Source organism: Rathayibacter sp. PhB151 (assembly GCF_004366415.1).
In the GTDB taxonomy this organism is placed as follows: domain Bacteria; phylum Actinomycetota; class Actinomycetes; order Actinomycetales; family Microbacteriaceae; genus Rathayibacter; species Rathayibacter festucae.
The window spans coordinates 956,993-1,072,335 of record NZ_SOEN01000007.1; the positions used below are offsets into that span (position 1 = coordinate 956,993).

The window sequence follows — 115,343 nt, forward strand, 5'->3', positions numbered from 1 at the left end:
GCTCCTCGGACCCCGAGCAGAGCACATGGCCGCGCCCGATCATGCTGGTCGAGCAGCCCCGCAGGGGCGTATCGAGACCCCACAGCCCGCAGTCCTGACAGCGCCGGATCTCGATACGCCCGCTCCGCGGCCTACTCGATCAGCAAAGGAGAGCCACTCCCCGACCATGCTGGTCGAGTAGCCCCGCAGGGGCGTATCGAGACCCCACGCACTCAGCCCTGACAGCGCCGGATCTCGATACGCCCGCTCCGCGGGCTACTCGATCAGCAAAGAAGAGGCGCCCCCCGACCATGCTGGTCGAGTAGCCCCGCAGGGGCGTATTGAGACCCCGCCTCCGTCAGAAGGCCGCGCCTGCAGACCCGGCTCCGGGTGGAAGGGGGATCTCGATGCGCCCCCACAGCGGGCTGCTCCATCAGCGAGGACGGAGCAGCGCGCTCAGTTGATGGCGAGGACGTCCGCCACGAAGACGATGGTCGAGTCGGGGCTTATGCCGCTTTCCTTCGGCGGGTTGTCGCCGTAGCCGTCCTCGGGCGGGATGATCGCGATGACCTGGGAGCCGACCGGCTGGCCGATCAGGGCCTTCGCGAAGCCGGCGATGACGCCGCCCTGGCCCTCGGTCGCGACGAAGGTCGCCGGGGCGCCCTTCTGCCAGCTGGAGTCGAAGATCTTGCCGTCGGCCCAGATCCAGCCGGTGTACTGCACGACGACGGTGTCGCCGTCCTCGACGACCGCACCGTCGCCCTTCTTGAGCTGGGCGATCTCGAGCGTCGTGGGCGCGTCGCCCGAGGGCTTGGCCAGACCGGGGACGCCGTCGGGGTCCAGCGTCACGGCGGGGAAGCCGTTCGGGACGGGCTGGGCCTCGCCGTTCGCGCGGGCCAGCGACGCCTTCTCGATGTCCGCGACGAGCACGAGGGTGTCGTCGGCCGAGATGCCGAGCTGGGCGGAGGAGTCGCCGAAGCCGTCCTCCGGGGCGATCGCGATCGCGACGCGCGAGCCGACCTGGCTGCAGAGCAGACCCTGGTTGAGGCCGACGAGCCCGGCGCCGCCCACCGTGAAGGTGGCGGTGCTCGCTCCGTCGTAGGGCGAGGCCTCGAGGACCGAGCCGTCGGCGCCGTTGACCAGCGTGTAGTCGATCGTGACGAGCTGGCCCTTCTCGAGCGGGTCGCCGGAGCCCTCGATCAGCGTGCTGACCTGGGTGCCGTCCGCCTTCAGCGGCGAGGGCACCGTCACGTCGGGCTGCTCGCCGAAGTCGCCGGTCGCCTTCACGGCCGACGACGAGGCGCCGGACGAGTAGGGGGCGTCGCAGTCGGCCTTCGACGAGGACGCGGAGCATCCGGTCAGGGCGGCGACGATGCCGATGCCGGCGATGAGCGCGGTGGTCCTGCGCACGGGTCCTCGTTTCACGAAGTGGGAGTGGTGGGGCCCGAGTGCGAGACGATCGGGACGGCGGCTCGGCCTGGGGACCGGAAAGCCGGGATCAGCTTAGACGATGCGCTCGTCGTCGCCGGAGCCGGGCGCGGCACCGCCGTCGCCGTCCGCGTCGGCCTCGCCGAAGCCCCGCGCCCGCGAGAGCTCGGCGCTGGTGGCGGACTCCCGCACCCGCTTCCGCAGGCTCTTCGGGCTGACGGCCCGCTCCCCCAGCGCACCGGGAGTCCAGGCCTCGACGTCCTCGTCGCTGAAGTCCGTCTTGGACGGGCGGCGCTTGAGCTCCGGCAGGACCGCACCCGGCGCCAGGCGGCGGGCGGTGATCAGGAAGCCGGTGTGGCCGATCATCCGGTGGTCGGGGCGGACGGCGAGACCCTCGACGTGCCAGCCGCGGACCATGGTCTCGTTCGACGCCGGGTTGGTGAACAGCCCCGACGCGCGGATCGCCTCGGCGACACGCGAGAGCTGGGTGACGGTCGCGACGTAGCAGAGCAGGACGCCGCCGGGCGTGAGCGCGTCGGCGGCGACGTCGAGGCACTCCCAGGGCGCGAGCATGTCGAGGACGACGCGGTCGGCCTCTCCGGGGGCGACGGCGCCGGGCAGCTCCTCGACGAGGTCGCCGACGGTGACGCTCCAGTTGTCGGGCGTGTAGCCGAGGAAGGTCTCGATGTTGGCGCGGGCGACGTCGGCGAACTCCTCGCGGCGCTCGAAGGAGGAGAGCCGGCCCCCCGGGCCGATCGCGCGCAGCAGCCAGAGCGAGAGCGCGCCGGAGCCGACACCGGCCTCGACGACGCGGGCGCCGGGGAAGACGTCCGCGAGCGCGAGGATCTGCGCCGCGTCCTTCGGGTAGACGATCGCCGCTCCGCGCGGCATCGACATCACGAAGTCGGCGAGCAGCGGACGCAGGGCGAGGTGCTCGACGCCGACGGTGTTGACGACGACGGAGCCGTCGGGCAGCCCGATGACCGTGTCGTGCTCGATCCCGCCGCGGTGGGTGTGGAAGACCTTGCCCGGAACGAGGGTGATGGTGTTCATCCGCCCCTTCGGCCCGGTCAGCTGCACGCGGTCGCCCGCGCGGAAGGGTCCGGAATGCTGCAGTGCCTCACCGGTCATCGGCGGGCCTCCGTCTCGGTCGTGAGCGCGCGGGAGCGGTGCTCGGAGGACACCAGCGCGAGGTCCGCGACGGTTCGGCCCGCGAGGGTGGGCCAGAGGGAATAGGGGGCGTCGGCGTCGAGCTCGAGCTGGTGCGGCACGCCGATCGCGGCGGCGCCCGAGGCGACCGCGGAGGCGAGGCCGGCGTGCGAGTCCTCGATGGCGACGCAGGCTTCCACCTCGACGCCCAGGGTGCGCGCGGCGAGGAGGTAGGCCTCGGGGTGCGGCTTGCTCTGCTCGACCATGTCGCCGCTGACGACGGTGGCGAAGGCGGGGAACGGGAGGCGGTCGACGACGGCGTGCGCCATCCGGCCGATCGACATCGTGACCAGCGCCTGGGGCACCCCCGAGTCGCGGACGGCGGCGAGCAGCTCGAGCGCGCCGGGGCGCCACGGGATGCTCTCGGCGAGCTGCGCGACGACCTCATCGGTCATCCGGTCGATGATCGCCTCGATGGAGAGGTCGACGCCCTTGCCCTGCAGGATGCGGGCGGAGGCGGGGAGGCCGGAGCCGACCAGGCTCATCGCGTCCTCGTGCGTCCAGACGCCGCCGAAGGAGGCGACGAGCGCGTGCTCGGACGCCATCCAGTAGGGCTCCGTGTCGACGAGCGTGCCGTCCATGTCCCAGAGGACCGCGGCGGGAGCGCCCTCCGGGAGCGGGGGCTGCGGCCGGGACACGGGGAGGGAGGTGTCGGAAGTCACGAGCGACCATCGTACCGGCAGCCCCGATCGGGCCGACCGTACGCGCACAGCGGAAAGACGCGGGCCGGACGGAGGGGTCCGGGGCCGGGTCCTATCCTTGACGAACGGGTTCAGCGCACGCAGCGCTCCCCGGACATCGAGCCGAACACGGAGACCTCGCCTATGAACGTGATCAAGGGGAACGTCCTGGTCGTGGCCTTCGAGGGCTGGAACGACGCGGGTGACGCGGCCAGCGGCGCGGTGCGCCTGGTGAAGGACGCGGGCGAGTTCGTGCCCCTCTTCTCGGTCGACGCCGAGCAGTACTACGACTTCCAGTACACCCGCCCGATGCTCTCGATCGGCGAGGACGGCCGCCGCAGCCTCTCCTGGCCCGGCACCCAGATCTTCGGCCCGGCCGACACCTCGGTGGACGCGGAGAGCGCCCTCTACGTGATGATCGGCACCGAGCCCTCGCGCAGCTGGAAGAGCTTCGCGTCGGAGGTCGTCGACGCCATGCTCGCGATCGACATCTCCGCCGTCGTCTTCCTGGGCGCGATGCTCGCCGACGTGCCGCACACCAGGCCGATCTCGCTCTTCGCCTCGAGCGAGAACGCGGAGATGCGCGCCCAGTTCGAGCTCGAGCGCTCCACCTACGAGGGGCCGGTCGGCATCCTCAGCGTCATCGGCGAGGCCGCGCAGAAGGTCGGCATCCCGGCCGTCTCGCTCTGGGCCTCCGTGCCGCACTACGTGCACAACGCGCCGTCGCCCAAGGCGATGCTCGCGCTCCTCGAGAAGCTCGAGGAGGTCGTCGGCCTGGCGATCCCCCGCGGGGATCTGGTCGAGGAGGCCGGCGAGTGGGAGCGCGGCATCGACGCCCTCGCCCTCGACGACGAGGAGATGGCGGCCTACATCGCCCAGCTCGAGCAGGCCCGCGACACCGTCGACTCCCCCGAGGCGAGCGGCGAGGCCATCGCCCAGGAGTTCGAGCGCTACCTCCGCCGCCGCGGCGACGGCCGCTCCGGCGAGGAGCCCTGGCGCCCGTAGCCCCGGGCCCGGGTCTCGATGCGCCGCCTACCGCGGCCATGCTGATCGAGCAGCCCGCGGAGCGGGCGTATCGAGATCCCGCGTCGCTCAGAGGCGGGCCGCAGGCTCAGCCCAGGCGGACGCCGAGCAGCGCGTCGATCGCGTCGCGCAGGAGCGCGGGATCGTCGACGCCGTCCGCCGTCGCCGCGTCGAGCACCGCGAGGGCGCCCGGGGTGTCGAGGTCCACCGCGAGCACGGCGCGCAGGTGCTCGAGCACGTCCGCGGCCGACGCCGGCCCGGTCGCGGCGAGCGACGCCTCCCACCGCGCGAGGCGCTCCTCGGCGGCGGGCAGGTCCTCGGGCAGCCACTCCCAGTCGGAGCGGTAGTGGTGCGCCAGCAGCGCCAGGCGGATCGCGCGCGGATCCGTCCCCTGCGCCCGCAGCCGTGACACGAGGACGAGGTTGCCGAGCGACTTGCTCATCTTCTCGCCCTGGTACGCGACCATGCCGGCGTGCGCGTAGGCGCGGGCGAGCGGTCGGCCGGACAGCGAGGCGGCGTGCGCGGCGCTGAACTCGTGGTGCGGGAAGACCAGGTCGCTCCCGCCGCCCTGCAGCGTGAACTCCGGGCCGAGACGGTCGAGCGCGATCACCGAGCACTCGATGTGCCAGCCCGGGCGGCCCCGGCCGACGGCCGCGTCCCAGGCGGGCTCACCCGCGCGCTCGGCGCGCCAGAGCAGCGGGTCGAGCGGGTCGCGCTTGCCGGCGCGGTCGGGGTCTCCCCCGCGCTGCGCGAAGAGGTCGGCCATCGTCGAGGCGTCCAGGTTGCTCTCGCTGCCCAGGCGCCAGACGTCGCTCTCACCGGCGGCGATGTCGTAGTAGAGGTCCTCGCCACCGTCGTCGGCGGCGTCGGGAGTGGCGACGCGGTAGGCGATCCCGGCGCTCTCGAGGCGGGCGACCGCCTCCGCGATCGGCGCGATCGTCTCGGTGACGCCGTCGTAGTGGTCCGGCGGCAGGATCCGCAGCGCCGTCATGTCGCCGCGGAAGAGCTCGACCTGCTCCTCCGCGAGGTCGCGCCAGTCGACTCCGTCTCGCGTCGCCCGCTCGAGCAGCGGGTCGTCGACGTCGGTCACGTTCTGCGCGTAGAGCACCGAGTACCCCGCGTCGCGCCAGAGCCGCTGCACCGTGTCGAAGGCGAGGTAGGTCGAGGCGTGGCCGAGGTGCGTCGCGTCGTACGGCGTGATGCCGCAGACGTAGAGGCGCGCGGTGCCGTCCGCGGCGACGAGCTCGACGGGCGCACCCGTGGCGGTGTCGTGCACGACCGGCACGGGTCCGCGACCGGGCAGGGCCGGGACGACCGGCGCGTTCCAGGTGCGCATCTACGCGGCGAGGAGGCCCGTGCTCAGCGCGACCATGAGGACGACGCCGAGGACGATGCGGTAGATCACGAACGGCAGGAAGCTGCGGCGCGAGATGTAGCTCATGAAGAAGGCGATCACGACGAAGCCGACGACGAAGGCCACGATCGTCGCGACGAGGGTCTCGAGCCCGCCGACCTGGATCTGGTTGGGCAGGATCTCGGGGTCGCTGATGCTCTTGTACAGCTGGTAGAGCCCGCTGCCGAACACCGCGGGGATCGCGAGCAGGAAGGAGTAGCGCGCGGCCGCCTTCCGCTCGTAGCCCATGAAGAGGCCGGCCGTGATGGTGCCGCCGGAGCGCGAGACGCCGGGGACGAGGGCGAGCGCCTGCGCGCCACCGAAGATGAGGCCGTCGCGGCCGTTCAGGTCGCGCAGTCGGCGCTTCTTCGCGCCCACGGCGTCGGCGACGCCGAGCAGGATGCCGAAGACGATGAGAGTGGTGGCGACGACCCAGAGCGAGCGGAGGGTGGTCTCGATCTGGTCCTGGAAGAGCAGGCCGAGCACGATGATCGGGAGGCTGCCGATGATGATCAGCCAGCCCATCCGGGCGTTCGCGTCGGTGCGCGGGACCTTGCCGACCAGCGAGCGGCACCAGCTCGACACGATCTTCACGATGTCGCGCCAGAAGTAGATGATGACCGCGGTCTCGGTGCCCAGCTGCGTGATCGCGGTGAACGCCGCTCCGGTGTCCTTGCCGTCCAGTCCGGGGAGCAGCTCACTCACGATCCGGAGGTGGGCGCTGGAGGAGATGGGGAGGAATTCGGTCAGACCCTGGACGAGTCCCAGGATCAGCGCTTCGAGCAGGCCCATGCGTCACTTTCGAGGAGGGCTGGGGCGTCGTCGGCCAGCAGGCGGTCGGTGGTGGTCGTCGATCTGACCATCAGGATCGCAGGAGGAGATCGGTCAGGACCTTCCTGCCAAACACTAGTGCGTCGAGCGGAACCCGCTCATCGACCCCGTGGAACAGCGCCGGGAAGTCGAGCGAGCCCGGCAGCTGCAGCGGCGCGAAGCCGTAGCCGGTGATCCCGATCGTCGAGAGAGCCTTGTTGTCGGTGCCCCCGGACAGGAGGTACGGCAGCACCTCCGCCTCGGGGTCGAAGCGGCGGAGCGAGGCCGCCATGCTTTCCACGAGCGGACCGGCGAAGGGCACCTCGAGTCCGATGTCGCGATGCTGGACCAGGATCTCGACGTGCTCGCCCGCGAGGACCTTCAGGCGCTCGAGGACGGCGTCCTCCTCGCCGGGGAGCACGCGGACATCGATGGTCGCTTCCGCGGTGTCCGGGATGACGTTGGCCTTGTAGCCGGCGGAGAGCATCGACGGGTTCGCCGTGGTGCGCAGCGTCGCCGCGATGAAGCGCGAGGCGGTGCCGGTGGCGAGCGCGAGCTCCTCCGGGGTGCTGCGCTGCGGGTCGTGGCCGAGGATGCGGGCGACCTCGCCGAGCAGCTCGCGGGTGGTGTCGGTGAGGCGGGTGGGCCATTCCTCGCTGCCGATACGGGCGATCGCCTGGGCGAGGCGGGTGACCGCGTTCTCGCCGTTGATCTGCGAGCCGTGGCCGGCCGTGCCGCGGGCGCGCAGCGTCAGCCAGAGCAGAGCCTTCTCACCGGTCTGCACGAGGTAGGCGCGCTTGCCGCCGAGCTCGATCGAGTAGCCGCCGACCTCGCTGATCGCCTCGGTCGCGCCGGCGAACAGCTCGGGCCGGGTCTTGACGAGGTGGCCGGAGCCGCGGACGCCGCCCGCCTCCTCGTCGGCGAAGAAGGCGATGACGAGGTCGCGGGAGGGCTTCCGGCCACTGCCGAGGATGTCGCCGAGGGAGGCGAGGATCATCGCGTCCATGTTCTTCATGTCGACCGCGCCGCGGCCCCAGAGCATCCCGTCCTTGATGACGCCGCCGAAGGGGTCGACACTCCAGTTGTCCGCGATGGCCGGGACGACGTCGAGGTGCCCGTGCACGACGAGGGCGCCGCGCTCGCGGTCCTCGCCCGCGACCCGGGCGACGACGCTGGTGCGGCCGGGATCGGAGTCGATCAGCTCGGGCTCGAGGCCGAGATCGCGCAGACGGGCCGCCACGTACTCGGCGGCCTCGCGCTCGGGCTCGGCCTTTCCGTCGCCGTAGTTGCTGGTGTCGAAGCGGATGAGGTCCCGCGCGATGATCGCGGTCTCGTCGAGATCCGACTCGGAGGGGGCGGTGGCGCTGTCGGAGGACGTCATGCCCCCACGCTAGCGGGCGGGCTCCCGGCACCCCTCTCCCCCGGTGTCATCCGAGGCGTTCGAACCGTGCTAATGTCTTCTTCGGCCGCGGAAACGCAGGCCGGAAACAACACTCGTCCGGGTGGCGGAAATGGCAGACGCGCTAGCTTGAGGTGCTAGTGCCCGTATAGGGCGTGGGGGTTCAAGTCCCCCCTCGGACACCGACAGAACCCCTCGATCTCATGGAGATCGGGGGGTTCTTCTCGTTGGTGGCAGCGGTTCGATCTCAGCGGTGGTCGAGCTCTCCTCATGCCGCGGTCGGCTGGCGAAGCGACAGAGCCTTGATGTGCTCGACGATCAGACGCGCGCACTCCACTGCCGAACTCCGTCCGGAGTCGACCTCGAGGTCGTAGGTGACGCCGCGATGGACGGACTCCGCCTGGTGTGCCGCCATCCAGGCGGAGCGGTCGCCACGGTCTCGCTCACGCGCGGTCGCGACGTCGGGGGCGCAGTGGATGCCCACCCAGACGACGTCGAGTCCGCGGAGGTGGCCGCGCAGACGCTCCTGCGACTCCGACGCATCGAGGAAGACGTCGTCGAAGACGATCCGTGCGCCGGCGCGGGCGGTCGCGACGACGCCGGCCAGCCAGGCCGACTCGAGTCGACGGAAGGCGTCGCCGAGCTCCACCGCGCCGTCGTCGCCGTAGGAGACGCCTTCACCACCTCCGTCGAGGTCGGGCGGCAGGGCGTCCACCAGGGTGTTGATCGAGATGCTCAACCACGGATCGGGCAGGAGCGCCTGGAGACTCCGGGCGATCGTCGTCTTGCCGGAGCTCGATCCACCGTTCAGGACGATGACGTCCGGAGTCACGGGGCACTCCCAGCGGGATCGCAGAGGAAGCTCGCCAGGGAAAGCGCATCAGGGCCGTTCATCTCGGCAGCCTAGGGCGGGCCGCCTCGGTAGGTCGGTGACCCTGCGCGGTCTCACGCTCGACGATCGAGAAGACGGTGCATCCTCCTTGACGGTCGACCGCGCCGCTCCTAGGCTCTCGCCGGGTGAGAAACCGAATGAAACAGTTTCCTAGAAGCACGGGTCTCACCTCTCGCCCGGCGTCGTGCCGGACGACCTCGATCGAACGGACGCACCATGACGACCACCTCCTTCACCGCCGGCTGGATCGTCCGGGCGCCGCGCGGGCCGTTCGCCGCCGTGCAGGGCGGGGTCGACGACTCCGTCGCGGTGACGCTGCCGCACGACGCGCTCCGCGATGCCGAGCGCTCGCCGGAGGCGGTCTCCCAGGGCGGGACCGCCTACTACCCGGGCGGTGCCTACAGCTACGTCACGACGTTCGAGGTGCCGGCGGAGTGGGCGGGCAAGGTGGTGCGACTCGAGGTGCAGGGCGCCTACCGGCACGCGATGGTGTTCCTCAACGACGAGTTCGCGGGGAACCGCGCCGACGGCTTCGCGCGCTTCTTCGTGGAGCTGACCCCGTTCCTCCGCTTCGGCGAGACGAACACGCTGCGGATCGAGGTCCGCGCGGGGCAGGACTCGCGCTGGTACGCCGGCGCCGGGCTGCACCGGCCGGTGCTGCTGCACGTCGACGAGCCCGTGCACATCGAGCCGGACGGCGTGCGGATCACGACGGTGCGCGTGGAGGACGACCAGGCCGTCGTCGAGGTCGCGACGAGCATCGTCAACCGCGGGCTCACGACGTCGTCGCTCTCGATGTCGACCGAGCTCACCGGGCCGGCCGGCGACGTCGTGGAGAGCGCGACGACACCGGTCACCGTCGCCCCCGGCCGCACCGCCCTCGTGCGCCAGCGCCTCTACGTGCAGGAGCCGGCCCTCTGGAGCGTCGACTCCCCCGCCCTGCACAGCGCCCGCACGAGCATCGGGGTCGGCGACGACGTCGTCACCGTGCACGGCATCCGCACCGTCACCGTCGACCCGCGGAAGGGGCTGCGGATCAACGGCGAGAGCGTCCTGCTGCGCGGCGCCTGCATCCACAGCGACAACGGCGTGCTGGGCGCCGCCTCGATCGCCCGTGCGGAGGAGCGCCGTATCCAGCTGCTCAAGGAGGCCGGCTTCAACGCGATCCGCATGGCGCACAACCCCGCCTCGCCGTCGATGCTCGAAGCGTGCGACCGCCTGGGCATGCTCGTGATGGACGAGGCCTTCGACATGTGGGTCCGCGGCAAGACGCACCACGACCACTCGCTCGACTTCGCGCAGTGGTGGCGGGCCGACCTGGAGTCGCTGGTCGCGAAGGACTACAACCACCCCAGCGTGATCCTCTACTCGATCGGCAACGAGATCGTCGAGGTCGGCACCCCGCACGGCGCGGTGCTGGCCCGCGATCTCGCGGAGCACGTGCGCTCGCTCGACCCCACGCGGCCCGTCACCAACGGCGTGAACCCGACGCTGGCCGTCCTCGACGAGCTCGACAGCATCCTCGCCTCGGAGCAGGGGCTGAACGAGCTGATGGGCGAGGCCGGCGCCGGGATGATGGCGGCGATCGGCTCCTCCGACGCCGTCACCCGCCGCACGGCGGAGTCGAGCGCGGCAGTCGACGTGCTCGGGCTGAACTACGCCGACGGCCGCTACGCGAGCGACGCGGAGCTGTTCCCGCAGCGCGTGATCGTCGGGTCCGAGACGTTCCCCTCGCAGATCGGCGAGCTGTGGCCGAAGGTGCTGGCGAACCCGAACGTGATCGGCGACTTCACCTGGACCGGCTGGGACTACCTCGGCGAGGTCGGGATCGGCGCCACCTCCTACGCGGAGGACCCGGCCGCGAACGGCGCACTGGAACGCGAGTACCCGTATCTGACGGCGTGGTGCGGCGACCTGGACATCACCGGGTGGCGGCGGCCCGCCTCCTACTACCGCGAGATCGTCTTCGGGCTGCGCTCGGAGCCGGCGATCGCGGTCGTCCGGCCGGAGCGGCACGGGCAGTCGGTGACGATGCAGTCGCCGTGGGCGTGGAGCGACTCGGTCGACTCGTGGGCCTGGCCCGGCTTCGAGGACTCCCCCGTCACCGTCGAGGTGGCGGCGGACGCGGACGAGGTGGCGCTGCTGCTCGACGGCGTCGAGGTCGGGCGCTCGGCCGTCGGGGCGGTGCGGCCGATGCTCGCCTCGATCGAGACGGTGTACCGGCCGGGCACGCTGACGGCGGTCGCGTACCGGTCCGGGAGCGAGACGGGGCGCAGCTCGCTCGTGTCGGCGTCCGGGCCTGCGGTGCTGACCGCGACGGCGGACCGGACGTCGCTGCGCGCGGACGACACCGACCTCGCATACGTGGCGATCGAGCTGCGCGACGCGGCCGGCGTGCTGATCACGGGCGCGGACCGGGTCGTCTCGGTCGCCGTCGAGGGTGCGGGCGTGCTCGCAGGCTTCGGCAGCGGGACACCGGCCACCACCGAGCGCTTCGACGCCACCTCGCGGACGACGTTCGACGGCCGCGCGCTCGCCGTGGTGCGTCCGACCAGCCCGGGGCCGATCACGGTGCTCGTCTCCTCCATCGGACTCGACGACGTCCACATCGAGCTCTCCGCGAGCTGAACATCGCCGATTCGTGCCGGGAACAGAACCAGCGCTGAGGCGAAGCATGCTGATCGAGTAGCTCGCGGAGCGGGCGTATCGAGATCCACGTCCTGCGAAGCGCGGGTCTCGATACGACCCTGCGGGGCTACTCGACCAGCATGGACGGGGCAGCCAGACCGGGAGCGCATCCAGTCATCCGCACAGGAGGACGCGCCCCATGCTGATCGAGTAGCCCGCGCAGCGGGCGTATCGAGATCCACCCTCACCGGAAGCGGAGTCTGCAGACCCACTGTTCTGAGGACGGTGGGTCTCGATACGCCCCTCCGGGGCTACTCGACCAGCATGGGTGAGCAGCCCGACGGGGACGGTGTCAGGCGGCGAGGACTCCGGCGGGCGACCAGCCGAGGGCCGGGGCGATGGACTCGGCGACGGTCTGCAGGAGGCGTGCGTTGTACTCGACGCCGAGCTGGTTGGGGACGGTGAGCAGGAGGGTGTCCGCCTCCTGGACGGCGACGTCGGCGGCGAGCTCCTCGGCGAGTCGGTCGGGCTCACCGGTGTAGCTGCGGCCGAAGCGGGCGCGGACGCCCTCGAGGGAGGCGACCTGATCGCGCTCGCCCCGGCCGCCGAAGTAGAGGCGGTCCAGGTCGGTCGTGATCGGCAGGACGCTGCGCGACACGGAGACGCGCGGGGTCCGCTCCCAGCCGGCCTCCGCCGACGCCGAGCGGTACTCGCGGATCTGCCGCGCCTGCAGCTCGTCGAAGGGGATGCCCTCCTCCTCGAGCAGGAGCGTGGAGGACTGCAGGTTCATGCCCTGCTCGGCCGCCCAGCGCGCGGTCGCGAAGCTGCCCGCACCCCACCAGATGCGGTCCTCGAGGCCCGGCGAGCGCGGCTCGATCGCGAGCGGGCTCGACATCCCGGTGCGCGCGGGGTCGGTCTCGGCGACGGCGGCGCCCGAGAGCGCCTCGCGGAAGAGCTGCACCTTGCGGCGGGCGAGGTCGGCGTCGGAAGTGCCCTCCGAGGGGACGTAGCCGAACGCCTCGGAGCCGCGGAGCGCCGTCTCGGGCGATCCCCGGCTCACGCCGAGCTCGAGCCGGCCGCCGGAGATGAGGTCGGTCGCGGCCGCTTCCTCCGCCATGTAGAGCGGGTTCTCGTAGCGCATGTCGATGACGCCGGTGCCGATCTCGATCCGCCGGGTGCGCGCGGCGATCGCGGCGAGGAGCGGGAACGGCGACGCCAGCTGCGGCGCGAAGTGGTGCACGCGGACGTAGGCGCCGTCGATGCCGATCTCCTCGGCCGCCTCCGCGAGCTCGATGGTCTGCAGGAGGACGTCGCGCGCGGTGTGCGTCAGCGACCCCTCGACGGACTGGTAGTGGCCGAAGGAGAGGAAGCCGATGCGCGAGACCACGCCTGCTCCAGCGTCGGACGCGTCCCGGCTATTCCCGGCGGCGAGCGCCGTGCGCCCACCGCTCCGCTCAGCTCGCCTCGAAGTCGGCGGAGACCGAGGCCGAGACCTCGATGTCCTCGGGCTTCAGCGCGAGCTCCTCCTGGCCCTTGAAGGCCATCGCGCGGCTCATCACGGCCGAGCCGCCCTCGATCCGGGTGTGCGGGCGCAGCCCGGGCTCGAAGAGGGTGAGCACCCGGGGCTCCCCCAGGCCGAGGGCGGAGGCGTAGGCGGCGGCGCGCTCGCGGGCGTCGCGGACCGCGGCCACCCGCACCTCGCGCTCGGCGCTCGCGCGCCGGGCGGCGGTGACGTCCCAGTCGACCCCGGCGACGGTGATGCCGGGCGCCTCCGAGACGGAGGCGACCCAGCGCCCGAGGGCGTCGAAGTCGCGGTACTTCACCCGGACACTCGCGGCGGCGACGTGGAACTGCTCGGTGACGTCGGAGTCCTTGAGGTACCGCTGGATGGTCGAGACCGAGACCTGGTCGGCCGACCACCAGGTCGCCGCGCCGGAGGCCTGCTCGGCGCGGGCCTCCTCGCGCACGCGAGCGTGGAGGGCGGTCACCTCGTTCAGCGCCTGGGAGCGCGAGCGCGACTCGCGGCGGATCTCGAGGCGGACGGTGCCGCGCTCAGCGGGGTGGAAGTGCTGGGCGATCCCGGCGACGGTGATGGTGACCATGGCCTCATCGTGCCCCATCGGGCTGCGTCGGAGGTGCGGACCCGGGGATCGGAGCTGCGGACCGGGAGGTCAGCGGTGCAGGCCCAGAGCGCCGCGGAGGCGGTCGGCGAGCGAGAGCTCGATCGCGAGGTTGCTGAGAAGCTGGTCGCGGTGGGCGCCGCACGCGGGCGGGACGACGGTGCCGGTGCGCGGGTCGGTGCCGCCGCGCAGGGCCCGCTCGCAGTCGGCGATCGTCTTCTCGATCAGCTCGAGGCGACGGGCCAGCCGGTCCGACTGGTAGTGCTCCCGTGAGATGGGGCCGTCGAAGGGGTGGCGGGTGGTGGGGGTCGTGAGGGTCGCGGTGGCGATTGCTGCTGCACTCATGCTGATCCGATCCGTCGGGGGCGCGTAGTGGGCGCCGTTCGTGTGGGAGATAGATCAGCACGGGAGGCGACGCTCGCCACGATCGATGACGTGATGCGCACAGTGCTGGCACGAATCGTGCCGCTATCTGGCACGATTCGTTTTCTGTGGCGCGATTCGTCCATTCGCCACCTCGGCCTCTGGGACGCCGTCAGTCGCTGAAGACGGCCAGCTGCTCGTTGCCGACGATCGCGAGGGTCCGGACGAGGCGGGTGTACCGCTCGACGAGCTCCTCGACGGCGGCACCCTGGCCGACCAGCGCGGCGATGCTCTCGGCGGGGAAGAGCGAGACGATCTCCATCGCGACCGCCCTGCCGTGCTCGAAGGAGAGGGCGCGCGCGTACTCCAGGGCACGGGTCAGCTGCGGGCGGTCGCCGTCGGAGGTGATCGCGGCGGGATCGGCGTCGGCGGCGTGCGCGAGGACGGCGACGAACACCCGGGCGATCTCGTCCACCCGCAGAGCTCGGACCAGCGTGAGCAGGCGCGAGGATACCCGCGACACCCCGCGCGCCAGCAGCTCGCCGCTGAGGGCGCGGACCTCGATCACGTCGCCGCCGACGAAGTCGCCGGAGACCCGCTTGATGCCGGACGCGAACAGGCTCGAGCCGGAGGCGATGCTGCGCTCGGCCTCGAGGTTGATCTCGACCCGGCCGCGCGAGGTCGCGACGCCCGAGATCCAGCGCTGCTCCACCGCGGGGTGCGCGTGGACGGCGCGGACGAGGGTGCCGGGGCCGGGGCCGTCGATGGCGCCGAGGATGACCTCGGGAGTGCGGGCGCCGGCGATGCGGGTCGAGACGCCGTTGTGCGCGGCGAGCTCGGCAGCCTTGAGCTTCGAGCGGATGCCGCCGCGGCCCGTCCCGCCCTTCTGCACCCCGATGCCGCGCAGCTCCGTGATCCCCAGCTCCTCGAGGTGCACGCCCTCGGCGATGCTGCCGGCGAAGACACCGGGGACGTCGGTGAGCAGCAGCAGCAGATCCGCGCCGAGGAGCATCGCGAGGCCGCCGGCGACGCCGTCGTTGTCGGAGCCGGCGGAGTCGATGGTGTCGTTGCCGTTGACGATCGGCACGACGCCCGCGTCGAGCGCGTGCCGGATCGCCTCCGCGACGTGCGCCATCTGCCGGGGCGATGCGAGGTCGGACTCGCCGATCAGGATCTGCGCGACGAGCGAGCCGGAGAGCTCGGCCACCGAGCGGTAGAAGCCCATCAGCACGGTCTGGCCGACGGCGGCGGCGAGGCGCGGGCTGATCGGCGCGTCCTGCGAGCGGGCGAAGAGCGCCCGGCCGGAGGAGACGGCGCCGGAGGAGACGAGGACGACGTCCCAGCCGAGCGCGCGCGCGCCGAACGCGCTCTCGAGGGCGCTCGCGAGGAGCACGGGGTCCGGGCCGGACTGCTTGGTCACCGAGCTCGAGCCCATCTTGACCACGAGGGTCCGCCGCCGTGCCGGGAGGGAGGAGGGGTTCTCGGCGGCGGCTTCGGGCAGGGCGTCGGACATGGCTCCCATGGTAGGGGCGCACTCACGACGGGCCCGCCGCATTTCCCTAGTGCTGGTCGGTTTTCGGCGTATCCTTCTCGCGGAGCCGACGAGGGCTCCCCTTCGGAAGGACGCCCCCATGACATCGACGTCATCCCCCGCCGCCGAACCGCTCGACGAGCAGGTCGATCGCCGCTACCTCGACCCGCTGCGCCCCGTGGCCGAGCGGGTCGAGATCCTGCTCGGCCAGATGACGCTCGAGGAGAAGGCCGGGCTCTTCTTCCAGACCATGGTCGTGATGGGCGAGGGCGGAGCGCTCGCCGAGGACGGCGCGTTCGGTCTGCCCTCGACCGCGACGATGGTGCTCGAGAAGCGGATGTCGCACTTCAACCTGCTCGGCGGCGGGACCGCCACGGCGCGCGAGCTCGCCGAGTGGCACAACCGGGTCCAGGAGCTGGCGTCTTCGAGCCGGCTCGGGATCCCCGTGACCCTCTCCACCGATCCGCGCCACTCCTTCACCGACAACCCCGGCACCGGGGCGCAGGCGGAGGCGTTCTCGCAGTGGCCGGAGCCCCTCGGCCTCGCCGCGATCGGCGACGAGGACCTGGTCGAGCGCTTCGGCGACATCGCCCGCCGGGAGTACCTCGCCGTGGGCCTGCGGGTCGCGCTGCACCCGCAGATCGACCTGGCGACCGAGTCGCGCTGGGCGCGGCAGGTCGGCACGTTCGGCGAGGACGCCGAGCTCACCGGGCGGCTCGGCGCCGCGTACATCCGCGGCTTCCAGGGCGAGTCGCTCGGGGCGCAGTCGGTCGCGACGATGACCAAGCACTTCCCCGGCGGCGGACCGCAGAAGGACGGCGAGGACCCGCACTTCCCGTACGGGCGGGAGCAGGTCTACCCGGGCGGCAACGCCGAGTACCACCTGCAGCCCTTCGTGAAGGCCTTCGAGGCGGGCACGAGCCAGATCATGCCGTACTACGGGATGCCGGTCGGGACCGAGCACGAGGAGGTCGGCTTCGGCTTCAACCGCTCGGTGATCACGGGGCTGCTGCGCGAGCGGTTCGGCTTCGACGGCATCGTCTGCACGGACTGGGGGCTGCTCTCGGACTCCGACATCATGGGCGACCACCACGTGGCGCGCGCCTGGGGCGTCGAGCACCTGTCGGTGCCGGAGCGGATGGCGAAGGCCCTCGAGGCCGGCGTCGACCAGTTCGGCGGCGAGTCGATCCCGGAGACGCTGGTCGCCCTGGTCCGGGACGGGACGGTCGCCGAGGAGCGGCTCGACGTGTCCGTGCGGCGGCTGCTGCGGGAGAAGTTCGTGCTCGGGCTGTTCGATTCGCGCGCGGTCGATCCGGCAGCGGCCGAGGCGGTCGTCGGCTCGGCGGAGTTCCGCGCGGCGGGCGAGGCCGCCCAGCGCGCGGCGATCACGGTCCTCGCGCAGGACGGCGTCCTGCCGGCACGGCAGGGGCTGCGGCTGTACGTCGAGGGGATCGATCCGGTCGTCGCCGCGGGGTACGGCACCGTCGTCGGGTCTCCGGAGGAGGCGGAGCTCGCGGTGATCCGGCTGCAGGCGCCCTTCGAGCAGCGCGCGACCGCGTTCGAGAACGTCTTCCACGCCGGCTCGCTCGACTTCCCGGACGACGTCGTGGAGCACGTCCTGGCTGTGGCGGCACAGGTGCCGACGGTCGTCGACGTGTTCCTGGACCGGCCGGCGATCCTCACTCCGCTGATCGACTCCGCGGCGGCGCTGCTCGGTGACTTCGGCGCGTCGGGGGCCGCGGTGCTCGACGTCGTCTTCGGAGTGTCGGAGGCCCGTGGAACACTGCCGATGGACCTTCCGCGCTCGATGGCCGCTGCGGCGGCCCGTCGGCCGGACGTGCCGTTCGACACCGCGGATCCGCTGTTCCGGTTCGGTCACGGACTGCGCGTGACGCGGTCCGCGGAGGGGTAGCGCTGCGGGCCCCGGGCTCCTCCACAGGGGGCGATCCGGGGCCTTCTCCACGTGCTCCGGCACCCGGCGCGGCGGATGTCGGTGGCGATTGACATACTCGAACACATGTTCGAACATGGGTTGATGAGCCCCCCTTCACAGCACCCCTCGCCGGGGGTCGCCGACACCGCGGAACCGCTGCTGCGGCAGCTCGCGTCGGTGAAGGAGCTGCAGTCGCGGATCCGCGACATGCAGGCGACGACGCTCGAATCGAAGAGCCTGGCGACGCTGCCGGCCTTCGCCTCGGTGCTGCCGGGCGGCTCGCTCAAGCAGGGCGCCGCCTACTCGGTCGAGGGCTCGATGAGCCTGGCCATGGGTCTGCTGGCCGGGCCGTCCTCCGAGGGTGCCTGGTGCGGCGTCGTCGGCGTCCCCGAGTTCGGAGCCGAGGCGGCGGCCGGCCTGGGGATCGACCTCGAGCGGCTCGTGCTCGTGCCCTCCCCCGCCGAGCACTGGCTCACCGTCACCGCGGCCCTGGTCGACGTCCTCACCGTCGTTCTGACCCGGCCTCCCGCCTCCGTCTCCTCGGCCGACGTCTCCCGGCTGGGCGCACGGCTGCGGCAGCGCGGGGCGGCGCTCGTCGTCCTCGGCGAGTGGCCGCAGGCCGAGGCGCGGCTCAGCATCCGCTGCAGCCGCTGGGAGGGGCTCGGCGCCGGCCACGGCTACCTGCGCACCCGCGAGGCGCTCGTCGACGTCGTCGGCCGCGCCGGGACGCGAGTGCGCACCGTGCGGATGAGCATGCCCGGCACCGGGCGCCCCTTCGGCGTGCTGGGCGGGCCCTCACGTCTGCAGGAGCGCACCCTGCACGAGCGGGCGGTCTGAGATGACCCGTTCCGCAGGCGCTCTCGAGCTGCGCCGCACGATCCTGGTCTGGTGCCCCGACTGGCCCCTGCTCGCCGCCGCGGCGGACGCCGGGCTCGACGCGGAGACCCCGCTCGCGCTCACCGAGAAGAGCCTCGTCTTCGCCTGCTCCCCCGGTGCGCGAGCGGAGGGCGTGCGCCGCGGCATGCGGATCCGCGAGGCCCAGTCGCGCTGCACCGGGCTCGCCGTGCTCCCCTACGACCCGGTGCTCGATCACCGCGCCTTCGAGCCGCTCGTCCAGGCGCTGGAGGAGATCACCCCGGGCGTGCAGCTGATCCGGCCCGGTCTTTGCGCGATCCGCGCCCGCGGGCCGCGCCGCTACTACGGCAGCGAGCAGTCGGCGGCCGAGGCCGTGCTCCAGCGGCTGTCCGAGCTGGGCGTGCCGCTGGCGCGGGCCGGGATCGCCGACGGACTCTTCGCCTCGGAGCTCGCTGCCAAGCACTCAGGCAGCGCGGTGGCGATCGTGCCGGCCGGCGAGAGCGCCGCGTTCCTCGCGCCCCTGCCGCTCGACGCCCTCGAGACCGAGGCCGTCGGCGCGCGCACCCGCACGACCGGCAAGGGCGAGGACCTCATCGCCCTGCTGCGCCGGCTGGGAGTCCGGACGCTCGGCGCCTTCGCGCAGCTGCCGCGGGACGACGTCTCCGCGCGCTTCGGCCCCGAGGGGGCGCGCGCACACGTGCTGGCCTCGGGCGCCGAGACCGAGACGGTCGTCCCGCGGCTCCCGCCCGAGCGGCTCGACCGCGTGCTCGAGTTCGAGCCGCCGCTGGACCGGATCGACCAGGCGGCCTTCGCCTTCCGCGTCCCGGCGGAGGAGTTCGTCGACGGGCTCACCCGGGCGCAGCTGGTCGCGACCGCGATCAGGATCGAGGTCGTCAGCGACCGCGGCGAGGTGTCCTCCCGCAACTGGCTGCACCCGCGCTGGTTCACCCCCGGCGACGTCGTCGACCGCGTGCGCTGGCAGCTGCAGGGCAACGGCGCGATCGACGCCGGGCTCGGCTCGCCGATCGCCCGGCTGTCGGTCGAGCCGGAGGCGGTCGACGCGATCGGGAACCACGAGCAGGGACTCTGGGGCACGGCTCCCGAGGAGCGGGTGCACCACGGTCTCAGCCGAGTGCAGAGCATGCTCGGCCACGAGGCCGTCGTCACCGCGTCGGTGGGCGGGGGCCGGTCGCTGCGCGACCGCCAGCACCTGATCCCCTGGGGGGACAGGGAGCCGGGCGACGCCCGGCCGCGCGGGCTGCCCTGGCCGGGGGCGCTGCCGCCGCCCCTGCCGCCCACGGTCTTCGCCGAGCCGGCGGCAGTCCTGGTCCGCGGGCCCCGCGGCGAGCCGGTCTCGGTCGACGACCGCGGCTCCCTCACCTCCGTCCCCGCTTACTTCGCGCCCGGCTCCTCGCAGGCCCGCCTGCAGCCGGTGACGGGGTGGGCCGGCCCCTGGCCGATCGACGAGCGCTGGTGGGACGCCCGGACGGCCGTCCGCTACGACCGCTTCCAGATCGTCGACTCCGACGGGGTCGCCTGGCTGCTGCTCTGCCTCGACGGCGAGTGGGCGGCCGAGGCCCGCTACGACTGACTCCCCCGGCCGCTGACGGCCGCGATCCGATCCTCCCGAGCACGACGACCGAAGGAGCCCCCGATGGGCTGGAACAACCCCCCGATCCCCTGGTCGGAGTTCGAGCGCCGCCTCTCCAGCACGACCCGGAGCGACGGCACGACCGTCCGCGGCGACGGCGGCGACAGCCCCGCCTGGTCGCACAAGCGCCCCGCCTACACGCCCGGAGCCGACGTCCGTCCGCCGGACGAGAAGGTGCCCTACGCCGAGCTGCACGCGCACTCGCACTTCAGCTTCCTCGACGGCGCCAGCAAACCGGAGGAGCTGATCGAGGAGGCCGTCCGGCTCGGCATCGACACCCTCGCCCTCACCGACCACGACGGGCTCTACGGGATCGTCCGGATGGCGGAGGCCGCGCAGGACCACGGCGTCCGCACCGCTTTCGGCGCCGAGCTCTCGCTCGGGCTCCGCGCCCCGCAGAACGGCGTCGCCGATCCCGAGGGCACGCACCTGCTCGTCCTCGCCCGCCGGGAGGAGGGCTACCACCGGCTCGCCCGCGCGATCACCACCGCCCAGCTCGCCGGCGCCGAGAAGGGCAAGCCCAGCTACGACCTCGAGGAGCTCGCCCGGGCCGCCGACGGCCACTGGATCGTGCTGACCGGCTGCCGCAAGGGCGCCGTCCGGCAGGCCCTGGTCGCGAGCGGCGAGGCGGCGGCCGAGGAGGAGGTGCGCGAGCTCGTGGCCCTCTTCGGCGCCCGCAACGTCCTCGTCGAGCTCTTCGACCACGGCGACCCGCTCGCCTCCCTGCACAACGACCAGCTCGCCGGCATCGCCGAGCGGCTGCAGCTGCGGCTCGTCGCCACCGGCAACGTGCACTACGCCCGGCCCGAGGACCGCCCCCTGCAGACGGCGCTGGCCGCGGTCCGCGCCCGGCGGAGCCTCGACGAGATGGACGGCTGGCTGCCCGCCGCCGGCGGCGCCCACCTGCGCTCCGGCGCCGAGATGGCCGAGCGCTTCTCCCGCTACCCCGGCTCGGTCGAGAACACGGTGCTGATCGCCGACGAGATCGCCTTCGAGCTCGGCCGGGTCCGCCCCCGGCTGCCCCGGCAGGACGTGCCCGAGGGGCACACCCCGATGAGCTGGCTGCGCCACCTCGTGCAGCTCGCGGTGCCGGCGAAGTACCCGGGTGCCGACTCCGACGTGCACGAGCGCCTCGAGAAGGAGCTCGCCGTGATCGAGGCCAAGGACTTCCCCGGCTACTTCCTCATCGTCCACGACATCGTGCACTTCGCGAAGGGCAGGGGGATCCTCTGCCAGGGCCGCGGCTCGGCCGCCAACTCGGCGGTCTGCTACGTCCTCGGGATCACCGCGGTGGACTCGATCTTCTACGGGCTGCCCTTCGAGCGCTTCCTCTCCAGCATCCGCGACGAGGAGCCCGACATCGACGTCGACTTCGACTCCGAGCGGCGCGAGGAGGTCATCCAGCACGTCTACGAGAAGTACGGGCGGCTGAACGCGGCGCAGGTCGCGAACGTCATCACCTACCGGCCGAAGTTCGCCGTCCGCGACATGGCGAAGGCGCTGGGCTACAGCGCCGGGCAGCAGGACGGCTGGTCGAAGCAGATCGAGCACTGGGGCTCGATCACCGAGAGCCCCGAGCACGACATCCCGGACGACGTCGTCGCGCTGACCAAGAAGGTGCTCGGCACGCCCCGGCACCTGGGCATCCACTCCGGCGGCATGGTGCTCACCGACCGGCCGGTCGGCGAGGTCTGCCCGATCGAGCCCGCCCGGATGGAGAAGCGCACCGTCCTGCAGTGGGACAAGGACGACTGCGCCTGGATGGGCCTGGTCAAGTTCGACCTGCTCGGGCTGGGGATGCTCGCTGCCCTGCAGTACACCTTCGACCTCGTCGCCGAGCACGTCGGCGAGAAGTGGGACCTCTCGACGATCCCGCGCGAGGAGAAGGGCGTCTACGACCAGCTCTGCCGGGCCGACTCCATCGGGGTGTTCCAGGTCGAGAGCCGAGCGCAGATGGGCACCCTCCCCCGGCTCCAGCCGCGGCGCTTCTACGACCTCGTGATCGAGGTGGCACTGATCCGCCCCGGTCCGATCCAGGGCGGCGCGGTGCACCCCTACATCCGGCGGAAGCTCGGCGAGGAGCCGATCACCTACCAGCACCCCCTGCTGGTCACGCCGCTCAAGCGCACGCTCGGCGTGCCCCTGTTCCAGGAGCAGCTGATGCAGGTCGCGGTGGCGGTCGGCGACTGCAACGCGGAGGACGCGGACCTGCTGCGCCGCGCGATGGGCTCCAAGCGCGGCACCGAGAAGATCGAGTCGCTCCGGGAGCGGCTCTACGAGGGCATGGCCCGCAACGGGATCACCGACGAGGTCGCCGACGACATCTACCGCCGGATCCAGGCCTTCGCCAATTTCGGCTTCGCCGAGAGCCACGCGATCAGCTTCGCGCTGCTGGTCTACGCCAGCGCCTGGCTGCGCCTGCACTACCCCGCCGCCTTCACCGCGGCCCTGCTCCGGGCTCAGCCGATGGGCTTCTACGCCCCGCACACCCTGGTCGCCGATGCCCGCCGGCACGGCGTCCGCGTCGAGTCCCCCGACGTCAACCGCTCGCTGTCGCACCCCGGGCTCGAAGCCCTCGACGGGCCGCCTGCCCGGCGGCGGAGCGGGGCGCCGCACGGGCAGGACTCCTGTCTCTCCGCCGAGCAGGCGCCGACCGGCCTCTTCGACCGGTCGCAGCACTTCGACACCGACGACCACCGCCGCGACGCCGGCTTCGTCATCCGCCTCGGCCTCGCCGAGGTGAAGGGCATCGGCACCGCGCTGGCCGAGCACATCGTCGCCGAGCGCGAGCGCGGCGGGCCCTACGCGAGCATGGCCGACCTCTCGCGCCGGGTCGGGCTGAACGCGACCCAGCTCGAGGCGCTCGGCGCCGCGGGATCGTTCGACTCCCTCGGGCTCCAGCGCCGTCAGGCGCTCTGGGAGGCGGGCTCCGCAGCCGCCGACCGCCAGGAGTTCCTGCCCGACTCGATCGTCGCCGTCCAGCCTCCGCTGCTGCCGATGCTCTCGGCGCAGGAGCGGGTCGTCTTCGACTTCTGGGCCACCGGCATCTCGCCCGACGACCACCCGCTCCGCCATCTGAGGGAGAGCCTGACCCGGCGGGGAGCGCGCTCCACGGCCGACCTGCCCGGCACCCCGTCAGGCACCCGGATCGAGGTCGGCGGGGTCGTGATCCACCGCCAACGTCCCTCCACAGCCGCCGGAGTGACCTTCATGAACCTGGAGGACGAGCACGGGATCCTCAACGTCATCTGCTCCGTCGGAGTATGGAACCGCTACCGGCGCACCGCGCGCGAGGCTCCTGCACTCCTCATCCGCGGGATCCTCGAGCGCTCAGAAGAAGGGGTGACCAACCTCCTCGCCGACCGGTTCGAGGCGCTGTCGGTCACCGCCCGGACCACCGCCCGCAACTTCCGATGACCGCCCATCGGACCACGACCGCCCCAGCACCGCGAGCGCTTCCACGCCCGCATCACCCGCGAGAAAGCGACACCATGACGAACACGGACCACGCCCTCCACCCCGCGGCGCTCGACGTGCCGCTGCGCGACGACCGGGACCTGCGCGAGCGCGTCTCGTCCCTCATCGGGCCCGCCTACCGGCGTGCGCTCTGGCCGATCCTGCTCGACCGGGCCGGCTACCAGCTGCCGATCCTCTACCCGGTGGACGGACTCCCCGTGCACCCCGACGAGGAGAAGACCGAGCGCATCGTCGCGACCCTCGCGAAAGCGGTCGCGCATCACGATATCGGCTCGCTCGCCTTCGCGCTCGAGCGCCCGGGCCGGGCGTTCCTCGGCGAGACCGACCGGGTGCTCGCCCGCCAGCTGAGCGCCGCCTGCCACCGGCGGGCCATGCCGCTGCGTGCCCTGCTGCTCGTGCACGACGACGGCGTGCGGATCATCGCCGATGCCGAGCACTCCGTGCCGGCCCGCTGACAGGTCTCCGGCGGGCGGCGGTGTGCACGGGCACGGGCACGGGCACGGGCACGGGCGACGGCGGCCCGGTGAACGGGAAGAACGAAACGCGCGCCGGCCCGATTCGACTCGGACCGGCGCGCGGCGGACGCCTACTCGGCGTCGCCGAGCGTGATCAGCAGCGAGGACGCGCCGAGGTCGACCTCGGTGCCGCCGGGCTGGACCGCGTACTCGCCCACGGCGAGGAGCGACTCCGCCACCTCGGGCAGCGGGACCCGCGCCGACGACTCGCCGACGTTGATCGCGATCGTCACCCGGCCGCGACCGAGGGTGAGCCAGCGCTCGTCCTCGTCGAGCTCGACGCGCACCGAGCCGAAGCGCGGGTCGGTCAGCTCGGGGAAGCGGCGGCGCAGCGCCGCCAGCTCGCGGTAGACGGCGAGGATGCGAGCACCGCGCCCCTCCTCCGCCTCGGACCAGTCGAGCTTGGAGCGCTCGAACGTCTCGGGGTCCTGCGGGTCGGGTACGACCTCCGGGTCCCAGCCCATCTTCGCGAACTCCGCGATGCGGCCCTTCGCCGTCGCCTCGCCCAGATCCTTCTCCGGGTGCGAGGTGAAGAACTGCCACGGGGTGGACGCCGCCCACTCCTCGCCCATGAAGAGCATCGGGGTGAACGGGCCGAGCAGCGTCAGCGCGGCGGCTATCGCCAGCCGACCCTCGTCGAGGGTCGCCGTCAGCCGGTCGCCGATCGCCCGGTTGCCGATCTGGTCGTGGTTCTGGCTGCAGACCACGAGGCGCCAGGTCGGCATCCGCTCGGTGTCGATCGGACGGCCGTGGTGCCGGCCGCGGAACGTGGAGAGGGTGCCGTCGTGGAAGAAGCCGCGGGTGAGGACCTTGCCGAGCGCGCCGAGCGGCGCGAAGTCCTCGTAGTAGCCGGTCGTCTCGCCGGTGAGGGCGACGTGCACGGCGTGGTGGAAGTCGTCGCTCCACTGCGCGTCGAGCCCGTAGCCGCCCGCCTCGCGCGGGGTGATCAGCTTCGGGTCGTTGAGGTCCGACTCCGCGATCAGGGTCAGCGGGCGCCCGACGTCGGCCGAGAGCACGGCGACCTCGGCGGCCATCTCCTCGAGCACGTGCACGGCGCGCTCGTCCGAGAGGGCGTGCACCGCGTCGAGGCGCAGGGCGTCGACGTGGTAGTCGCGCAGCCACATCAGCGCGTTGTCGAGGATGTAGCCGCGGACGACGTCCGAGCCCTCCCCGTCGAGGTTGATCGAGCTTCCCCAGGTGTTGGCCTTCTCGTTCTTCAGGTACGGGCCGAACTCGGGCAGGTAGTTGCCGCTCGGGCCGAGGTGGTTGTAGACCACGTCCTGCACGATGCCCAGTCCCGCGCGGTGCGCCGCGTCGACGAAGCGCTGGTACGCCTCCGGTCCGCCGTAGGCCTCCGAGACGGCGTACCAGAGGACACCGTCGTAGCCCCAGTTGTGCGTGCCGTTCACCGCGTTGACCGGAAGGATCTCGATGAAGTCGACGCCGATCGAGCGCAGGTGCTCCAGCCGGCCGGCGGCCGAATCGAGCGTGCCCTCGGGGGTGAAGGTGCCGATGTGCAGCTCGTAGATCACGGCCCCCGCCAGCTGGCGGCCCGTCCAGGCCTGGTCGGCCCACTCGAACGCGCTCGGGTCGTAGCTGCGGGACAGCTCGTGGACTCCGCCGGGCTGGCGGCGCGAGCGCGGGTCCGGGAACGGCCCCTTGCCGTCGACCAGGTAGCCGTAGTCGACCTCGCCGGTCGCGGCGACCGACCCGGAGACCCGCCACCAGCCCTCGTCGCCGAAGCGGGCCATCGCGACCGTCCCGCCCGCACCCAGGGCGAGCTCGACGGAGGACGCCTCGGGCGCCCACACGTCGAAGCGCTCGGGTCCGGAGACGGGCAGGGCGTAGCGGTAGGGCGTCGTGCTGATCACGGGGTTCTCCAGGGTCGTTCGAACGGGGTCGGCAGGAAGGGACTCGCCGGGTCAGGCGACCGGCGCGAGCAGGGCGACCGGGTAGCCGCCGCCGAGGATCTCCGACACGGCGGTCGGCCCGCCGGCGAAGGTGCGCCCGGTGAGGACGTCCACGACCGGGTGCCCGGGCAGGACGATCAGGGTCTCGCCCCAGCCGCCCTCGGCCGCGAGGCGCGCGGGCAGGCGGGTGGCGACCGTCAGCGCACCGCCGCGGTCGAAGGCGATCGCGTGCTCGGCGGCCGGCCCGATGGCGGGGACGGCGGCGTAGCGCGTGAACAGCTCCGGCCGGTCGCGGCGCAGGCGCAGGGCCCGCGAGGTCACGAGCAGCTTGGCCGCGCCCTCCGCGTCGATCTCCGGCAGCCAACCGCCGTCGATCCGCTCGAGCAGCGCCCGGCGCTCGGCGAAGTCGACCGGGCGACGGTTGTCGGGGTCGACGAGCGACGTCTCCCACAGCTCGCTGCCCTGGTAGACGTCCGGGACGCCCGGCGCCGTCAGCTGGACGAGCTTGGCCGAGAGGCTGTTCGACCAGCCGTCGGCCGAGACGCGCGCCACGGTGTCCTCGATCAGGCGGCGCACGGCCGCGTCGTCGAAGGCGGCGTCGACCGCCGCGTGCATCCGATTCTCGAACGCCTCGTCCGGCGCCGTCCACATCGTCGAGCTGCCGGCCTCGCGCGACGCCTTCTCGGCGTAGGCGTGCAGGCGCTCGCGGGACGCGGGCCAGGTGCCGACGATCGCCTCCCAGAGCAGGTGCTCGACCGGTCCGTCGCCGAACCCGGCGTGCTCGTGCAGCGAGCGGAGCGTCTCGGCCCAGGCCTCGGCGTCCTCCGCGAGGGCGGTGATCCGGGCGCGGGTGTCCTCGCCGCGCTTGGTGTCGTGCGTCGACAGCGTGGTGAGCGAGGCGGGGAAGGACGCCTGGCGGACGCCCTGGCGTCGGTGGAACTCCTCCAGGTCGATCGCGAACTCGTCCGGGTCGGCGCCGACCTCGTTGAGCGAGGTGAGGCGGCTGTAGCGGTAGAACGCCGTGTCCTCGACGCCCTTCGCCATCACCATGCCGGAGGTCTGCTGGAAGCGGACCGACACGGGGGTGCCGGTCTCCTCGAGCAGCGCGGCGACCTCGTCGATCGTCGCGGCGATCTCGGGGCGGCGGTGCCGCGCGTCGAGCCGCGCGTGCTCGAGGTGCTCGGCGCCGTAGGGCAGGTAGCTGCGGTAGACCGGGAAGGTCGCGAGCAGCTCGGCGATCGCGTCGTCCGCGCCGTCGACCTGCGGGATCAGGCGGGCCAGGCGGAGCACCTCGGAGCGGAGGATGCCGTCGGCGATGCCGCGCTTGGTGTCGTGGATCAGGTCGGCCCAGTCCACCGGCTCGCCGCCGTCGCCCAGCTCCGCGTCCAGGCCCTCGAGCACCGGACGGGCGTCGGGGTCGACGAGGATGCGGTCGATGTCGGCGAGCGCGTCGTAGCCGGTGGTGCCCACGGTCGCCCAGTGCGCGGGCAGCTGCTCGTCGCCCTCGAGGATCTTCTCGACCCAGACGGGCGCCCCGTCGATGGCGCGGGCGAGGTCGTCCAGGTAGCCGCCCGGGTCGGCCAGGCCGTCCGGGTGGTCGACGCGCAGGCCGTCGGCCAGGCCCTCGGTGAACCAGCGGACGATCTCGCGGTGCGAGGCCTCGAAGACCTCGGGCCGCTCGACCGTGATCGCGGCGAGGGTGTTCACCGCGAAGAAGCGGCGGTAGTTCAGCTCGGCGTCGGCGCGGCGCCAGTTGACCAGCTCGTAGCTCTGGCGGGCGTGCACGGTGCGGCCGGAGTCGCCGGGCCCGGCGGTGCCGGGCGCGATCGGCAGGCGGTTCTCGTAGTAGTGCAGCTCGTCGCCGACGACCTCGAGCGCATCGAGCTCGCTGTCACTGTCGCCCTCCGAGGCCCCGTCTCCGAGGATCGGCACGCGCAGCTTGCCCGCACCCGCCGCCCAGTCGATGTCGAACGCCTCGGCGTAGCGGGAGTCCCGGCCGTGCTTCAGCAGGTCCCACCACCAGGCGTTCTCCACCGGCGTTGCGACGCCCATGTGGTTCGGCACGATGTCGATGAGGACGCCGAGGCCCTCCTTCTTGGCCGCCGCGGCGGCGTGGGCGAGGCCCTCGCCGCCGCCTCGCGCCGGGTCGACCTGCGAGTGGTCGACGACGTCGTAGCCGTGGTCCGAGCCGGGCTCGGCGGTCAGCAGCGGCGAGAAGTACAGCCAGTCGGCGCCGAGGGAGCGCACGTAGTCGGCCACCGTCGCGGCCTCGTCGAGATCGAAGCCGGAGCGGATCTGGAGTCGGTAGGTGGAGGCGGGCAGTCGCAACGTCAGGCTCCTGTCGAGGGGGCGGTCGCGGAGTCGGTCGACTCCTCGTGGGGGCTGGTGTGGCCCGTGGTGGTGATGATCGGGATCGCCGAGGTGGCGGCGAGCGAGGCCAGCGAGGCGGCGACCGAGTGGTCGACCTCGGGCTCGGGCGCGCTGTGCTCCTGGAGGATGACGAGCGACTTCGCCTGGACGGTGAGGATCGCGCCGGCGGGTCGCGGGACCGAGTCGGCCTCCGCTCCGGCGGTGTCGACCAGGACGGCCCACTCGACCGCGTACTCGTCGGCCGGGATCGTGAACTCCACGTCCGCGTCGTCGGCGTTGAAGTAGAGCAGGAAGCTGTCGTCGACGACCGGCTGGCCGCGCTCGTCGCGCTCGCGGATCCCGTTGCCGTTGAGGTAGATGCCGACCGAGCGGTCCAGACCCGAGTCCCAGTCCGACGGCGTCATCTCGGTGCCGTCGGCCTTGAACCAGACGATGTCCGGCAGCGGCTCGCCGGTGCCGCGCAGGACGGGGCGCCCGTCGAAGAAGCGGCCGCGGCGGAAGGTCGGGTGCTCGGCGCGCAGGCGGATGAGCGCCGCGGTGAACTCGACCAGCGGCCGGTCCGCCTTCTCCCAGTCGATCCAGGTCAGCTCGCTGTCCTGGGCGTAGGTGTTGTTGTTGCCGTTCTGCGTGCGGCCGAGCTCGTCGCCGTGCAGGATCATCGGCACGCCCTGCGAGATCAGCATCGTCGCGAGGAAGTTGCGCTGCTGGCGCGCGCGCAGGCCGAGGACCTTCGGGTCGTCGGTCGGGCCCTCGGCGCCGTGGTTCCAGGAGCGGTTGTGCGACTCGCCGTCGTTGCCGTCCTCGCCGTTGGCGTCGTTGTGCTTCTCGTTGTAGGAGACGAGGTCGCGCAGGGTGAAGCCGTCGTGCGCGGTGACGAAGTTGATCGAGGCGACCGGGTAGCGGCCGGAGCGCGCGTAGAGGTCGGCCGAGCCGGTCAGGCGCGAGGCGAACTCGCCGAGGGTCGAGGGCTCGCCCCGCCAGAAGTCGCGGACGGTGTCGCGGTACTTGCCGTTCCACTCCGTCCACTGCGGCGGGAAGTTGCCGACCTGGTAGCCGCCGGGGCCGACGTCCCACGGCTCGGCGATCAGCTTGACCTGCGAGACCACCGGGTCCTGCTGGACGAGCTCGAAGAAGGTGGAGAGCCGGTCGACGTCGTAGAACTCGCGAGCCAGTGCCGAGGCGAGGTCGAAGCGGAAGCCGTCGACGCGCATCTCGGTCACCCAGTAGCGCAGCGAGTCCATGATCAGCTGCAGCGAGTGCGGGTGGCGCACGTTGAGGGTGTTGCCGGTGCCGGTGTAGTCCATGTAGTAGCGCTTGTCGTCGTCGACCAGCCGGTAGTAGGCCTCGTTGTCGATGCCGCGGAACGACAGCGTCGGGCCGAGGTGGTTGCCCTCAGCGGTGTGGTTGTAGACCACGTCGAGGATGACCTCGATGCCGGCCGCGTGCAGCGCCTTCACCATGCTCTTGAACTCCTGGACCTGCTGGCCCAGGTCGCCGGTGGCGGTGTAGGTGTTCTGCGGCGCGAAGAAGCCGATCGTGTTGTAGCCCCAGTAGTTCGAGAGGCCCTTCTCCATCAGCGTCGAGTCGTTGACGAACTGGTGCACCGGCATCAGCTCGAGCGCAGTGATGCCGAGGTGCTTCAGGTGCGCGATCACGGCGGGGTGCGCGACGCCGGCGTAGGTGCCGCGCAGCTCCTCCGGCACGTCGGGGTGGCTCTTGGTGAGCCCCTTCACGTGCGCCTCGTAGATCACGGTGCTGTCGTACGAGGTGCGCGGACGGCGGTCGCCGGCCCAGTCGAAGAACGGGTTGATGACGACGCCCATCATCATGTGCGGCGCCGAGTCCTCGTCGTTCGTCGAGTCCGGGTCGCCGAAGGTGTACGAGAAGAGCGACTGGTCCCAGTCGATCTCGCCCGAGACGGCCTTCGCGTAGGGGTCGAGCAGCAGCTTGTTCGGGTTGCAGCGGTGCCCGGTGGCCGGGTCGTACGCGCCGTGGACGCGGTAGCCGTAGCGCTGGCCGGGCTGGACCTGCGGGAGGTAGCAGTGCCAGACGTAGGCGTCCGACTCGAGCACCTCGACGCGCGTCTCGGTGCCGTCCTCCTCGAAGAGGCACAGCTCGACGCGCTCGGCGGCCTCGCTGAAGAGGGCGAAGTTCGTGCCGCTTCCATCGAAGGTGGCGCCCAAGGGGTAGGCGGTTCCGGGCCAGGTCTCCACGAGACTCCTCTGAGTTCTGGTCTCGGGCGATCCGGGGGAGGCCGACGGGCGGTCTGCGGATGCCCGACGTCGGGGGTGATGGTCCGTCACCTTCGCGACGGACCGACTGCCCAGCTTAGCGAGAGGTGTCTCCCGCGCTTCCGGGGAGGCCACGCTCAGACAGTACGGACCCCGCCGATCCGCGGCGAGGGCTGGACCGGTCGCCGCGCATCCAGTAGAGATCCGCCGCTCTCGCGGCTCAGTGCGAGCCGATCCGCTTCCGCAGCAGGTCGATCCGCGCCTGCAGCTGCGTCACGCTCGCCTGGGCGACCGCGGGGCCGCCGCAGAGCCGGCGCAGCTCGGTGTGCACCTGGCCGTGGGTCTCCCCCGTGTTGCGCGCCCAGAGCCCGACGAGCGAGTTCAGCAGGCTGCGCTGCTCCTTGAGCGTGCGGTAGAGCGGCGCGGGGATCTCGCTCTCCTTCGCCTCCGCCGGGGCCTGGGCGCCGTGAGCGCCGGCGCGCCCTCCCGCGCGCTTGGCCTGCCGCTGCTGGCGGTGCTGCAGCAGCTCGCGGACCTGCTCGGGCTCGAGCAGACCGGGGAGGCCGATGAAGTCGAGCTCCTCCTCGCTCTCGACCTCCACCTCCATGCCGAACTCCGCGCCCTCGTACATCACGCGGTCGAAGGTGGCCGCCGAGCCGAGCGACTCGAAGCGGCCCTCCTCGAGCAGGTCGGAGGACGCCTTGGCCTCGCGCTCCGCGTCGGCCATCAGGTCGGCCTCGGGGTACTCCTCGTCGTCCGAGACGCGGCGGTCGAGGGCGTGGTCGCGCTGCTGCTCCATCGAGCCCGCGAGCGCGAGCAGCCCCGGCACGTTGGGCAGGAAGATCGAGGCGGTCTCGCCGCGGCGCCGGGCACGGACGAAGCGCCCGATCGCCTGTGCGAAGAACAGCGGGGTCGAGGCGGAGGTGGCGTAGACGCCGACGGCCAGGCGCGGCACGTCCACGCCCTCCGACACCATCCGCACGGCGACCATCCACCGGCTGTCGCCCTTGGAGAACTCCTCGATCCGGTCGCTCGCCTCCTTCTCGTCGGAGAGGACGACCGTGACGGGCTGCCCGCTGATCTCGCGGAGCATGGCCGCGTAGGCGCGCGCCGCGTAGTGGTCGGTCGCGATGACGAGACCGCCGGCGTCGGGGATCCCGCGGCGCACCTCGGTCAGCCGGGTGTTCGCCGCGCGCAGGACGGACGGGATCCACTCCCCCTTGGGGTCGAGCGCCGTCCGCCAGGCCTGCGACGTGATGTCCTTGGTGTTGCCCTCCCCGAGCCGCGCCTCCATCTCGTCGCCGGCCTTCGACTTCCAGCGCATCTGGCCGGCGTAGACCATGAAGAGCACCGGCCGGACGACACCGTCGGCGAGCGCACGGCCGTAGCCGTAGGCGTAGTCGGTCAGCGAGGTGCGGATGCCCTCCTGGTCCGGCAGGTAGCTGACGAACGGGATCGGCGCGGTGTCGGAGCGGAACGGGGTACCGGTGAGCGAGAGCCGGCGGGCGGCCGGCTCGAAGGCCTCGCGGATCGCGTCGCCCCAGCTCAGCGCGTCGCCGCCGTGGTGCACCTCGTCCAAGATGACCAGCGAGCGGCCGGAGAGGGTCAGCTCGCGGTGCAGCTCGGGCCGCACGGCGACCTGCGCGTAGGTGACGGCGACGCCGTGGTAATGCTTGGCGTGCCGGCCCATCCGGTTGGTGAAGGTGGGGTCGAGCCGGATGCCGACGCGGTGCGCCGCCTCGGCCCACTGGCGCTTGAGGTGCTCGGTCGGGGCGACGACGGTGATGCGGTCGACGGTGCGGTTGTGCAGCAGCTCGGCGGCCAGGCGGAGGGCGAACGTCGTCTTGCCGGCGCCGGGCGTCGCGGCCGCGAGGAAGTCCCGCGGCTCGTGCTGGAAGTAGGCCTCGAGGGCCTCCGCCTGCCAGGCCCGCAGCTTGTTCGCGGTGCCCCACGGCGCCCTGCCGGGGAACGACGGGGACAGGTGCTCCGCGGCGGAGGTGCCGACCTGATGACCGAAGTTCGAGGGACTGTTCACGTGGACCGAGGCTAGCCGACACCTCCGACGCCGGGCGCCGGACCGCGCACCCACGGGGCAGGGCCCGGCGTGTCGGGATCGTCCGGGCGACGGACCCCCTCCGCCCGCTCGGAGCGCAGAATGGAGGGATGGTCGAGCAGCGTCATCCGTGGTCCCGCTACGTCGCCCTGGGCGACTCCTTCACCGAGGGGATCGGCGATCCCGAGCCCTCCAGCCCCGGCGGTCACCGCGGCTGGGCCGACCGCGTCGCGGAGGTGCTCGGCAGTCAGAACGACGACTTCGCCTACGCGAACCTGGCCGTGCGCGGGCGGCTGCTGCAGCAGATCGTCGACGAGCAGATCGAGCCGGCTCTCGCGCTGCGCCCGGACCTCATCACCATCTCCGCGGGCGGCAACGACGTGATCCGCCCCGGCACCGATCCGGACGACATCGCCCGCCGCTTCGAGGAGGGCCTCGAGCGGCTGCGCTCCGATGGCGCGACGGTGGTGCTCTTCACCGGCGTCGACGTCAGCTTCTCCCCCGTCTTCGCGCGGATCCGCGGCAAGGTGGCCATCTTCAACGAGAACCTCCGCGCGCTCGCCGAGCGCTACGACTGCATCGTCGCCGACCAGTGGTCGCTGCAGGAGATCCAGGACGTGCGGATGTGGGCGCCGGATCGCCTGCACCTCAACCCGCACGGCCACCACGAGGTGGCGCGGATGGTGCTGAAGGCCCTCAACGTCGAGAACACCCTCCGCCCGTTCGCTCCGGAGCCGGCGCCGACGCCGACCTGGCGGGCCGCCCGCCGCGAGGACGCGAAGTGGGCCCGCGAGTACCTCGTCCCCTGGGTGCTGCGCCGGGTGCGCCACCAGTCCTCCGGCGACTTCATCACCGCCAAGCGCCCGGACGCCGGCCCCTACCTGCAGCGCCCGCCCGAGTCGATCCCCGGCACCCCCGTCCCCGGCAACGCGACCCCCGAGGAGGTCGCCGCCGACATCGCGACGGCCGGCGTCCGCATCGTCGTCGACGACGACTGACCCGCGCCGGATCTCGATACGCCCTCTCCGAGGGCTACTCGACCAGCAGGAAAGCGGCGTCTCGAGACCCGCCTACTCGAACAGCTCGCCCGGATTCGTCACGCGCCAGCCGAAGCCCGGGTCCGCGATCGTCCCGTCCGCGACGAGCGGCACCGGGTACGCCTGCCCGTTCACGTCCACGTTCACGGTGCCGACCTCCTGCCCGTCCGCGACGACCTCGACCGGATCGAGCGACACGCTCGTGGTGACGGTCGTCGCTCCCCAGACCAGGAGCGACTGCGCCTCGCTGGTCTCCGCCACCGCCGACTCGCCCCAGGCGCTGGTGTAGCTGCCGAAGTCCTGCCCCTCCTCGGTCAGCGTCACCGTGCGGAAGCCCGCCTCGACCGTCGGGATCAGCGTCAGCACGTCCGCCGCCAGCTGCGGGTGCGTCCGCGCCCCCACCACGACGCCGACCATCGTGACCGGTCGGCCCTCGACCGTGGCGTCGAGCGAGAACAGCAGGCACGCGCCCGCCTCGTCGGTCGTGCCGGTCTTGATCCCGTCCACCCCGGCCTGCCCGAGGAGCTTGTTCGTGTTCTCGACCGTCCCCACTCCCGGGATCACCGCGGAGGGCATCGCCACGATCGGCGCCAGAACCGGATCGCCGATCAGCAGCTCGCCGAGCACCACCATCTCGAGGGTCGTACTCACAGTGGCCGGCGACAGCCCGCTGGTGTCCGCGACCACGGTGCCGGTCAGTCCGCGCTCGTCGAGCCAGGTGCGGGCGGCGGCGAGGTAGCCCTCCTCCGAGCCGAAGGCCCAGACGGCGAGCGACTTCGCGTAGTTGTTGGCCGAGGGCAGCATCAGCACGGTCAGCGCCTCGCGCTCCGTCAGCTCCAGCCCGGCCGACACCGGAGCGACCGAGCCGTTCTCGGCGACCGAGTCGTTGTAGTAGCCGACATCCGTGCTCGTGAACGCGATCATCTCGCCGTCCGTCCCCTCCGCGATCGGCTTCGCCGACAGCACCACCAGCGCCGTCACCACCTTCGCGATGCTGCCGATCGGCAGCTGCCCGGTCGAGCCGTAGGTGGAGAGCATCCCGCCGTCCGCCGGCCCCTGCACGCCCACCGCCGAGATCGCCCCGGCCCCGTAGGACGGCCACGCGACCGCGGGCGCATCGATCACCGTCGACGGCGTCTCCTGAACGACGGCCGTCGCGACGGGCAGCTCGGCACCGGCCGCGTTCGCCGCGTACGCGCCGCCGGCGCTGACGACCGCCGCCGCGAGGACGACGCCGATCACCGCGAGCGCTCGAGGGCGCCGACGCCGGGGTGCGGCGGGTGCCGTCTCCGGAGTGACGCTGCCCACGACGTCGATCGGCGAGCGGTCGGGGCCGGTGGGAGAAGTCACCCGGTCATCGTAGGCGGACCCCCGCCGGACACCGCGGAGGCTGCGCGGGACGCCCGCTCTCGGCTCAGCGCCCCCGCGTCAGCGCCCAGAGCGCGACGGCGCTCGCCGAGGCCACGTTGAGCGAGTCGACCCCGTGCAGCATCGGAATGGTCACCACGGTGTCGGCCGCGTCCAGCGCCGCCCGGCTCAGCCCGTCGCCCTCCGCACCCAGCACGATGGCCACGCGCTCGGGCCGCACCGCCGCGTACTCGTCCAGCGGCACCGCGTCCGGCGCGAGCGCCAGCGCCGCGACCGAGAACCCCGCGGCGAGCAGCTCGGTCCGCGCCGGCCCCCACTCCGGGATCCGCGTCCACGGCACCTGCAGCACCGTCCCCATGCTCACCCGCACGCTCCGCCGGTAGAGCGGGTCCGCGCAGCGCGGGCTCACCAGCACCGCGTCCGCGCCCATGCCCGCCGCCGCGCGGAAGACGGCGCCGACGTTCGTGTGATCGACGAGGTCCTCGAGGATGACGACGAGCCGCGCGTCCTCGAGCAGCGACGCCATCGACGGCAGCTCCGGCCGCCGCATCGACGCGAGCGCCCCGCGGTGCAGGTGGAACCCGGTCAGCTCCTCGATCATCGCGTCCGGCCCGACGAACACCGGCACGTCCGGGAAGCGCTCGAGCACTTCCGCCGCGTCCGGCAGCCGCTTCTCCTGCACCAGCACCGACTTCGGCACGTGCCCGGCGTCGAGCGCGCGGACGATCACCTTCGACGACTCCGCGATGTAGAGCCCGCCCTCGGGCTCGAGCACCCGGCGCAGCGCCACGTCGGTCAGGCGGTGGTAGTCCGCCAGGAGCGGGTGGTCGAGGTCCTCGATGTGCACGATCGGCATCCCGGAACCCTAGGGCACCGCGCGGTCTAAACTGGCCGATGGAGTGCCCGCGTGCGCGGGTGTCCGAGGGAGGCGTGGATGGAGTCGGGTCCGACACCGATCGCCGACGGCAGCAGTGCCGATCAGGCCGACGAGCAGCAGGCCGACCTGCAGCGGGCCGACGAGCAGCGCTCCGCCGCCCTCGACCGCACCGTCGAGCTCCTGACCGGTCGCCGGATCGCCGCCGTCACCGGCGCGGGCGTCAGCACCGACTCCGGCATCCCCGACTACCGCGGCGCGGGAGCCCCCGTTCGCAGCCCGATGACCTACTCCCAGTTCGTCGCCGACCCCGACTACCGCCGCCGCTACTGGGCCGGCAGCCAGCTCGGCTGGCGCCGTTTCACCGCCACTCTGCCGAACGACGGCCATCGCGCCCTCGCGCGGCTCGAGGAGCGCGGCCTGCTCACCGGTGTCGTGACGCAGAACGTGGACGGCCTGCACGTGCGCGCCGGCTCGCAGCGCGTGGTCGACCTGCACGGCTCCGCCGACCGCGTCCGCTGCATGACCTGCGGCCAGTACTTCGCCCGCGACGCGATCGCCGAGCGCATCGAGGCGCTCAACCCCTGGCTCGACGACCCCGACATCTCCTCGCTCAACCCCGACGGCGACGCCGAGGTGCACGACGTCTCGGCGATGACCGTCCCCGAGTGCACGGTCTGCGGCGGGATCCTCAAGCCCGACATCGTCTTCTTCGGCGAGTTCATCCCGACCGAGCGGTTCGAGGAGGCGCGCGCCATCGTCGCGGGCGCCGACGCGCTGCTCGTGGCGGGCTCGTCCCTCGTCGTCAACTCCGGCATCCGCTTCCTCGAGATCGCCCGGCGCGCGAAGATGCCGATCGTCATCGTCAATCGCGGCACCACCAAGGGCGACTCGCGGGCCGGCATCAAGATCGACGGCGGCACGAGCGAGGTCCTCCGCGCCCTCGCCGAGCGCCTCCCGTCGCGCTGACCCACCGCTCCCCCACCACCCGAGAGGCCCTCGTGACCCAGCTCACCCTCGTCCGGCACGGCCAGACCGACTGGAACGCCGCCCGCCGCATCCAGGGCGCGAGCGACATCCCGCTCAACGACACCGGCCGCTCGCAGGCCCGCGCCGCCGCCCGGCTGCTGCGCGAGCGCGACTGGGACGTCGTCGTTGCCAGCCCGCTGCAGCGCGCACACGAGACCGGGGCGATCATCGCCCGCGGTCTCGGACTGCCCGAGCCCGAGGTCGTCGAGGGCGTCGCCGAGCGCGCCTACGGCGAGGCCGAGGGCATGACCGGCGACGAGCTCCGCGAGCTCTTCCCCGGCGGCATCGAGGGCGCCCGCATCCCCGGCTGCGAGACCCGCGCCCAGGTCGTCGAGCGCGCCACGGCCGCGCTGCTCGAGATCGCCGAGCGCTTCCCGGAGCAGCGCGTGATCGTCGCGACGCACGGCGCCGTCATCGGCAGCCTGCTCCGCGCCCTCAGCGAGGACGAGCTGCCCGCCCAGGGCGCCACGGTGGGCAACGGCTCGCGGCACGACTTCGCGATCGTCGACGGCGCCCTGCAGATCGTCGCGGTCGACGACTCCGGCGACGTCGTCGTGGTCGACGCCGATCTGCAGTCCGACCTGGACGACGTGCTCAGTCCGAGCGCACCCGCCTGACGCCGCGTCCGGCGCCGCTCAGCGCCCGACGCTCGTCAGCAGCTCCAGCAGCACCCGCGCGGAGTCGCGCCACGAGTACGCCGCCGCCCGCTCCCGCGCCTTCGCCGACAGCTCCCGCCAGCGCTCCGGGTCCTCGAGCGAGCGCACGCCCTCGGCGATGCCCTTCGCGCTCGAGGGATCCACGTAGACCGCGGCGTCACCGCCGATCTCGCGGAAGATCGGGATGTCGCTGACGACGACCGGCGTGCCGAGCGCCATCGCCTCGACCAGCGGGATCCCGAAGCCCTCGTCCCGGCTCGCGGTCACCAGCGCCGTGGCGCGCGCGAGCGCCTCGCGGTAGGAGGCGTCGTCCGCCCCCTGGTGGAAGACCAGCTTCGCCGTCGGCGCGAGCGAGCGGAGGGTCTCCACCGTCTCGTCGCTCGCCCGGCTCATCAGGTGCAGCTCGTAGTCGGGCAGCAGCCGCATCGCCCGCGCCAGCGACTCCACGTTCTTGTAGGGCATGAACGAGCCCATGTAGACGAGCGAGCGCGCATCGGAGCGGTCGGGCAGCGCCGCCGCGAGGGCCGCGCTCGCCTCGTCCGGCGCCGTGGCCGCATTCGGCACCACGACGACCGGCCGGGTCGTCAGCCGGTGCGTGCGGAGCAGCCCGCGGGTCGTCTCGGACACCGTCACGATCGCATCGGCGCGCTGCAGCAGGCGCCGCTGCGGCCACCACGCCAGGTGGTAGAGCCGCCAGAGCCCGCGGACCGGCAGCGGCAGGTCGCGCGGCGGCGTGCGATGGCGGTAGTAGATCAGGTCGTGCACGGTGAGCACGAGCCGGTAGCGCCGGCCGAGCGAGCCCATCGTCTGCATCGGCGAGAACACGACGTCGGGCCGCAGCCGGTTCACCAGCAGCGCCACGAACGGCTCGAACGGCCCCGTGGGCGAGGTGACCTTCTCCCACGGCAGATCCGGCAGCATCGCCCGCTGCCGGCGGTCGCTGATCAGCATCGTCACGTCGTGCAGCTTCGCCAGCTCGGCCACGATCTCCGCGGTGTAGCGGCTGATGCCGTCGTGGCGCTCGAGCCGGGTGTACCGGCAGTCGACGACGATCCTCATCGGTCGATCCCCTCGTCCAGGGCCGCGCGGAGGACGGCGGCCGCCTCGTCCGGCGTCTCGTAGTGGATGAGGTGGCCGACCCCGTCGATCACGTGCAGGCGGGCGTGCGGCAGCGCTTCGAGCAGTCGGTACTGCGCGGAGAGCGGGGTGATGTCGTCCTGCGCCGCGGCGATCAGCAGCGTCGGCACCGCGATCCGCGCGGCGTACTCACTGACGTCGTGCGAGACCGAGGCGCGGAACGCCTCCAGCACCGTGTCGCGCGAGGCGAAGGCGCTGAAGTAGCGGTCGTGCTGGTCGTGCACGAAGCGGCGCAGCGGCCCGTCCTCGGTCTTCACCATCGCGAGGCTCATCACCCGCACGATCAGCGGGTCGCCGAGCAGGCGCAGCCCGAGCGGGCGGGGCAGCACCGCGCCGAGGCGGTAGTAGAGCACCGCGAGCCGGGTCAGCACGCCGCGGGGCCCCGCGAGGGCGGGCGCGGCGATCGGATTGACGAGCACGAGCAGCGGCGTCTCCAGCCCGCCCGCGACGGCCGCCGCGGAGACGATCGAGCCGAAGGAGTGCCCGAGCACGACCGCACTTCCCCGCAGCCCGAGCGCATCGAGGAACTCGCCGAGCCAGGCGGCGTAGCCCTCGACGTCGTGCGCGTGCGCCGTCATCGGCGGCGACGCGCCGAAGCCGGGCAGGTCGGGCGCGACCACGCGGGCGTCCGCTCCGCCGGCCAGCAGCCGCGCGATCACCGGCTCCAGCCCGTGGTGCTCGCCGCGGAATCCGTGCACCAGGACCAGCACGGTCCCCGCGTCGGGGTCGCCGTAGCTCCAGTAGGCGGTGGTGGCCCCGGCGACGTCGACGGCGCTCTCGCTGATGGCGAGTCGCCCGAGGTCGGCGGCGTAGGGGGAGGCTATGGTCATGACGGTCCCCATCGTAGGGAAAGCCCGTGGAACTTCCCGCCGCAACGCCTTGCGGGCCCTCGATCCGAGCCGCAAGCATGAAGGCGCGTTCGCACGCGACGCACCGCCCGTCCCCCGTCCTCCGCTCCGATTCCGGCGCGGCGCCGGTCATCCGCTCAGGCAGCAGCAGAAGGAGCACCGTGAGCTTCACGTCCCCGATCCAACTCCCCGGGCTCGCCCTCGATCCGCAGTGGTACCGCAGGGCCGTGTTCTACGAGGTCATGATCCGGTCGTACTACGACTCGAACGGAGACGGCGCCGGCGACATCAACGGCCTGGCGTCCAAGCTCGACTACCTGCAGTGGCTCGGCATCGACGCGCTCTGGCTGCCGCCCTTCTACATGTCGCCGCTGCGCGACGGCGGCTACGACGTCTCCGACTTCAAGGCGATCCTCCCCGAGTTCGGCACCATGGAGGACTTCCGCGAGCTGGTCCGCAAAGCCCACGAGCGCAACATGCGCATCGTGATGGACTTCCCGCTGAACCACACCAGCGACCAGCACGAGTGGTTCCAGCAGTCGCGCTCCGACCCCGAGGGCCCCTACGGCGACTTCTACGTCTGGAACGACACCGACGACAAGTACCCGGACATCCGGATCATCTTCGTCGACACCGAGGACTCCAACTGGGCCTTCGACGCCGAGCGCCGCCAGTTCTACTTCCACCGCTTCTTCTCGCACCAGCCCGACCTCAACTTCGAGAACCCGGCCGTCCACGAGGCGATCCACGACGTCGTCAAGTTCTGGCTCGACCTGGGCGTCGACGGCATCCGGCTCGACGCGATCCCCTACCTCTACGAGTCCGACGAGGGCAACGGCGAGGGCGAGCCGCCCACGCACGACTTCATCAAGAACCTGCGGACGATGGTCGACCGCGACTACCCCGGCCGCATCCTGATCGCCGAGGCGAACCAGTGGCCGCGCGAGGTCGCCGCGTTCTTCGGCACGGAGGAGGAGCCGGAGTGCCACATGGCCTTCGACTTCCCGGTCATGCCGCGCATCTTCTACTCCCTCCGCGCGCAGACCGCGAACGAGCTGAAGAAGGTGCTCTCCGAGACCTTCGACATCCCCTCGGGCGCCGCCTGGGGCGTCTTCCTGCGCAACCACGACGAGCTCACCCTCGAGATGGTCTCGGAGGAGTACCGCCAGGCGATGTACGGCTGGTACGCCTACGACCCGCGGATGCGCTCCAACATCGGCATCCGCCGCCGGCTGGCGCCGCTGCTCGACAACTCGCGCGCCGAGCTCGAGCTGATCAACGCCCTGCTCTTCTCGCTGGCCGGCAGCCCGTTCCTCTACTACGGGGACGAGATCGGCATGGGCGACAACATCTGGCTGAACGACCGCGACGCCTCCCGCACCCCGATGCAGTGGACCCCGGACCGCAACGCCGGCTTCTCGGCCGCCGACCCGGGCAAGCTCGTCCAGCCGATCGTCCAGTCGCTCGTCTACCACTACAACCAGGTCAACGTGGAGGCGCAGCTCGCCCAGTCGCGCTCGCTGCTGCACTGGATGCGGAACGTCCTGCACGTGCGCCGCGGCCACCCGGCCTTCGGCCTCGGCTCGATGCGCGTGCTCGAGACCGACCACGAGTCGGTGCTCGCCTTCGTCCGCGACTACGCCGGCTCCGGCACCGCGATGGGCGACCAGCCGGAGGAGGTGCTCTGCGTCTTCAGCTTCAACCACAACCCGGTCTCGGTGACGATCACCGACCCCGAGAACCCCGGCTCGACGCTCACCGACCTCTTCGGCGGCGGCCGCTTCCCCGGCTTCTCCGAGGACGGCGCGCTGACGATGACGCTCGGCACCCAGGGCTTCTTCTGGCTGCACGTCGCGAAGGCGGGCCAGACCCGCGAGGGACTCACCCGCTGATCCGGCCCTCGCCCGCTCGACCGCGCAGCACGCCGCGGGGCCTCCCGACGATGTCGGAGGCCCCGCCTAGGCTGTCGGCGTGAGCACCACCGAGACGAACCAGGCACCGACGCTCTTCGACGAGAGCCTCCTCGACGAAGCCGGGTCCACCGGCGCGTCGGCAGGGTCGTCGGAGGCGCCGGCCGGCTCCGACGGCGCCCGCTGGTACGACCGTCTTGCCGTCTTCGACCTCGAGACCACCGGCATCGACGTCCGCACCAGCCGCATCGTGACCGCGCACGTCGGCGTCATCGACGCCGACGGCACCCCGGTCGAGGGCACCACCTGGCTCGCCGATCCGGGCGTCGAGATCCCGGCCGGCGCCAGCGCCGTGCACGGCATCAGCACCGAGCACGCCCGCGAGCACGGCCGCCCCGCCGGCGAGGTCGTCGCCGAAGTGTCGGAGGCGCTGCGCTCGCTCCTGGCCCGCGGGATCCCCGTCGTCGTCTACAACGCCCCCTACGACCTCTCGCTGCTCGCCTTCGAGGCGCGTCGCTGGGGCGTCCCGGTGCTGATCGACCCGAGTCCCGTGATCGACCCGCTCGTGATCGACAAGGCCGTCGACCGCTACCGCAAGGGCAAGCGCACCCTCGTCCAGGCCGCGCTGCACTACGGCGTCCCGCTGACCGAGGCGCACGACGCCGGTGCCGATGCGATCGCCGCGGGACGGGTCGCGCAGGCCCTCGGCCGCGCCTTCGCCGAGGAGCTCGGCGGCGGTGCCGAGGCGCTGCACGCCCTGCAGATCGACTGGTGCCGCACGCAGGCCGAGTCGTTCCAGGAGTACATGCGCCGCGTCCGCGACGAGAGCTTCGTCGCCGACGGCGCCTGGCCCGTCCGGCACTGAGCGTCCCGTTCCGACCTCGGCACCGACGACGCGGCTCAGGTGAGCGTGCGCCCCTCCGCGAGCAGCGCCACGTACTCCGCGATCCGCCGCTCCCGCGTCTCCGGCCGCTTCAGCTGCGACAGCCGGAAGAGGAACGCGAAGCGCTTCTGCCCACCGACCGTCGCGAAGAAGGCGGCGGCCGCCGGATCCGCGGCCAGTGCCGCCGTGAAGTCGTCCGGCACCTCCGCGTCGCGCTGCCGGTAGGCGGCGTCCCAGCGTCCGTCCGCCCGCGCCCGCTCCACCTCGGCGAGCCCGGCCGGCAGCATCCGGCCCTCCTCGAGCAGCCGCGCCACGTGGTCGCGGTTCACCTTCGACCACGGGCTCGCCCGGCGCCGCGGTGTGAACGCCTGCAGCTTGAACTGCTCGTCGAAGGCACCCGCCTGCCCGTCGATCCAGCCGTGGCAGAGTGCGACGTCGAGCGCCTCCGCGTAGGTGATGCCCGGGTCGACGGCCGCCTTCTTCCGCAGCTTCAACCGCACACCGCCCGGGTCCGGCTCACCGCGGAGGTAGGCGTCCCACTCCTCGGGCGTCGTGAGCGGCAGGATCGGCTTGTCGGCGAAGGACACCATCCCCGGACGCTACCGCCTTCGGGCCCGTCGCGTCACGGGCCCGGAACCGGTGCTCCCGTCACGAGGACATGCGGCGACCCCCGCGCGCAACCGCTCGACCGCCGCCCCGCGCTGCGCTGGGATCGGAGGACAGCGGGACCACCCGAGTCCCCGGCAAGGAGCAGTCATGCCCACCATCCGCACGGTCACCGTCCTCGGCAGCGGAGTCCTCGGCTCCCAGATCGCGTTCCAGGCCGCCTTCCACGGCTTCGCCGTCACCAGCTACGACGTCACCGACGAGGTGCTCGACGCCGCGCGCGAGCGCTTCCGCGGGCTCGCCGGCGTCTACGAGTCGGCCCAGGTCTCCGGAGGGATCCCCGGCGGCGCCGCCGCGGCCCTCGAGTCGCTGCGCCTCACCTCCGACCTCGCCGAGGCCGTCGCCGACGCCGACCTCGTGATCGAGGCCGTCCCCGAGGACCTCGCGCTCAAGCAGGAGCTCTACGGCCGACTCGGCGACCTCGCCCCCGAGCGGACGATCTTCGCCACCAACTCCTCGACGCTGCTCCCCAGCGATCTGAAGGAGTCGACCGGCCGCCCCGACCGCTTCCTCGCCCTGCACTACGCCAACCACGTCTGGGTGCAGAACACCGCAGAGATCATGGGCACCGCCGACACCGACCCGGCCGTCGTCGACGCGGTCGTCGCCTTCGCGGTCGAGAGCGGTCTCGAGCCGATCCGCCTGCAGAAGGAGAAGGCCGGCTACCTGCTCAACTCGCTGCTGGTGCCGCTCCTGAACGCCGCGAGCGGCCTCCTGATGGGCGGCTACGCCGACCCCGAGACCATCGACAAGACCTGGCGGATCGGCACCGGCGCCCCGCTCGGCCCCTTCCAGATCTTCGACGTCATCGGCCTCAACACCGCCTACCACGTCGCCGTCGCCGCCCCCGACGAGGCCTCCCAGGCCTTCGCCGCCCACCTCAAGACCGAGTACCTCGACCAGGGCAAGCTCGGCACCGCCACCGGCGAGGGTTTCTACCGCTACTGATCCGACCGACTGCCCGATCAGCAGAGGAAGAGGACTCGCTCCGCGAACTGCATCGCGACTCATGCTGGTCGAGTAGCCGCACAGCGGCGTATCGAGACCCGGCGACCACCGTGCAGGCGGTGGTGGATCTCGATACGCCCGCTCCGCGGGCTACTCGATCAGCAGGAAGCGGCCGGCTGCCGGGTCGTCCGATCAGCAGAGGGAAGCGGACTCGCTCCGCGAGCTGCATCGCCACTCATGCTGGTCGAGTAGCCCCGCAGGGGCGTCTCGAGACCCGCCCACCCCGAGGACGTCGGCCTCTTCCCCGCCCTGCGCTGGCGCCCACGTCGAAGGGCCCCCGACCGCGAGGTCGAGGGCCCTTCGGAGGCTGGAGGCCGGAGCCTACTTGCCGAAGTTCTTGTAGCGCGAGTTGAACTTCTCGACGCGGCCGGCCGAGTCCATGATGCGCTGCTTGCCCGTGTAGAACGGGTGCGAGGCGGACGAGATCTCGACGTCGATGACGGGGTACGTGACGCCGTCGAGCTCGATCGTCTTGCTGCTGGTCGCCGTCGAGCGGGTGAGGAAGGTCTCACCGGAGGCGAGGTCGCGGAACACGATGGCCTCGTACTTGGGGTGGATGTCGGTCTGCATGATCGTGTCCTGTCGCTTGTGGTCCTGAACCGCGCCTGTCGTCGACGGGTGCGGGTGGATGAGTGGCGGGCGCACCGCGAACGGGCCCGAACCAGCTACCGAGAATAGCAGACGGTCGCCGCCGCGGGGAGGTGCGTCACGCGGTTGAGCGAGCCCGCGCTCAGCGGGCCCGGGCCGAGTAGCGCCCGTTCTCGTGGGTCAGCGCGATGTCGAGCCCGAACGCGTCCGCGAGGGTCGCCTCGGTGAGCGCCTCAGCCAGGGGGCCTGCGGCGACCACGGCGCCGTCGCGCAGCAGCAGCGCGTGCGTGAAGCCGGCCGGGATCTCCTCGACGTGGTGGGTCACCATCACGATCGCGGGCGAGGCCGGGTCCTGCGCGAAGCCGCCGAGCAGCTGCACGAGCTCCTCGCGGGCGCCGAGGTCGAGGCTGCCGGCCGGCTCGTCGAGCAGCAGCAGCTCCGGGTCGGTCATGATCGCGCGGGCGATCTGGACGCGCTTCTGCTCGCCGTCGGAGAGGGTGCCGAAGGTGCGGTCGGCGAGGTGGTCGAGCTTCCACTCCACCAGGACGCGGCGCGCGCGGCGCTCATCGATCTCGTCGTAGCCCTCGTTCCAGCGCCCGGTCACCGCGTACGCCGCGGTCATCACCACGTCGAGCACCGTCTCGCCCGCGGGCAGGCGGCGCGCCATCGCGGTCGACGCGTAGCCGATCCGGGGGCGCAACTCGAAGACGTCGACGCGGCCGAGCGTCTCCTCGAGCAGGTGCGCCGAGCCGGTCGACGGATAGTTCTGCGCCGCGGCGATCTGCAGGATCGAGGTCTTCCCGGCTCCGTTGGAGCCGAGGATCACCCAGCGCTCCTCCTCGGACACGGTCCAGTCGACGTGATCGAGGATCCGCTTGCCGTTCCGGACGAAGGACACATCGACGAACGAGACAACGCTGGGCATGCGATCCAGTCTAAAGGGAGCGGGCGGCGGGCTCAGACGAGCGAGTCGTAGATCGCACGGGTGTCCCTGGCGATCTGCGTCCAGCTGAAGTCGCTCTGCGCGCGCAGGCGGCCGGCCTCGCCCATCCGCTTCGCGGCGGCCGGGTCGGCGACGACCTCGGCCATCGCGGCCGCGAGGTCGGCGACGTAGCGCTCCGGATCCACCGGTGTGCCGGTGCCGTCCGTCACCTGCTCGATCGGCACCAGGCGCCCGGTCACGCCGTCGACGACGACCTCCGGGATGCCGCCGGTCGCGGTCCCGACGACCGCGGCACCGCACGCCATCGCCTCGAGGTTCACGATGCCCAGCGGCTCGTAGATCGACGGGCAGACGAACGTGGTCGCGGCGGTCAGCACCGCGGAGAGCTGGTGGCGCGGCAGGTGGCGGTCGATCCAGACGACGCCGGTGCGCTCCTGCTGGAGCCCCCGCACGAGCGCGGTGACCTCGGCCATGATCTCGGGGGTGTCCGGGGCGCCTGCGCAGAGCACCAGCTGCACCTCCGGCGGCAGCATCGCGGCCGCGCGCAGCAGGTAGGGCAGCCCCTTCTGCCGGGTGATCCGGCCGACGAAGACGACGGAGGGGCGCGACGGGTCGATGCCCAGCTCGGCGAGGACGGCCTCGTCCTCCACCGGGTGCCACGCGTCGAGGTCGATGCCGTTGTAGACGACGTGCACCTTCGCCGGGTCCAGAGCGGGGTACGAGCGGAGGATGTCGTTCCGCATCCCGCCGGAGACCGCGATCACCGCATCGGCGCTCTCGTACGCCTCGCGCTCGATCCAGCTCGAGACGCGGTAGCCGCCCCCGAGCTGCTCGGCCTTCCACGGGCGCAGCGGCTCGAGGCTGTGCGCCGAGACGACGTGCGGGATGCCGTGCAGCAGCTGCGCGAGGCGCCCGGCCGCGTTGGCGTACCAGGTGTGCGAGTGCACGAGATCGGCTCCGGCCGCGTCCTGGGCGATCTGGAGATCGACGCCCAGGGTCTGCAGCGCGCCGTTGGCCTGCGCCAGCTCGGCCGGCACCGGATACGCGAACGCCCCCTCCTCGTCCCTCGGCGCGCCGAAGCAGCGCACCACGACCTCGATGTCGTGGCGGAGGGCCTTGGTGAGCTCGGCCACGTGCACGCCGGCTCCCCCGTACACCTCGGGCGGATATTCCTTGGTCAGCAGATCGACTCGCACACCCCGAACCGTAGTACAGCGCGATCCCCCGGCGACAGCCGACTTCACGCGGGTTCGCGGACCACCGCCAACCCCTACTGTGGAGCCATGCAGTCAAAGAAGATTTTCGGCATCGTCCTCGCGGGTGGCGAAGGCAAGCGGCTCATGCCCCTCACGGCGGACCGGGCCAAGCCCGCGGTGCCGTTCGGCGGGCAGTACCGTCTGATCGACTTCGCGCTGTCCAACCTCATCAACTCGGGTCTGACCCAGATCGTGGTGCTGACGCAGTACAAGTCGCACTCGCTCGACCGCCACGTCTCGCAGACCTGGACGCTCTCGGGCCTGCTCAACTCCTACGTCGCGTCCGTCCCGGCGCAGCAGCGGCTCGGCAAGCGCTGGTTCAGCGGCTCGGCCGACGCGATCCTGCAGAGCCTCAACCTGATCCGCGACGAGAAGCCCGACATCGTCGTCGTGGTCGGCGCGGACCACGTCTACCGCATGGACTTCTCGCAGATGATCGAGGCGCACATCAAGTCGGGCGCGAAGGCGACCGTCGCGGCGATCCGCCAGCCGATCGAGCTCGCCGACCAGTTCGGCGTCATCCAGCTCGCGGGCGACGAGGCCGGCGACGGCATCGTCCCGACCAAGATCGCCGAGTTCCTCGAGAAGCCCAAGGACGCGGTCGGCCTCGCCGACTCGCCGCACGAGGTCCTCGCCTCGATGGGCAACTACGTCTTCGACGCCGACGCGCTGATCGACGCGGTCATCCGCGACGGCGAGCTCTCCACCTCCGACCACGACATGGGCGGCGACATCATCCCCGACTTCGTCGCGCGCGGCGAGGCAGGCGTCTACGACCTCAAGCTCAACGAGGTCCCCGGCTCCACCGATCGCGACCGCTACTACTGGCGCGACGTGGGGACGATCGACTCGTTCTTCGAGGCGCACCAGGACCTCATCTCGGCGCTGCCCGTCTTCAACCTCTACAACCAGCAGTGGCCGATCTTCTCGTCGCAGCTCAACTCGCCGCCCGCGAAGATCGTGCGCGACGGCAAGGGCAACCTCGGCACCACCGTCGACTCGGTCGTCTCTCTGGGCACCGTCATCTCCGGTGCCCACATCGAGCGCAGCGTCGTCGGCCCCTGGGCGGTCATCGAGTCGAACGCCACGGTCTCCGACTCGGTCGTCTTCGACAAGGTCCGGATCGGCCCGGACGCCGTGGTCGCCCGCGCTATCCTCGACAAGGACGTCGTCGTCGAGCCCGGCGCCCGTGTCGGCGTGGACCACGACCACGACCGCGAGCGCGGGTTCACCGTCACCGAGTCGGGCATCACCGTCGTCGGCAAGGGCGTCGTCGTCCGCCCGTAGCACCCCCGCGGGTCGAGAGCACTGCGCTTCCGCGCCGCCGGCCCTGCCGGCGCGCGGACCCGACCGATTGGCCCGTCCTTGAGTGAGCCTCTGCGCACACCCGCCCGCTTCCTGGTCGTCGTCGACGCCGACTCCACGCTGCTGCAGGACGAGGTGATCGAGCTGCTCGCCGCGCACGCTGGCTCCGAGGAGCGCGTCGCCGCGATCACCGAGCGCGCGATGCACGGCGAGATCGACTTCGGCGAGAGCCTGCGCGAGCGCGTCGCCACTCTGGCCGGCGTCCTCGACGACGTCTGCGCTGGAGTGAGCGGCCGCGTCCGGGTCACCCCGGGAGTGGAGGAGCTGATCGCCGGCATCCACGCCGCCGGTGGTCGGATCGGCGTCGTCTCGGGCGGCTTCCACGAGGTGCTCGATCCGGTCGCCGGGGCCCTCGGCCTCGACTTCGTCCGCGCCAACCGGCTCGGCAGCCGCGACGGCCGCCTCACCGGCTCCGTCGAGGGCCCGGTCATCGACGCCGCCGCGAAAGCCGCCGCGCTGTGCGAGTGGGCGGCGGAGTCCGGCGTCCCGCTCCGGCGGGCGATCGCGGTCGGCGACGGCGCGAACGATCTCGAGATGATGCGGGTGGCCGGCCTCTCGGTCGCCTTCAACGCGAAGCCCGTCGTCCGCGAGCGCGCCGACCTCGTCGTCGACGGCCTCGACCTCAGCCAGCTGCTGCCGGTCCTCGGCCTCCGCGGCTGACGCTGGGGCGGCGCCTCAGCCGCCCGCGGTCGCGACCAGCGCCGCCGCGCCCAGGGCCAGCGCCCAGCTGACCAGCGAGCCGACCAGGAAGTACTCCGCCTTCGAGCCGCCCTCGCCGTCGCGGGAGATCTCCGGGAAGCGCACGATGCCCTTCGCCGCGAAGACGGCGCCGGCCAGCCCGATCGCTCCGGCGAGGGTGAGCCCGGCCACGAGGAGCCGCTCCAGCGGCCCGATCGCGCGACCGCCGCGGAGATCCGGGACGCGCACCTCCTGGGGCGCCGGCCGGGCGAAGCGTGCGCGGAGCGAGAAGCGGCTGCGGGCGGCGACCGGCTGCGGCAGCTCGCGGTAGAGCGCGGCGCGCACGACGACGTTGGCGCTCTCCAGGAGGAAGAGCGCGGCGCTCCCGGCGAGCAGCGCCTGGGCGATCGGCGGCACCGGCCCGGAGCGCCCGAGCCCCGCATAGGCGTCGACCAGGGGGCCGGCGGCGGGCCCGGCCGCGCGATCCAGCACCGAGAGCACGAGGACCGCGACGACGAGGCCGACGGCGGGTCGGAGCCCACCGGGCGGCCGGGTGCCCGCCGCGGTCGTCGTGAGCAGCAGCCAGACTCCGGCGAGGACCGCGACGGTCGCGACCCCGAGCGGCGGAGCCCCGAGGCCCAGCACGGCGGAGAGCACTGCTCCCACCCAGAGCACGACGACAGCCCCGGCAGCGACCGGCCTGCCGAGGTGCGTCCGCGCGAGGTCGGCCAGTCCGACGAGCGCGAGCAGCAGCGCGGTCAGCACGCGTCCGCCAGCAGCCGCGCGCCGGTGAGCAGGGCGCCGGCGCCCGCACGCTTCAGCGCCTGCGACACCGCCGACTGCGTGATCGACTCCTGCTCGGCCAGGACCTTCTGCGGCAGCCCGCGCGCGATGCCGAGCACGAGCCGTCGGTCGCGGTCGCTCATCTCGCCGACGAGGGCGTCACGCGCGAGGAGGTAGGCGTTCACCGCGGCCTCCTGCGCGTCCGGGGCGTCCGAGGCGATGAACCAGCCCCGGGCGGTCGGCACGGCTCCGTCCTCGAGGGCGTGCGCCCGCTCGATGGCCGCTCGCGCGCGCCACCAGCCGGGCCCGTCCTGCAGGTCGCCGGCGATGCCCGAGCCGACCACCCGGACCTCGCCGCGGCCGAGGCCGACCCGGCAGTCCACCCCGGGCGGCAGCGCCAGGCGCGCCTGGAGCGTCGCCCCAAGGGCCGCGGAGACGGAGGCGTAGACCGCCTGGAACTCGTCCCCGACCGTCGGGTGCAGCGGTTCGAGTGCCGGGACCGCCGCGTCGACCGCCGCGAAGCCGCGCTCGATCTCGCGCTGCACGGAGGACCGCGCGGTGATCTCCCGGGAGTCGACCAGGTCGAGCAGCACCGCGACGACGGGGGTTTCGGTCACCGCATAAGCCTACAGCTGATATCTCTCAGATATAAGCTCTCAGCTGATACGGTCAGTGACCCATCCCGAGGCCGCCGTCGACGGGGATGACGGCGCCGGAGATGTAGTCCGCCTCGTCGCTCGCCAGCCAGCGGGTCACCTTCGCGACCTCGGCGGCCGTGCCGTAGCGGGCCAGCGGGATGCTCTTGCGGTACTCCGCCTGCTGCTCCGCCGGGAGCTCCGCCGTCATGTCGGTCTCGATGAACCCGGGTGCGACGACGTTCGCCGTGATGTTGCGGGCGCCGAGCTCGCGGGTGAGCGATCGGGCGAAGCCGACCAGCGCCGCCTTGGACGAGGAGTAGTTGATCTGACCCGGTCCGCCGTACAGGCCGACGACGCTCGAGATCAGGACGATGCGGCCGAACCTCTGCTTGAGCATCGCCTTCGACGCCCGCTTGACGACCCGGAAGGCGCCGGTGAGGTTGGTGTCGATCACGGAGGTGAAGTCCTCCTCCGACATGCGCAGCAGCAGCATGTCGCGGGTGATGCCGGCGTTCGCGACGACGACCTCGACGGGGCCGAGCTCGGCCTCGATCCGGGAGAAGGCGGCGTCGATGGACGCGGAGTCGGTGACGTCGGCGACGACGGTGAAGGAGCCCTCGGGGCCGGAGCCGGAGCGGGCGGTGACCGCGACCCGGTGACCGGCCGCCACGAACTCCTCGGCGATGGCGTAGCCGATCCCCCGGTTGCCCCCCGTGACGAGAACGGTGCGCGGCGTGGTCATGGTGTCCCTCTCCGCCGGTGCGCGGGCGGCTCCGGACGACCCGTACATCTTAGAGGCGCTCGGCGCAACACATCCGCGGATAGGGCCGTCTCAGCCTTCGCTTGGCGCGCACGACGTAGTCTTGTGGGGCTGTGAAATCACGCGAATCGCTCACCTCCCTCCCGCCGTCGCCCAGTGCCGCGCGTCGCTCCCGCGCGATCAAGTACTCCATCGCCATGGGCATCAGGATGGTCTGCGTGATCTGCCTGATCTTCGCCCAGGGCTGGTGGCTGCTCTTCTTCGCCCTCGGCGCGATCGTGCTCCCGTACTTCGCGGTCGTGCTCGCCAACGTCGGCAGCGCCGGCGAGAGCGGCACGGTCGAGCGTCCCGGCGCGATCGTGCTGTCCCGGCCGGTGCCGCCGTACGTGCCGCCCGCGGCGGACGACGCCGCACCCTCCGCCGACGCGCCCGAGGGCGGCGACCCGAGCGAGGGACGACGGTGATCCCGCTCGGCGGCGTGCCGGATCAGCACGCCTGCTCGCGCGCCGGCTGCCCGCAGACCGCGACCTGGGCGATCGAGTGGCGGAACCCGCGCATCCACACCGCGGACCGCCGGAAGACCTGGCTCGCCTGCGGTGAGCACCTCGACTACCTGCGCGAGTTCCTCGCGGCCCGGGAGTTCCCGCTCGAGGTGAAGCCGCTGCTGACGGTGGACCGCGGAGCCGCTCTGTGAGCGCCACGGCGACGCGGCCGTCCTGGCGCTTCGCCTTCTCGCGCCGCTGGTTCGGCTATCTGGCCCTCACGATCGTCTTCGCCGTCGCCTGCGTGCTGCTCTCGCGCTGGCAGGTCGCGCGGCTCGACGAAGCGGCGAGCACCAACCGGCTCGTCACCGCCAACTGGAACGCGGACCCCGTCGCACTCGACGGGCTGCTCCCCGAGGGAGCGGGCTGGGACGACGCGCTCGAGTACCGGCCCGTCGAGGTCAGCGGCGTCTACGAGACCGACGGCGAGACGCTCGTCCGCAACCGGCCGTACAACGGCAATCCCGGCTTCGAGATCCTCACGCCGCTGCGCCTCGCGGACGGCAGCGTCTTCGTCGTCGATCGCGGATGGGTCCCGGTCGGCTCCACCCAGGACTCCCCCGACGTCGTCCCGGCCCCGCCCGAGGGCGAGGTCACGGTGACGGCGCGACTCAAACCGGGCGAGGGTCGCATCGAGGGCCGCGGTGCCCCCGCCGGCCAGATCGCCACGATCCAGCTCGACGACCTCTCCGCCCAGCTCGACGAGCCGCTGCGCACCGCGGGCTACGGGCTGCTGGTCCAGGAGGACCCGGCTCCGATCGAGGAGCGGCCCCTCGCCGCGATCAAGCCGGTCGCCGACGAGGGCCTGCACATCAGCTACGCGATCCAGTGGGTGCTCTTCGCGATCATGGGCTTCGGCGGTCTCGCCTGGGCGATCCGGCACGAGTACCGGATCCGCAACGCCGACGACCCCGAGGTCATCGCCGCCGAGGAGCGCCGCGAGCAGCGCCGCCTCCGCCGCGGCCGCACCGACGCCGAGATCGAGGACGAGCTGCTCGACGCCCGCTGACGGAGCGGGATCCACCGAGATGACGCCCGCCCGCATGCATGCTGGTCGAGCAGCCGCGGCACGCGGCGTATCGAGACCCACGGCGCCGGGACTCGGGGATCCCTGGACGCCGCGGGTCAGGCCAGCATGATCAGGTCGAGGTAGTCCGCGGTCCAGTGGTCCTCGGTGCCCTCGGGCATGATCAGCACGCGCTCGGGGTTGAGCGCCTCCACGGCCCCCTCGTCGTGGCTGACCAGGACGACCGCGCCCTCGTAGTGCGCGAGCGCGTCGAGGATCTCCTCGCGGCTGGCCGGATCGAGGTTGTTGGTGGGCTCGTCGAGCAGCAGCACGTTGGCGCCCGAGACGACGATCATCGCCAGGGCGAGGCGGGTCTTCTCGCCACCGGAGAGGACGCCGGCCGGCTTGTGCGAGTCGTCGCCGGTGAAGAGGAACGAGCCCAGCACGCGGCGGGCCTCGGTCTCGGTGAGGTTCGGGCTCGAGGAGACCATGTTCTCCAGCACCGAGCGCTTGACGTCGATCGTCTCGTGCTCCTGGGCGTAGTAGCCGATGCGCAGCCCGTGGCCGGCCTCGATCACGCCCGTGTCCGGCGCGTCCACGCCGCCGAGGATGCGCAGCAGAGTCGTCTTGCCCGCACCGTTCAGGCCGAGGATGACGACCTTCGAGCCGCGGTCGATCGCGAGGTCGACCGAGGTGAAGATCTCGAGCGAGCCGTAGCTCTTCGAGAGGTTCTGCGCCTGCAGCGGGGTCCGGCCGCAGGCGGACGGGGTCGGGAAGCGGAGCTTCGCGACGCGGTCCACGGCGCGGACCTCCTCGAGGCCGCTGAGCATCCGCTCGGCGCGCGCGACCATCTGGTGCGCGGCCGCGGCCTTCGACGCCTTCGCGCCGAAGCGCGCGGCCTGCAGCTGCAGTGCCCCGGCCTTCTTCTCGACGTTGACGCGCTCCTTCTTGCGGCGCTCCTCGTCGGCCGCGCGCTGGCGGAGGTAGTTCTTCCAGTTCATGTTGTAGACGTCGATGACCTGGCGGTTGGCGTCCAGGTAGAAGACGCGATTCACGGTCTCGCCGACCAGCTCGATGTCGTGGCTGATCACGATGAAGCCGCCGCGGTAGTTCTTCAGGAACTCGCGGAGCCAGACCACGGAGTCGGCGTCGAGGTGGTTGGTCGGCTCGTCGAGGATGAGCGTCTGCGCGTCGGAGAAGAGGATGCGGGCGAGCTCGATGCGGCGGCGCTGACCACCCGAGAGCGTCTTCAGCGGCTGGTCGAGGATCCGGTCCGGCAGGTTGAGGTTGCTCGCGATCGACGCCGCCTCGGCCTCCGCCGCGTAGCCGCCGAGCGAGAGGAAGCGGTCGGTCAGGTTGCCGTACTTCTTCATCCCGGCCTCGCTGACGGCCGTGTCGCTGCTCGACATCGCGACGGTGGCCTCCTGCATGCCCAGCACCAGCTGACCGAGGCCGCGGGCGTCGAGGATGCGCGTGCGCGCCAGCTCCTCGGGGTCACCGGAGCGCGGGTCCTGCGGCAGGTAGCCGATCTCGCCGCCGCGGTCGACCGATCCCTTCGCGGCGATGAGGTCGCCGGCGAGGACCTTGGTCAGCGTCGTCTTGCCCGCGCCGTTGCGGCCGACGAGGCCGACCTTGTCGCCGTCGCCGACTCTGAAGGACACGTTCTCCATCAGGAGTCGGGCGCCGACTCGGAGTTCGAGGTCGTGCACGCTGAGCACTGTGCTGTCCGTTCCCGCCAAGAAATGGCGTTCGGTTCGGGAGGTGTGGGGCAAGAGGCCGCGGAGCGGCAGCCCCCTAGTATATTTCCTGAGCCGCGGGGCGGATCCACGTCCGCTCACCGCGGACGCGCTCGCTCCTCGCTCTCGGGCGACACGGTCTTTGGAGAACAGACATGTCCAGCTACTCTCTCGCCCCGTCGCGACCGGTCCTGGCGGACCGGCTGCTCACCCGCTCGCTGGTCACCGATCTGGTGCTCGTCCTCGCCGCCGCCGCGTTCACCGCCGGCATGGCGCAGCTGTACATCCCGATGTGGCCGGTCCCGATCACGGGCCAGACCTTCGCGGTCCTGCTCGTCGGCACCACCCTCGGCGCCCTGCGCGGCGCACTCTCGATGGGCGTCTACGCGCTCGTCGGCGCACTCGGCGCCCCGATCTTCACCGAGGGCTCGAGCGGCTGGGCCGTCCTGGCCGGCCCGACCGGCGGCTACATCGTCGGCTTCGTCCTCGCCTCGATCGTCACCGGCCGGCTCGCGCAGCGCCAGTGGGACCGCCGCATCGTCGGCACCGCCGTCACCTTCCTCGCCGGCACCGCCACGATCTACCTGGTCGGCCTCCCCTGGCTCGCCACCGCGCTCGGCTCGATGGGCTACCCGGCCGACCTCGGCTCGGTGCTGACCGCCGGCCTCGTGCCCTTCCTCGTCGGCGACACCCTCAAGATCCTGCTCGCCGCGGCGCTGCTGCCCACCACCTGGGCGCTGCTCGGCCGCCGCAAGGGCTGACCCGCCCCGCACGCACGACGAAGGGCCCGGAGGATGATCCTCCGGGCCCTTCGCCGTACCTGCCGCCGATCGAGCGGCGCGGCTCTCGATCGAGAAGGCTCTAGATCGAGAAGCCGAGGGCGCGCATCATGTCGCGGCCGTCCTCGGTGATCCGGTCCGGGCCCCACGGCGGCATCCAGACCCAGTTGATCCGGAACGCCTCCACGACGCCGTCGAGCGACTCCGCGGTCTGCTCCTCGAGCACGTCCGTCAGCGGGCAGCCCGCCGAGGTCAGTGTCATGTGGATGACCAGGGCGTCGTTCTCGTCGTCCCAGCCCAGGTCGTAGATCAGGCCGAGGTCGACGACGTTGACACCGAGCTCGGGGTCCATGACGTCCTTGAGCGCCTCCTCGACCTGGTCGAAGAGCTTCGGGTCGAGCGTGGTGACCGCCATGATCAGGCCGTCGCCGGGGCGAGGAAGCGGTCGTAGCCCTCGTCCTCGAGTCGGGTGGCGAGCTCCTTGCCGCCCTGCTCGGCGATCCGGCCGGCGACGAAGACGTGCACGAAGTCCGGCTGGATGTAGCGCAGGATCCGCGTGTAGTGCGTGATGAGCAGGACGCCGAGGCCGGTCGACGCGTGGGCGCGGTTGACGCCCTCCGAGACGATCTTGAGCGCGTCGACATCGAGGCCGGAGTCGGTCTCGTCGAGGACGGCGAACTGCGGGGCGAGCAGCTCGAGCTGGAGGATCTCGTTGCGCTTCTTCTCGCCGCCCGAGAAGCCCTCGTTGACGTTGCGCGCCGCGAAGGACGGATCCATCCGCAGGTCGGCCATGGCCTTCTTGACGTCCTTGGTCCAGGTGCGGATCGCCGGCGCCTCGCCTGCGATCGCGGTCTTGGCGGTGCGGAGGAAGTTGGTGTTGGTGACACCGGGGATCTCGACCGGGTACTGCATGGCGAGGAAGAGGCCGGCGCGAGCGCGCTCGTCGACGGTCATGTCGAGGACCTCGACACCGTCGAGGGTGATCGAGCCACCGTCGACGTGGTACTTCGGGTGCCCCGCGATCGTGTACGCGAGGGTGGACTTGCCGGACCCGTTCGGGCCCATCACCGCGTGGATCTCACCCTGGTTGATGGTGAGGTCGACACCGCGGAGGATCTGCTTGGTCCCCTGCTCGGTCTCGACACTGACGTGGAGATCGCTGATCTGGAGAACGGACATTCAGACTTCCTTCGTGACGGTCGGGTCGATGTAGACGTCGCCGTCGATGACCTCGACGACGAAGACGGGAACCGGCTCGAAGGCCGGCAGGTTCAGGGGGGCGCCGGTGCGCAGCGAGAACGCCGAGCCGTGGGCCCAGCACTCGAGGGTGTCGTCCTCGACGAAGCCCTCGGCGAGGGAGACCTCGCCGTGCGTGCAGGTGTCGCCGATGGCGTGGATCTCGCCGGCCGTGTCCTGCACGATCGCGATGGCGATGCCGTCGACGACGTAGCGGACGGCCTGGTTGGGGATCAGCTCCGAGGCGGCGCAGATCCGGGCGGCGTCGCTCATGCGGACACCTCCGGGCTGTACGCGCCGGTCTGCCCGGCGCTGCCGGCCAGCTCGGCCTCGATCGCGAGCTGGAGGCGGTCCTCGAGCTCGGTCACGCCGATCTGCTGCACGATCTCGCTGAGGAAGCCGCGGACGACCAGGCGGCGCGCCTCGTCCTCGCGGATGCCGCGCGACTGCAGGTAGAAGAGCTGCTCGTCGTCGAAGCGGCCGGTCGCCGAGGCGTGGCCCGCTCCGGCGATGTCGCCGGTCTCGATCTCGAGGTTCGGGATCGAGTCGGCGCGCGTGCCGTCCGAGAGGACCAGGTTGCGGTTCTGCTCGTAGCTGTCGGTCCCGTTCGCGCTCTGGCGGATCAGCACGTCGCCGATCCAGACCGTCCGCGCGCCCTGGCCCTGCAGCGCGCCCTTGTAGGTGACGCGGCTGCGGGTGTCGGGAGCGTCGTGGTCGACGTAGACCTGCTGCTCGAGGTGCTGGCCGCCGTCGGCGAAGTACAGGCCGAGGAGCTCGCCGTCCGCGCCGCGCTCGACGAGGTGCGCCGAGGGGTTCACCCGGACGATCGAGCCGCCGAGCGTGACGACGATGTGCTTGACCTTCGCGTCGCGGCCGACGCGGAGGAAGTGGTTCGCGAGGTGGCGGGCGTCGTCGGCCCACTCCTGCAGCGTGACGATCGTCAGCTGCGCGCCCTCGCCCACGAGGACCTCGACGTTCTCGGCGAGCGTCGCCTCGCCCTCGTTCTGCAGCACGACGACGCCGCGCGCGTACGGCGCGGCCTCGATGATCGTGTGCGCGGCACGGGGGGCGGAGCCGAGACCGGTGCGCACGAGCGTCGCGACCTTCTCGTCCTCGCCGGTCACCCGGATCGAGAGCGCCTGCTCGAACTGCGACCAGGCGTTCGCGGCGGCGCGGTCCTCGGGGAGGCCCGCGGTGCCGATCCGCGCGTCGTCGCGGCCGACCCAGGAGACGTCGACGCCCTCGACCGCGGCCGACTCCAGCGGAGTCGGCGAGCCGTCGAGGGGACCGTCGATCAGGTCGCCGAGGCGGGCGACCGGGGTCAGCTTCCAGGCGATCTCGCGACCGGTGACCGTCTCGAAGGCGTCGACGTCAGTGGACGCGAAGCGCTCGGAGCGGGTCTGCACGGGCGTGAACGCCCCGTCGGAGTGCGCGGCGATGCCCAGGCGCGCGGCGGCGTCCGCGCCGTCGATCGCAGGGGACGTCGGGGCGCTCGTGGGGACCGTCATCAGGCGGTGGTTCCTTTCGAAGGGTGCTGGCCGCCCGACTCGGGCGGCCTCGGGGCCGGTGGGGCGAGCGTCAGCCGACGCTGCCCTCCATCCCCATCTCGATGAGCTTGTTGAGCTCGAGGGCGTACTCCATGGGCAGCTCGCGCGCGATCGGCTCGATGAACCCGCGGACGATCATCGCCATGGCCTCGTCCTCCGGCATGCCGCGAGACATCAGGTAGAAGAGCTGCTCCTCGCTGACCTTCGAGACCGTGGCCTCGTGGCCGAGCTGGACGTCGTCCACGCGGATGTCGATCGCCGGGTAGGTGTCCGAGCGCGAGATCGTGTCGACCAGGAGCGCGTCGCAGCGCACCGTGTTCGCGGAGTGGTGCGCGTTGGCGTCCACCCGGACCTCGCCGCGGTAGCCGGCCCGGCCGCCGCCGCGGGCGATCGACTTGGAGACGATCGACGACTGCGTGTACGGAGCCATGTGGATCATCTTCGCGCCGGCGTCCTGGTGCTGGCCGGGCCCCGCGAACGCGACGGAGAGAGTCTCCCCCTTGGCGTGCTCGCCGACCAGGAAGATCGACGGGTACTTCATGGTGACCTTGGAGCCGATGTTGCCGTCGATCCACTCCATCGTCGCACCCTCGTGCGCGATCGCGCGCTTGGTGACGAGGTTGTAGACGTTGTTCGACCAGTTCTGGATCGTCGTGTAGCGCACGCGGGCGTTCTTCTTCACGATGATCTCGACGACGGCCGAGTGCAGCGAGTCCGACTTGTAGATCGGCGCCGTGCAGCCCTCGATGTAGTGGACGTAGCTGCCCTCGTCCGCGATGATCAGCGTCCGCTCGAACTGGCCCATGTTCTCGGTGTTGATCCGGAAGTAGGCCTGCAGCGGGATGTCGACGCGCACGCCCTTGGGGACGTACACGAACGAGCCGCCGGACCAGACCGCCGTGTTCAGCGCGGCGAACTTGTTGTCGCCGGCCGGGATGACGGTGCCGAAGTACTCCTCGAAGATCTCGGGGTGCTCGCGGAGGGCGGTGTCGGTGTCCATGAAGATGACGCCCTGCTCCTCCAGGTCCTCGCGGATCTGGTGGTAGACGACCTCGGACTCGTACTGCGCGGCCACGCCGCCGACGAGGCGCTGGCGCTCCGCCTCGGGGATGCCGAGCTTCTCGTACGTGTTCTTGATGTCGTCCGGGAGGTCCTCCCAGGTCTGCGCCTGCTTCTCGGTGGAGCGGACGAAGTACTTGATGTTGTCGAAGTCGATGTCCGACAGGTCGGCGCCCCAGGTGGGCATCGGCTTGCGCTCGAAGAGGGCGAGCGCCTTCATGCGCCGCTCGCGCATCCAGGCCGGCTCGTTCTTGAGCGCGGAGATGTCGGAGACGACCTCGGGCGAGATGCCGCGGCGCGCGGAGGCGCCGGCGGAGTCCGAGTCGGACCAGCCGAACTCGTAGACGCCCAGGCTCGCGAGCTCGGGGCGGTCGATCAGGATGTCTGACATAAGTACCTCGTTTCCTACCCACTGGTAACCGGTCGGGTTCCGGAGTCATTCCCCGAGGGGGATCCGAGGAGCACATCCGGGCCGACCACGCCATCGAGTCGATGGGCGGAGCGGAGCGGTGCGTCCCGGGAAGTCCTGAGGCTTGCGGTGGCGCTCCATCGGGCCGAGGTCCGGGTCTCGCCGTCACGGCGACCGACGCGTCCCGCGTCGAACCTGAACCAACTACTCATCCTACGGAAGCCGTGCTCCCAGTGGAACCTCTGCACCTGGGTGTCGCCCGGGCACTGGAGCCCGCGCCGCCAGACCCGCATGACCACACCCGTGTCTGTGGTCCGTGCTGGAGTGTCCGCATGACGAACGACGACAGCATCCCGACCCTCCCCCGCCTCCTCCTCGCGCTGGCGCGCACCGGCCTCGAGCCGGGCTCCGCGCGCGACTTCGGCGCGCTGGCCGAGCCGCTCGCGCGGAGCCTCCCGCTGCCGCGGCTCGCGCTCGCGCTGGTCCGGCTGCGCCGCCACCTGCGGACGGGTGGGACCAGCCGGCGAGCCGATCGCCGTCCGGGTCAGAGCGCGGGCGCGAGCTCCTCGACGGGCTGCCGACGCTGAGCGCGCACCGTGAAGAGGCGCGGATTCACGTCGAGCAGGACCCGCAGCGCGCCGACCCAGACGAACGCGGAACCGAGGAGGTGGACGGCGACGAGCGCCTCCGGCAGGGCGAGGAGCGACTGGGCGACGCCCACCAGCGCCTGCACCCCCACCACGACGAGGAAGGTGATCACGCGGCGCCGCGCCAACTCGGAGCCCGGCACGCGCGCCAGCAGCACCAGCAGCGCGAGGCCGAGCACGAGCGTGGCCGTCCCGAGGACCCCGTGCACGACGGTGACGCTCTCCCAGTGGAACCGCATCCGCGGCACCTCGGCCGAGTCGCCCGCGTGCGGGCCGGTGCCGGTCACCAGCGTGCCGACGGCGATCACGGCCAGCGTCACCGCGACGAGCGCGATGCTCACCCCTCGGGTGAGTGCATCCGGCTCGAACGCGACGGACTGCGAGCGGTGCGCTCGGTGCCAGGTCAGCGCCGTGGTCGTCAGCAGGGCGATCGCGAGCATGAAGTGGCCCGCGACGATGTACGGGTTGAGTCCCGAGTGCACGGTCGCGCCGCCGGCGAGCGCGTTCGCGACCACGAGCCAGAACTGCGACCAGGCCAGCCGGGTCATCGTGCGGTCGCGCGGCTTCTGCAGCCGGGCCGCGGTGATGGCCCAGCCGACCGCGACGATCAGCACGCCGGTGAAGGCGCGGTTGGTGAACTCGATGAAGCCGTGGATCCCGAGCTCCGGCGTCGAGGTCAGCGAGCCCGCATCGCAGGCGGGCCAGGTCGGGCAGCCGAGGCCCGAGCCGGTCAGGCGCACGACGCCGCCGAAGAAGATGATGAGGATGCTCGCGACGAGCGCGGCCGTCGTCCCCCAGCGCAGGGCGCGGGGGCTCAGGACGACCCGCTCGGCGAGGAACGAGAACGGCGTCACCATCAGAACGGCAGCAGCGGGTCGATGCCGACGGCGAGGAACAGCAGCGTGAGGTATCCGATCGAGCCGTGGAAGACGCGCATCGGCGAGACGTGCTCGTGACGGATCGCGAGGCTGTAGAGGCGGTGCGTCTCGGCGATGAACCAGACACCGCTCGCGAGGGCGACGACCGTGTAGACGACGCCCATGCCGGCGACGGGGATGAGCAGCAACGAGCACGCGACGGTGGCCCACGCGTAGAGGATGACCTGGAGACCGACGATGCTGCGCCCGCGCACGACGGCGAGCATCGGCACGCCGGCGGCGCGGTAGTCCTCGCGGTACTTCATCGAGAGCGGCCAGTAGTGCGGCGGTGTCCAGAGGAAGATCACCGAGAACAGGATGATCGGCGCCCAGTCGAGCGAGTTCGTGACCGCGGCCCAGCCGATCAGCACGGGCATGCAGCCCGCGATGCCGCCCCAGACGATGTTCTGCGGCGTGCGGCGCTTGAGGAACAGCGTGTAGAAGAGCACGTAGATGAGGATCGCGGCGAGCGAGAGCGACGCGGCCAGCCAGTTGGCGGTCAGGCCGAGCCAGACGATCGACAGCACGCCGATGGTGGTCGCGAAGACCAGGGCCTCCCGGTCGGAGACCTCGCCGGTGACGAGCGGGCGGTTCCGGGTCCGCTTCATCACGCGGTCGATGTCGCGGTCGATGTAGCAGTTGAACGCGCCGGCCGACCCGGCGCTGAGCGCCCCGCCGATGAGGACGTTGAGGACCAGCAGCAGGTTCGGGATCCCGCCCTGCGCCAGGATCATCGTGGGCGCGGTGACCACGAGCAGCAGCTCGATCACCCGCGGCTTCGTCAGCGCGACGTACGCCCTCACCTTGCGCGACAGGGGCGACCGGACGGGTCCTCCCCGCTCGATCGCGGTGGTCTCTGCGACTACGTCCATTGCTCCTCTAACGATCGATGATCCCGAACGAGTGTAATGCGCGCCGGATGGGGGCGGGCCCGGAGTGCACGCTTGTCCAATCGGACGCCGACATATGCGAGGCGCAACCCCCGATCCCCGGCGCACCCCCCTCCGTATACTCGGAACTGCTCGCCAGAGCGCCCGGCCCGCACCCGAGTTCCGCCCGACTGATCAGTCGCGCGAGGCCGAACGGGGCGTCGTCGGAAGCATCGTGTCGAAGTCGTCATGCGCGCTCCACCATGCGAGAGGGCGGACGGTCCCCGTCTGCCCCACGTCTCGAGAAGGGTCAGTACCTAGTGTCAGAACTGCAATGGGATTCCATTGACGAGAAGGCAGTCGACACGGCGAGGGTTCTCGCCGCGGACGCGGTCGAGAAGGTCGGCAACGGCCACCCCGGCACCGCCATGAGCCTCGCGCCGGCCGCGTACCTCCTGTTCCAGAAGGTCATGCGCCGCGATCCGTCCGACGCGACGTGGATCGGGCGCGACCGCTTCATCCTCTCCGTCGGCCACTCCTCGCTGACGCAGTACGTCCAGTTCTACCTGGGCGGCTACGGCCTCGAGCTCGACGACCTCAAGGCGCTGCGCACCTGGGGCTCGAAGACCCCCGGCCACCCCGAGTACGGCCACACCGACGGCGTCGAGATCACCACCGGCCCGCTCGGCCAGGGCCTCGCCTCGGCCGTCGGCTTCGCCTACGCGGCGCGCTTCGAGCGCGACCTGTTCGACCCCGAGGCCGCCGCGGGCACCTCGCCGTTCGACCACTTCGTCTACGTCATCGCCGGCGACGGCGACCTGCAGGAGGGCATCACCAGCGAGGCCTCCTCGCTCGCCGGCCACCAGCAGCTCGGCAACCTCGTCGTCATCTACGACTCCAACCAGATCTCGATCGAGGACGACACCAACATCGCCTTCACCGAGGACGTCAAGGCCCGCTACGAGGCCTACGACTGGCAGGTCCAGGTCGTCGACTGGAAGAAGACCGGCGAGTACCACGAGGACGTCGCCGAGCTGCACGCCGCGATCGAGGCCGCCAAGGGCGAGACCGACAAGCCGTCGCTCATCATCCTGCGCACGATCATCGGCTGGCCCTCGCCGAAGAAGCAGAACACCGGCAAGATCCACGGCTCCGCCCTCGGCGCCGACGAGCTCCGCGGCCTCAAGGAGGTGCTCGGCTTCGACCCCGAGAAGACCTTCGACGTCGCCGACGAGGTCCTCGAGCACACCCGCAAGGCCGTCGAGCGCGGCCAGGCGCAGCACGCCGAGTGGAACGAGCAGCTCGAGGCGTGGGCGACCGCGAACCCCGAGAAGAAGGTCCTGCTCGACCGCGTCCTGAGCGGCGACCTCCCCGAGGGCGTCCAGGAGGCCCTCCCCGTCTTCGAGCCCGGCAAGGAGGTGTCGACCCGCGCCGCGTCCGGCAAGGTCATCAACGCCCTCGCCGGCGTCGTGCCCGAGCTCTGGGGCGGTTCCGCCGACCTCGCCGAGTCGAACAACACGACCATCGAGGGCGCCGGCTCCTTCGTGCCGAGCGAGTTCTCGACCCACGAGTGGACCGGCAAGAAGGGCGGCCGCGTGCTGCACTTCGGCATCCGCGAGCACGCCATGGGCGCGATCCTCAACGGCATCGTCCTGCACGGCAACACCCGCCCCTTCGGCGGCACCTTCCTGATCTTCTCCGACTACATGCGCCCGGCGGTCCGTCTCGCCGCGCTCATGAAGGCGCCGGCCATCTACGTCTGGACCCACGACTCCGTGGCCCTCGGCGAGGACGGCCCGACGCACCAGCCGGTCGAGCAGCTGGCGGCCCTCCGCGCGATCCCGGGACTGGACATCGTCCGCCCCGGCGACGCCAACGAGGTCGCCTACGCCTGGAAGACGATCCTGGAGCGCCGCGAGGGCCCGGCCGGCCTCGCGCTGACCCGCCAGAACATCCCCGTCTTCGAGCGCGGAGAGGGCGACGCCACCGGCGAGACCTTCGCCCACGCGTCGAACGTCGCCCGCGGTGCGTACATCCTCGCCGAGGCGCCGAACGGCACCCCCGACGTGATCCTCATCGCCACCGGCTCCGAGGTGCAGATCGCCGTCGAGGCGCGCGAGCTGCTCAAGGGCGAGGGCGTCAACGCCCGCGTCGTCTCGGCCCCGTCGCTCGAGTGGTTCGAGGAGCAGGACGCCGAGTACCGCGAGAAGGTGCTGCCGTCCGCCGTGAAGGCGCGCGTCTCGATCGAGGCCGGCCTGAGCCTCGGCTGGCAGAAGTACGTCGGCGACGCCGGCCGCTCGGTCTCCATCGAGCACTTCGGCGCCTCCGCCGACTACAAGACCCTGTTCCGCGAGTTCGGGATCACCACCGAAGCGGCCATCACCGCCGCCAAGGAGTCGCTCGCGGCGTCCTGACCACGAAGGCCGCGTCCACCCGGGCGCGGCCTTCGCCGTCGGGCCCACGACTCCCCACCGACCCGCACCATCGAACGAGAAGAAGAGACATGACCGAGAACACCCCCACCGCAGACCTCTCCGCCGCCGGCGTCAGCATCTGGCTCGACGACCTGTCGCGCTCGCGCATCTCGAGCGGCGGGCTGCAGAAGCTCATCGACGAGAAGAACGTCGTCGGAGTCACCACCAACCCCACGATCTTCGCCGCGGCCCTCGCCAAGGGCGAGTCCTACGACGAGCAGGTCGAGGAGCTCGCCGCCGCCGACACCTCGGTGACCGACGCGGTCTTCGCGATCACCACCGACGACGTCGCCGCCGCCTCCGACGTCTTCCGCCCGATCTACGACGCGACCAACGGCTACGACGGCCGCGTCTCGATCGAGGTCGAGCCGGGCCTCGCGCACGACGCGCAGGGCACCATCGAGCAGGCCAAGGCCCTCTGGGCCAAGGTCGACCGCCCGAACGCGATGATCAAGATCCCCGCGACCGTCGAGGGCCTCGAGGCCATCACCGAGGCCATCGGCTCCGGCATCTCGGTCAACGTCACGCTGATCTTCTCGCTCGCCCGCTACCGCGCCGTCATCAACGCGTACCTGGCCGGCCTCGAGAAGGCCAAGGACGCCGGCATCGACCTGTCGACCATCCACTCCGTCGCCTCGTTCTTCGTGTCGCGCGTCGACACCGAGATCGACAAGCGCCTCGAGGCCGTCGGCACCGACGAGGCCCTCGCGCTGAAGAGCAAGGCCGGCGTCGCCAACGCGCAGCTCGCCTACGAGGTCTTCGTCGAGGCGTTCGCCACCGAGCGCGCGCTGCTCCTGCAGGAGTCCGGCGCCAACCGCCAGCGTCCGCTGTGGGCTTCGACCGGCGTCAAGTCGACCGACCTCCCCGACACCCTCTACGTGACCGAGCTGGTCGCGGCGGGCGTCGTCAACACGATGCCCGAGAAGACCCTCGAGGCGACCTTCGACCACGGCGTCATCGCCGGCGACACGGTGACCGGCTCCTACGCCGACGCCAACGCCGTCCTCGACGCCGTCGCCGCGCAGGGCGTCTCCTACGCCGAGGTCACCGAGCTGCTCGAGAAGGAGGGCGTCGAGAAGTTCGTCGTCTCCTGGAACGAGCTGCTCGACACCGTCACCGCCGCGCTCGAGGGCGCGAAGGCGAAGGCCTGAGCATGACGATCCAGATCCACCTCAGCGGCGACGCCGAGAAGGCCGCCGACCGCGTCGTGCCGGAGCTCGTCGCCGACGAGGTCGCCTCGGGCATCACCGCCCAGGTCCCCACCCTCTGGGGTGCGGCGGCCGAGGAGGAGTCGGCGAAGCGCCTCGGCTGGACCGAGTCGACCACCGTCTCCCGCCCGCTGATCCCCGAGATCCTGGCGCTCCGCGAGGAGTTCCAGGCCAAGGGCATCGACCACATCGTGCTCGGCGGCATGGGCGGCTCCTCGCTCGCGCCCGAGGTCATCACCCGGACCGCCGGCGTCGAGCTCACCGTGCTCGATTCCACCGCGCCCGGGCAGGTCCTCGCGGCCCTGAACGACCGCCTCGCGTCGACCGCGGTCGTCATCTCGTCGAAGTCCGGCTCGACGGTCGAGACCGCCAGCCAGAAGAAGGCTTACGAGAAGGCGTTCACCGAGGCCGGCATCGACCCGCTCGACCGCATCGTCATCGTGACCGACCCCGGCTCGCCGCTCGACTCGTCCTCGCGCGAGGCCGGCTACCGGGTCTTCAACGCCGACCCGAACATCGGCGGCCGCTTCTCGGCGCTCTCCGCGTTCGGCCTCGTGCCGTCCGGACTCGCCGGCGCCGACATCGAGGCCCTCCTCGACGAGGCGGCGGAGGCGTCCCTCGGCCTGGCCGTGGACACCCCGGAGAACCCGGGTCTGCTCCTCGGCGCCGCGATCGCCGCCACCAGCCCCCGCCGCGACAAGCTCGCGATCGTGGCCGACGGCACGCACATCGTGGGCTTCGCCGACTGGGCCGAGCAGCTCATCGCCGAGTCCACCGGCAAGGACGGCACGGGCATCCTCCCCGTCGTCCTCGGCACCCTCGCCCCCGAGCTGTCGGAGGACCTCGCCGACGTGCAGGTCGTCCGCCTGGTCGAGGACGCGAGCGCGCTGCACCTGTTCCCGCGCGACCGGCACGAGGGCGAGATCCTCCTGTCCGGCTCGCTCGGCGCGCAGATGCTGACCTGGGAGTACGCGGTCGCGGTCGCCGGGCGCCTGCTCGGGATCAACCCGTTCGACCAGCCCGACGTCGAGTCGGCGAAGGTCGCGACCCGGGCCCTGCTCGAGAAGCGCCCGGAGCCGGCGACCCCGGCCTTCACGGACGCGGGCATCGAGGTGACCGGCACGTCGAACGTCACCGAGGGCGTCTCGACCATCGCCGCCGCCGTCGACCGCCTCCTCGCCCAGCTGGGCGAGGGCGGCTACGTGTCGATCCAGGCCTACGTCGACCGCCTCGCGCTGCCGCAGCTGGAGGGCGTCCGCGACCTCCTCGCCGCGCAGTCGAAGCGTCCGGTGACCTTCGGCTGGGGCCCGCGCTTCCTGCACTCGACCGGTCAGTACCACAAGGGCGGAGCGCCGACCGGCGTCTTCCTCCAGATCGCCGAGCGCGCGAGCACGGATCTCGAGATCCCCGAGAGCCCGTTCACCTTCGGCCAGCTGATCCAGGCCCAGGCCGCGGGCGACGCGAGCGTGCTCGCCGAGCACGGCCGCCCGGTCCTGACGCTGACCCTGACGGACCCCGAGGCCGACCTCGAGGCCCTCTTCGAGGCGCTCAACACCTGATCCGCCGGGCGCGGCGTCCCGACCTCCTCCGGGGGGCGGGACGCCGCGCCCGCGGTCGTCCGCGCGGTCCGCCCCGACCGCGCTCGCAAGCCCTCAGCGGAGCGGGCAGGCGTCACCACTCCCCCTCCGTCACCGATAGCAGTGCGCCGAGGCGCCGGCTCCGCCGGCCCGCGGCACACAGAAGGACACTGCACATGTCTGTGGACATCACTCCCGAGTTCAACCCGCTGCGGTTGAGCTTCGACCGACGGCTGAACCGGATCGCGGGGCCGAGCGGCCTCGTCATCTTCGGCGTCACCGGCGATCTCTCCCGCAAGAAGCTCATGCCGGCGGTCTACGACCTCGCCAACCGCGGCCTGCTGCCGCCCGGATTCGCGCTCGTCGGCTTCGCCCGGCGCGACTGGGACGACCAGGACTTCGAGAAGGTCGTGCACGACTCCGTCAAGAAGCACGCGCGCACCGAGTTCCACGAGGAGGTCTGGACCCAGCTCGCGCAGGGCATCCGCTTCGTGCAGGGCGAGTTCGACGACCCCGAGGCGTTCAGCCGCCTGAAGACGACGGTCGACGAGCTCGACCGCGAGCGCGGCACGAACGGCAACTTCGCCTTCTACCTCTCGATCCCGCCCAAGTCCTTCCCCCAGGTCACCGAGCAGCTGCGCAACTCGGGCCTCGCGGAGCAGAAGGACGGCCAGTGGCGCCGCGTCGTCATCGAGAAGCCCTTCGGCAGCGACCTGAAGACCGCACGCGAGCTCAACGCCGTCGTCGAGTCGGTCTTCCCGCCGGACTCCGTCTTCCGCATCGACCACTACCTCGGCAAGGAGACGGTGCAGAACATCCTGGCGCTGCGCTTCGCCAACATGATGTACGAGCCGCTCTGGAACTCGAACTACGTCGACCACGTGCAGATCACCATGGCCGAGGACATCGGAGTGGGCGGCCGCGCCGGCTACTACGACGGCATCGGCGCCGCGCGCGACGTCATCCAGAACCACCTGCTCCAGCTGCTCGCCCTCACGGCGATGGAGGAGCCGATCTCGTTCGACGCCGCGGACCTCCGCGCCGAGAAGGAGAAGGTCCTCGCGGCCGTCCGGCTGCCGAAGGACCTCTCGACCGTCACCGCCCGCGGGCAGTACTCCGGCGGCTGGCAGGGCGGCGAGAAGGTGCTCGGCTTCCTCGAGGAGGACGGCATGAGCCCGACCTCGACGACCGAGACCTTCGCCGCGATGCGCCTGGACATCGGCACCCGCCGCTGGGCCGGCGTGCCGTTCTACCTGCGCGCGGGCAAGCGCCTGGGCCGCCGCGTCACGGAGATCGCCGTGGTCTTCAAGCGCGCGCCGCAGCAGCTCTTCGCCGAGAGCCAGACCACCTCGCTCGGGCAGAACGCCCTGGTCATCCGCGTGCAGCCCGACGAGGGCGTCACCATGCGCTTCGGCTCGAAGGTGCCCGGCGCGGGCATGCAGGTCCGCGACGTCACGATGGACTTCGGCTACGGACACGCCTTCACCGAGGCGAGCCCCGAGGCCTACGAGCGTCTGATCCTCGACGTCCTCCTCGGCGAGCCGCCGCTCTTCCCGCGGCACGAGGAGGTCGAGCTCTCCTGGAAGATCCTCGACCCGATCGAGGAGTACTGGGCCACGCAGGGCCAGCCCGAGCAGTACCGCCCCGGAACCTGGGGCCCCGAATCCGCCGACGAGCTCCTCGCTCGCGACGGCCGCACCTGGAGGCGCCCGTGATCGTCGATCTGCCCGACACCACGACGAGCGAGGTCTCGAAGACCCTCGTCAAGATCCGCGAGGAGGGCGGCGCCGTCGCCCTCGGCCGCGTGCTCACCCTCATCATCGCGACCTCCCGGGGTCACGAGGAGGAGGCGATCGACGCCGCCAACGACGCGTCCCGCGAGCACCCGATGCGCGTCATCGTCGTCTCGAAGGACGACGGCCTGACCACGGTCCCCGTCGACGCCACCCCGCGCGTCGACGCGCAGATCCGCGTGGGTGGCGACGCCGGTGCGAGCGAGGTCGTCGTGCTCCGCCCGTTCGGCGACGCCGCGACGGACGAGGAGAGCCTGGTCACCGGGCTCCTGCTCCCCGACGCGCCCGTGGTCGCCTGGTGGCCGAACAGCGCGCCCGACAGCGCCTCGAAGTCGCCGATCGGCCGCATCGCGACGCGCCGGATCACCGACGCCTCCGCGCAGTCCAACCCGGCCGAGGCTCTGCACCACCTGGCCTCGACCTACGCCCCCGGCGACACCGACTTCGCCTGGACGCGCCTCACCCTGTGGCGCGCCCAGCTCGCCGCGGTGCTCGACCAGCCGCCGTACGAGCCGATCACGGCCGTCGAGGTCTCCGGTGCGCCCGACTCCCCCTCGACGATCCTGCTCGCCGCCTGGCTGCAGCTCGAGCTCGACATCCCCGTCGACCACGAGCTCACCATCAGTGCGACCGGGTCCAGCGGGATCCACGGGGTGCGCCTCTTCCGCGAATCCGGCGTGATCGAGCTCGAACGCTCGATCCCGAACGTCGCGACGCTGACGCAGCCGGACCAGCCCGTCCACGACATCTCCCTGCCGCGCCGGAGCCTCCGCGACTGCCTGGCGGAGGAGCTGCGCAGGCTCGACCCGGATGACCTGTACGGTGAAGTGATCTCGCGCGGTGTGGACATGCTCACCGAGAAGAACGACGCTCGCAGCGCGTCCTGACACCGCCACACTCCCCGGCCGCCGCGACCTGCACGCCAGGCGCGGCGGCCGGGGAGACGGCCATCCGCCGATGGCGACCGACCCGAAGGAGACCCCGATGACCACTGACCGCCGTGTGCTCGTCCACCGAGACAAGCAGACCCTCGCAGGCTCGGTCGCCGCGCGCTTCCTGACGAAGACGATCGACATCCTCGACGACCTGGGCACGGCGAACGTGGTCCTCACCGGCGGGACGATGGGGGCGGCGACTCTCAAGGAGATCGGCGGCTCCTCCGCCGCGGGCAATGTCGACTGGACCCGCGTGCACTTCTGGTGGGGCGATGAGCGCTGGGTGCCCCGCGGCCACGAGGACCGCAACGACGTGCAGGCGGGCGACCTCTTCGAGCGTCTCGAGGTGCCGACCGAGAACGTGCACTCCTACCCCGCGTCCGACGAGGGCCTCGACCTCGACGGCGCGGCCGCGGCGTACGATGCCGAGCTCCGCGCGCACGCGACGGAGGGGCGCGACTACCCGCGCTTCGACATCACCTTCCTCGGCGTCGGCCCCGACGGCCACATCGCCTCGCTCTTCCCGGAGCGCTCGGCCATCCGCCACCCGCAGCCGGGAGTGCTGGCGGTCCGCAACTCCCCGAAGCCGCCGCCCGAGCGCCTCACGCTCACCCTGCCGCTGATCAACCAGTCCGACCGGATCTGGATGGTCCTCGCCGGCGCCGACAAGGCCTCCGCGCTCGGCCTCGCCCTCGCGGGCGCGAGCACGAACGAGGTGCCGGCAGCCGGCGCGTTCGGCCGCAAGCGCACGGTGTTCTTCGTCGACCAGGAGGCCGCGGCCGAGGTGCCGGAGTCGCTGATCGCGCCGAGCTACTGAGCTCTCCCCCGGCTCGTCCGGGAACGACGAAGGGCCCGCCTCCACTGGAGGACGGGCCCTTCGTCGTTGCACCGGCCCTGCGGCCGGCGGTGCTCAGGAGGGGGTCGCGGTGCCCCGGCGGGCGCGCAGTTGCTGCAGCGCCTCCTCGAGGAGCTGAGCGGCCTCGGCCTCGGTGCGGCGCTCCTTCACGTACGCGAGGTGCGTCTTGTAGGGCTCCGACTTCGCGACCTGCGGCGGGTTCGCCCGGTCGCGCCCGGCGGGGAGACCGGACTGCGGGGAGTCGATCACCTCGGGGATCTCGTCCTCGGGGAGGGCCGCCGAGAAGTGGCGCACCGTCTCGTTGCCGAGGGCGTCCCAGTAGGAGACCGCGACGCGCTCGGCGTGGTAGCCCCGGTCCTGCTCGCCCATGGGTCCCGCGCCGACGCGCGAACCGCGGATTGCACTGCCGCCTGATGCCATTCCGTTTACCCCTATGCTCCGGTGTCGAACTTGGTGAGAAGACCGAGCACCACGATGCACGCCAGCCAGACGAGGCCGAGGATCACGGTGATGCGGTTCAGGTTGCGCTCTGCGACGCCCGAGGCACCGAGGTTCGAGGTGACTCCACCGCCGAACATGTCGGACAGTCCGCCGCCGCGCCCCTTGTGGAGCAGGATCAGCATGGTGAGCAGGAGGCTCGTGATGCCCAGGACGACCTGGAGCACGACCTGGAGGATGTCCACGCGGTACCTTTCGAAGTTCTGGCGCGTTGCACGCCTCGACGAGTATAACGGCGCCTGCGAACCCCCGGGGAATCGCGACGCCCTGTGTTCTGTCCGCTGTATACGCGGGACTGCTGGTGAGGGGCGGAGGGAGTGGTCTCGTCGCGGCGCCTTCCCGCGCTCCTACGGAGCGCCCGCCAGACCCGAGCCTGTCGCCGCGACGAGACCACTCCCTCCGCCCGCGCCAAGCGCGAGGCACCCCACCAGCACTTGGGCGGGAAGCACCACGGAGACGGAAGTCCGAGTGAACGACCAGCCGCGCGGCGGCGAGGGCAACCGGCGATTCGCGTGCGAGCGAATCGTCGTGGCCGGACGCAGGACGCTCTGCGGGACGGGACCATCTCGAGGAGCCGACTGCGCCAGGCCGCGCAGGGAGCGGCCTGGACGACGAGAAGGGGCGGGCCCAACGGGCCCGCCCCTTCTCGTCGCAGTAGCTCAGACGCCCACGTGGTTGCGGAACCGCGCGATCGCAGCGAACTCCTCGACCTGGAGGCTGGCGCCTCCGACGAGGGCGCCGTCGACGTCGGGCTCGCGCATGAAGCCGGCGATGTTGCCGGACTTGACGCTGCCGCCGTAGAGGATGCGCGTCTTCGCCGCGGTGTCGGCGCCGAGGATGTCGGCGACGACGTCGCGGAGGGCCTTGCAGACCTGCTGGGCCTGCTCGGGCGTGGCGGCCTGTCCGGAGCCGATGGCCCAGACGGGCTCGTACGCGACGACGAGGTCGGCGTCCGCCGGCAGGCCGGTGAGGGCCTCCTTCAGCTGCGCGACCGGCACCGCGGACGGACCGTGCTTCTCGAGGTCCTCGGCGGTCTCGCCGACGCAGACGATCGGCGGCACGCCGTGCTTGACGGCCGCGGCCGTCTTCGCAGCGATGTCCGCGTCGGTCTCGCCGTGGAGCGTGCGACGCTCCGAGTGGCCGACGATGACGTAGTCGCAGTCGAGCTGCTTGAGGAACTGGCCGGAGATCTCACCGGTGTAGGCCCCGCTGTCGAACTTCGACAGGTCCTGCGCGCCGTACTTGAGCGGCAGCTTGTCGGAGTCGACGAGGATCTGCACGGGGCGCAGATCGGTGAACGGCGGGAACACCGCGACCTCGACGCCGTCGAAGTCGTGGTCGGCGTCCTTGAGGCTCCACGCGAGCTTCTGGACGAAGGCGATGGCCTGGAGGTGGTCCAGGTTCATCTTCCAGTTGCCGGCGATGAGCGGGATGCGGGATGTCACTGCCATCCGAGGACCTCCAGTCCGGGGAGGCGCTTCCCCTCGAGGAATTCGAGGCTGGCTCCGCCTCCCGTCGAGATGTGGCCGAACTGCCCGTCCTCGAAGCCGAGGGCGCGCACCGCGGCGGCCGAGTCTCCGCCGCCGACGACGCTGAGTCCGTCGACCTCGGTGAGTGCCTGAGCGACGGCCTTCGTGCCGGCCGCGAACGGCTCGAGCTCGAAGACGCCCATCGGTCCGTTCCAGAACACGGTCTTCGACGCCGCGACGACCTCGGCGAACCGCTTCGCGGTGTCGGGCCCGATGTCGAGACCGAGGCCGTCCGCGCCGAAGGCGGTGTCCTCGATCGCGTCGGCGGGAGCCGTCACGTACTCGGCGTCCGCTCCGAACTTCGAGGCGACGACGACGTCCGTGGGGACGACGATCTCCACCCCGAGCTCCTTCGCCTTCGCGAGGTAGCCGAGGACGGTGTCGATCTGGTCGGCCTCGAGCAGGCTCTTGCCGACCTCGTGGCCCTGGGCCTTGAGGAAGGTGAAGAGCATGCCGCCGCCGATGAGGATCGAGTCGACCCGCGGGAGCAGGTGGTCGATCACGCCGAGCTTGTCCGAGACCTTCGAGCCGCCGAGGACGACCGTGTACGGGCGCTCCGGCTTCTCGGTCAGGCGGTCCAGGACCTCGAGCTCGGCCGCGATCAGCGTTCCGGCGGCGCTGGGCAGCAGCTGGGCGAGCTCGTAGACGCTCGCCTGCTTGCGGTGCACGACGCCGAAGCCGTCGGAGACGAACGCGTCGCCGAAGGCGGCGAGCTTCTCGGCGAAGGCGCGGCGCTCGTCCGCGTCCTTGCTGGTCTCCCCCGGGTTGAAGCGGAGGTTCTCGAGCACGACGACCTGGCCGTCCTCGAGGGCGTCGACGGCGGCGGAGGCCGCCTCGCCGACGGTGTCCTCGGCGAACGAGACGGGGGCGTCGAGCAGCTCGCCGAGGCGCTCCGCGACCGGCGCGAGGCTGTACTTCGAGTCAGGAGCGCCGTCGGGGCGGCCGAGGTGGCTCACGACCACGACTCGGGCGCCCTCGGCGACGAGCCGCTGGAGGGTGGGCACCGACGCGCGCACGCGGCCGTCGTCCGTGATCGTTCCGTCCTTCAGGGGGACGTTCAGATCGCAGCGGACGACGACCCGCGTGCCGGCGAGGGAGCCCAGTGAGTCCAGAGTGCGGAGCGTCACGGTGTCACTCGTCACGGAGTCGTGACTCAGAGCTTGCCGGCGACGAGCTCGGCGACGTCGACGAGGCGGTTGGAGTAGCCCCACTCGTTGTCGTACCAGGAGGCGACCTTGACCTGGTTGCCGATGACCTTGGTCAGGCCGGCGTCGAAGATCGAGGAGTGCGGGTCGGTGACGATGTCGCTGGAGACGATCGGGTCCTCGGTGTACTTGAGGATGCCCTTGAGGTCGCCCTCGGCGGCGGCCTTGTAGGCCGCGTTGATCTCCTCGACCGTGGCCGACTTCGACAGCTCGACCGTGAGGTCGGTGATCGAGCCGGTCGGGACCGGGACGCGCAGCGCGTAGCCGTCGAGCTTGCCGACGAGCTCGGGGATGACGAGGCCGAGGGCCTTGGCGGCACCGGTCGACGTCGGGATGATGTTGACCGCGGCGGCACGAGCGCGACGGAGGTCGCTGTGCGGGCCGTCCTGCAGGTTCTGGTCGGCGGTGTAGGCGTGGACCGTGGTCATCAGACCGCGCTCGATGCCGAAGTTGTCGAGCAGGACCTTGGCGAGCGGCGCGAGGCAGTTCGTGGTGCACGACGCGTTCGAGACGATGTCGTGGACCTGGGGGTCGTAGGTGCCCTCGTTGACGCCGAGGACGATGGTCGCGACGTCGTCGCCGGTGGCGGGAGCCGAGACGATGACCTTCTTGGCGCCGGCGGTGATGTGCTTGCGCGCATCCTCCGACTTGGTGAAGCGGCCGGTCGACTCGATGACGACGTCGACGCCCAGCTCGCCCCAGGGGAGGTTCGCGGGGTCGCGCTCCTCGAGCACGATGATCGGCTTGCCGTTGACGACGATCTTGTCGCCGTCCAGCTCCACGGTCGCGTCGAGGCGGCCGGTGATGGAGTCGTACTTCAGGAGGTGCGCGAGCGCCTTGTTGTCGGTGAGGTCGTTGACCGCGACGATCTCGAGGTCGCTGCCCTTGGCGAGGGCCGCACGGAGGAAGTTACGGCCGATACGGCCGAAGCCGTTGATGCCGATCTTGACGGACACAGATATCTCCTGGAATGGAAGGGCACCTCGACGGTGCAGTGGAGGGTGTGGATCGCTGCGAGAGCGGCGTCCCGGATCGGGACCCGGGACGCCGGAATCGCTACGACAGTAGCAGGAGGCCGGAAGTGTTCTGGCGGGCCTTCTCGAAGCGCGCGGAGACGTCCGCCCAGTTCACGATGTTCCAGAACGCCTTGACGTAGTCGGCCTTCACGTTGACGTAGTCGAGGTAGAAGGCGTGCTCCCACATGTCCAGCAGCAGGACCGGCACGGTCGCGGCGGCGTGGTTGCTCTGGTGGTCATAGAGCTGCTCGATGAGCAGCTTCTGGCCGAGGGAGTCCCAGGCCAGGATCGACCAGCCGGAGCCCTGGATGCCGAGGGCCGAGGCGGTGAAGTGGGCCTTGAACTTGTCGAACGAGCCGAAGTTCTCGTCGATCGCCGCGGCGAGCTCGCCGGTCGGCTTGTCGCCGCCGTCGGGCGAGAGGTTGTTCCAGAACACGGTGTGGTTCACGTGACCGGCGAGGTTGAACGCCAGGTCCTTCTGGAGCTTGTTGACGTTCGCGAGGTTCTCGCTGTCGCGAGCCTCCTGCAGCGCGGCGAGGGCGGTGTTCGCCCCGGCCACGTACGTCGCGTGGTGCTTGTCGTGGTGGAGCTCCATGATCCGTCCACTGATGTGCGGCTCGAGAGCCGAGTAGTCGTAGGGCAGTTCGGCGAGCGTGTAGTCAGCCATGTGCGATCTCCTGTTCGTGGTCGTCGACCTCAGTGATCCGCCGGGTCTCACGGCCCCTCACCGCTGTGCGGGAGGGTGTGCCGGGGTGTCCTGAGCGACCTTTCCAGTCTAGTGAGAGCCGCCCTCCGCACTCGGAGCGTTTCCTCCGTTCAACCAGGAGACACTCAGCGTTCGTGCGTCCGACGGCCCGTCGACCCGCGCGGGGCTCAGAGGTCCTGGAGCTCGGCGGGGAGGTTCGCGTCGGTGCCGGGGATGTCGAGGTCGGTGGCGCGCTTGTCGGCCATCGCGAGCAGGCGTCGGATGCGGCCGGCGACCGCGTCCTTCGTCATCGGCGGGTCGGCGTGGTGGCCGAGCTCGTCCAGGCTCGCGTCGCGGTGGGCGAGCCGGAGCCGGCCGGCGTAGCGGAGGTGCTCGGGGATGTCCTCGCCGAGGATCTCCATCGCGCGCTCGACGCGGGAGCACGCGGCGACGGCGGCCTGCGCGGAGCGGCGGAGGTTCGCGTCGTCGAAGTTCACCAGGCGGTTGGCGGTCGCCCGCACCTCGCGGCGCTGGCGCAGCTCCTCCCAGCTGGCGACGGTGGAGGTCGCGCCCATCAGGGTGAGCATCGCGCTGATGCTCTCGCCGTCGCGGACGACCACGCGGTGCACGCCGCGCACCTCGCGCGACTTGGCCTGGACGCCGAGGCGGCCCGCCGCCCCGACGATCGCCATCGCCGCCTCGTTGCCGGGGCAGATCACCTCGAGGGCGGCCGAGCGGCCGGGATCGGTGAGCGAGCCCTGCGCGAGGAAGGCCCCGCGCCAGACGGCGGCGAGCTCCTCGCGGGTGCCGGTGGTCAGCCGGTTCGGCAGTCCGCGGACGGGACGGCCGCGCTGATCGAGCAGACCGGTCTGGCGGGCGAGGGTGTCGCCGCCCTCGACGACCCGGACGAGCCAGCTGGTCGTGCGGCGCGAGCCGCCGGCCGACACGATGCTGCCCTCGCTGCGGACGCCGTAGAGCTCGGCGAGGTCGCGGCGGACGCGGGTGGCCAGGGGGGCGGAGTCGAGCTCGACCTCGACCGCGAGGCGGTTCGAGATGATGTGCAGTCCTCCGGAGAAGCGGAGGATGGTCGCCAGTTCAGCGGCACGGACGGTGTTCTTGCGCGAGACGATCGCGACCAGTTCGCCCTTGACATCTGCAGTGAGGGCCACGGAGTCTTCTTTCCTTACGTCGGGTGCGCGGCGGAGCGCGCGGGGATCATTCTCGGCCGAGGTCGCGGTGCGCCACGTTGACGGCGACACCCGGCAGCTCGGCCAGTCGGGCCGCGACGCGGCCGGCGACGGCGACCGAGCGGTGCTTGCCGCCGGTGCAGCCGATGGCGATGGTCGCGTGGCGCTTGTTCTCGCGCTGGTAGCCGTCGAGCACCGGCCGGAGGGCGCGCGAGTAGGAGTCGATGAACTCCTCCGCGCCCTGCTGGGCCAGCACGTAGTCTCTCACCTCTTCGTCGAGACCGGTGTGCGGGCGGAGCTCCGGGATCCAGTACGGGTTGGGCAGGAAGCGCGCATCCGCGACCATGTCGGCGTCGGTCGGCAGGCCGTACTTGAAGCCGAAGCTCATCACGGTGATCTGCAGCCCCGCGCGGCCGGCTTCGGCGAACCGCGCGGTGATCGTGGTCGCGAGCTGATGCGGATTGAGGTCGGAGGTGTCGATCACGATGTCGGCCGACTCGCGCAGCTGCGCCAGGCGGGTCCGCTCGGCGGAGATGCCGTCGAGGAGGGTGCCGCGCCCCTGCAGCGGGTGGGGGCGGCGGACCTGCTCGAAGCGGCGGACGAGAGCTGCGTCGGCGGCCTCGAGGAAGACGACGCGCAGATCGACGCCGACGCGCAGCTCGCGCACGATCTCGCCGAGGTCGGCGAAGAAGTCGCGCCCGCGGACGTCGACGACGGCCGCGACCTTGGGCACGGTGTCACCCGCGCGCTGGGCGAGGTCCACCAGCGGACGCAGCATCTGCGGCGGGAGGTTGTCGACCACGTACCAGCCGAGGTCCTCCAGCGCGTTGGCGGCGGTGGATCGTCCGGCTCCGGACATCCCGGTGACGATCAGCACGTTCTGCTGCTCGCTCTCGGTGCTCATGGGGTCTCCGTGCTCGTGTGGGGTGGTCGCGGACCCTCCTTCGGGGAGGGCGGGCCTCCAGCCTAGGGTGTGGCCCTGAGCGGAGCACCCGGCGGGGGGAGGATCTCGATGCGCCCGCTGCGCGGGCTGCTCGATCAGCAGGAAGCGGCCGTACGGTCGTGGAGCAGCCGCTTCATGCTGGTCGAGCAGGCCCGCAGGGCCGTATCGAGACCCACCCGCGCCACGCGGAGAGAGGTCAGGGGTGCAGGTGCCCGTGGATCGCGGCCGCGAGCGTCGGCCCGATGCCCTTCACCTCCGCGATCTCGGCGTCGCTGGCCTCCCTCAGGCGGGTCACCGAGCCGAAGTGCTTCAGCAGGTCGCGCACGCGCGTCCCGCCGAGCCCCGGGATCTCGGCCAGCTGCGACGAGATGTCGCGCTTCCGCCGCTGGCGCTGGTGGGTGATCGCGAAGCGGTGCGCCTCGTCCCGGATGCGCTGGAACAGGAAGAGCGCGTCGCTGTTGCGCGGCAGGATCACCGGGAAGTCGGAGTCGGGCAGCCAGATCTCCTCCAGCCGCTTGGCGATCCCGCAGAGCGTGATCCCGGTGACGCCGGACTCGTCCAGCGCGCGCTGGGCGGCCGCGACCTGCGGCTGCCCGCCGTCGACGATGAGGAGGTTCGGGGGGTAGGAGAACTTCCGCCGCTTCGCCTCTCCCGTCTCCGGATCGATCTCCGCGGGCTCCGCCGGCTCCTTGAGGTAGGCGAGGCGCCGGGTCAGCACCTGGTGCAGCGACTCGGTGTCGTCGGTCGACTCGGCGATGCTGAACCGGCGGTACTGGTCCTTGCGCACCAGGCCGTCCTCGAAGACGACCATCGACGCGACGATGTTCGTACCGCTGAGGTGCGAGACGTCGTAGCACTCCATCCGCAGCGGGGCCTCGGCCATGCCGAGCGCGTCGCGGATGTCCTCCAGGGCCTGCGTGCGCGCGGTGAAGTCCGCCGACCGCCGGGTCTTGTAGAGCATCAGCGAGTGCTTGGCGTTCTGCGTCGCGGTCTCGAGCAGGGCCGCCTTGTCGCCGCGCTGCGCCGCACGCAGCCGCACGTTGGCGCCGCGGAGGGAGCCCAGCCACTCCTCGAGCGCCTCGGAGTCGTCGGGCAGCTCCGGCACGACGACCTCGCGCGGCGGGATGTCGCCGCCCTCGTAGGCCGCCTGCAGCGCTGTGTCGACGAGCTCGGCGGTGCTCATGTCGAGCTCCTTGTCGACGACCCAGCCGCGCTCACCGCGGATCCGGCCGCCGCGCACGCGGAACTGCTGCACCGAGGCGGCCAGCTCGTCGTGGACGATCGCGTACAGGTCGACGTCGACGTTGTCCTTCAGCACGACCGCGCTCTTGGCGAGCACGGCGTCGAGCGCCGCGGCCTGGTCGCGGAGCTTGCCGGCGCGCTCGTACTGCATCGCCTCGGCGGCCTCGCGCATCTCGCGCTCGAGCTCGCCGATCATCTTGCGGTCGTGGCTGCCCATGAACGCGACGAAGCGGTCGACGATCGCCCGGTGCTCCGCGAAGGTGACCCGGTGCGAGCACGGACCGCCGCAGCGGCCGATCTGCGAGGCGAAGCAGGGCTTACCGCTCTGCATCGCCCGCTTGTAGTTGGAGTCGTTGCAGGTCCTGATCGGGAACGCCTTGATCATCAGGTCGATCGTCTCGTGGATCGCCCAGATCTTCGGGTACGGGCCGAAGTAGCGCGCCCCGCGGATCTTCGAGTTGCGGGTCACCATCACCCGCGGCGCCTCGTCGCCGAGAGTGACCGCCATGTACGGGTACGACTTGTCGTCGCGGAACTTGACGTTGAAGGGCGGATCGAACTCGTTGATCCAGGTGAACTCGAGCTGCAGCGCCTCGACGTCGGTGCCGACGACGGTCCACTCGACGCCGGACGCCGAGGTGACCATCCGCCGGGTGCGCTCGTGCAGGCTCGGCAGCGGAGCGAAGTAGTTGCTGAGCCGGGCCCGGAGGTTCTTGGCCTTGCCCACGTAGAGCACCCGGCCCCGGGCGTCCTTGAAGCGGTAGACGCCCGGCAGGGTCGGGATCTCGCCCGGCTTCGGCCGGAAGTCGACGGTCTGCGTCATGCCCGCGCCCCCGCTCCCCCGCCGGACCGGTGGCCGCGGCTCACGGGAGGATCTCGGCGAGGAAGGTGCCGGTGTGGCTCTCCTCGACCTTCGCGACGTGCTCGGGGGTGCCGATGGCGACGACCTGGCCGCCGCCCGCGCCGCCCTCGGGACCCATGTCGATCAGCCAGTCGGCCGACTTGATCACGTCGAGGTTGTGCTCGATCGTGATGACCGTGTTGCCCTTGTCGACGAGGCCGTTGAGCACCAGCAGGAGCTTGCGGACGTCCTCGAAGTGCAGACCGGTGGTCGGCTCGTCGAGCACGTAGACGCTGCGCCCGTTCGAGCGGCGCTGCAGCTCGGTGGCGAGCTTGACGCGCTGCGCCTCGCCGCCGGAGAGCGTGGTGGCGCTCTGCCCGAGCCGGACGTAGCCGAGGCCGACCTCGACCAGCGTCTTGAGGAACCGGTGGATCGAGGTGATCGGCTCGAAGAACTCGGCCGCCTCGGCGATCGGCATGTCGAGCACCTCGGCGATGTTCTTGCCCTTGTAGTGCACGGTCAGGGTGTCGCGGTTGTAGCGCGCTCCCCCGCAGACCTCGCACGCGACGTAGACGTCGGGCAGGAAGTTCATCTCGATCTTGATCGTGCCGTCGCCCGAGCAGGCCTCGCAGCGCCCGCCCTTGACGTTGAAGCTGAACCGGCCGGGCAGGTAGCCGCGGGCCTTCGCCTCGGTGGTCTCGGCGAAGAGGTTGCGGATGCGGTCGAACACGCCGGTGTAGGTCGCCGGGTTGGAGCGCGGGGTGCGGCCGATCGGGTTCTGGTCGACGTGCACGACCTTGTCGAGGTTCTCGAGCCCGGTGACGCGGGTGTGCTTGCCCGGCACCTTGCGGGCGCCGTTGAGCTGGTTGGCGAGCACCCGGTAGAGGATGTCGTTCACGAGCGTCGACTTGCCGGAGCCGGAGACGCCGGTGACCGCGACGAAGGTGCCGAGCGGGAACTCGACGTCGACCTTCTGCAGGTTGTTCGCGTTGGCGCCGACGACCTTGATCACGCGCTTGCGGTCGATCTTGCGGCGCTTCTTCGGCAGCTCGATCGAGCGGCGGCCGGCGATGTAGTCGCCGGTGAGCGAGTGGGTGTTCTCGAGCAGCGACTCGTAGGAGCCGGAGTGCACGACCTGGCCGCCGTTGACGCCGGCGCCGGGGCCGATGTCGACGATCCAGTCGGCGGTGCGGATGGTGTCCTCGTCGTGCTCGACGACGATGAGGGTGTTGCCGAGATCGCGCAGCTTGATCAGGGTGTCGATCAGCCGGCGGTTGTCGCGCTGGTGCAGGCCGATGCTGGGCTCGTCGAGGACGTAGAGCACGCCGGTGAGGCCGGAGCCGATCTGGGTGGCGAGCCGGATGCGCTGCGCCTCGCCGCCGGAGAGCGAGCCCGCAGCGCGGGAGAGGTTGAGGTAGTTGAGCCCGACCTCGATCAGGAAGTCGAGGCGCGCGCGGATCTCGCGGAGCACCTGAGCGGCGATGGTGGCCTCGCGCGGGGTGAGCTGCAGCTCGCTCATGAACGACTGGGCGTCGCCGAGGCTGAGGTCGGCGACGTCGGCGATGCTCGCGCCGTGCACGAGGACGGCGAGCACCTCGGGCTTGAGCCGGGAGCCCTTGCAGACGGGGCAGGCCACCTCGCGGAGGAACTCGGCCCAGCGCGAGCGCTGCACGTCGGTCTCGGCCTGCACGTACTGCCGCTCGATGTAGGGCACGACGCCCTCGAAGCCGGAGGTGTAGCTCATCTCCCGGCCGTAGCGGTTCTTCCACTTGACCTTGACCTCGAAGTTGTCGCCGTGCAGCACGGCCTGCTGCACCTCCGAGCTGAGGCGCTTCCACGGGGTGGTCAGCTTGAAGCCGAGGTCGCGGGAGAGGCCGTCGAGCAGCTTCTCGTAGTACTGGAAGAGGCCCTTGCCCTGGGTGGTCCACGGGATGATGACGCCCTCGGCGATGCTGAGGTCGGGGTCGCCGAGCAGCAGCTCGTCGTCGACCGACATCCGCGTGCCGAGGCCGGAGCACTCGGGGCAGGCGCCGAACGGGGCGTTGAAGGAGAAGGTGCGCGGCTCGATCTCGGTGAGCGAGATCGGGTGGTTGTTGGGGCAGGACAGCTTCTCGGAGTACGTCGTCCACGCGCCGTCACCCTCGCCGTCGACGAAGTTGATCTGCACGATGCCGTCGGTGAGACGCAGTGCAGTCTCGAGCGAGTCGGTCAGGCGGCCGAGGATGTCCGGGCCGGCGACGAGGCGGTCGACGACGACGGAGATGTCGTGCTTGTACTGCTTCTTGAGCACCGGCGGCTCGCTCAGCTGGATGAGCTTCCCGTCGACCATGGCGCGCGAGTAGCCGCCCGCGGTCAGCTCCTTGAAGAGGTCGACGAACTCGCCCTTCTTCTGCGAGACGACCGGGCTGAGGATCTGGTAGCGGGTACCCTCCTCCAGTTCCATCAGCTGATCGGCGATCTGCTGCACGGTCTGCGCAGAGATCGGCTCGCTGCAGACGGGGCAGTGCGGGATCCCGATGCGCGCCCAGAGCAGGCGCATGTAGTCGAAGATCTCGGTGATCGTGCCCACGGTCGAGCGCGGGTTGCGGTTGGTCGACTTCTGGTCGATCGACACCGCGGGGCTGAGGCCCTCGATGAAGTCGACATCGGGCCGGTCGACCTGGCCGAGGAACTGCCGCGCGTAGGCGGAGAGCGACTCGACGTAGCGGCGCTGGCCCTCGGCGAAGATCGTGTCGAAGGCGAGCGAGGATTTGCCCGACCCGGACAGTCCGGTGAAGACGACCATCGAGTCGCGCGGGATCTCGAGGTCGACATCGCGCAGGTTGTGCACTCTGGCCCCGTTCACCACCAGCTTCGACACCGATTCGTCCAGCGAGGAGACGAAGCGGTGGAAGGAGGGTGAGGGGGTGGTGGAAGGGTCCGTAACGGCGTTCAGGATCGACACCTCGAAAGTGTATGCGGAGCCACCGACATCGCCCGGGGCGTTCGCTGGCCGCTGATCCCGGACCCCGCGACTTGCGCTCGTCGACCCCGCCCGCACCGGCGGGCCGGCCCGTGGGGGCCGGCCCGGATCGGTCAGGACAGGTGCCCGGCCTTCTCCATCTGCCGCAGCTCGCGCTTGAGCTCGGAAACCTCGTCGCGCAGGCGCGCGGCGAGCTCGAACTTCAGCTCGCCCGCGGCCTGGAGCATCTGGCCGTTGAGGTCGGCGATGATCGCCTCGAGGTCGTTGCCGCCGTTCGCGGCGAGACCCTGGCGGCGCAGGTTGGGCGTCGGGCTCTTCTTCTTGGCGTCGCGGCCGGCCAGGAGCTTCGCGGTGTCGGCTCCCTCGCGGGCGAGCGCGTCGGTGATGTCGGCGATCTTCTTGCGCAGCGGGGTCGGGTCGATGCCGTGGTCGAGGTTGTAGGCGACCTGCTTCTCGCGGCGACGATCGGTCTCGTCGATCGCGAGCCTCATCGAGTCGGTCATCTTGTCCGCGTACATGTGCACCTCGCCCGAGACGTTGCGGGCGGCGCGGCCGATGGTCTGGATGAGCGAGGTCGACGAGCGGAGGAAGCCCTCCTTGTCGGCGTCGAGGATCGCGACCAGCGACACCTCGGGCAGGTCGAGGCCCTCGCGGAGGAGGTTGATGCCGACGAGGACGTCGTAGACGCCGGCGCGCAGCTCGGAGAGCAGCTCGACCCGTCGCAGGGTGTCGACGTCGGAGTGCAGGTAGCGCACCCGGACTCCGGCCTCGGTGAGGAAGTCGGTGAGCTCCTCCGCCATCCGCTTGGTGAGGGTGGTGACGAGGACTCGCTCGTCGCGCTCGGTGCGGAGCTTGATCTCCTCGAGCAGGTCGTCGATCTGGCCCTTGGTCGGCTTGACGACGATCTCGGGGTCGATCAGGCCGGTCGGGCGGATGATCTGCTCGACGATGCCGTCGGCGATGCCCATCTCGTAGCGGCCGGGGGTGGCCGAGAGGTAGACGGTCTGGCCGACGCGGCCCTTGAACTCCTCCCACTTCAGCGGACGGTTGTCCATCGCCGAGGGCAGCCGGAAGCCGTGCTCGACCAGGGTGCGCTTGCGCGAGGCGTCGCCCTCGTACATCGCGCCGATCTGCGGCACGGTGACGTGCGACTCGTCGATGACGACGAGGAAGTCGTCGGGGAAGTAGTCGAGCAGGCAGTGCGGTGCCTCGCCGGACTCGCGGCCGTCGATGTGGCGCGAGTAGTTCTCGATGCCGGAGCAGAAGCCGATCTGCTGCATCATCTCGAGGTCGAACGTGGTCCGCATCCGGAGCCGCTGCGCCTCGAGGAGCTTGTTCTGCTTCTCGAGGTCGGCGAGGCGGACCTCGAGCTCCTGCTGGATGGTGTCGATGGCGCGGTGCATCACGTCCTGGCTGGCGACGTAGTGCGAGCCGGGGAAGACGGAGACGGACTCGAGCTTCTTCACGACGTTCCCGGTGAGCGGGTGCAGCGTGTAGAGCGCCTCGATCTCGTCGCCGAACATCTCGATGCGGATCGCGAGCTCCTCGTACATCGGGATGATCTCGATCGTGTCGCCGCGGACGCGGAACGTGCCACGGGCGAAGTCGACGTCGTTGCGCGCGTACTGCATCGAGACGAACTTGCGGATCAGGCGGTCGCGGTCGACCCGCTGGCCGACCTGGAGCGCGACCATCGCCTCGAGGTACTGCTCCGGCTGGCCCAGGCCGTAGATGCAGGAGACGGTCGAGACGACGATGACGTCGCGCCGGCTGAGCAGGGAGTTGGTCGTCGAGTGCCGCAGGCGCTCGACCTCGGCGTTGACCGAGCTGTCCTTCTCGATGAAGGTGTCCGTCTGCGGGACGTAGGCCTCGGGCTGGTAGTAGTCGTAGTAGGAGACGAAGTACTCGACCGCGTTGTTCGGGAAGAGCTCGCGGAACTCGTTCGCGAGCTGCGCGGCGAGCGTCTTGTTGTGCGCGAGGACGAGGGTCGGCCGCTGGACGGCCTCGACGAGCCAGGCGGTGGTCGCGGACTTGCCGGTACCGGTGGCGCCGAGCAGGACGACGTCGGTCTCGCCGGCGTTGATCCGGGCGCTCAGATCGGCGATGGCTCCGGGCTGGTCACCGCTCGGCTGGTATTCGCTGATGACCTCGAAGGGGTGCACGGCACGGGTTGGCTCCATGCTCGAAGCGTAACCGCGACCACCGACATCGGGGCGGCCCTGCGCCGACGGCGAACGGGGCTCGCGCCGGCCCCGTCGGCAGACCGCCCGCCTTCGAGCGCCGGGTCTCGATACGCCCCTGCGGGGCTACTCGACCACCATGGGCGTCCAGCACGTGGCGAACGCATGCCCTGCCACTTGCATGCTGATCGAGTAGCGCCCGCAGCGCGCGTATCGAGATCCACCAGGCCCGGAAGCCGGGTCTGCAGACCGACCAGCAGGAGGGCGCCCGATCAGAGGCGGGAGACGCGCAGGTCGCGCAGGTGGAGGCGGTCGCCCGCGGCCATGCCGTCGGTGCGCACGCGGAGCACCGCGCAGACCGCCCACTCCGGCGCGGGGAGGGAGTAGGCGTCGTCGAGCCGGACGCCGGCGAAGGAGTCGCGGGCCGAGACGTCGGTCGCCGAGTACCAGTCCCGACCCAGGCCGTCGGCCCGTCGCGCCGTCGAGAAGCCGAGATCGATCGAGACGGATCCGGAGCCCTCGTAGAGCGCGTCCAGCGACGCGAGCACCCGCGCTCCGGTGGCGATCGGCACGAAGAGGTGGACCGCGCCGGAGCCGGACCCGTCCTCGAGTGCGAGCGCGCGGAGCCCCGCGACCGGGGAGTCCCCCGGCGCGACGGACGCCCCGCCCTCGGCCGTCCAGTCATCGGCGAGCACCGAGCGCGAGCCGTGCGGATCGAGCACGCCGCGGATCCGCTCGGCCGCGTGGAACCGCAGCGCGGTCGAGGGCAGCGCCGACGTGTCCGAGATCGTCAGGACGCCGTCGCCGCGCGCCAGGAAGGGCAGCCGCGAGTTGCCGCCCTGGAACTGCCCGCCCCGGACGACGGCCCGCTGGCCCCCTGCCCCGGAGAACTGGATCAGTCCGCGCTCGGCGTCGCCGTCGACCTCCTTCCGCGCCCGGACGAGGAAGCGGCAGTCGGTGAGCGAGAGCAGGGCGCCCCAGCCGTCCAGCTCGAACCAGCCGTGGTTGTCGGGGATCTGCATCTCGAAGTGGCAGTGCGAGAAGTGGGCCTGGCCGCGCGAGATCGTGACCGCGCGGCCCTGGTTCGTCGAGAAGGTGTCGAACGAGCACTGGTCGACGAAGAACTCCTGGTCGCCGTGGATCTGGAGCGCGCTCTCGGTGTTGCTGGTCAGGTCGCAGCCCTGGAAGGCGATGCGCTCGCCCGAGTCGACGGCGTCCTCCACCGCCACGACTCCCACGCGGTTCCCCTGGAACGAGCACGAGCGGAACTCGAGCAGATAGGCGTGCGACCCGAGCTCGACCGCGGTGTCGAAGCTCCGCGCGACGACGTTCGCGAACGAGAGGTAGGCGGGCTTCGGCCCGGGCTCGCGCAGGTGGGACGGTGCGCTCACGGCGATGCCGGTGTTCGAGCCGTCGCCGATCAGGTGCAGATCGCTCAGCACGGTCTGGTGCTGGCGGGTGTAGCCGGCGGCGGAGGACTGCAGCACGGGGCCGACGGTCTGCAGCGCGGGGCCCGTGCCGACGTAGCGGATCTCGCAGCGACCCTCGATGCTCACCCTGGCGTCCCAGGAGAGCGTCTCGTCGACGACGAAGCTCCCACCGGTCGCGGTGACGACGGCGTGGTGCTCGGCCGGGTCGACCCCGTCCTCCGGCACGGCGGCAGCCGCCAGCGCCGCCTGCCAGGCGGCGGTGTCGCGCGCGGCTCCCGCGGGGAGCGACTCGTCGAGGTGGTCGTGCACGTCGACGATGCGGGACGTGCCGGCGGGACGGCTGATCACCTGGACCGGCGCCGGTCCGGTCCGGCCGGTGAGCGCACCCGTGGCGGCTCCCGCGCCCGCACCGAGCAGGACGCCCGTCCCGGAGGCGAGCAGGAGGCGCCGGGAGTCGGAGGCGGGCGGGCGTGCTCCGGAAGCGCTCATGCGTCGTACCCCTCGACTCGGCGATCGTGCTGGGGCCGTCCCCCGTGCTGCGGCCCTCCCACTGTAGGAGCAGGGCCTGACGGTCTCCCGCCGCCGGGTGCGCTCAGACTGAGGGGCGGCGCAGACGCTCCCAGAGCGCGTCGACCTGGCTCAGGGTCTCCTCCAGAGTTCCGGAGGCGTCGATCACGGCGTCCGCGAGGGCCAGGCGGTCCTCGTCGCTCGCCTGCGCGCCGACACGAGCGCGGGCGTCGGCCTCGGTCATGCCGCGCAGGTGGAGGAGGCGCTCGACGCGCGTCTCCTGCGGGGCGTGGACGACGATCACCTCGTCGAACTCCCCCGCCCCGCGCGACTCGGCCAGAAGCGGGACGTCGTAGACGACGATCGCGGCGGGGTCGGCGGCGGCCGCCGCGGCGAACAGCTCCTGCGAGCGGAGCGACACCGCCGGGTGGGTGATCGCGTTGAGATCCTCGCGGGCGGCGGAGTCGGAGAAGACGATCGCGCCGAGCGCCGCCCGGTCGAGCGAGCCGTCGGCGCGCAGGGTCTCCGGGCCGAACCGCTCGACGATCGCGGCCAGCGCGGGCTCCCCCGGCTCGACCACCTCGCGGGCGAGCCGGTCGGCGTCGACGACGACGGCTCCGAGCTCCGCGAGACGGCGGGCGACGGTGGACTTGCCCGAGGCGATGCCTCCGGTGAGGGCTGCGAGATGCACCCGGCAAGCCTAACGAGCGGCGCAGCGCAGCGGGCGGGGCTGGATCTCGATACGCCCGCTGCGCGGGCTACTCGATCAGCATGAACACGGTCCGCTGCACGGCCTGCTTGGCTGCTGCAACGCCGAACGGCCGGCCCCCCGAGGGGACCGGCCGTTCGTCGTGGTGGTGATACCGCGGATCAGTTGTTCGAGGACAGCTTCTCGCGCAGTGCGGCGAGCGACTCGTCGTCGGCGAGGGTTCCGCCGCCGGCAGCCGACTCGGTGTTGGTGAAGCCGCCGCCGACCGAGACGCCCTCGGAGACCGTGGCGGCCTCCTCCTGCGACTTGGCGACCTGGGCCTTGTGGGCCTCCCAGCGAGCCTGAGCAGCGGCGTACTCCTGCTCCCAGGCCTCGCGCTGGGACTCGAAGCCCTCGCGCCACTCGTTGGTCTCCGGGTCGAAGCCGTCGGGGTACTTGTAGTTCCCCTGGTCGTCGTACTCGGTGGCCATGCCGTAGAGCGCCGGGTCGAACTCGGTGCCCTCGGGGTCGACGTTCTCGTTCGCCTGCTTGAGCGAGAGCGAGATGCGACGGCGGTCGAGGTCGATGTCGATGACCTTGACGAAGACCTCTTCACCGACCGACACGACCTGCTCGGCGAGCTCGACGTGCTTGCCCGAGAGCTCGGAGATGTGGACGAGGCCCTCGATGCCGTCCGCGACGCGGACGAAGGCACCGAACGGGACCAGCTTCGTGACCTTGCCCGGGGCGACCTGACCGATCGCGTGGGTGCGGGCGAAGACCTGCCACGGGTCCTCCTGCGTCGCCTTGAGCGAGAGCGACACGCGCTCGCGGTCGAGGTCGACCTCGAGGATCTCGACGGTGACCTCCTGGCCCACCTCGACGACCTCGGAGGCGTGCTCGATGTGCTTCCAGGAGAGCTCGGAGACGTGGACGAGACCGTCGACGCCGCCGAGGTCGACGAACGCACCGAAGTTGACGATCGAGGACACGACGCCCTTGCGGACCTGACCCTTGTGCAGGTTGTTCAGGAACGTGGTGCGGCTCTCGGACTGCGTCTGCTCGAGGAGCGCGCGACGCGACAGGACCACGTTGTTGCGGTTCTTGTCGAGCTCGAGGATCTTCGCCTCGATCTCCTGGCCGAGGTACGGCGTGAGGTCGCGGACGCGGCGCAGCTCGATGAGCGAGGCCGGGAGGAAGCCGCGGAGGCCGATGTCGACGATGAGCCCGCCCTTGACGACCTCGATGACCGAACCGGTGACGACACCGTCGGACTCCTTGATCTTCTCGACGTCGCCCCACGCACGCTCGTACTGCGCGCGCTTCTTGGAGAGGATCAGGCGACCCTCCTTGTCCTCCTTCTGCAGGACGAGGGCTTCGACGCTGTCGCCCACGTTGACAACCTCGGAGGGGTCGACGTCGTGCTTGATGGAGAGCTCACGCGAGGGGATGACGCCCTCGGTCTTGTAACCGACGTCGAGGAGGACCTCGTCGCGGTCGATCTTCACGACGGTGCCTTCGATGAGGTCTCCGTCGTTGAAGAACTTCAGAGTCTTTTCGACCGCGGCAAGAAAGTCTTCAGCAGACCCGATGTCGTTGATCGCGACCTGCTTGGTTGCCTTTTCGGTCGTTGCGGTTGTCATTAAGGGATGCTCCAGGATGGATGGGTATCGGGCGGCGGGCACCGACACGCCCGAGGGCGTGACGCGGTGGTGACCACTGCGGAGGTGATGGGGGGTGCCGCGACCCGGGAGAGCTCGACACCCGGGACCGTGATCCTGGACCTCGAGCGCACCGTGGGCACGGCGGCGCCACGAATGTGACGTTCCAGACTATCGAACCCACCGGGGTGAGAGCAATCTCGAGGGGCCCCGTTCCGCGTGTCCTGGCGGGTTCCGTCGGTCCCTGCCTGCCCGGCGGCGGTCAGGCCACGGCGCCGAGGCTCGCGCGCAGGGTGTCGAGCCCGACACCGCCCAGATCGAGGGCGCGACGGTGGAACGACGCGAGCGAGAAGTCCGCCCCGTCGCGCGCGCTCGCCTCGTCCCGCAGCTCCTCCCAGATGCGCTGGCCGATCTTGTAGGAGGGCGCCTGGCCGGGCCAGCCGAGGTAGCGGTTGACCTCGAAGCGGACGAAGGCGTCGTCCATGTTGACGTTCGCGCGCAGGAAGGCGAGGGCGGACTCGGCCGTCCAGACGTCCGAGGAGCCGGGCATCCGCTTCTGCAGGTGCACGCCGATGTCGATGACGACGCGGGCGGCGCGCATCCGCTGCCCGTCGAGCATCCCGAGGCGGTCGGCCGGGTCGTCCAGGTAGCCGAACCGCTCCATCAGCCGCTCGGCGTAGAGGGCCCAGCCCTCGGCGTGCCCCGAGCTGCCGGCGAGCTGGCGGCGCCAGGTGTTGAGGCTCGCGCGGTTGTACACGGCCTGGCCCACCTGCAGGTGGTGGCCGGGGACGCCCTCGTGGTAGACGGTCGTCAGCTCACGCCAGGTGGCGAACTCGGTGACGCCCGGCGGGACGGACCACCACATCCGGCCGGGGCGGGAGAAGTCGTCGCTCGGGCCGGTGTAGTAGATGCCGCCCTCCTGGGTCGGCGCGATGCGGCACTCGAGGCGGCGGAGCTCGTCCGGGATGTCGAAGGCGGTGCCCGCGAGCTCGCTCACGGCCCGGTCGCTGGTCTCCTGCATCCAGCGCTGCAGCGCGTCGACGCCGTGCAGGGTGCGGGCGGGGTCGGTGTCGAGGTGCGCGATCGCCTCGGCGACACTCGCGCCGGGCAGGATCTCGCGGGCGATCGCCTCCTGCTCGGCGGTCATCCGCGCGAGCTCCTCGATCCCCCACTCGTAGGTCTCGTCGAGGTCGACCACCGCACCGAGGAAGCGGCGCGACTGCAGCGCGTAGTGCTCGCGGCCCACCGCGTCCTGCTCCGTCGCGGCCGGGGCGAGCTCGGTGCGGAGGAACCGGGCGAGGCCGCCGTAGGCCGCGGAGGCGCGGCGCGCGCCCTCCTCGAGCCGCAGCGAGAGGGATGCGGGCAGGGAACCGGTGGCCGGAGCGGCGTCGGCGGCCAGCGCGGCGAAGAACCCCCGCGGGCCGGCGATCGTCTCCGCTTGCTCGGCGACGAGGCCGACCTGGCGGCGCGCCGGCGTCACTCCGGCGCCGAGGCCCGCGCGGAGGGTCTCCGTGTAGCCGGCGAGGGCGGCCGGGACAGCGAGGAGCCGCTCCGCCACGTCCTCCCAGTCGCTCACGGAGTCGGTCGGCATCAGGTCGAAGACGTCGCGCAGCTCCTGCGCGGGCGAGGCGATCACGTTCAGATCGCGGAGCGGCAGCTGCGCCGCGTGCGCCTCGAGCGACAGCCGCAGGTCCGCCCCCAGATCGGCGACCGTCACCGCGTCGACCTCGTCGACCGGCACGGCGGACTCGAGCTCGGCCAGCGCGGCGGCCGTCGCCGCCCGCGCCCGCTCCACGCCCTCCGGCGACAGGTCGCCGAGGCGGCGGTTCGCCTCGGCGCGGCCGATCGAGGTGCCGAGGGTGGGCTCGAGCTCGACGAGGGTGTCGACCCACCGCTCGGCGACGAGGTCGACGGCGGTGGGCTCGCGGGAGATGTCGGAGGTCATGCCTTCGAGCCTAGCCAGGGGTGTGGAACGGCCCGGGTCCGCGCGACGTCAGTGCGCCGCGACGTCCCAGTCGGCGCCGTGGCCGACCTGCACCTCGAGCGGCACGGAGAGATCGACCGCACCGGCCATCCGCGCGCGGACGACCTCCTCGAGCACGTCCTCCTCGCCGGGAGCCACGTCGAAGATCAGCTCGTCGTGCACCTGCAGCAGCATCCGCGACTCCAGGCCCTTCTCGCCGATGTCGGCCTGGACCCCGATCATCGCGATCTTCATGATGTCGGCGGCGGATCCCTGGATCGGCGAGTTCAGCGCGGCGCGCTCCGCGTTGTCGCGGAGGACCCGGTTGCCGCTCTGGAGGTCGGGGAAGGGGCGGCGGCGACCGAAGATCGTCTCGGTGTAGCCGGTCTCCCGCGCCTGCTCGACGACCGTGCGGAGATAGTCGCGGACCGCGCCGAAGCGGACGAAGTAGTCGGTCATCAGCTGCTTCGCCTCGTTGCTGGAGATGCGCAGCTGCTTGGAGAGGCCGAAGGCGCTCAGTCCGTAGGCGAGGCCGTAGGACATCGCCTTGACCTTGTTGCGCATCGCCGAGGTGACGTCCGACGGCTCGACGCCGAAGATCCGCGCGCCGACGAAGCGGTGCAGGTCCTCGCCGCTGTGGAAGGCCTCGATCAGGCCGGCGTCGCCGGAGAGGTGCGCCATGATCCGCATCTCGATCTGCGAGTAGTCGGCGGTGATCAGGGTGCTCGCCTGCTCGCCGTGCACGAACGCGGTGCGGATGCGGCGGCCGACCTCGCTGCGGACCGGGATGTTCTGCAGGTTCGGGTCGTTCGAGGAGATCCGCCCGGTCGCGGTGCCGGTCTGGTCGTAGCTGGTGTGGATCCGGCCGTCGGCGGTGACCGACTTCTCCAGCGTCTCGATGATCTGCTTGAGCTTGGTCGCGTCGCGGTGCTCGAGCAGGAGACCGAGGAACGGGTGCGGGTGCGACTCCTGCAGGTCCGCCAGGGCGGACGCGTCGGTCGTGTAGCCGGTCTTCGTCGCGCGGGTGCGCGGCATCGCCAGCTCCTCGAAGAGGACCTGCTGCAGCTGCTTGGGCGAGCCGAGGTTCATCTCGTGCCCGATCTCGGCGAAGGCGCGGTTCGCGAGGTCGACGGAGGTCGCGGTGAGCTCGCCGCGGAGGCGGGCGAGCACCCCGGCGTCGATCGCGACACCGGTGAGCTCCATCGTCGCGAGCACCTGCACGATCGGGAGCTCGATGTCGACGAGCACCGAGAGCATGCCCTCGCCGAGCAGCTCGGTCTGCACACCGACCAGGCGGTGCGCGTACCAGGCCTCGGTCGCGGGGCCGATCGGCGGGGCGGTCGGGACGAGCTGGTTCGGGTCCCCCTGGATCATCGCCTCGTCGAGGTACTGCTGGACCTGGGCCGGCAGGGTCGCCGCGTGACCGGTGGGCTGCAGGAGCCACGCCGCGATGCGGGTGTCGAAGGCGAGTCCGGCCACCGGGAGCCCGGCCCGGCGCAGCGCCTTGACCTGCGGCTTGGCGTCGGCGAAGTACTTCGGGGCGTCGCTCGCGAGCCACTCCTCGAGCGCGGTGTAGTCCGGCCGGCCCGCGGCCCAGGGCACGAAGGCCGACGCCGCCTCGACCGACAGGCCGATGCCCTCGAGGCCGCCCTCGCCGAGCTGCACCTGCACGGCGACGGGCACGGTGCCGTTCGCGGAGACGCGGGCGAGCCAGTGCGCGAGCTCCTCGTCGACCAGGTTCCGCACGGCCGGGGCCGCGGTGACGACGGTGTCGCCCGCCAGTGCCTCCGCCGCGCCCTCGACGCCCTCGTCGGCGGCGATCGTGAGCACGCGCTCCTGGAGCGTCCTGAACTCGAGCCGGCTGAAGATCTCGCGGACCGCGTCCGGGTCGATCGGACGGCGGTCGAGGTCGGCCGGACCGAGCGGCAGCTCGACGTCGGTGATCAGGCGGTTGAGCCGGCGGTTGCGGAGCGCGTTCTCCTTCTGCTCGCGCAGCTTCTCGCCGACGACGCCCTTGATCTCGTCCGCGTGGGCGATGATATCGGCGACGGTGCCGTACTGGTTGACCCACTTGGCGGCCGTCTTCGGGCCGACCTTGTCGACGCCGGGCAGGTTGTCGCTGGTCTCGCCGACGAGCGCAGCGATCTCGGGGTACTGGTGCGGCTCGACGCCGTACTTCTCGAAGACCTTGTCGCGGTCGTAGCGGGTGAGCTGCGAGACGCCCTGGGTCGACGGGTAGAGCAGGGTGACGTCGGGAGTGACCAGCTGGATGGTGTCGCGGTCTCCCGAGACGACCAGCACGCGGAAGCCCGCCTCTGCGCCCTGACGGGCGAGCGTGGCGAGGATGTCGTCGGCCTCGAAGTCCTCCTTCGAGACGGTGCGGATGTTCATCGCGTGCAGCGCCTCCTCGAGGAGGGGGACCTGGCCCTTGAACTCGGGCGGGGTCTCGCCGCGGGTGCCCTTGTACTCGGGGTACTCGCGGGTGCGGAACGAGTAGCGGGAGATGTCGAAGGCGACGCCGAGGTGCGTCGGCTTCTCGTTCTTCAGCAGCAGGATCAGCATCGACAGGAAGCCGTGGATGGCGTTCGTGTGCTGCCCGTCGCGGGTCTGGAAGCTGTCGACCGGGAGGGCGTAGAACGCCCGGAACGCGAGCGAATGACCGTCGATGAGCAGGAGGGTAGGCTGTTCCGGATCTGACACAGGGCAAGACTACACAGCGCCTCCGACACCGGTTCGGGCCCGGTCCCGCCCGTCGGCGGAGGGCCTCCGGGAGGCCCAGCACGAGGAGCACCGTGACCGAATCCGCCCCCGCCGCCGCGACCGCCGCCCCCTGGGTCCGCCCGCCCGCCCTCGACCTCGAGGCGCACATCGGGCGCGGCATGGGCGAGCTCGCCGAGCGGATGGGCATCGTCTGGCACGAGCTCACCCCCGAGCACTCGGTCGCGTCGATGCCCGTCGAGGGCAACCGCCAGCCGGTCGGCATCCTGCACGGCGGCGCGCACGTCGTCCTCGCCGAGTCGATGGGCTCGATCGCCGCGAACGTGCACGCCGGCGCGGGCCGCCTCGCGATGGGCATCGAGCTGAACGCGAGCCACAGCCGCTCGATCACCCACGGCCACGTGATCGCCACCTGCGACGCCATCCACCTCGGTTCCACCCTCACCACGCACGAGATCGTCGTCCGCGACGAGCAGGGCCGCCGCCTCAGCACGGTCCGCATCACGAACATCCTCCGCGACGCGCGCTGACCGCCGCGCTCAGCCCGCGCCGGGAACGACGGCGACGACGACGCAGCCGAGCACGAGGACCGCGCCCGCCGCCGCGACGAGGGGCTTGGGCGAGTCCACGGCGACCGCCAGGAGCGCCCCCGCGAGACCGACCGCCACCTCCGCGGAGCACGCGACGATCATCGGCCGCGCCGCCGTGCGCTCCAGCAGCCACGAGTCCTCGACGACCGGGAAGGCGCGAGGCAGGAGCGCGAGGAGGGAGACGACGAGCGGGAGGAGCACCAGCGGCGGTGTCCGCCACAGCTCCGGCAGGCAGGCGCCCAGCATGAGCTGGAGCACGACGGTCGCCGTGACGAGCAGCACCCCGAGCCGGGACCGGGACGCGCGCCGGGTCGGCTGCCGTGATCGGTTCGCAGGGCGCAACGATCGACTCCCCCATCTGCGGACGGGTCCTGCACCCGTGCCTCGTCCGTTCTAGCGGCGACCCGCATCGGCCGTACCGCCTTGTCGCCGGACGTGAGCTGAATGGCGCGGGCCGCCCGCCGGCCAACAGCCGACGGGCTCCAGCGAGGCGTGCCCGCGCCGCCGACCCCGTCCGCGCGAGCGCGAGGGGCGACCCGGGCCCGTGGCCCGCGGACGAGGTTCAGCTCAGCGCTCGCGAGGCCGTGAGCGCGAAGGCCGCTCCGAGCACGAGCACGAGCCCGGCTGCGACGAAGGACGGCACGGGCGACCCGGCGACGACCGACATCGTCCAGCCGATCAGCGCAGTGCCGAGCTCTGCGGCGAACACTGCGCGCGTCGGTCGCTGGGCGGAGCGCTCGAGGAGGCGCGACCCCTCGACGAGCGGAATCATCCGCGGAACGAGAGCCAGGAGAACGAGCAGGAGAGGGAAGGGCACCTCCACTGCACCTCCCCAGGATCCGGACGACGGAGGATCGACGACGAGGAGGACAGCGAGCGCCACTGCGAGAACGAGGATCCCCGCTCTCGATCGGGGCGGGCCCCACGGCGACGAGAAGCGAGTCGAAGTCGGAGCCATCTGCTCATTCCTTGCAGGGCTCGACGACGGGGAAGAACGCCACTGCCACGTAGTGGAAGTGCCGGATCCCGAAGCACTTCCCTGCATTGTTCGCCCGGTTGGCCGTGTCGAGCGCAGCTGCCAATCCGAGCCCGCACGCCCACCCGACAGTTCCGCACGCGGCGGTCGCCACCGCGACGGGGAAACTCGATTCGGAAGCGATGCGCTGTGTCTCCGCCCGGCTGTAGAGAAGCGTGCAGAAGGCCGCATCGCATTCCAGACTCGGATCCGCGACGACGGGATAGGTGGCTCCCGCGTGCTGCACGTGCTGGACGACGACGGCGCCGTCGATCTCGTACCAGGTGTCGACAGGAGCACCGTCGGCGTCGACCGCCCACGGTTCCGCGATCGTGTTGACGACGTTCCCGAGCGAGTCGGAGACGGTGATGCCGCCACTGCTCGTGAGCTCGAGGTGCGCGTCAGCGCCTGCAGCAGTGACCGCGAAGCGGTACTCCTCCGGCGCCGCCGCTCCCTTGACGACCACGTAGCCGGCGGCGGCCGCGGTCTTCTCGGAACTGGTGAGCACGTAGTCGGCGTGCTCGCCCTCGTAGAGGAGGACACCGGGCTGCACCTCCTCGCCGGTCGACTCCGTCACCGGTGCCAGCGAGAGCGACCCCTGCGGTGTGGACACCGTCAGTCCGTCGACATCGTCGAGTTCCTCGGAGGCGAGGTCACGCCCTCCTTCCGAGTGGATCCCCTCGCCGGAGGGCACGGACTCGTCCGCGACGATGCCCGCCTCGGGTCCCGTCACTCCGGAAGCCAGGAGGTCGCGCTCATCCAGGGCGTTCAGCGCATCCCTGCCGTCCTCGGCGGTACTCGCCGCCGACGACTCCGACAGCGACCGTGGACTCGCCTCCGCAGGAGCGCTCCCGAGCGCGGCGGCCGCGAAGACGACAGCGGTGAGAAGAACGGAGGAAGGCCTTGTCAGTATTTTCATCGTGCGCTCCATTGCGTCGACATCGCACGAGAAAGCTTGCACCTGCGGTCGCTGGGCCTCGTCGAACTCGAACGATGATCTCTCCACCCGGATGCCTCGGTGTCTTCATCGGAGAAGGCGGAACATCTCCGCGAGACCCGGCGACCATCCTGGTATGGCATTCATAACAACGAGATCCGACCGGGTGCAACCGCTGTCGCCCTGTGCCGGACGTCACGCGACAGAGCCGGCGCAGGTCGATGGTCAGCCGCTCCGGACGAGGAGCCCGCGACGGGTCCGCAAGCCCCTGCTGCGGCGGGGCGGGCGACCTAGGCTCGGGGCGTGACCTTCCGCGACCTGCTGCGTTCCCTGCCGTCCATGCCCTCCGAGCTGCCCGACTTCGATGCGGAGGCGGCTCCGGCCGACCCGGTCGAGCTGTTCGGGCAGTGGCTGGAGGCGGCGAAAGACGCCGGCCAGCTCCTCCCCCACGGCGCGACGCTGTCGACCGCGGACGCCGACGGGACCGTCTCGGCCCGCGTGCTCGTGCTGCGCGACATCGACGACGCCGGCTGGGCCTTCTCGACCCACGCCTCCAGCCCCAAGGGCCGCGCGATGGCGGCCAATCCGCACGCCGCGCTGACCTTCTTCTGGCCGGTGCAGGGCCGGCAGGTCCGAGTGGAGGGCCGCGTCGAGCGGGCGTCGGCCGAGGAGTCGAAGAAGGACTTCCAACGCCGCTCAGAGGCCGCGCGCACGGCGCTGCTGGTCGGCCGGCAGAGCGAGCCGATGAAGCGCGCCGAGGACTTCGACCTGGTGACGCTGCAGACCGGCGTCGCCGTCTCCTGCTCCCCCGCCACGCTCGACCGCGACTGGGCCGTCTACCGCGTGGTGCCCGAGCGGATCGAGTTCTGGCAGGGCTCGACCAGGGCGGAGCAGGACCACACCCGCCTGCTGTACAGCGCGACGGACGCTGCGGGAACGACGGAGGCTGGAACGACGGATGCGGGAACGACGGAGGCGGGAACGACGGAGGCGGGCGGCTCCCCGTGGGAGCGCACCCGCCTCTGGCCGTGACGGCGCGGCCTTCAGGCCGCGGCCGCCCTACTTCTTGGGGCTGAGCTGCTCGATGATCGCCTGCGCGACGTCGTGCATGGTGAGGCGGCGGTCCATCGACGCCTTCTGGATCCAGCGGAACGCCTCGGGCTCGGAGAGGCCCATCTTCTCGTTGAGCAGGCCCTTGGCCCGGTCGACGAGCTTGCGGGTCTCGAAGCGCTCGACCATGTCGGCGACCTCGGCCTCGAGGGTGAGGATCTGGGCGTAGCGGGAGAGGGCGATCTCGATCGCCGGCAGCAGGTCGTTCGGCGTGAACGGCTTGACCACGTAGGCCAGTGCGCCGGCCTCGCTCGCACGCTCGACCAGCTCCTTCTGGCTGAAGGCGGTCAGCAGGACGACGGGGGCGATGTGCGCCTTCGAGAGGCGCTCAGCGGCGGAGATGCCGTCGAGCTGGGGCATCTTCACGTCCATGATCACCAGATCGGGGCGCAGCTCGGTGGCGAGGGCCACGGCCGTCTCGCCGTCGCCCGCCTCACCGACGACCTCGAAGCCGTTGTCGCGGAGGATCTCCACGATGTCCATGCGGATGAGCGATTCGTCCTCTGCGACGACGACCCGACGGGGTGCGGTCTGCGGAGTTTCCTGGTCTGTCACGCCGAAGAGCCTACGGTATTCTCGACAGGCTCGTGATGAGCCGGTGTGGCGGAATGGCAGACGCGGGGCACTCAAAATGCTCTGTCCGAGAGGGCTTGTGGGTTCGAGTCCCACCACCGGTACCGCAGGCGCCCCGCGCGCGTCGCCGCTTCGCTAGCGTCGTCGGATGGACGATTCCTCCGCGGCCTGGCCGCTCTTCTCCCTCGTGCTGCGCACGCCGCGCCTCGAGCTGCACCCGGTCCGCGACGCCGATCTGCCGGCCCTCGCCGCGGCCGCCGTCGCCGGGATCCACGAGCCCGGCCGCTCGCCGTTCCCCGCGGCCTGGGCCGAGGCGCCCGCCGAGCAGCTGCCCGCCGATCTCGCCCGCTACCAGTGGTCGCTCCGTGCGGCGACGCGGCCGGACTCCTGGCGCGTCGCCTTCGCGATCGTCGAGGACGGCGCGGTGATCGGCTGCCAGGACCTGCTCGCCGACGAGTTCGCGGCGCGGCGCACCGTCTCCTCAGGTTCGTGGCTCACGCGCGCGGCGCAGGGCCGCGGCCTCGGCCGGGAGATGCGGGCGGCGGCGCTGCTGCTCGCCTTCGAGCACCTCGGCGCGGAGGTGGCGGAGAGCAGCGCGCAGGCGTGGAACACAGCGTCGATCCGAGTGTCGTCCGGGCTCGGCTACGAGTTCAACGGCACGCAGCGCACGGTCGGCGCCGACGGAGTGGCGGTCGAGGAGATCCGGTTCCGCGTCACGCCCGAGACGTTCCGCCGCCCGGAGTGGGAGCTCGAGGTGACCGGTCTCGACGAGGCGCGCGCGCTCCTGATCGCCGAGCCGGCGGCGGACTCCTAGCGAGAACCGACCGGGCCGAGCGGCTCAGAACTCCGCGAGGCTCCCCCGTAGGCCACCCCCGGGGTACTCCCGCCGCAGGATCCCGCGGCGGCGCAGGATCGGCACCAGCTCGTCGAGCATCCGGTGCAGCGTCACCGGGTGGAAGTCGCCGGAGAACGCGAAGCCGTCGTTGTCCGCGTCGTCGCCGAGCTCCTGGACGAAATCGGCGACCTCCTCCGCGGTCCCCACCACTCCGCTGCGATCGGCGATCAGGCCGAGCCGGGCCTTCGCGGTGAGCAGGGCGCGCAGCGGGGCGTCCTCGTCGGCACCGCCGTAGAGGCCGGCGATGCTGCCGCGCGAGACGTGCTCGCCGAAGACCGACGGGTCGACCGGTCGGTCGAGGTCCAGCGCGGTCAGGTCGGTCTCGAGGTCGCTCGACCAGGCGGCCGCGGCGGTGAGCAGCGCCGCGTCGTCGGGGTGGGCGGAGGCGTCGACGAGGCGCTGCGCCTCCTCCTGGCTCGAGACGATGATCGGCTTGAAGACGAAGAGGATGGTGAGGTCGTCGGGGTTCCGGCCGTGCGCGGCGGCCGCGGCGCGGGCCCGCTCGCGGTAGGCGCGCACCGTCGCGGTGTCGAGCGAGGCGAGGGCCAGCTGGATCTCGGACTGCGCGCCGGCGAAGTCGATGCCGCGCGGCGAGCCGCCGGGCGAGACGATGACCGGCTCGCCCGGCCCCGCGGCGGCCCCCGAGGAGGACCCGGTGCCGAACGGCAGCGCGTTCAGAGGGCCGTCGAAGGAGTAGTGCGTCCCGCGATGCTGCAGGGCGTGCAGCCGGTCGCCGTCGGCGAAGCGGCCGGTCGCCTCGTCCTGGATCAGCGCGCCGTCGTCCCAGCTGCGCCACAGCTCGCGCAGCGAGTCGAGCCACTCGTGCGCGCGGTCGTACGCGCCGTCGTGCGGGAGCGGCTCGAGGCCGAAGTGCCGGCTGCTGCCGACGTCGGTCACGACGTTGAGCCCGAGCCGGCCGCCGCTGAGGTGCTGCAGCGTGGCGAACTGGCGCGCCGCCTGATACGGGCTGTAGGCCATCGGATTCACGGTCGGCGCGACGCCGAGATGCTGCGTCGCCTCGAAGAGCGACGGCGCGAGCAGCAGGGGATCGTGCTTGGGCCCGCCGTAGGCGCGGCGGATGCGGAGGTCGAGGGTGCTCGCGTTCCCGAGGGAGAGCGCGTCCTCGATGATCACGAGGTCGAAGCCGGCCTGCTCGAGCTCACGGGCGCTGCGCCGGTAGACCTCGGCCGTCGTCCAGGAGTGGTCCCACTCCCAGCCGGGCTGCCCCCAGGCCTGCGGGCCGAAGCCGCGTGAGAGGAACCAGGCGAAGTGCTGCGGCCGGCTCACGACGCCTCCGCCAGCACGAGCGGCCGGACGGCCGAGGCGCGCAGCCCGAGCTCGAGATCGGCGAGGAGGTCCTCGACGTCCTCGATGCCGATCGAGAGCCGCAGCAGACCGGGGCCGATCCCCGCGGCCGCGAGCTGCTCGGCCGTGCGGCCGACGTGCGTGGTCGAGGCCGGGTGCAGCACGAGCGAGCGGACGTCGCCGAGGTGGGTCATCCGGGTAAAGAGGCCGAGCGCGTCCGAGAAGCGGCGCGCCGCCTCCTCCCCGCCATGCAGGGTGAAGGAGAAGACCGAGCCCTGCCCGAGCGGCAGCAGGCGGCGGGCGAGCGCGTGTGAGGGGCTGGAGGCGAGTCCGCTGTAGTCGACGCTCGCGACCTCGGGCCGCTCCTCCAGCCAGCGCGCGACGGCGAGGGCGCTGCGCGACTGGTGGCGGACCCGCAGCGACAGCGTCTCGAGCCCCTGCTCGAGCAGGAAAGCGGTGAGCGGCGAGACGGTCGGCCCCATCCGGCCGGCGACCACGTGGCGGGCGTAGTCGGCGAAGGCGTGCTCGGGGTCGCCGCCGCGCTCGATCGCCGCGGCGAGGTGCGGGTACTGCGGCGTGCGCCAGTCGAAGCGGCCGCCGTCGACGATCACGCCGGCGATGACGGCGCCGTGGCCGGCCAGGAACTTGCTCGCCGAGTGCACGACGATGTCGGCCCCGTGCTTCAGCGGGCGGAGGAGGTACGGGGTCGCGAAGGTGTTGTCGACGACGACGGGGACGCCGGCGCGGTGCGCGACCTCGGCGACGAGCCGGACGTCCACCACGTCGTTGCGCGGGTTCGGGATCGACTCGATCAGGACGGCGCGGGTGCGCGGAGTGATCGCGGCGGCCCAGGCGAGCGGGTCGTCGGCGTCCTCGACGAACGTGGCGCCGACGCCGAGGCGGGCCAGGTTCTCCAGCAGGAGGTTGCGGGTGCCCTCGTAGAGGCTCGCGGCGGCGACCACGTGGTCGCCCGCGGAGGCGAGTGCGAGCAGGGCGACCGAGACGGCCGCCTGGCCGCTGCCGACCAGGAGCGCCTCGACGCCGCCCTCGAGGGCGGCGAGGCGGCGCTCGACCGCGTCGGTGGTCGGGTTGCCGACCCGGGTGTAGGTGTAGCCGTCCGCGCCTGCGAAGCGATCGCGCGCCTCGTCGAAGGAGTCGAAGCTGAAGCCGGCCGTGAGGTAGATCGGGGTGCGCCGCGCGTGCAGCGCGTCCTCGACCGCTCCAGCGTGCAGCTGCCGGGTCGAGAAGCCCCAGCCGTCCTCGCTCGCGTGCCCGTGCCGTGCCATGATCCGCCTCCCTCGTGCCCGCCCTCCGGCAGTGGGCACCACCGTGGCAGAGGAGGCGGGCGGCGCGTCGGGCGGTTACCCGGCGTTACGCCGGAGCCGCCGGAGCGTCACCAGAACATCGTCCCCGGCGCGCCCTTGAACGGACCGACCACGCGCGACGTGATCCAGCCGCCGTAGAAGTCCCCCGGCTGCGGCTGCACGCTCTCCCCGTCGACGGTGCAGGAGTCCATCCGCCCCGGGTAGAGCGCGACCGTGTCGACGAGCTGCTCGAAGCCCGGCATCGGCTCGGGGTAGATCCAGCCGGCCGCCTCGGCGACCGCCGCGCCGCCGCGGACCGTCAGGTAGGAGGCCGCGCCCTTGAACTCGCAGATGCTGCGACCGGGGGCGGGCTCGAGCGCGCCCTCCGCGAACGCGCTGCGCGGCAGGTAGTAGACGGGCGGGTGGCTGGTCTCGAGGACGCGGAACGCCTCCCGGGTGTCGGCGACGACGACGCCGCCGAGCCGGACCACGACGTGCTCGGCGGTGGGCTCGACCCTGGGCGGTCGCGGGTAGTCCCAGACGGATTCCTGTCCCTCGGCGGGGGGTGTGCGCTTCATCCGGCCCACGCTACGCGGGCGGGCGGCGGCGCCTCTCCCGCTCCCAGGCGATGCGCGGCCGGGCACGTCGGAGGTCCGCGGATCACCGCCGGGACGGCACGGGGTCGCCGCGGTCGCGTAACGTCGACCTTGCGCCGGAATCCCGAGACCGCGCGCAGAAGGATTACACGCGTGCCCGAAGAATGCATCCACGGTCTGGACATCGCTCTCTGCGACGTCTGCTCCCCCGCCAAGCTCCCCGAGCCGCAGGGCCGCACCCGGGCTCCGGTGCGCGTGCCCGGCACGTCCCGCGCGGCCACCGCTCGCGCCGCCGCCCGCGGCACCGCCCGCGAGAAGCCGCTCCCGCAGGTGGACATCACCGCGCAGCGCATCTACCACGTGACCCACCTCGACAACCTCGAGGCGATCGTCGCCGCCGGCGCCGTCCTGGCCGACCAGAACCTCGAGGGCCGCCCCGCGGTCGACGTCAGCGCCGAGACGACCCGCGAGCACCGCCGCGCCGTCCAGGTCAAGGACGGGGTCAGCGTCGCGGGCTACGTGCCGTTCTTCCTCTCCCCCGACGCCGCGCTCTGGGCCGACCTCCGCGGCGACCGCGTGCTCCCGCACTGGTCGCCCCGCGCGCACACCACCACCGCGTCGCAGTTCGTCGTCCTGGTCGGCTCGCTGTCCTCCGCGCCCGTGCTGAGCGACGGCGACGCTTCTCACGTGCTCACCCGCTTCACCGAGGGCGACGCGCTCGTGCGCACCTTCGCGCGGCTCCTCGTCGACGAGCCCGCGCTGCGCAGCGCCGAGGCGCTCGTGCCGGACCGCTTCCCGATCGAGGAGATCGCCGTCGTCGGCGTGCCGTCGGTCACCATGAAGAACAAGGTCAAGGCGATGTTCGAGAACAGCGGAGCCTCTCCCCGCGTCGCGGTCTACCCGCCGTGGTTCCACCCGGTCGCCGAAGAGGAGTGACGCTTCGGAGTGACGCGGCGGAGTGATACGGCGGAGTGATGCGGCGGAGCCGGCCGGAGCGGTCGGCTCCTACGCCCCGTCGAGCAGGTCGAGCCGGTCGGCGAGGTAGCGCTCGAGCGGCATGAAGCCCTGCTCGCCCAGGCCGGGTGCCCAGCGGACCACCACCCGGTCGCCCCGGAGCGACAGCGGCTCCTGACCGTCGGCGAGGCTGTCGGCGTCGATCGCCAGGCGCCGCCAGCCGTGGTTGACGATCTCGCCCTCCTGGAAGGGTCCGTCGAAGGCTGCCTTGCGGATCTCCCGGCGCGCCTCCTGCGACTCCGACTGGTTGTTGGCGTGCAGCGGCGCGACGGAGCGGGTCACAGAGCCGGTCGCGAAGACGTCGCCGTCGTGCCCGAGCAGCAGGACACCGAGTCGCCAGGCCCGGGTGACCGGGGCCATCACGGGCGCGCGGCGGAAGCCGAGGATCGCGCGCGGCCGGCGGAGCTCGGCGAGGGCCTGATCGGGCACACCGCGGAGCTCGAGCTCGACGACGGTCTGCGCGAGCAGCTCCTGCAGCGCGGCGGCGGCGCTCGTCGCCTCGTCCGATGCCGTCATCGACCGCGCTCCCGTCCGCTCTCCTGCGCGCGACCGCGTCCGGCCGGCTCCACCAGCCTAGGACGGCTGACGACGGGGGCGAACCGGGGCGCGGAGACGCCGACGGCGCGCCCGCCCCGGAGGATGGACGCGCCGTCGGGGCGGATCAGATCGCCGAGGCGAGGACCTCGTCGAGCTTCGCGGAGGCCTCCTCGTCGGTGGCCTTCAGCGCGAGCGAGAGCTCCGAGACCAGGATCTGGCGGGCCTTCAGCAGCATGCGCTTCTCGCCGGCCGAGACTCCGCCGGCCTGCTCGCGGCGCCACAGGTCGCGGACGACCTCGCTGACGCGGTAGACGCTGCCGCTCGCCATCTTCTCCTGGTTGGCCTTGAACCGGCGCGACCAGTTGCTGGCCTCCTCGGCCACGTCGCTGCGGAGCACGTCGTAGACGGCCTGCACGCCGGCGTCGTCGATGATCTCGCGGACCCCCACGAGCTCGGCGTTCTCGACGGGCAGGGTGATCGTGAGCTCGCTGGTGTGCACGTTCATCGTCATGAACGTCTTCTCGACGCCCTTGACCGAGCGCTTCTCGAGCCCGGTGATCGTCACCGCTCCGTGGTGCGGGTAGACCAGGGTCTCGCCGACCTCGAATGTCATCATGTCGTGCCTTTCATCGTGGGGCGTGGTGGGAGGGAGGAGGAGTCCGGGGCCCGCAGCGGCGCGTCGGCCAACCAGGGCGGGAGGAGTGTGACGAGCTGCTCGACGAGTTCCTCGTCGGTGCCGTCGAGGCCGCCGGCGAGCCAGGCGCCGACCACGGCGAGCACGCCGCCGGCCGCGAAGGTCGCCGTCAGCTCGGGATCGACGCCGGCGGGGGCGTCGACGCGGGCGAGCACCTCGCGGTGGAGGGCGAGCACGGTGTCGAGGACGGCGTCGTCCGAGGCGACGCGGGCCGAGGCGCGGGCGCGGAGCCGGGCGTGGAAGGCGTGCCGGTCGACCAGCCGGTCGACGAGACGGACGTAGCCGCGCCGGAGCGCGCGGGCGCCGGTGCGGTCCGCGGGGTCGGGAGCGGCGACGTCCGCGACGACGAGGTCCTCGCGGAGGAGGGCGGAGGCGACGGCCGCCGCGTCCTCGAAGTGCGAGTAGAACGAGCTGCGGCTGATGCCGGCCTCGCGGACGATGTCGCTGACCGCGATGCCCTCGGCACGGCCGCCGTCGGTCTGCATGACGAGCCGCTCGACCGCGTCGAAGACCCGGCGGCGGGTGCGGCGCGTGCGCGGATCGGCCGACGCGGGCCCCGGGGTGACGGGCGCCTCCACTCCGTGCGGAGAGGCGGCTCGAGCGGAAGACATCTCCGGCAGTCTACCACTTCCCGGACAGGTGTTCGGAAAGCCGGGAGAACTGGTGCGGCGGTCGGCTCCGGCTCGCGAGAAGCGGTTCGGCACGCGGGATCCGGTGGATCCGTCGTGCCCGACGCGTTTCAGCGTGCCGGAGGCGTGCACGGCTGCTCGCGCCATCGCGTGTGGCGCGCGGAACCGGCTTCGGCATGCAGAATCGAGCAGTTCCGGCGTGCCGGACGTGATTCGGCGAGCCGAACGTGCGCCCGGCCGCTCTCCGGGCCACCTCCGGCTCGCGAAACCGGCTTCGGCACGCGGGAACGAGCTGGTCCGACGTGCCCGACGTGATTCCGCGAGCCGAACGGGTACGCGGCCACTCGCCGCACCACCTCCGGCTCGCGAAACCGGCTTCGGCACGCGGGAACGAGCCGATCCGACGTGCCGGACGTGATTCCGCGAGCCGAACGGGTACGCGGCCACTCGCCGGGCCACCTCCGGCTCGCGAGACCGGCTTCGGCACGCGGGAACGAGCCGATCCGACGTGCCGGACGTCATTCTGCGAGCCGAACGGGCAGTCGGCTGCTCCGCGCGCCATCTCCGGCTCGTGGAAGCGGTTTCGGCACGCGGAAACCAGCGGTTCCGGCGTGCCGGGAGCGATTCCGCGAGCCGGAGGTGCGCGGAACGGGCCGTGGCAGAGCGGCGGAGTCCGAGCCCGGGTCAGCTCGCGGCGGTGCGGGTCGCGGCGAGGCGACCGAGGCGGGTGCGCGCGGCGCGCTCGCTGGGCGAGACGCGGCCGAGGTACAGCTCGAGGGAGCGCATCAGCAGGCGGGTCGCGGTGATCGCGGGCCACCACGGGCGGCGGAGGCCGAGGAGGCGGCGCACCTCGGGCGACAGCGAGGCAGTGGCGCCGGCGAAGAGCAGCGGGTAGATCACGCCGGCCTCCCCGGGGAGCTTCACCGTCCGGAGGAACTCGACCGCCTCGTGCACGCGCTCGTCGGGACGCAGCTCGCCCGCGAACCCGGCCAGCTGCTCGCGCAGCTCGGTGACGCTCTCGGGCGGCTTCTCGACCCCGAGCAGGCGACCGGACGCGGCCCACTCGCGGACGTAGGCGTCGGCACCGCCCGGGATCGGACCGCCCCACAGCTCGTGCGCGCCGAGGAACGCGTCGGTGAAGGCGTCGTGCACCCAGAGCAGCAGCCGCGGATCCTGGGCCGAGTAGTGCCGCTCGACGTCGGCGGCGTCCTGATAGGTGCCGACGATCCGCTCGTGCACGCCGGCGACCCAGCGGGCGGCTCCGGAGGCGGTGGCGGTGTCGCCGAAGCTCGTGGTCAGCACCCAGCGCACGGTGTTGTCGAGGCGGCCCATCGGGTCCTCGCGGTAGCGGGAGTGGTCGTGCACGCCGGCCATCGCGCCCGCGTGCAGCGTCTGCATCAGCAGCGCGCGGACGCCGGCGACCATCGTCGGCATCGCGCCGTTGACGGCCCAGACGGCGCTGCCGGGGCCGAAGAGGCCCGCGTCGTCGCCCGTCTCGAGGGCGGCGACCCAGTCGGGGCGGGGGCGGGGACGGCGTCGACTCATCCATCGAGTCTGCGCTCGGATCCTGGGTGCGACCGTCTCTTCCCTCACTCCGCCAGGGGTGCTACAGGGCAGGAGGTTCCCGGGCCGCCGGGCTCGTCCGAGGTCCTCGGATCACGCCGGGGGCGCCGGGCCCGCCTCACTCCCCCAGCAGCTCGCGCAGGTCGTCGGCGGTGAGCGCCTGTGCGAACAGCTCGCCCTCGTCGAGGACCGCGGTGCTCAGACGAGCCTTGCGCTCCTTCAGCCGGACGATCTTCTCCTCGATCGTGTCCTTCGCGACCAGCCGGTAGACGTTGACCCGGCGCTCCTGGCCGATCCGGTGCGCGCGGTCCACCGCCTGGGCCTCGGCGGCGGGGTTCCACCAGGGGTCGAGGATGAAGACGTGGTCGGCCTCGGTCAGCGTGAGCCCTGTGCCGCCCGCCTTCAGGCTGATCAGGAACACCGGCGCGGCTCCGGAGCGGAACTCGTCGATCACCGCGGCGCGGTCGCGGGTGGAGCCGTCGAGCTGCACGAACGGGATCCCCCGCCGCCGCAGCCGCTCGGCCGCGCGCTCCAGGTACGAGGTGAAGGTGCTGAAGACGAGCGCCCGGCGCCCCTCGGCCAGCACGTCGTCGAGCTGCTCGATCAGCGCGTCGAGCTTGGCGGAGGGCACGTGCCGGTACGCGGGATCGACCAGCGAGGCGTCCAGGGCGAGCAGCCGGAGCAGCGTGAGCGAGCGGAACACGGTGAAGCGCTGGCGGTCGAGGTCGTCGACCAGCCCGAGGAGCTTCCGCCGCTCGCGCTGCAGGTAGCCGTCGTACAGCACCCGGTGGCTCGGGGCGAGGGTGACCTCGAGGGTCTGCTCCTGCTTCTCGGGCAGCTCGGGCGCCACCGCCTCCTTCGTCCGGCGCAGGAGGAACGGGCGGATCCGGCGGCGCAGCCGGTCGAGTCGCCGCCGCGCTCCCTCGGAGTGCGAGACCGTGCGCCCCGCCGACAGGTCCGGCGAGACGATGCCGACCGGCTCGTCCGCGTGCACGATCGGGCGGGTGAACTCCTCCCGGAAGCGCCGCAGCGACGGCAGGAGACCGGGCGCGGTCAGCGCGAGGACCGCCCACAGCTCGTCGAGCGAGTTCTCCAGCGGCGTGCCGGTGAGGGCGAGGGTGATCGGCGCGCCGACGCCGCGGGCGGCCCGGTGCGCCTGCGAGGACGGGTTCTTCACGAACTGCGCCTCGTCGAGGACGAGCGCCGACCACTCCCGCTCGGCCCACTGCTCGCCGGCCAGGCGGAGCACCGCGTAGCTGGTGACCACGACGTCGACATCGGCCGGCAGGGCGGCGAGGGTGTCGCCGCGCCCGTCCCGGGTGCTGGTCACCGCCGCGACCCGGAGCGACGGGGCGAACCGGGCCGCCTCCGAGAGCCAGCCGGGCAGCACCGAGGTCGGCGCGACCACGAGGAAGGGCGCGGCGCGGACTCCGGCGGCGCGCGCCTCCTCCACCGCCTGGAGCATCATCGCGAGGGTCTGCAGCGTCTTGCCCAGCCCCATGTCGTCGGCGAGGATCCCGCCGAGCCCGTGCCGGTGGCGGTGCACGAGCCAGGAGTAGCCCTCGCGCTGGTACGAGCGCAGCTCTCCGGTGAGGCCGGCCGGCGGCTCGACGTCGACCGGCGCTCCGGCCGCCAGAGCGTTCTCGAGCACGTCCTTCCAGGCGTCGGAGGCGGTGCTCGCGTCGGCGAGCTCGTCCAGCTCCTCCCAGAGCGCGGTCTGGTGCCGGCCGATCCGCGGGCCGGTCTCCCACTCCTCCAGCTCGTCGGCGCGCTGCAGCAGCTCGCGGAGCCGGTCGAGGCCCGGGTGCGTGAGCGAGAGGTAGGAGTGGTCGACGAGCCGGATCCGGTCGCCGCCGTTCGCGAGCGCGCGGAACAGCGGGCCGAAGGGGACGCTCGCGTCGCCGATCGTGACGACGACGCCAAGGTCGAACCAGTCGGCGCTCTCGGTGTCGGCCGCGGTGAGCGTGAGCGTGAGCGGCCCGTTGAGCAGCCGGTAGTCGGGCTGCTTGCCCTCGCGCTCGATCCGCACGCCGCCGACGCCCTCGAGGAGCGGCAGCTGCTCGACGACGAAGACCGCCGCCGCCGCGCCGCGCAGGACCGCGGGCCGGTCGACGTCGGGGACGACGTCCGACTGCGCGGCGGCCAGGACGGTCCGGGCGCGGCGGAGGATCGAGTCCTCGAGCACGTCGTCCCCGCCCCCGTCGAGCTCGCGCGCCCGGTCGGGGCTGCGCCGCCAGTGGAAGCCGACGCGGACGACGCGGCGCGGCTCGAACGAGACGGTGCAGACCAGCCGGGGCGGCTCGGGCTCGTCCAGCTCGATCCCGGCGTCCGCGCCCCGCACAGCGACGCGGCCGCGCAGGGTCGGCAGGTGCTCCGCCAGGAACTCGGCGACGTCCTCCGCCGGGATGCCCGTCGGCTCGGGATGGCGGAGCAGCCGCAGCTCCTCCTCGTCGAGCGGCTGCGGGGTCGGCGCGAGCAGCAGCGCGGTCGGGTCGCCGGACTCCACCAGGTAGACGCCGTGCCGGGCGATCGGCCGGGCGGCCTCGAGCGGTCGCTCGCCGGCGTCGAGCCGGAGGACGGGAGTGAGTTCCAGGGCGCCCGCCTGATCGGACGCGACCAGGGCGACGTGCGCCGAGGCGGAGCGCCCGAGAGCGCCCGTGCCGGTGGTGAGCAGCGGGATGCGCAGGCCCTCCGCCTGCTCGAGCAGGCGCCAGAGCAGGGGGCTCTCGTAGTCGTCGAGGTGGATCCAGTCCGGGTCCTGGCCGAGATGCACGGTGCGGGTGGCCCGGTGCAGCGCGGCGAACTCGGCGAACCAGCGCTGATGCGCCGGATCGAGCGAGAGCCGGTGGGTCTGGAAGTTCAGCGACTTCCAGGTGAGCGTCGAGCGGTTCCAGGCGCCGCCGCGGCCGGGCACGACCGGGCGGGTGGCGAGACGGTGGTCGTCGCGCTCGGCGGGGTCGTAGGTCGCCGCGGTGACGCGCTCACTCGTCGGCGCGCGCCACGGGTCGTCGGCGCGCCGGACGAGGCGGCGCAGCTCGAACTGCAGGCCGATCGGCGTGAGGGTCGGAGTCGGCTCTCCGGGCTCGCCGCCGCTGAGCTCGCCCACGCGGGCGCGCCAGGAGGCGGCGGACTTCTCGGGAGGCATCGCCCCATGCTGTCACGCCGGTCCGACACCGATCCGCGGTCGGTGCGGCGCCGGTCCCCGCGCCGGCCCGGGTCAGCGGCAGAATCGGAGGATGAGCAGCAACGACTCCCCCGAGCCCACCGTCCTCGCGATCGGCAGCGACGAGCTGCGTGTGGCGCTGACGACCGCGGGCGCCGAGATGACCTCCCTCCGCGACACCGAGAACCGCGAGTACCTCTGGCAGGCCGGGCCCGAGTGGCGCCGGCACGCTCCCGTGCTCTTCCCGATCATTGGGCGGCTGCCGGGCGACACCCTGCACCACGACGGCCGCGACTTTCCGATGGGCCAGCACGGCTTCGCGCGCGACCGCGTCTTCGAGCTGGCCGGCGTCGGTGGCGACGAGGCCGTCTTCCGGCTGCGCAGCGACGACGCGACCCGCGCGGTGTTCCCCTTCGACTGGTCGCTGCTGATCGCCTACGCGGTGACCGGATCGACGCTGCGGATCACGCAGACCGTCGAGAACCGCGGCACGGAGCCGCTCGGCGCCTCGGTCGGCAACCACCCGGCGTTCGCTCTGCCGCTTCCCGGGGCCACCGGTGAGCACCGGATCCGCTTCGCGCAGCCCGAGCCGGAGGGCTTCCGCCGCGCTCCCGAGAACCTCCTCGTCGCCGAGCGCCACCCGGCACCGCTCGAGGACGGCGTGCTCACGGTGGACGACGCGCACTTCGAGGAGGGCGTGCTGATCTTCGACGAGCCGCGCCGGCGCACGCTGACCCTCGAGGCCGACGGCGCGCGCTCGATCGCAGTCGACAGCGGCGACTTCGACGTCGTCGGCGTCTGGAAGCCGGTCGGCGCGCCGTTCGTCTGCATCGAGCCGTGGCGGAGCGTGCCGACGCCGGAGGGCTGGGACGGCGACATCGTCGACAAGCCGCGGCAGTTCGTGCTCGCCCCGGGCGAGCAGCGCGCCTTCTCCTACAGCATCACGCTCAGCTGAGGCTCCTCGCGCTGCAGCTGCGCGTCGAGGAGCTCGAAGCGGCGGATGATCAGCCCCTCGCGGGTCGCCCACGGGCAGATCACCAGCGTCTCGACGTGCAGCGCCTCCATGGCGGCCTCGGCGACGAGCGCGCCGGCCAGCAGCTGCGGGGCGCGGAGTGCGGAGACGCCGGGCAGCGCCGAGCGGTCGGCCGCGCTGATCGCGGCGAGGCGGGAGGACCACAGCCGCAGGTCGACGAGGTGAAGCTCCCGGCGGGCGAGCGGGCCGGCCGCGCTCGGGGCGGCGCCGGTGATCCGGGCCAGGGAGCGGAAGGTCTTCGAGGTGCCCGCGACGAGGTCGGGGGTGCCGAGGGAGAGGAAGGCGCGGACGGGTTCGGCGAGCACCTCGCGGGCGTGCCGGCGGGCGGCCTTGACGCTCGTGGCGGAGGCGGGGTCGCCGTCGAGGAGGTCGCGGGTGACGCGGCCGGCACCGAGCGGCACCGAGACGGCGAGCTCGGGGACCTCGTCCACGCCCATCGACAGCTCGAACGAGCCGCCGCCGATGTCGAGGTCGAGGATCGAGCCGGCGCCCCAGCCGAACCAGCGGCGCACGGCGAGGAAGGTCGCGGACGCCTCGGCCTCGCCGCCGAGCTCCTGGAGGTGCACGCCGGTCTCGGTGCGGACGCGCTCGAGCACCGCGGCGCCGTTGCCGGCCTCGCGGATCGCGGAGGTGGCGAAGGCGAGCAGGTCCTCCGCGCGGTGGCGGCGGGCGACCTCGTGCGCCTCCGCGACGAAGGAGATCAGCTCGCGCTGCCCCTCCTCGGTGATGTCGCCCGCGGCGTCGAGGTAGGCGACCAGCGCAAGGCTGCGCTTGTGCGACCGGTACGGCACGGGCCGCGCCCCCGGGTGCGCGTCGACGAGCAGCAGATGGACCGTGTTGGAGCCGATGTCGAGCACGCCGAGTCGCATGCCCCCACGCTAGCGCGGCCCGCAGCCGCCCCCGGACCGGCGGCGGCGACCCCGATGATCGGCACCGCGGCGTTGGGCGTGAGCATGACCGAGTGGCCCGCGGAGCGGGCGTATCGAACGGAGGAGGCGCCTTCGGCGCCAGCGCAGGGCGGGGAAGAGGCCGACGTGCATGCGGTGGTGGGTCTCGATAGGCCCCTGCGGGGCTACTCGACCAGCATGTGTGCGGGTGTCCCTTCCAAGTAGATCCACCCGCGCCCGAAGACGAGTCTGCAGACCCGCCCAGCTGACGACGCCGGGTCTCGATACGCCGCTGCGCGGCTACTCGAGCAGCATGGAGGGACCGGCCCCCGAAGGGCCGCTACTCGATCAGCAGGGAAGGCGCGGCCCTCTGAAGGGCCGCTCCACGGCTGCCCGGCCAGCCTCGGCAACTGCTCGGGCGGCATGGAGTGGCTCGCGCCCCGAAGGGGCCGCGGCCCTTGCACCCGACGCGCTGGCGACTGTGGGTCTCGATACGCCGCTGCGCGGCTACTCGACCAGCATGGATGGCCGCCGCGTGACTGTCCGACCAGCGTGCTGGGGCCGCTGCGCGGCCGCTCGATCAGCAGGAGCGGAAGCCCCCACCCCCGCTCGGGAGCGTGGCGCCCCGGAGGGGTCGCCACCCCTGCAGACCGGCCGCGGCTCCGCAGGGTCACCGGCGATCCGCGTGCCAGCGGATCGTCGTACCCGGAACGCGACCGGCCCCTGCCAGCGCACCCCGTCGCCAAGCCGACCGCCGACGGACGACGAGGAACGAGGAGTCCGTCGCAGAAGGGCCCGGCCGCGCTGGCGACCGGGCCCTTCTGCAGGAACTCAGTGGTCCCAGTTCTCCACCGGCTCGGAGGAGCTGGAGGAGCCGACGACGTGCACGCGCATGTCGTTGGTGGTGCCGGCGCGTCCGGGGGGCGACCCGGAGACGACGACGACGGTGTCGCCGGCCTTCGCGAGGTTCTCGCGGAGGAGGACGGCGTCGACCTGGGCGAACATGGCGTCCGTGTGGTTCACGCGGGGCGTGACGTAGGACTGGACGCCCCAGTTGAGCGCCATGCGGCGGCGGACCGAGGGCTCGGGGGTGAAGCCGATGATCGGGATGCCGTGGCGCAGGCGCGTCATGCGGCGGACGGAGTCGCCGGACTCGGTGAAGACGCAGAGGAACTTGGCCTCGACGAACTCGGCGACCTCGGCGGCGGCGAGGGTGACGGATCCACCCTGGGTGCGCGGCTTGCTGCCGAGCGGGGGGATCCGCTCGAGCCCGTGCTCCTCGGTCGACTCGACGATGCGGGCCATGGTCTGGACGGTGACGACCGGCCAGGCGCCGACGCTGGTCTCGCCGGAGAGCATGACCGCGTCGGCTCCGTCGAGGATGGCGTTGGCGACGTCGGAGGCCTCGGCGCGGGTGGGGCGCGGGCTCTCGATCATCGACTCGAGCATCTGGGTCGCGACGATGACGGGCTTGGCCCAGCGGCGGGCGAGCTCGACGGCGTGCTTCTGCACGATCGGCACGGCCTCGAGGGGCAGCTCGACGCCGAGGTCGCCGCGGGCGACCATGATGCCGTCGAAGACGTCGATGATCTCCTGCAGGTTGTCGACGGCCTGCGGCTTCTCGATCTTGGCGATGACGGGGGCCTTGCGGCCCTCCTCCGCCATGATCTCGTGCACGCGGACGATGTCGCTGGCGTTGCGCACGAAGGACAGCGCGATGATGTCCGCACCGAGGCGGATGGCCCAGCGGAGGTCGTCCTCGTCCTTCTGCGACAGCGCGGGCACGTTGACCGCGACGCCGGGCAGGTTGATGCCCTTGTTGTTCGAGATGTTGCCGGGGACGACGCACTCGGTGATGACGCGGGGGCCCTCGACGGCGGTGACGCGGACCGCGACCTTGCCGTCGTCGATCAGGAGCATGTCGCCCGGGTTCACGTCGTCGGGCAGGCCCTTGAACGTGGTGCCCGAGAGCTCCTTGGTGCCGAGGACGTCCTCGGTGGTGATGGTGAAGACGTCGCCCTCGGCGAGGGGGTACGGACCGCCCTCGAACTTGCCGAGGCGAATCTTGGGACCCTGCAGGTCGACCATGATCGCGACGGCGCGACCGGAGTCCTCGGCGGCCTTGCGCACGAGGCGGTAGATGCCCTCGTGCACGTCGTAGCTGCCGTGGCTGAGGTTCATGCGGGCCACGTCCACGCCGGCGTCGATGATCGCACGAATGGTCTCGTACGACGACGTTGCCGGGCCGAGGGTGGCGACGATTTTCGCTCGTCTCATTGAGGGGGTGCTCCGTTGTTCTGCGCCCGAGGGCGCGTCGATAGCGGGGAGGGTGAGCTGTGAAGCTGGCGCGCGAAGACTATCGCGTCCGTGGGACTAGAGCGTGAAGCCCCGGTCGTTGGGCCCGACGGGCGCGGGCAGCTGGGTGGTGCCTTCGAGGTAGCGGTCGATCTCGGCCGCGACGGAGCGGCCCTCGGCGATCGCCCAGACGATCAGCGACTGGCCGCGGCCGGCGTCCCCGGCGACGAAGACGCCCGGGACGCTGGTCTCGAAGCGGTCGCCGCGGACCACGTTGCCGCGGTCCGTGAACGGCACCTCGAGCTGGCCGGCGAGGTGCTCCGACTCGGGGCCGGTGAAGCCCAGGGCCAGCAGGACCAGGTCGGCCGGGATCTCGCGCTCGGTGCCCGCCTTGGGCACGCGGCGTCCGTCGAGGTACTCGGTCTCGGCCACGCGCACGGCGCGGACCTCGCCGACCTCGTTCGCGAGGAACTCGACGGTGGAGGCGAGGTAGACGCGCTCCCCGCCCTCCTCGTGGGCGCTGGCGACCTCGAAGACGGTCGGGTCCATCGGCCAGGGCTGGCTGTCCGGACGCTGCGACGGGGGCTGCGTGCCGATCGCGAGGTTGGTGACCGAGGCCGCCTTCTGGCGGTGCGCGGTGCCGATGCAGTCGGCTCCGGTGTCGCCGCCGCCGAGGACGACGACGTGCTTGCCCTCGGCCGAGATCTGCTCGAAGACGCGGTCGCCCGCGATGGCGTGGTTCGACTGCACCAGGTACTCCATGGCGAAGTGCACGCCGGCCAGGTCGCGGCCGGGGATCGGCAGATCGCGCGGGACCATCGCGCCGGTGGCGACCACGACGGCGTCGTAGCGCGCGCGCAGGTCGTCCCAGGTGATGTCCGTGCCGATGTCGACGCCGGCGCGGAAGCGGGTGCCCTCGGCCTTCATCTGGTTCAGGCGCAGCTCGAGGTGCTTCTTCTCCATCTTGAAGTCGGGGATGCCGTAGCGCAGGAGGCCGCCGATGCGGTCGTCGCGCTCGTAGACCGCGACGGTGTGCCCGGCGCGCGTGAGCTGCTGCGCGGCGGCGAGACCCGCGGGGCCGGAGCCGACGACGGCGACCGTCTTGCCGGTCAGGCGCTCCGGCGGGTGCGGCTGCACCCAGTCGTTGCCGAAGGCCTGATCGATGATCGAGACCTCGATCTGCTTGATCGTGACCGCGGGCTGGTTGATCCCGAGCACGCAGGACGACTCGCAGGGCGCCGGGCACAGACGGCCGGTGAACTCCGGGAAGTTGTTGGTCGCGTGCAGGCGCTCGATCGCCTGACGGCCCTCGCCGCGCCACATCAGGTCGTTCCACTCGGGGATCAGGTTCCCGAGCGGGCAGCCCTTGTGGCAGAACGGGATGCCGCAGTCCATGCAGCGGCCGGCTTGCCGGCGCAGCACGGCGGTGTCGCCCTGCTCGTACACCTCTTTCCAGTCCATCAGCCGCACGGACACCGGGC

96 protein-coding genes and 2 tRNA genes (1 of these 98 cut by a window edge) are annotated in these 115,343 nt (G+C 71.8%); 33 read left to right on the forward strand and 65 right to left on the reverse strand.

Going from position 1 to position 115,343, the window contains the following annotated elements:
• Positions 1-435: 435 nt before the first annotated feature.
• The 3 genes from EDF35_RS12020 to EDF35_RS12030 form a co-directional block, all read right to left on the reverse strand.
• Positions 436-1,389 carry an FKBP-type peptidyl-prolyl cis-trans isomerase gene (locus tag EDF35_RS12020; RefSeq protein ID WP_166674091.1) on the reverse strand — a complete coding sequence of 318 codons (954 nt, stop codon included), beginning with the start codon at positions 1,387-1,389 and terminating at the stop codon, positions 436-438.
• 93 nt (positions 1,390-1,482) lie between these two features.
• Entirely contained in the window at positions 1,483-2,538 is a 1,056-nt protein-coding gene (locus tag EDF35_RS12025; protein WP_133962501.1) for a tRNA (adenine-N1)-methyltransferase, read from the reverse strand.
• A complete protein-coding gene (locus EDF35_RS12030) occupies positions 2,535-3,278 on the reverse strand; it encodes an HAD family phosphatase (protein WP_260303369.1) in 744 nt (247 codons plus the stop codon). Before EDF35_RS12030 ends, EDF35_RS12025 begins: the two co-directional genes overlap by 4 nt.
• Before the next feature lie 162 nt (positions 3,279-3,440).
• On the opposite strand from EDF35_RS12030, the gene EDF35_RS12035 reads away from it, so the two are divergent.
• On the forward strand, positions 3,441-4,301 hold the full coding sequence (locus EDF35_RS12035; RefSeq protein ID WP_123704219.1) for a PAC2 family protein: 861 nt from the start codon (positions 3,441-3,443) through the stop codon (positions 4,299-4,301).
• A gap of 106 nt (positions 4,302-4,407) precedes the next feature.
• Here the strand turns inward: EDF35_RS12035 and mshC are convergent, their stop codons facing one another.
• The 3 genes from mshC to EDF35_RS12050 form a co-directional block, all read right to left on the reverse strand.
• Positions 4,408-5,655, reverse strand: a complete 1,248-nt coding sequence (mshC, locus tag EDF35_RS12040) for a cysteine--1-D-myo-inosityl 2-amino-2-deoxy-alpha-D-glucopyranoside ligase (protein WP_133962502.1) — start codon at positions 5,653-5,655, stop codon at positions 4,408-4,410.
• Positions 5,656-6,504 carry an undecaprenyl-diphosphate phosphatase gene (locus EDF35_RS12045; protein WP_123446324.1) on the reverse strand — a complete coding sequence of 283 codons (849 nt, stop codon included), beginning with the start codon at positions 6,502-6,504 and terminating at the stop codon, positions 5,656-5,658.
• A 70-nt stretch (positions 6,505-6,574) separates the two neighbouring features.
• The gene (locus EDF35_RS12050; RefSeq protein ID WP_133962503.1) at positions 6,575-7,903 is read right to left on the reverse strand and encodes a M20/M25/M40 family metallo-hydrolase; all 1,329 of its coding nucleotides are present in this window, start codon (positions 7,901-7,903) and stop codon (positions 6,575-6,577) included.
• Between the two features lie 115 nt (positions 7,904-8,018).
• Between EDF35_RS12050 and EDF35_RS12055 the strand changes: the two genes are divergently transcribed.
• Positions 8,019-8,103 (forward strand) — tRNA-Leu (locus tag EDF35_RS12055).
• A gap of 86 nt (positions 8,104-8,189) precedes the next feature.
• Here the strand turns inward: EDF35_RS12055 and EDF35_RS12060 are convergent.
• Positions 8,190-8,753 (reverse strand): AAA family ATPase, encoded by a 564-nt coding sequence (locus EDF35_RS12060; protein ID WP_133962504.1) that lies wholly within the window; start codon positions 8,751-8,753, stop codon positions 8,190-8,192.
• A 276-nt stretch (positions 8,754-9,029) separates the two neighbouring features.
• Between EDF35_RS12060 and EDF35_RS12065 the strand changes: the two genes are divergently transcribed.
• Positions 9,030-11,441 (forward strand): glycoside hydrolase family 2 TIM barrel-domain containing protein, encoded by a 2,412-nt coding sequence (locus EDF35_RS12065; protein ID WP_133962505.1) that lies wholly within the window; start codon positions 9,030-9,032, stop codon positions 11,439-11,441.
• A 352-nt stretch (positions 11,442-11,793) separates the two neighbouring features.
• Here EDF35_RS12065 and EDF35_RS12070 read toward each other — a convergent pair whose 3' ends face one another.
• The 4 genes from EDF35_RS12070 to proB all read right to left on the reverse strand — a co-directional run bounded on the left by EDF35_RS12070 (position 11,794) and on the right by proB (position 15,437).
• Complete coding sequence (locus EDF35_RS12070; RefSeq protein ID WP_133962506.1) at positions 11,794-12,828, reverse strand: LLM class flavin-dependent oxidoreductase; 1,035 nt, start codon at positions 12,826-12,828, stop codon at positions 11,794-11,796.
• Positions 12,829-12,895: 67 nt separating this feature from the next.
• Positions 12,896-13,543 (reverse strand): SIMPL domain-containing protein, encoded by a 648-nt coding sequence (locus EDF35_RS12075; RefSeq protein ID WP_166674092.1) that lies wholly within the window; start codon positions 13,541-13,543, stop codon positions 12,896-12,898.
• A 69-nt stretch (positions 13,544-13,612) separates the two neighbouring features.
• A complete protein-coding gene (locus EDF35_RS12080; RefSeq protein WP_133962507.1) occupies positions 13,613-13,906 on the reverse strand; it encodes a hypothetical protein in 294 nt (97 codons plus the stop codon).
• A 190-nt stretch (positions 13,907-14,096) separates the two neighbouring features.
• Entirely contained in the window at positions 14,097-15,437 is a 1,341-nt protein-coding gene (proB, locus tag EDF35_RS12085) for a glutamate 5-kinase (protein WP_166674093.1), read from the reverse strand.
• 118 nt (positions 15,438-15,555) lie between these two features.
• Between proB and EDF35_RS12090 the strand changes: the two genes are divergently transcribed.
• From EDF35_RS12090 to EDF35_RS12110, 5 genes are all read left to right on the forward strand, one after another.
• Positions 15,556-17,367, forward strand: coding sequence for a glycoside hydrolase family 3 N-terminal domain-containing protein (locus EDF35_RS12090; protein ID WP_133962508.1), 1,812 nt, complete (start codon positions 15,556-15,558; stop codon positions 17,365-17,367).
• Positions 17,368-17,490: 123 nt separating this feature from the next.
• Positions 17,491-18,225, forward strand: coding sequence for a hypothetical protein (locus tag EDF35_RS12095; RefSeq protein WP_133962509.1), 735 nt, complete (start codon positions 17,491-17,493; stop codon positions 18,223-18,225).
• Position 18,226: 1 nt separating this feature from the next.
• Positions 18,227-19,834 (forward strand): DNA polymerase Y family protein, encoded by a 1,608-nt coding sequence (locus tag EDF35_RS12100; protein WP_133962510.1) that lies wholly within the window; start codon positions 18,227-18,229, stop codon positions 19,832-19,834.
• Positions 19,835-19,897: 63 nt separating this feature from the next.
• Complete coding sequence (locus EDF35_RS12105) at positions 19,898-23,311, forward strand: error-prone DNA polymerase (protein ID WP_133962511.1); 3,414 nt, start codon at positions 19,898-19,900, stop codon at positions 23,309-23,311.
• A gap of 74 nt (positions 23,312-23,385) precedes the next feature.
• Positions 23,386-23,826: a hypothetical protein gene (locus EDF35_RS12110; RefSeq protein WP_133962512.1), complete on the forward strand. Its 441-nt coding sequence runs from the start codon at positions 23,386-23,388 to the stop codon at positions 23,824-23,826.
• 131 nt (positions 23,827-23,957) lie between these two features.
• On the opposite strand, the gene treZ is transcribed toward EDF35_RS12110, so the two are convergent.
• The 4 genes from treZ to EDF35_RS12130 all read right to left on the reverse strand — a co-directional run bounded on the left by treZ (position 23,958) and on the right by EDF35_RS12130 (position 32,432).
• Complete coding sequence (gene treZ / locus EDF35_RS12115; protein ID WP_243839948.1) at positions 23,958-25,757, reverse strand: malto-oligosyltrehalose trehalohydrolase; 1,800 nt, start codon at positions 25,755-25,757, stop codon at positions 23,958-23,960.
• A gap of 51 nt (positions 25,758-25,808) precedes the next feature.
• Positions 25,809-28,124, reverse strand: coding sequence for a malto-oligosyltrehalose synthase (gene treY, locus EDF35_RS12120; RefSeq protein ID WP_133962513.1), 2,316 nt, complete (start codon positions 28,122-28,124; stop codon positions 25,809-25,811).
• A 2-nt stretch (positions 28,125-28,126) separates the two neighbouring features.
• Positions 28,127-30,379: a glycogen debranching protein GlgX gene (gene glgX / locus EDF35_RS12125; protein WP_133962514.1), complete on the reverse strand. Its 2,253-nt coding sequence runs from the start codon at positions 30,377-30,379 to the stop codon at positions 28,127-28,129.
• A gap of 238 nt (positions 30,380-30,617) precedes the next feature.
• Positions 30,618-32,432, reverse strand: coding sequence for a DEAD/DEAH box helicase (locus tag EDF35_RS12130; protein WP_123733110.1), 1,815 nt, complete (start codon positions 32,430-32,432; stop codon positions 30,618-30,620).
• Between the two features lie 128 nt (positions 32,433-32,560).
• Between EDF35_RS12130 and EDF35_RS12135 the strand changes: the two genes are divergently transcribed.
• On the forward strand, positions 32,561-33,448 hold the full coding sequence (locus EDF35_RS12135; protein WP_133962515.1) for an SGNH/GDSL hydrolase family protein: 888 nt from the start codon (positions 32,561-32,563) through the stop codon (positions 33,446-33,448).
• Positions 33,449-33,520: 72 nt separating this feature from the next.
• Here the strand turns inward: EDF35_RS12135 and EDF35_RS12140 are convergent, their stop codons facing one another.
• Together EDF35_RS12140 and EDF35_RS12145 are read right to left on the reverse strand one after the other, a co-directional pair.
• Entirely contained in the window at positions 33,521-34,837 is a 1,317-nt protein-coding gene (locus EDF35_RS12140; protein WP_133962516.1) for a D-alanyl-D-alanine carboxypeptidase, read from the reverse strand.
• 64 nt (positions 34,838-34,901) lie between these two features.
• On the reverse strand, positions 34,902-35,711 hold the full coding sequence (locus tag EDF35_RS12145) for an RNA methyltransferase (RefSeq protein ID WP_123704261.1): 810 nt from the start codon (positions 35,709-35,711) through the stop codon (positions 34,902-34,904).
• Positions 35,712-35,789: 78 nt separating this feature from the next.
• Between EDF35_RS12145 and EDF35_RS12150 the strand changes: the two genes are divergently transcribed.
• Together EDF35_RS12150 and EDF35_RS12155 are read left to right on the forward strand one after the other, a co-directional pair.
• Positions 35,790-36,698 carry a Sir2 family NAD-dependent protein deacetylase gene (locus EDF35_RS12150; protein ID WP_133962517.1) on the forward strand — a complete coding sequence of 303 codons (909 nt, stop codon included), beginning with the start codon at positions 35,790-35,792 and terminating at the stop codon, positions 36,696-36,698.
• A gap of 32 nt (positions 36,699-36,730) precedes the next feature.
• The gene (locus tag EDF35_RS12155) at positions 36,731-37,375 is read left to right on the forward strand and encodes a histidine phosphatase family protein (protein ID WP_166674094.1); all 645 of its coding nucleotides are present in this window, start codon (positions 36,731-36,733) and stop codon (positions 37,373-37,375) included.
• An 18-nt stretch (positions 37,376-37,393) separates the two neighbouring features.
• On the opposite strand, the gene EDF35_RS12160 is transcribed toward EDF35_RS12155, so the two are convergent.
• A complete protein-coding gene (locus EDF35_RS12160) occupies positions 37,394-38,473 on the reverse strand; it encodes a glycosyltransferase family 1 protein (protein ID WP_133962519.1) in 1,080 nt (359 codons plus the stop codon).
• On the reverse strand, positions 38,470-39,381 hold the full coding sequence (locus EDF35_RS12165; protein WP_133962520.1) for an alpha/beta hydrolase: 912 nt from the start codon (positions 39,379-39,381) through the stop codon (positions 38,470-38,472). Before EDF35_RS12165 ends, EDF35_RS12160 begins: the two co-directional genes overlap by 4 nt.
• A 179-nt stretch (positions 39,382-39,560) precedes the next feature.
• Here EDF35_RS12165 and treS point away from each other — a divergent pair, with 179 nt between their 5' ends.
• Positions 39,561-41,291 carry a maltose alpha-D-glucosyltransferase gene (gene treS, locus EDF35_RS12170; protein ID WP_123733104.1) on the forward strand — a complete coding sequence of 577 codons (1,731 nt, stop codon included), beginning with the start codon at positions 39,561-39,563 and terminating at the stop codon, positions 41,289-41,291.
• Positions 41,292-41,370: 79 nt separating this feature from the next.
• Positions 41,371-42,174: a 3'-5' exonuclease gene (locus tag EDF35_RS12175; protein WP_133962521.1), complete on the forward strand. Its 804-nt coding sequence runs from the start codon at positions 41,371-41,373 to the stop codon at positions 42,172-42,174.
• A 35-nt stretch (positions 42,175-42,209) separates the two neighbouring features.
• On the opposite strand, the gene EDF35_RS12180 is transcribed toward EDF35_RS12175, so the two are convergent.
• Positions 42,210-42,782: a YdeI/OmpD-associated family protein gene (locus tag EDF35_RS12180; protein ID WP_123704275.1), complete on the reverse strand. Its 573-nt coding sequence runs from the start codon at positions 42,780-42,782 to the stop codon at positions 42,210-42,212.
• A 166-nt stretch (positions 42,783-42,948) separates the two neighbouring features.
• Here EDF35_RS12180 and EDF35_RS12185 point away from each other — a divergent pair, with 166 nt between their 5' ends.
• Positions 42,949-43,806 (forward strand): 3-hydroxyacyl-CoA dehydrogenase, encoded by an 858-nt coding sequence (locus tag EDF35_RS12185; protein WP_133962522.1) that lies wholly within the window; start codon positions 42,949-42,951, stop codon positions 43,804-43,806.
• Between the two features lie 381 nt (positions 43,807-44,187).
• On the opposite strand, the gene EDF35_RS12190 is transcribed toward EDF35_RS12185, so the two are convergent.
• The 3 genes from EDF35_RS12190 to glgA all read right to left on the reverse strand — a co-directional run bounded on the left by EDF35_RS12190 (position 44,188) and on the right by glgA (position 46,593).
• Positions 44,188-44,436 (reverse strand): type B 50S ribosomal protein L31, encoded by a 249-nt coding sequence (locus EDF35_RS12190; RefSeq protein ID WP_123446296.1) that lies wholly within the window; start codon positions 44,434-44,436, stop codon positions 44,188-44,190.
• A gap of 160 nt (positions 44,437-44,596) precedes the next feature.
• On the reverse strand, positions 44,597-45,379 hold the full coding sequence (locus EDF35_RS12195; protein ID WP_123446295.1) for an ABC transporter ATP-binding protein: 783 nt from the start codon (positions 45,377-45,379) through the stop codon (positions 44,597-44,599).
• 32 nt (positions 45,380-45,411) lie between these two features.
• A complete protein-coding gene (gene glgA / locus EDF35_RS12200; protein WP_123733099.1) occupies positions 45,412-46,593 on the reverse strand; it encodes a glycogen synthase in 1,182 nt (393 codons plus the stop codon).
• Positions 46,594-46,680: 87 nt separating this feature from the next.
• Here glgA and EDF35_RS12205 point away from each other — a divergent pair, with 87 nt between their 5' ends.
• A complete protein-coding gene (locus tag EDF35_RS12205) occupies positions 46,681-47,940 on the forward strand; it encodes a glucose-1-phosphate adenylyltransferase (protein WP_123446293.1) in 1,260 nt (419 codons plus the stop codon).
• A gap of 78 nt (positions 47,941-48,018) precedes the next feature.
• On the forward strand, positions 48,019-48,678 hold the full coding sequence (gene serB, locus EDF35_RS12210) for a phosphoserine phosphatase SerB (RefSeq protein WP_123704280.1): 660 nt from the start codon (positions 48,019-48,021) through the stop codon (positions 48,676-48,678).
• 15 nt (positions 48,679-48,693) lie between these two features.
• Here serB and EDF35_RS12215 read toward each other — a convergent pair whose 3' ends face one another.
• From EDF35_RS12215 to EDF35_RS12225, 3 genes are read right to left on the reverse strand one after another with little or no spacing between them, the layout of a single operon-like run.
• Entirely contained in the window at positions 48,694-49,461 is a 768-nt protein-coding gene (locus tag EDF35_RS12215) for a hypothetical protein (RefSeq protein ID WP_133962523.1), read from the reverse strand.
• Positions 49,455-50,096 (reverse strand): SatD family protein, encoded by a 642-nt coding sequence (locus EDF35_RS12220; RefSeq protein ID WP_243839949.1) that lies wholly within the window; start codon positions 50,094-50,096, stop codon positions 49,455-49,457. The genes EDF35_RS12215 and EDF35_RS12220 overlap by 7 nt, the downstream gene beginning before the upstream one ends.
• Before the next feature lie 52 nt (positions 50,097-50,148).
• On the reverse strand, positions 50,149-50,859 hold the full coding sequence (locus EDF35_RS12225) for a beta-ketoacyl-ACP reductase (protein ID WP_133962524.1): 711 nt from the start codon (positions 50,857-50,859) through the stop codon (positions 50,149-50,151).
• Between the two features lie 131 nt (positions 50,860-50,990).
• Between EDF35_RS12225 and EDF35_RS12230 the strand changes: the two genes are divergently transcribed.
• Genes EDF35_RS12230 through EDF35_RS12240 form a run of 3 tightly spaced genes read left to right on the forward strand, consistent with a single transcriptional unit; the run spans position 50,991 to position 52,428 of the window.
• Positions 50,991-51,341: a DUF3099 domain-containing protein gene (locus EDF35_RS12230; RefSeq protein ID WP_123704289.1), complete on the forward strand. Its 351-nt coding sequence runs from the start codon at positions 50,991-50,993 to the stop codon at positions 51,339-51,341.
• Positions 51,338-51,571, forward strand: a complete 234-nt coding sequence (locus EDF35_RS12235) for a hypothetical protein (protein WP_243839950.1) — start codon at positions 51,338-51,340, stop codon at positions 51,569-51,571. The genes EDF35_RS12230 and EDF35_RS12235 overlap by 4 nt, the downstream gene beginning before the upstream one ends.
• On the forward strand, positions 51,568-52,428 hold the full coding sequence (locus EDF35_RS12240) for an SURF1 family protein (RefSeq protein WP_133962525.1): 861 nt from the start codon (positions 51,568-51,570) through the stop codon (positions 52,426-52,428). Before EDF35_RS12235 ends, EDF35_RS12240 begins: the two co-directional genes overlap by 4 nt.
• A 116-nt stretch (positions 52,429-52,544) precedes the next feature.
• Here EDF35_RS12240 and EDF35_RS12245 read toward each other — a convergent pair whose 3' ends face one another.
• The gene (locus EDF35_RS12245; protein WP_123733093.1) at positions 52,545-54,143 is read right to left on the reverse strand and encodes an ABC-F family ATP-binding cassette domain-containing protein; all 1,599 of its coding nucleotides are present in this window, start codon (positions 54,141-54,143) and stop codon (positions 52,545-52,547) included.
• 173 nt (positions 54,144-54,316) lie between these two features.
• On the opposite strand from EDF35_RS12245, the gene EDF35_RS12250 reads away from it, so the two are divergent.
• Complete coding sequence (locus tag EDF35_RS12250) at positions 54,317-54,922, forward strand: biotin transporter BioY (protein WP_133962526.1); 606 nt, start codon at positions 54,317-54,319, stop codon at positions 54,920-54,922.
• A 100-nt stretch (positions 54,923-55,022) separates the two neighbouring features.
• Here the strand turns inward: EDF35_RS12250 and EDF35_RS12255 are convergent, their stop codons facing one another.
• The 5 genes from EDF35_RS12255 to sufB all read right to left on the reverse strand — a co-directional run bounded on the left by EDF35_RS12255 (position 55,023) and on the right by sufB (position 59,173).
• On the reverse strand, positions 55,023-55,355 hold the full coding sequence (locus EDF35_RS12255; RefSeq protein ID WP_123446284.1) for a metal-sulfur cluster assembly factor: 333 nt from the start codon (positions 55,353-55,355) through the stop codon (positions 55,023-55,025).
• 2 nt (positions 55,356-55,357) lie between these two features.
• Complete coding sequence (gene sufC, locus EDF35_RS12260) at positions 55,358-56,119, reverse strand: Fe-S cluster assembly ATPase SufC (protein WP_123446283.1); 762 nt, start codon at positions 56,117-56,119, stop codon at positions 55,358-55,360.
• Positions 56,120-56,449, reverse strand: coding sequence for a non-heme iron oxygenase ferredoxin subunit (locus tag EDF35_RS12265; protein WP_123446282.1), 330 nt, complete (start codon positions 56,447-56,449; stop codon positions 56,120-56,122).
• The gene (sufD, locus tag EDF35_RS12270; protein ID WP_123704297.1) at positions 56,446-57,684 is read right to left on the reverse strand and encodes a Fe-S cluster assembly protein SufD; all 1,239 of its coding nucleotides are present in this window, start codon (positions 57,682-57,684) and stop codon (positions 56,446-56,448) included. Before sufD ends, EDF35_RS12265 begins: the two co-directional genes overlap by 4 nt.
• A gap of 70 nt (positions 57,685-57,754) precedes the next feature.
• Entirely contained in the window at positions 57,755-59,173 is a 1,419-nt protein-coding gene (gene sufB, locus EDF35_RS12275; protein WP_123446280.1) for a Fe-S cluster assembly protein SufB, read from the reverse strand.
• A 350-nt stretch (positions 59,174-59,523) separates the two neighbouring features.
• Between sufB and EDF35_RS12280 the strand changes: the two genes are divergently transcribed.
• Positions 59,524-59,778 carry a hypothetical protein gene (locus tag EDF35_RS12280; protein ID WP_133962527.1) on the forward strand — a complete coding sequence of 85 codons (255 nt, stop codon included), beginning with the start codon at positions 59,524-59,526 and terminating at the stop codon, positions 59,776-59,778.
• Here EDF35_RS12280 and EDF35_RS12285 read toward each other — a convergent pair.
• The gene (locus EDF35_RS12285; RefSeq protein WP_133962528.1) at positions 59,736-60,695 is read right to left on the reverse strand and encodes a COX15/CtaA family protein; all 960 of its coding nucleotides are present in this window, start codon (positions 60,693-60,695) and stop codon (positions 59,736-59,738) included. The genes EDF35_RS12280 and EDF35_RS12285 overlap by 43 nt on opposite strands.
• Complete coding sequence (locus EDF35_RS12290) at positions 60,695-61,627, reverse strand: heme o synthase (RefSeq protein WP_123704301.1); 933 nt, start codon at positions 61,625-61,627, stop codon at positions 60,695-60,697. Before EDF35_RS12290 ends, EDF35_RS12285 begins: the two co-directional genes overlap by 1 nt.
• Positions 61,628-61,944: 317 nt before the next feature.
• Here EDF35_RS12290 and tkt point away from each other — a divergent pair, with 317 nt between their 5' ends.
• The 6 genes from tkt (at position 61,945) to pgl (ending at position 70,428) form a co-directional block, all read left to right on the forward strand.
• Positions 61,945-64,038: a transketolase gene (gene tkt / locus EDF35_RS12295; protein ID WP_133962529.1), complete on the forward strand. Its 2,094-nt coding sequence runs from the start codon at positions 61,945-61,947 to the stop codon at positions 64,036-64,038.
• Positions 64,039-64,127: 89 nt separating this feature from the next.
• The gene (gene tal / locus EDF35_RS12300; protein WP_123446275.1) at positions 64,128-65,249 is read left to right on the forward strand and encodes a transaldolase; all 1,122 of its coding nucleotides are present in this window, start codon (positions 64,128-64,130) and stop codon (positions 65,247-65,249) included.
• A gap of 2 nt (positions 65,250-65,251) precedes the next feature.
• Positions 65,252-66,865 (forward strand): glucose-6-phosphate isomerase, encoded by a 1,614-nt coding sequence (locus tag EDF35_RS12305; RefSeq protein ID WP_123704305.1) that lies wholly within the window; start codon positions 65,252-65,254, stop codon positions 66,863-66,865.
• 194 nt (positions 66,866-67,059) lie between these two features.
• Positions 67,060-68,598, forward strand: coding sequence for a glucose-6-phosphate dehydrogenase (zwf, locus tag EDF35_RS12310; RefSeq protein WP_123733088.1), 1,539 nt, complete (start codon positions 67,060-67,062; stop codon positions 68,596-68,598).
• Entirely contained in the window at positions 68,595-69,563 is a 969-nt protein-coding gene (locus tag EDF35_RS12315) for a glucose-6-phosphate dehydrogenase assembly protein OpcA (RefSeq protein WP_123446272.1), read from the forward strand. Before zwf ends, EDF35_RS12315 begins: the two co-directional genes overlap by 4 nt.
• Before the next feature lie 97 nt (positions 69,564-69,660).
• Positions 69,661-70,428, forward strand: a complete 768-nt coding sequence (gene pgl, locus EDF35_RS12320) for a 6-phosphogluconolactonase (protein WP_123704869.1) — start codon at positions 69,661-69,663, stop codon at positions 70,426-70,428.
• A gap of 93 nt (positions 70,429-70,521) precedes the next feature.
• On the opposite strand, the gene EDF35_RS12325 is transcribed toward pgl, so the two are convergent.
• From EDF35_RS12325 to polA, 16 genes are all read right to left on the reverse strand, one after another.
• Positions 70,522-70,887 carry an RNA polymerase-binding protein RbpA gene (locus tag EDF35_RS12325; RefSeq protein ID WP_123446271.1) on the reverse strand — a complete coding sequence of 122 codons (366 nt, stop codon included), beginning with the start codon at positions 70,885-70,887 and terminating at the stop codon, positions 70,522-70,524.
• Between the two features lie 11 nt (positions 70,888-70,898).
• Positions 70,899-71,150: a preprotein translocase subunit SecG gene (secG, locus tag EDF35_RS12330; protein WP_123446270.1), complete on the reverse strand. Its 252-nt coding sequence runs from the start codon at positions 71,148-71,150 to the stop codon at positions 70,899-70,901.
• Between the two features lie 474 nt (positions 71,151-71,624).
• Complete coding sequence (gene tpiA / locus EDF35_RS12335) at positions 71,625-72,416, reverse strand: triose-phosphate isomerase (protein WP_123733086.1); 792 nt, start codon at positions 72,414-72,416, stop codon at positions 71,625-71,627.
• Complete coding sequence (locus EDF35_RS12340; RefSeq protein WP_133962530.1) at positions 72,407-73,621, reverse strand: phosphoglycerate kinase; 1,215 nt, start codon at positions 73,619-73,621, stop codon at positions 72,407-72,409. The genes tpiA and EDF35_RS12340 overlap by 10 nt, the downstream gene beginning before the upstream one ends.
• 26 nt (positions 73,622-73,647) lie before the next feature.
• Positions 73,648-74,655 carry a type I glyceraldehyde-3-phosphate dehydrogenase gene (gene gap / locus EDF35_RS12345; protein WP_123446267.1) on the reverse strand — a complete coding sequence of 336 codons (1,008 nt, stop codon included), beginning with the start codon at positions 74,653-74,655 and terminating at the stop codon, positions 73,648-73,650.
• A gap of 100 nt (positions 74,656-74,755) precedes the next feature.
• Positions 74,756-75,382 carry a superoxide dismutase gene (locus tag EDF35_RS12350; protein ID WP_123704313.1) on the reverse strand — a complete coding sequence of 209 codons (627 nt, stop codon included), beginning with the start codon at positions 75,380-75,382 and terminating at the stop codon, positions 74,756-74,758.
• 206 nt (positions 75,383-75,588) lie between these two features.
• Positions 75,589-76,569: a DNA-binding protein WhiA gene (gene whiA / locus EDF35_RS12355; RefSeq protein ID WP_123446265.1), complete on the reverse strand. Its 981-nt coding sequence runs from the start codon at positions 76,567-76,569 to the stop codon at positions 75,589-75,591.
• A gap of 46 nt (positions 76,570-76,615) precedes the next feature.
• A complete protein-coding gene (rapZ, locus tag EDF35_RS12360; protein ID WP_123704315.1) occupies positions 76,616-77,491 on the reverse strand; it encodes an RNase adapter RapZ in 876 nt (291 codons plus the stop codon).
• Positions 77,492-77,726: 235 nt separating this feature from the next.
• Positions 77,727-79,595: an excinuclease ABC subunit UvrC gene (gene uvrC / locus EDF35_RS12365; RefSeq protein WP_123733083.1), complete on the reverse strand. Its 1,869-nt coding sequence runs from the start codon at positions 79,593-79,595 to the stop codon at positions 77,727-77,729.
• A 40-nt stretch (positions 79,596-79,635) separates the two neighbouring features.
• Complete coding sequence (uvrA, locus tag EDF35_RS12370) at positions 79,636-82,485, reverse strand: excinuclease ABC subunit UvrA (protein WP_133962748.1); 2,850 nt, start codon at positions 82,483-82,485, stop codon at positions 79,636-79,638.
• 203 nt (positions 82,486-82,688) lie between these two features.
• A complete protein-coding gene (gene uvrB, locus EDF35_RS12375) occupies positions 82,689-84,755 on the reverse strand; it encodes an excinuclease ABC subunit UvrB (protein ID WP_123704319.1) in 2,067 nt (688 codons plus the stop codon).
• Between the two features lie 272 nt (positions 84,756-85,027).
• Entirely contained in the window at positions 85,028-86,674 is a 1,647-nt protein-coding gene (locus EDF35_RS12380; protein ID WP_133962531.1) for a hypothetical protein, read from the reverse strand.
• A 103-nt stretch (positions 86,675-86,777) separates the two neighbouring features.
• The gene (gene coaE / locus EDF35_RS12385) at positions 86,778-87,383 is read right to left on the reverse strand and encodes a dephospho-CoA kinase (protein WP_123704323.1); all 606 of its coding nucleotides are present in this window, start codon (positions 87,381-87,383) and stop codon (positions 86,778-86,780) included.
• Between the two features lie 179 nt (positions 87,384-87,562).
• Positions 87,563-89,023, reverse strand: a complete 1,461-nt coding sequence (gene rpsA / locus EDF35_RS12390; RefSeq protein ID WP_123446259.1) for a 30S ribosomal protein S1 — start codon at positions 89,021-89,023, stop codon at positions 87,563-87,565.
• A 280-nt stretch (positions 89,024-89,303) separates the two neighbouring features.
• Positions 89,304-90,986: a DUF885 domain-containing protein gene (locus EDF35_RS12395; protein WP_133962532.1), complete on the reverse strand. Its 1,683-nt coding sequence runs from the start codon at positions 90,984-90,986 to the stop codon at positions 89,304-89,306.
• Positions 90,987-91,034: 48 nt separating this feature from the next.
• Positions 91,035-93,704 carry a DNA polymerase I gene (gene polA, locus EDF35_RS12400; RefSeq protein ID WP_133962533.1) on the reverse strand — a complete coding sequence of 890 codons (2,670 nt, stop codon included), beginning with the start codon at positions 93,702-93,704 and terminating at the stop codon, positions 91,035-91,037.
• A gap of 179 nt (positions 93,705-93,883) precedes the next feature.
• Here polA and EDF35_RS12405 point away from each other — a divergent pair, with 179 nt between their 5' ends.
• Positions 93,884-94,252: a hotdog fold thioesterase gene (locus tag EDF35_RS12405; protein ID WP_123446567.1), complete on the forward strand. Its 369-nt coding sequence runs from the start codon at positions 93,884-93,886 to the stop codon at positions 94,250-94,252.
• Between the two features lie 9 nt (positions 94,253-94,261).
• Here EDF35_RS12405 and EDF35_RS12410 read toward each other — a convergent pair whose 3' ends face one another.
• The 3 genes from EDF35_RS12410 to EDF35_RS12420 all read right to left on the reverse strand — a co-directional run bounded on the left by EDF35_RS12410 (position 94,262) and on the right by EDF35_RS12420 (position 96,333).
• Entirely contained in the window at positions 94,262-94,594 is a 333-nt protein-coding gene (locus EDF35_RS12410) for a hypothetical protein (RefSeq protein WP_133962534.1), read from the reverse strand.
• A 280-nt stretch (positions 94,595-94,874) separates the two neighbouring features.
• Positions 94,875-95,084, reverse strand: coding sequence for a hypothetical protein (locus EDF35_RS12415; protein WP_133962535.1), 210 nt, complete (start codon positions 95,082-95,084; stop codon positions 94,875-94,877).
• A gap of 190 nt (positions 95,085-95,274) precedes the next feature.
• Positions 95,275-96,333, reverse strand: coding sequence for a hypothetical protein (locus EDF35_RS12420; RefSeq protein WP_133962536.1), 1,059 nt, complete (start codon positions 96,331-96,333; stop codon positions 95,275-95,277).
• A 234-nt stretch (positions 96,334-96,567) separates the two neighbouring features.
• On the opposite strand from EDF35_RS12420, the gene EDF35_RS12425 reads away from it, so the two are divergent.
• Positions 96,568-97,296 (forward strand): pyridoxal 5'-phosphate synthase, encoded by a 729-nt coding sequence (locus EDF35_RS12425; RefSeq protein WP_133962537.1) that lies wholly within the window; start codon positions 96,568-96,570, stop codon positions 97,294-97,296.
• A gap of 27 nt (positions 97,297-97,323) precedes the next feature.
• Here the strand turns inward: EDF35_RS12425 and EDF35_RS12430 are convergent, their stop codons facing one another.
• Positions 97,324-97,929, reverse strand: coding sequence for a response regulator (locus EDF35_RS12430; RefSeq protein ID WP_123446252.1), 606 nt, complete (start codon positions 97,927-97,929; stop codon positions 97,324-97,326).
• A 39-nt stretch (positions 97,930-97,968) separates the two neighbouring features.
• Between EDF35_RS12430 and EDF35_RS12435 the strand changes: the two genes are divergently transcribed.
• Positions 97,969-98,051 (forward strand) — tRNA-Leu (locus EDF35_RS12435).
• A 44-nt stretch (positions 98,052-98,095) separates the two neighbouring features.
• Complete coding sequence (locus EDF35_RS12440; RefSeq protein WP_133962538.1) at positions 98,096-98,761, forward strand: GNAT family protein; 666 nt, start codon at positions 98,096-98,098, stop codon at positions 98,759-98,761.
• Positions 98,762-98,785: 24 nt separating this feature from the next.
• Here EDF35_RS12440 and EDF35_RS12445 read toward each other — a convergent pair whose 3' ends face one another.
• From EDF35_RS12445 to EDF35_RS12455, 3 genes are all read right to left on the reverse strand, one after another.
• Positions 98,786-100,129 carry an NtaA/DmoA family FMN-dependent monooxygenase gene (locus tag EDF35_RS12445; RefSeq protein WP_133962539.1) on the reverse strand — a complete coding sequence of 448 codons (1,344 nt, stop codon included), beginning with the start codon at positions 100,127-100,129 and terminating at the stop codon, positions 98,786-98,788.
• Positions 100,126-101,433 (reverse strand): PLP-dependent transferase, encoded by a 1,308-nt coding sequence (locus EDF35_RS12450; RefSeq protein WP_133962540.1) that lies wholly within the window; start codon positions 101,431-101,433, stop codon positions 100,126-100,128. The genes EDF35_RS12445 and EDF35_RS12450 overlap by 4 nt, the downstream gene beginning before the upstream one ends.
• A gap of 107 nt (positions 101,434-101,540) precedes the next feature.
• Positions 101,541-102,029, reverse strand: coding sequence for a DUF427 domain-containing protein (locus EDF35_RS12455; RefSeq protein WP_133962541.1), 489 nt, complete (start codon positions 102,027-102,029; stop codon positions 101,541-101,543).
• Positions 102,030-102,200: 171 nt separating this feature from the next.
• Between EDF35_RS12455 and EDF35_RS12460 the strand changes: the two genes are divergently transcribed.
• On the forward strand, positions 102,201-102,983 hold the full coding sequence (locus EDF35_RS12460) for a DarT ssDNA thymidine ADP-ribosyltransferase family protein (protein WP_159422559.1): 783 nt from the start codon (positions 102,201-102,203) through the stop codon (positions 102,981-102,983).
• Positions 102,984-103,052: 69 nt separating this feature from the next.
• Here the strand turns inward: EDF35_RS12460 and EDF35_RS12465 are convergent, their stop codons facing one another.
• From EDF35_RS12465 to EDF35_RS12485, 5 genes are all read right to left on the reverse strand, one after another.
• Positions 103,053-103,577 carry a hypothetical protein gene (locus EDF35_RS12465; RefSeq protein WP_133962543.1) on the reverse strand — a complete coding sequence of 175 codons (525 nt, stop codon included), beginning with the start codon at positions 103,575-103,577 and terminating at the stop codon, positions 103,053-103,055.
• A gap of 145 nt (positions 103,578-103,722) precedes the next feature.
• Positions 103,723-104,211 carry a CarD family transcriptional regulator gene (locus tag EDF35_RS12470; protein ID WP_123446565.1) on the reverse strand — a complete coding sequence of 163 codons (489 nt, stop codon included), beginning with the start codon at positions 104,209-104,211 and terminating at the stop codon, positions 103,723-103,725.
• Entirely contained in the window at positions 104,211-104,903 is a 693-nt protein-coding gene (locus EDF35_RS12475) for a TetR/AcrR family transcriptional regulator (protein ID WP_133962544.1), read from the reverse strand. Before EDF35_RS12475 ends, EDF35_RS12470 begins: the two co-directional genes overlap by 1 nt.
• 702 nt (positions 104,904-105,605) lie before the next feature.
• Positions 105,606-106,466, reverse strand: coding sequence for an oxygenase MpaB family protein (locus EDF35_RS12480; RefSeq protein ID WP_133962545.1), 861 nt, complete (start codon positions 106,464-106,466; stop codon positions 105,606-105,608).
• Positions 106,467-106,602: 136 nt separating this feature from the next.
• A complete protein-coding gene (locus tag EDF35_RS12485; RefSeq protein WP_133962546.1) occupies positions 106,603-109,629 on the reverse strand; it encodes a DEAD/DEAH box helicase in 3,027 nt (1,008 codons plus the stop codon).
• 91 nt (positions 109,630-109,720) lie between these two features.
• On the opposite strand from EDF35_RS12485, the gene EDF35_RS12490 reads away from it, so the two are divergent.
• Complete coding sequence (locus EDF35_RS12490; protein ID WP_133962547.1) at positions 109,721-110,602, forward strand: aldose 1-epimerase family protein; 882 nt, start codon at positions 109,721-109,723, stop codon at positions 110,600-110,602.
• Here the strand turns inward: EDF35_RS12490 and EDF35_RS12495 are convergent.
• The 3 genes from EDF35_RS12495 to EDF35_RS12505 all read right to left on the reverse strand — a co-directional run.
• On the reverse strand, positions 110,581-111,549 hold the full coding sequence (locus EDF35_RS12495; RefSeq protein ID WP_133962548.1) for a Ppx/GppA family phosphatase: 969 nt from the start codon (positions 111,547-111,549) through the stop codon (positions 110,581-110,583). The genes EDF35_RS12490 and EDF35_RS12495 overlap by 22 nt on opposite strands.
• Positions 111,550-112,398: 849 nt before the next feature.
• Positions 112,399-113,844, reverse strand: a complete 1,446-nt coding sequence (pyk, locus tag EDF35_RS12500) for a pyruvate kinase (protein WP_123446241.1) — start codon at positions 113,842-113,844, stop codon at positions 112,399-112,401.
• Between the two features lie 96 nt (positions 113,845-113,940).
• Positions 113,941-115,343, reverse strand: the 3' portion of a protein-coding gene (locus EDF35_RS12505; protein ID WP_123446240.1) for a glutamate synthase subunit beta. It continues 55 nt past the right edge of the window; the window shows 1,403 of its 1,458 coding nt (coding positions 56-1,458); its start codon lies off the right edge, out of view — the gene reads right to left on this strand; its stop codon occupies positions 113,941-113,943.

Bases quoted from the DNA above. Each gene is read 5' to 3' on its own strand.
- pgl (WP_123704869.1), top strand. From the start codon at position 69,661: ATGACCACTGACCGCCGTGTGCTCGTCCACCGAGACAAGCAGACCCTC.
- EDF35_RS12165 (WP_133962520.1), bottom strand. From the start codon at position 39,381: ATGACCATAGCCTCCCCCTACGCCGCCGACCTCGGGCGACTCGCCATC.
- EDF35_RS12415 (WP_133962535.1), bottom strand. From the start codon at position 95,084: ATGATTCCGCTCGTCGAGGGGTCGCGCCTCCTCGAGCGCTCCGCCCAG.
- EDF35_RS12205 (WP_123446293.1), top strand. From the start codon at position 46,681: ATGCAGTCAAAGAAGATTTTCGGCATCGTCCTCGCGGGTGGCGAAGGC.
- uvrC (WP_123733083.1), bottom strand. From the start codon at position 79,595: ATGACGCAGACCGTCGACTTCCGGCCGAAGCCGGGCGAGATCCCGACC.
- EDF35_RS12190 (WP_123446296.1), bottom strand. From the start codon at position 44,436: ATGCAGACCGACATCCACCCCAAGTACGAGGCCATCGTGTTCCGCGAC.
- zwf (WP_123733088.1), top strand. From the start codon at position 67,060: ATGTCTGTGGACATCACTCCCGAGTTCAACCCGCTGCGGTTGAGCTTC.
- EDF35_RS12150 (WP_133962517.1), top strand. From the start codon at position 35,790: ATGGAGTCGGGTCCGACACCGATCGCCGACGGCAGCAGTGCCGATCAG.
- EDF35_RS12285 (WP_133962528.1), bottom strand. From the start codon at position 60,695: ATGGTGACGCCGTTCTCGTTCCTCGCCGAGCGGGTCGTCCTGAGCCCC.
- rpsA (WP_123446259.1), bottom strand. From the start codon at position 89,023: ATGACAACCGCAACGACCGAAAAGGCAACCAAGCAGGTCGCGATCAAC.
- pyk (WP_123446241.1), bottom strand. From the start codon at position 113,844: ATGAGACGAGCGAAAATCGTCGCCACCCTCGGCCCGGCAACGTCGTCG.
- tal (WP_123446275.1), top strand. From the start codon at position 64,128: ATGACCGAGAACACCCCCACCGCAGACCTCTCCGCCGCCGGCGTCAGC.
- EDF35_RS12440 (WP_133962538.1), top strand. From the start codon at position 98,096: ATGGACGATTCCTCCGCGGCCTGGCCGCTCTTCTCCCTCGTGCTGCGC.
- EDF35_RS12045 (WP_123446324.1), bottom strand. From the start codon at position 6,504: ATGGGCCTGCTCGAAGCGCTGATCCTGGGACTCGTCCAGGGTCTGACC.
- EDF35_RS12080 (WP_133962507.1), bottom strand. From the start codon at position 13,906: ATGAGTGCAGCAGCAATCGCCACCGCGACCCTCACGACCCCCACCACC.
- sufD (WP_123704297.1), bottom strand. From the start codon at position 57,684: ATGACGGTCCCCACGAGCGCCCCGACGTCCCCTGCGATCGACGGCGCG.
- EDF35_RS12405 (WP_123446567.1), top strand. From the start codon at position 93,884: ATGGGCGAGCTCGCCGAGCGGATGGGCATCGTCTGGCACGAGCTCACC.
- EDF35_RS12225 (WP_133962524.1), bottom strand. From the start codon at position 50,859: ATGACCACGCCGCGCACCGTTCTCGTCACGGGGGGCAACCGGGGGATC.
- uvrB (WP_123704319.1), bottom strand. From the start codon at position 84,755: ATGGAGCCAACCCGTGCCGTGCACCCCTTCGAGGTCATCAGCGAATAC.
- EDF35_RS12465 (WP_133962543.1), bottom strand. From the start codon at position 103,577: ATGACGGCATCGGACGAGGCGACGAGCGCCGCCGCCGCGCTGCAGGAG.
- EDF35_RS12455 (WP_133962541.1), bottom strand. From the start codon at position 102,029: ATGAAGCGCACACCCCCCGCCGAGGGACAGGAATCCGTCTGGGACTAC.
- EDF35_RS12145 (WP_123704261.1), bottom strand. From the start codon at position 35,711: ATGCCGATCGTGCACATCGAGGACCTCGACCACCCGCTCCTGGCGGAC.
- EDF35_RS12480 (WP_133962545.1), bottom strand. From the start codon at position 106,466: ATGAGTCGACGCCGTCCCCGCCCCCGCCCCGACTGGGTCGCCGCCCTC.
- EDF35_RS12180 (WP_123704275.1), bottom strand. From the start codon at position 42,782: ATGGTGTCCTTCGCCGACAAGCCGATCCTGCCGCTCACGACGCCCGAG.
- EDF35_RS12250 (WP_133962526.1), top strand. From the start codon at position 54,317: ATGTCCAGCTACTCTCTCGCCCCGTCGCGACCGGTCCTGGCGGACCGG.
- EDF35_RS12380 (WP_133962531.1), bottom strand. From the start codon at position 86,674: ATGAGCGCTTCCGGAGCACGCCCGCCCGCCTCCGACTCCCGGCGCCTC.
- EDF35_RS12255 (WP_123446284.1), bottom strand. From the start codon at position 55,355: ATGGCGGTCACCACGCTCGACCCGAAGCTCTTCGACCAGGTCGAGGAG.
- tpiA (WP_123733086.1), bottom strand. From the start codon at position 72,416: ATGGCAGTGACATCCCGCATCCCGCTCATCGCCGGCAACTGGAAGATG.
- EDF35_RS12090 (WP_133962508.1), top strand. From the start codon at position 15,556: ATGACATCGACGTCATCCCCCGCCGCCGAACCGCTCGACGAGCAGGTC.
- EDF35_RS12305 (WP_123704305.1), top strand. From the start codon at position 65,252: ATGACGATCCAGATCCACCTCAGCGGCGACGCCGAGAAGGCCGCCGAC.
- proB (WP_166674093.1), bottom strand. From the start codon at position 15,437: ATGTCCGACGCCCTGCCCGAAGCCGCCGCCGAGAACCCCTCCTCCCTC.
- EDF35_RS12075 (WP_166674092.1), bottom strand. From the start codon at position 13,543: ATGGTCACCATCACCGTCGCCGGGATCGCCCAGCACTTCCACCCCGCT.
- EDF35_RS12050 (WP_133962503.1), bottom strand. From the start codon at position 7,903: ATGACGTCCTCCGACAGCGCCACCGCCCCCTCCGAGTCGGATCTCGAC.
- EDF35_RS12095 (WP_133962509.1), top strand. From the start codon at position 17,491: ATGAGCCCCCCTTCACAGCACCCCTCGCCGGGGGTCGCCGACACCGCG.
- EDF35_RS12495 (WP_133962548.1), bottom strand. From the start codon at position 111,549: ATGCGACTCGGCGTGCTCGACATCGGCTCCAACACGGTCCATCTGCTG.
- EDF35_RS12065 (WP_133962505.1), top strand. From the start codon at position 9,030: ATGACGACCACCTCCTTCACCGCCGGCTGGATCGTCCGGGCGCCGCGC.
- EDF35_RS12470 (WP_123446565.1), bottom strand. From the start codon at position 104,211: ATGACATTCGAGGTCGGCGAGACCCTGGTCTACCCGCACCACGGAGCG.
- EDF35_RS12185 (WP_133962522.1), top strand. From the start codon at position 42,949: ATGCCCACCATCCGCACGGTCACCGTCCTCGGCAGCGGAGTCCTCGGC.
- EDF35_RS12450 (WP_133962540.1), bottom strand. From the start codon at position 101,433: ATGGCACGGCACGGGCACGCGAGCGAGGACGGCTGGGGCTTCTCGACC.
- EDF35_RS12035 (WP_123704219.1), top strand. From the start codon at position 3,441: ATGAACGTGATCAAGGGGAACGTCCTGGTCGTGGCCTTCGAGGGCTGG.
- EDF35_RS12100 (WP_133962510.1), top strand. From the start codon at position 18,227: ATGACCCGTTCCGCAGGCGCTCTCGAGCTGCGCCGCACGATCCTGGTC.
- EDF35_RS12475 (WP_133962544.1), bottom strand. From the start codon at position 104,903: ATGTCTTCCGCTCGAGCCGCCTCTCCGCACGGAGTGGAGGCGCCCGTC.
- EDF35_RS12025 (WP_133962501.1), bottom strand. From the start codon at position 2,538: ATGACCGGTGAGGCACTGCAGCATTCCGGACCCTTCCGCGCGGGCGAC.
- mshC (WP_133962502.1), bottom strand. From the start codon at position 5,655: ATGCGCACCTGGAACGCGCCGGTCGTCCCGGCCCTGCCCGGTCGCGGA.
- sufB (WP_123446280.1), bottom strand. From the start codon at position 59,173: ATGTCAGACATCCTGATCGACCGCCCCGAGCTCGCGAGCCTGGGCGTC.
- EDF35_RS12395 (WP_133962532.1), bottom strand. From the start codon at position 90,986: ATGACCTCCGACATCTCCCGCGAGCCCACCGCCGTCGACCTCGTCGCC.
- sufC (WP_123446283.1), bottom strand. From the start codon at position 56,119: ATGTCCGTTCTCCAGATCAGCGATCTCCACGTCAGTGTCGAGACCGAG.
- EDF35_RS12290 (WP_123704301.1), bottom strand. From the start codon at position 61,627: ATGGACGTAGTCGCAGAGACCACCGCGATCGAGCGGGGAGGACCCGTC.
- EDF35_RS12160 (WP_133962519.1), bottom strand. From the start codon at position 38,473: ATGAGGATCGTCGTCGACTGCCGGTACACCCGGCTCGAGCGCCACGAC.
- EDF35_RS12490 (WP_133962547.1), top strand. From the start codon at position 109,721: ATGAGCAGCAACGACTCCCCCGAGCCCACCGTCCTCGCGATCGGCAGC.
- EDF35_RS12325 (WP_123446271.1), bottom strand. From the start codon at position 70,887: ATGGCATCAGGCGGCAGTGCAATCCGCGGTTCGCGCGTCGGCGCGGGA.
- EDF35_RS12280 (WP_133962527.1), top strand. From the start codon at position 59,524: ATGACGAACGACGACAGCATCCCGACCCTCCCCCGCCTCCTCCTCGCG.
- EDF35_RS12485 (WP_133962546.1), bottom strand. From the start codon at position 109,629: ATGCCTCCCGAGAAGTCCGCCGCCTCCTGGCGCGCCCGCGTGGGCGAG.
- EDF35_RS12350 (WP_123704313.1), bottom strand. From the start codon at position 75,382: ATGGCTGACTACACGCTCGCCGAACTGCCCTACGACTACTCGGCTCTC.
- rapZ (WP_123704315.1), bottom strand. From the start codon at position 77,491: ATGAGCACCGAGAGCGAGCAGCAGAACGTGCTGATCGTCACCGGGATG.
- EDF35_RS12265 (WP_123446282.1), bottom strand. From the start codon at position 56,449: ATGAGCGACGCCGCCCGGATCTGCGCCGCCTCGGAGCTGATCCCCAAC.
- EDF35_RS12105 (WP_133962511.1), top strand. From the start codon at position 19,898: ATGGGCTGGAACAACCCCCCGATCCCCTGGTCGGAGTTCGAGCGCCGC.
- EDF35_RS12110 (WP_133962512.1), top strand. From the start codon at position 23,386: ATGACGAACACGGACCACGCCCTCCACCCCGCGGCGCTCGACGTGCCG.
- EDF35_RS12195 (WP_123446295.1), bottom strand. From the start codon at position 45,379: ATGCCCAGCGTTGTCTCGTTCGTCGATGTGTCCTTCGTCCGGAACGGC.
- EDF35_RS12135 (WP_133962515.1), top strand. From the start codon at position 32,561: ATGGTCGAGCAGCGTCATCCGTGGTCCCGCTACGTCGCCCTGGGCGAC.